This is a genomic window from Methylophaga nitratireducenticrescens (assembly GCF_000260985.4).
Classification (GTDB): Bacteria; Pseudomonadota; Gammaproteobacteria; order Nitrosococcales; family Methylophagaceae; genus Methylophaga; species Methylophaga nitratireducenticrescens.
Genome location: NC_017857.3, coordinates 2905001 through 3020343, shown reverse-complemented (window position 1 = coordinate 3020343; position 115343 = coordinate 2905001). Strand labels below are relative to the sequence as shown.

Sequence of the window (115343 nt, the reverse complement as noted above, 5' to 3'; positions counted from 1 at the left end):
AATATTCTGGTGACCGGCGTAACGGCAAGTCAGGCTTTGTTAGAAGCGGCTGTGGAACACAATGCTGATGCTCTTATGGTTCATCATGGGTATTTCTGGCGTGGCGAAGCCCCCGCAGTGACCGGCATTAAATATCAACGTTTGAAAATGTTAATCAATAATGACATCAATCTTATAGGCTATCATCTGCCCTTGGACGCTCATGCCGAGTTTGGCAATAACATACAACTGGCAAAAATACTGAATATAGAAATGGATGGATTTATTGCCGGTACCGGAGAACCCGCCATCGGTTTTCGGGGGAAACTAGCAACACCACAAACATTAGACGAATTTGCATCCCATATTGCCTGTCAACTGGATCGAAAACCTACCATTATTACCGGTCATGATCGTTTAATAAAAACAGTTGGCTGGTGTACCGGTGCTGCACAAGGCTATATTCAGCAGGCAGCAGAGTCAGGGCTGGATGCTTTTATCAGTGGAGAAGCTTCTGAGCAGACAACACATTTGGCCAGAGAACTTGGAATTCATTACATCGCAGCAGGGCACCATGCTACAGAACGTTATGGTGTTAAAGCCTTGGGAGAGCATCTTGCTCTGAAATTCGGCCTGCAACACTATTTCATTGACATTGATAATCCAGTTTAATGGATAAACCTGCCATCAGGATGATAACCAGTATGAAAGACTATATAGACAAGTTAAAACATTTTTTCCAGGTTCAGCTTTGGCAGGAAACGACTGAAAGCGCCAGCAAACTAAAACGTTTGACACGGCATGCAGGCCGTGTGGCTTATGTGATGGCGAGGCAATTATCGACTGGGGAATTAAATCTACGGGCAATGAGCCTGGTGTTTACCACTTTATTATCATTAGTGCCTTTAATCGCTGTCGCCTTCTCTGTCCTTAAAGCGTTTGGTGTACATAATCAGATTGAGCCGGTATTGCTGAACTTTATGGCTCCGCTGGGAGAGCGTGGAGCAGAAATGACCAGTAACATTATCGGCTTTGTTGAAAACGTCAAAGTGGGCGTGTTGGGATCTATCGGCTTAGGCATGCTGTTTTACACAATTATTGCTCTGGTGCAGAAAGTCGAAAGTGCTTTTAACTATGTCTGGCGGGTAAAACGCCCCAGAACTCTGGCGCGACGCTTTACGGATTATCTGAGTGTAGTGATGATTGGTCCAGTGCTGGTGTTTTCAGCTGTTGGAATTGCTGCGACGGTATTGAACCATAGTGTGGTCCAGACATTACAGTCAATCGAACCCTTTGGAACCTTGCTGTTAATATTCAGCAAATTATTGCCCTACATCATGATTGTATTGGCTTTTACCTTTCTATATACCTTTATTCCCAATACCAAGGTCAAACTGGGACCGGCTTTAGGTGGGGCAATGGTCGCGGGGGCATTATGGATAGGATTGGGAACACTGTTTGCTACGTTTGTAGCATCGTCATCCAATTACACAGCCATTTATTCGAGTTTTGCGATTTTATTTTTCTTTATGATCTGGCTATACCTTGGCTGGTATATTCTGCTGACCGGATCTCAGGTAGCTTTTTATCTGCAACATCCAAAATTTGTTTTGATGGGTGGAAAAACACTGGTGTTAAGTCCACGTTTACGTGAGAAAAAGGGACTATGGCTGATGGCAATCATCGCGCGTCGGTTTTGTGAAAAACAGCCAGCATACAGCCTCACTGAATTAGAACAGCTCACCACATTAAGCAGTGAAAACTTAGAAGAATTATTGGGCATGCTGGAAAATGGGGGATTTTTGGTCGAAGTGGCTGGGGATAAAATTTCTTATACGTTGGCAGGTGATGTCAGTAACATCCGGGTTAGTGAAATACTGTCTTGTTTGCGTCGTGCTGAGGAAGTTGGTGTTTCAACTTTACAGCAACACACGGAGCCTAAAATCGAAGCATTTTTCTCCGAAATGAATCAAGCACAAAATAATGTGTTGGATGACTTGAGTTTACGTGATTTAGCCATAGGCAAAAATGCAGCATGATTGAGACAAACGCTTTTCAGGGAAAACGTATTCTTCTTGGCGTTACAGGCAGTATTGCCGCCTATAAGTCAGCCGATTTAGTTCGAAGATTAAAAGAATACGGTGCAGAAGTACGGGTAATGATGAGTCAAGGCGGCACGCAGTTTATTACGCCACTCACTCTGCAAACGGTCAGTGGTAATCCCGTGTCATTGAATTTCTTTGATGCTGATGAAGAAGCTGCAATGGGCCATATTAAACTGGCGCGCTGGGCAGACTGGATCCTGATTGCTCCCGCAACTGCTGATTGTCTGGCGAAACTGGCTCATGGTCTGGCTGATGATTTGATTTCCACGGTTTGTCTTGCCTCTGAAGCACCGCTGATGGTGGCACCGGCAATGAATAATAAAATGTGGTCGCACATTGCGACTCAGCAAAACTGCCAACGGCTAAAACAACGCGGTATTGAATTTATTGGTCCTGAAAGCGGTGAGCAGGCCTGCGGGGAGCAGGGCGAAGGTCGCTTAATGGCAGTTGAAAATATTGTGATGCATCTGAGTCGCAAGTTGCAGGCTGGTCCTCTGACAGGAAAACAAATAGTCATTACGGCAGGTCCTACGCATGAACCAATTGATCCAGTACGCTTTATTGCTAATCGCAGCTCAGGGAAGATGGGCTATGCTCTGGCGCAAGCAGCCGTTGAATTGGGGGCAAAGGTCACTCTGATATCTGGGCCGGTGGCTTTGGAAGCCCCGCCTGGTTGCAACCGTATAATGATTGAAACGGCTCAACAAATGTTTGACGCCGTTATGCAAAACTTAGCCGGAACGGCAATTTATATCGGTTGTGCAGCAGTAGCGGATTATCGTCCCACGCATCCTGCTTCAGCTAAATTAAAAAAATCGGCTGAGGATGATTTATCACTGCAACTTCGTTTGAATCCCGATATTATTACAGCGGTTGCCAATGCCGGTGAGCGGCCAGAGATGGTGGTTGGTTTTGCTGCTGAGACAGATGATTTGCAAAAATATGCACAACACAAATTACAGCAAAAAAGTATGGATTTGATCGCAGCGAACCAGGTGGGTGATGGACGGGCTTTTGGTCAGGATAATAATGCGCTGGAAATTTTCTGGGAAGGCGGGCATAAGTCCTTGGCTGAAGCTCCGAAACTTGAAATTGCACGCGAACTTATAACATTAATAACTGAGCGCTATCATGCAAAAAATTCAATTTAAGATTCTCGATCCGAGACTGGGCAAATCAATTGAACTGCCGGACTATGCTACCGGGGGTTCCGCCGGGATGGACCTGCGGGCCTGCTTGGATGAAAATCTGATATTACATCCTGGTGAAACCATATTGATACCGACCGGAATTGCCATTCACATTGACGATCCTGCCCTGGCTGCGATGATCTTGCCGCGATCGGGATTGGGACATAAACACGGCATAGTATTAGGTAATCTGGTGGGACTTATTGATAGCGACTATCAGGGACAGATTTTTGTATCCTGTTGGAATCGTGGCGATATGCCTTTTGAAATCGTAGTGGGTGAGCGAATTGCACAAATGTTGTTTGTTCCAGTTGTTCAAGTGGGCTTTGAGCAGGTCACCGACTTTACTGCCAGTGAACGTGGCAGCGGCGGTTTTGGCCATACCGGCAGAAATTGAACACAACTGTGTTGTTAGCCCTGCAAAATCTGAAAATCTTCCGTAGAAGGCTTAGTTCTCTGGCCATCTTACTAATGATATTAATAGTGGTTTCCGGATTAGCCGCTGCTATATGGATTAATGATTATCAAAAACAATCTGCGCTAACAAAATTTAACCAACAACAAACTGAAAAGCTGGCGATTGCCGCATCAGGAATGACAGATATGTTGCAGGATTGGCAACAACGTTTTGCCGATATGGCAGCAGTAAATGCCGAAGATCCTGTCGCTTACGGTTGGCCTGAAGCATCCCTGGCTTGTGTATTGGCAGCAATACCCTCTGCACCGACTACGGATGCATGTATCCCTGTGAGTTTTGGCACTATTAATAGTCTTCGTCAGGCCGAGAAACAAGGCATGTCTGATTTTGCTGTTATGCAGCCCAATACCCCACAAGCGCATATTTTGTTGACCAAAAGGCTGGAGGCTTCACGCTTTCTGGTTTTAACATTACAAACTACTGAATTGGAAAATAAACTCAGAGAGCGCTATTTATCAATTGGTTCAGGAAGTCTGGCGTTACAGCAAGGCGCCCAAAACTGGTTAACTCTGTTCCAGCAAGGTGATAATACAGTGCAGGACTCCAGCCCTATTTATACTCAGACATTATCGGGGGCTTACTGGCGACTGGCCTTCTGGCCTGCTGATCGGGTTGCTAAATCCGCAGCCTGGCCAGCATTGATCATACTGATCATCATTGTGTGCATTCTATGTTGGTTAGTGGCCACGAGATTTAGTACGTTAAGACCGAAAAAACAAGTTCAAACCGGAGCACGACCACGACCGGTGGAATATGTCGAAAATGAAGTGAACATTGATCATACGCCAACCCCCACCGCTATTCGTGTCGCAACGCCAAAAGTTAGCAAAACTGAGTCAGTTGACCGAGTTCGTCCAGTGGATATTAAACCTGTTATTTTCAAAACCTATGATATTCGTGGCATTGTCGGTACTCAATTAAGTGAACCGATTATGCGGGTATTGGGACTCGCGATAGGTACTGAGGCTCAGCATCAGGAACAAACTCGGATTATCGTCGGTCGGGATGGGCGGCTTTCCAGTGAAAGCTTCAGCGATGCCTTGATTGAGGGACTTTTGGCCAGTGGTTGTGATGTCACTGACATTGGTGCAGTGCCGACCCCACTGGTATATTTTGCCTCCCAGCATATGCGAACACATTGTGGGGTCGTGGTGACAGGCAGTCATAATCCACAAGGCTATAATGGCTTAAAAATTGTGATTAATGATAAAACGCTCTCTGGAGAAGCTATCCAAGGTATTTATCAGCGCATCCAGCAGTCTCGTCTATATAGTGGTGAAGGTCAGTTGCGGCAGGCCGATGTTATTGGTAGCTATATTGAACAAGTAAAGCAGGTCGTTCCTTTATCTCGTCCACTAAAAGTGGGAGTGGATTGTGGAAATGGAATTGCCGGTAAAGTGGTCCCTAAATTATTAACAGCATTAGGCTGTGATGTGCATGAGCTGTTTTGTAATGTGGATGGCCATTTTCCCAATCATCACCCTAATCCTGCACAACCTCAGAATATGCAGGATATTTCTAAACTGGTACGTGATAAGCATTTGGACATTGGGCTGGCGTTTGATGGGGATGGCGATCGGCTGGGCGTGGTTAATGGAGAAGGTGAAATTATTTGGCCAGATCGTTTGCTGATGTTGTTTGCCAGCGATATTCTGCAGCGCCATAAAGGCTCGACCATTGTTTATGATGTCAAAAGTACGGGCTTATTGGAGCAGGTTATTACCAAAGCTGGTGGCAAAGCCATGATGTGTCCTTCCGGCCACTCGTTAATTCGGGCCGAAATGTTAAAGCATGATGCAAAATTGGCGGGTGAGTTGAGTGGACATATCTTTTTTGCCGACAATTGGTATGGTTTTGACGATGCCTTATTTGCCGCCTGCCGTTTGCTGGCGCTGATTGCTGATGACCCACAGCGTCGTGGCGCAACAGAAATCTTTGCCGCACAACCACAAAGGTTTAACACTCCGGAAATTTTAATTGATTTAGATACAGCAGAATGCCGTCGGTTTATGACACAATTCACCCAAAATGCTCAATTCGACGGTGCTGAGGTTATTACGATTGATGGTGTACGGGTCAATTTTGATAAAGGTTGGGGATTGGTGAGAGCGTCAAATACGGTGCCTGGCCTAACCTTGAGGTTTGAGGCAGAAACAGAAGAAGATCTTGAACAGATCAAGCAGCAATTTATTCAGCAAATGTTACAGGTGAAACCTAATCTGAGTCTGAATTTTTAAATGTATCGTCTATATGACATAAGCTGATTCAAATTGGTCACTATTTTGCATAAACAAAAATATTAAAAAGTGCCTAAGCAGTAAGCGCAGGACAAGGAAGAATTTTTTAAATGAGTTTGAATACACAAAAAGCATCACATATTGCTCAGGTACTGACAGAAGCGTTGCCCTATATTCAACGGTTCTCCGGTAAAACACTGGTCATCAAATATGGTGGCAACGCTATGATTGATGAAACGTTGAAAAATAGTTTTGCTCGCGATGTGGTATTGATGAAAGCTGTGGGCATAAATCCGGTAATTGTCCATGGTGGTGGTCCACAAATTGGCCAGCTATTGGCAAAGATCGGTAAACAGTCTGAATTTATTAACGGTATGCGGGTCACTGATACCGAGACCATGGATATTGTTGAAATGGTGCTTGGCGGTCAAGTGAACAAAAGTATCGTTAATCTGATCAATAACCATGGTGGACGAGCCGTTGGTTTGACAGGTAAAGACGGTAGTTTGATATTCGCTGAAAAAATGAAATTTGCTTCACAGGAAGAACTTGGTGTTGATGCACCGGAAATGATTGATTTGGGCTATGTGGGCCGCGTAACCAGTATTGATACCAGTGTGATTGATATGCTGATCCATAGTGATTTTATTCCTGTTATAGCACCAATTGGCGTGGGGCAGGATGGCCAGTCTTATAACATTAATGCTGATCTGGTTGCAGGCAAGATTGCCGAAGTGTTACAAGCTGAAAAACTGATTCTGTTGACAAATACGCCTGGACTGCTAGATGCTGACGGAGCGTTACTTACTGGCCTGAATGCAAAACAAGTCAATGATTTAATTGCCTCGGGTGTCATTTATGGTGGAATGTTACCTAAAATTGGCTGCGCGCTAGATGCTGTTCAGGCAGGGGTGACCAGCTCACATATCATCGATGGTCGTGTACAGCATGCCGTATTACTGGAAATGTTTACCGATGAGGGCGTTGGTACGCTTATTCGTGGAGGCGGTCGATGACAGAGCAGCAATCAACGCGCGCGCAGAATAAACAGTCGCGTCATCAAGCCATATTAGAAGCCCTGGCGACACAACTCGAACAGAACCCCGGACAGCGCATAACAACAGCTCAGTTGGCTGAAAGTCTCGGTGTGTCTGAAGCAGCGTTATACCGGCACTTTCCCAGTAAGGCGAGAATGTTTGAAGGCCTTATCGAATTTTCGGAAGATACCGTCTTCGGCTTGATCCGCAGAATTATTGATGAAGATGATAATGCGGTTTCTCGATGTGAAAAAATTATGGCTTTGATGCTGGGATTTAGTGCAAAAAATCCAGGTATTAGTAGTGTTCTCGTTGGAACAGCATTAACTGGCGAAACCGAGCGGCTTCGTCATCGTGTGAGTCAGTTTTTTGACCGATTGGAAACACAATTCCGACAAATTCTGCGTGAACGCGAGTTAACCCTGACACAAGCTGGCGGGCGGCCAGTGAATGAAACGGCTAACTTATTACTCAGTATTGTTGAGGGAAGACTTCAACAGTTTGTTCGTAGTGGCTTTCGTCAATCACCGCTTCAGGGATGGGAACAACAATGGCAACTCATCAACACGATTCTCAGGATATACGCATGATAAATGTCGCGGTGGTAGGCCGCTCAATACCGAATTTTATTGATTCAGTCGTGCATGATGATTTGAATATAACCGTTATTGAGCCTGACACAATAGATACTGCTATTAAAGAAATTACAGCTGCGAAAGCCGATATTACCGTGCTTGAACAATATAACGAACGTATTAATACGGATATTTTGTGTTTAGTCTTGGCGACGAATTTCTCGCGTAATCAGACGATAATTTTGTCAGATAAGGTTCCTGATTTCGAACAGCTAAAAGCAACCGGGTTCAGGGCCAGAGGGTATATCACTCCTTCACAACATGACAAGATAGTGAAAGCCATTCGTGCAGTGCATGATGGTGAGGCATGGCTACCCAGACGTTTGGTTGCGGATATGCTTAATCATTTTGCTGCCGGGGATATTGGTCAATAATTAAATCTTCGAACAAGAAGACTTACTCTGTTTGAAAGGTTGCTGATCTTTCAGCGTCTCCACTGCTGGCGGCGAAAGATCAACAGGCCTTAAACTTTTTTCAACATTTCTTAATATATTTAGTACCAATGTACAGTAGATCCGTTTTTTGAGTCATGGGAGACTATCCGCTATGTTGGTCACAAAATTATTTGTTGACCTAGGGAAGCAATATTTCAGCGGAGAGTATTATGGCTACAGAAACCGGTATTATTACAGCCCTAATTGGCACTGCAACGGCGACTGCAGTCAATGGGGCAGTGAGAAATTTACAGGTTGGTGACAACGTTTTTCCAAACGAAGTCATTACCACCGGTTTGGCTGGTGCTATCGAAATAGAATTCCCTGACGGTAGTGTGATGGATCTGGGACGAAACTCGCAGGCTGTTCTCGACAGCGATGCATTTGAATTTGATGTTGCTGAGGTTGATACACCACCTGCCGCTGACGTGGTGGATGATATAGACGCCATTCAACAGGCTTTACTCGCAGGCGAAGATCCTACTGAAGTTGCTGACCCAACTGCTGCAGGTCCAGGTGCACAGCCCACCAGTGAAGGTGGCAGCGAAGCAGTTGTTGTAGATTATCTTGCCCCACGAATTACACCTGATTCAGGTTTTGATACAACAGGGCCGGGTATTGCTTTCCCTGATCCACCGGCATTTGAGTTTTTAGTTGATGAGTCGGGTGATTTAGATCCTATCGATCAAGATCCAATAATACCTCCTCCAGTTGATAACGAACGACCAGTTGCTGATCCGGTATTAACTAGTTATGAATTTGCAGAACAATCAGAATTGAATTTACCCCCAGGTTCATTTGTTTTTAAACAGTTTTCTGTAGATGGTTTTGTGGATAATTCCGAGGGTAGTGATAATCCAATTGTTTATGAAAATGAAGCCACGTTGGGTGGGGTAGATAATGAAACGGGCTTGGCCGATCTGGATTTTTCTTTAACCGGCGAACCTCCAACATTTGGTACGCTTTATAAAATGATAAGCGGAGAATGGGTAGTATTAAGTGTTGGAGACAACTTTAATGCCGACGACATTATTTTCTGGAGCGCTACAGAAGAACAATGGCAAGACGCATTATCACCTGCTCATTCCTATGGTGGTGCTGGAACCAATGCTTCAGCATGGGATGGTGTCGAACTGATAGCAATGAGACTGGATGGTTCTTTAGGTGAAATTGCATTCGACAAAGATGGGATTGGTGTTGCCGGAGGTACTATTGTGCCAGGGCAATTGGAACATCGCGGTGTCGCTTCTGAAAAAATCATCATGAAGTTTGCTAATAACTCTACTGAAGCAGAGATTTCTGTTAGTAGACTCATTGCAAATGAAAATGAAGTTGGGAAGGTCCAAGCTTATTTAAACGGTGCACTGGTTGGGGCTTGGACTTTTACAACTACCCCTGGAGCAGCACCTTCAATAGACGATGGAAAATTAATTGATTTCTCGCTAGGCAAAGAGAATTTAACAATCAATTCCGGTAATGCTACTTTTACGCTACCAAGCGATGTTGTTTTTGATGAGCTCGTATTTACTGGAACAGAATATGCCAACAACAAACCTAATCCTGTAGACAGTAGCGATTATTATATTCAAAGCGTTTCTGTAAAAGAAATACCTGATACGGAATTTGAATATACTACAACTGATGAAGCTGGCAATATCAGTCCGCCTGTTAGTGTCGTTATTACCGCTGGTGATGATATTCCTGATCCAACTACACCTAATATTATTCAGGATGGACGTGGAAATAACGAATTGATTGGTACCGATCAAGATGATGTCATTATTGGTGGAGCTGGTAATGATATTCTGACGGGTGGCGATGGGGCTGATTTATTTGTATGGCAGGCAGGGGATGAGTTTAATCTTTCCAATATCTCCGCCCAGGATACCGTTACTGATTTTAATATTGAGCAAGGTGATGTACTTGATTTTGCAGACATTCTTGTTGGTGAAGAGTCCGGAGATTTAGCTGATTATATTCATATTGAAGATAATGGGGTTGATACCGTTATTGAGCTCAAGCCCGAGGGTGCTGGTGGCGACGTCAAGCAAACGATTACTTTGCAAGGTACAACTCTTGCCGATATGGGCCTCGGAGGGTTTGATACTTCAACGCAACAGGCTGAGATTATTAATAAGCTGGTGCAGGATGGTCATGTGAATGTTGATAGTTAACTAATTAACCTGAGCTGCGCATAAGAAAAGAGGAACTAAAAGCCTGAGCCACGATCGAATCGTTTGACCAAAAACGAGAAACGAAAGGGCTCAACTATGTACAATTTAGAGAAAATGTATTGCGAAGTCGATGATTTTTGCCAAAGATTTATCCCGGCCTGGCAAGTTGTCGGAAAGTGAAGTCATCACTATTCTGATTTTATTTCACCAGCTCCGCTTCAGAGACTTCAAGACCTTTTATACACACTATGCCCGGAAGCACTTGAAGCAAGCTTTCCCCCAACTGGTTAGCTATACCCGCATGTTGAAACTGCTGCAAAGTGTGCTGGTTCCCCTGTGTGCCTTTATGACACAACGTTACGGCAAACCAACCGGCATCGCCTTTGTTGATTCAACCAAACTGGCGGTATGCCACAACATTCGCATTCCTCGAAACCGTGTCTTTAGCGGTGTTGCAGAGCGAGGCAAGGGCACCATGGGCTGGTTTTATGGCTTCAAGCTACACCTGTTAGTGAACGAACAAGGTGAAATACTTTCAGTAAAAATCACAACGGCCAATATTGATGACCGCAAGCCCATACCGGACATGGTCAAACAGCTATGGGGCACCTTGTATGGCGATAAAGGTTATCTGTCTCAAACACTTAAAGAGTCATTAGCCGAACAAGGCATTAAGCTGGTCACCGGCATTCGCAAGAATATGAAACCGCAACTGATGACGTTATGGGACCGGTTGATGTTGAGAAAACGCTATGTGATTGAAACAATATTTGACCAATTGAAGAATATTTCTCAAATCGAACACTCACGGCACCGCAGCCCTGTCAGCTTTATGGTCCACCTCATGGCTGGATTGGTGGCTTATACCTTCCAACCCAAGAAGCCTTCTATCAAGTTGAACAGGAATGAAAAGGGCGCGCTTATGCAGATCTGAGGTTAATTAACTCTATATAAAAAAGACCCGCTTAACGCGGGTTTTTTTATGGGTTTACACTTCTTGCTATCTTACTAATTTACCAACAATCATTAGCTGGTGTCCTTTGATTATTGTGGTTAATAGTCATCGTACCACAACGATCACCGTTTTGCCCCCCAATAGGATCTGCCTGGATAGTATAAGCGGTGGCGGTTGGTGGAGCAGTGAAACTCAGGTTATAAAAGCTGTTACCTTGCTTTGGTGAATTGATGAAAGGTAAATTAGCACCTGCATAAGAGAAGTTTTCACCATAATATCTTTCCATAAAACTTACCAGTTCAAGTAAATCAGCCTGCGCATTCGATCTACGAGTCTCTCTAACTTGCTCAAGATACGATGGGTAAGCAATTGCAGCGATAATGGCGATTATCGCAACCGTTATCATCAACTCAATTAGCGTAAATCCTTTCTGAGGTGTAGTGCTCATATTCTCAGTTCCTGTTAATTAGCATTGAGTAACCAGATGTCAGTGACATATGGCAGCTCGCTATTTTCTTCATTTGTTGTATTGAAACCGATTAGTTCGCCTGCAGGAAGCTGAGGACCTAACTCACCATGACGAACCAATGCATGAACATTTGTATTGCTATCTATCCGATAGGCAGTGTCATTAATTATTATAGTATTTGAATGACCTGATTCTTCACTGATAACTCCAGTCTGAGTAAAACTGGTGTTAGCACCAGAAAATGCACTTGCGCTAAACAACATAAAAACCAGAATAGAAAATATTTTCATACAGGTAACCTTAGTAAATTACTGCAATTGACGCCATGACTGACGTCCCTCATATCCTGGACCAGGATTTTCAATCGTTACTTCAATATTGCCATCAGCACCACTAGTATATTTAATTTCCTGTTGTCCACCGGGCTGATTGACGATACTTGGGGTTGGAATAATACCTACTTTTGATTCTTTTCCGCTGTATGGAACTTCAGTATCTGGGTCACCATCTCCATCTGTATCAATCATAAAGAAGTCTTCAGATGTAAAAACGCCATCTCCATTAACATCAAAGGGCGAATAAGATAATCTTGCACCCGTAGCATAATTCATTTCCATTAACCAACCAGATCCACCGAATGCACAAGGATCATCTGATGGAATTAACGTAGTAAATATAATCCGCCCATTACGAATAATGGCATTGCTTACTTGTCTTTCTCCCAGGTTACCTGAATTTACATCCTGATTAACAAGATCAATGTACCAGCCAGAATGTTCTGTCCAATTAATCAGCTCATCAGAGGTAATACGATAATTGAATCCATCTACAGATACCTGTTGCAGAATTTGTTGTTGTAAAAGATCACTTCGGTCAAAAGCTATAAGTTCTGACGGTCTTTTATCCCAAATACTATAAAAACTCTGAGTGACCTGATTTTCACTAGAATTATCCCCTACTTCAAAGTATTTACCCGTACCAAATAATAACAAATAGCCATTTTCCCTAGGGTGTTTTACAACTTGAATGCGAGTTGTTATGGGTTGAATATTCGCCCCTGAACATGTTTCTCCTGCACAAGCAGTATAAAGTGGTTCAGGGTTATTGGAATCCAGATAGGTAAAGTCCCAATTATCCTCATCCTGGCCGGTTACATTTATACTCCAAACATTTCCGAATAAATCCCCAGCATAAATAGCGTCTACGATATTGTCATTATTAATATCAATTGCGGTTGGAGAAGCGATACCATTTGGCCGTTGGGCGCCGGTTGGATCGTCATTAGTACCAACTAATGTGTCAAACTTCTTAATCAGACTTCCATCTGCCAGATTTATAAGATAAATGACGCCATTACCAGTCTGGCTGTCTTGAGCATCGTTACTGTCTAAATTATTGTCTGCAGTATTGTTATAGCCACCGCCAACTAGAGCTGCCCATTCGCCATTATTTAGTCGAACTATACTTGCTTGTCCAAAAGTAAACCCAAGATCTCGATCATCCTGATCTGTAAATTCCCATAAAACTTTATTAGCAACATTTGCCTCTGTATTGAGACTTGTTGGATCAGTTATATCCAATGCAAAGATACCCTGTCCGCCTGCACCTAGTCCTGAAACGAGCACTGTACGCCAGCTACCACTGATAAAGGCATCTACAATTGTTGGGCTACCATCTACAAAGTATCTGTGTGTATAACTGGTATTAGTCAAGTTATTTAAATTGTTATAAATCGCATTGGGAACATAAGCAAACTTTTCAACACCAGTATCGGCATCAAAAGCGTGAAGCATGCCATCGTTAGCACCGACAAAAACTAATCCTTGCCGATTAATATTTGCCACCACATAAGCTGAATAGGGACTAGCTGTTTCAGGTTGGGATGCTCCCCAGTTATCTTGATAACGTGAACCTGGAGCTGCAGCGTAAGTGGGAGCAGAATTAATAATATCGCCAAGTAATCGGTTTCGATTTCTTAGCGTCCCTCCTTCGTTACTAGCTTCATTGGATTGGTCGCCGCGTAAGTAATTTAAAATTAATTGGCTGCCAAGTTTCGCTTGTTGGCTTGCTGAAATTGATGCCCACCTGAAAGGTTTACCGGAATTTCCATCATAAGTAGCAATAACCCGATTGTTAGCGGCCGGTATCTTAGTTCCGGCATCCCAGGCAATATTACCAACGGAAGCATCTTCTTCAATTTCAAAAGCTAATAGCTGACCACTCCAATCGCCACTGTCAAATCGTGCTTGATAAATTTTGCTATCACCAGACACTGAGCCCGAATTTAACGCCACAGATGCAGCCGAAGAAGTCCTTGATGAAATATTTGACAGAATAGCTGCCAAAGAATCAGCAAAAGTATCAGGGTCTGTTGCGCTAAAGAAGGAACCACGGCTGTTAACAGCAGCGTGCCACAGATCGTCGATATTTTCCTCTGCATTTGCCGAGGGTTCCGGCCAACCTATACTTCCAGACTCTAATGCTTCGAAATCTGTATTAGGATCCAATGTACCATTAACCCCTAGTCCTACGGTAAAGTTTACTAAATGTTGCCAGAACGCAGGATCTTCCTGATTTATAGGGACATTGTTAGTTAAATCCTGCCGAAGATCGCGTTTCCAGTATTCCATTGCCACATCCGCCAAGGTGTTATCCCACCCATCTGTATATGGATTTACTGGAGTATATTGATAATCATCATTATCTGGGCCTGAGATCACTTCTCCACTGGTTCCATCGGTATTGCCAACACCTGGACTAGCGCCATTCCAGTAACCATCAGTTGTTAAAATATGATAGCTCTGCCGGCATGAAAGATGTTCTGCATCATTATTAGTACCTGGTGTATTTCCCCACGGACCGGAGTTATCAGTTCTTTCGAAATATTGGCCAACACTATTGGTGGCCGAGCGAAGGGGAGTTCCTGAGTTGTTAATTACACGCTCATAAAGGTTGTCAAAAAAATCTGCTCGGTTTGAACCGGAGAATTGTCTTAACCCTTCAATAACTGCCCGATTACTGGTAACACCATCAATGGTTTTGCTGCCCTGATTAATTGCTGCAAAACCGACACGCAGATTCGAACCTTGTTTGGCAAAAGCTCTGCCGACACCCGCTCTCGCAGTCAAAACTCGCGAGCGATAGTATTGAAACCAATTAGCAAAGTTTTGAATTTCTTCTGCTTTGGTTCTAACAATTCCACTTGGGCTGGTGAACGTAGTAGAGGATGAGGTTGAAGTAGTAATTTGAACTCGGGTATAGCTGCTTCGAGATGTGCGGCTGCCGCCATTATACTTGAAATAAGTGATTGGCCAGAAGCTGTGATTACCATTACACGGGTCCCCGAATGCCTGTGTTAGGTCACTGTTATTTCTAAACCAACATGCATACTGGGTTTGTTGATTTACTAAATCAATTCCCCCAAGTGCCGGAATAGCAGGGTTGTATAAAGCATTGTTGACATTAGCGTTTCCCATGCTGGTGCCGTCGGCATTACTCCATGGAACATAGGTTACATCGGGATTATAAAAAACTGCATTATTAGCTGACGAACGTGTAAAAAAGTTATGGACATTATCATCATCAAAATTTGCAATTTGATTTGCGTAGGTTACCCCACCATATAAATTGCCAGGTCTTGGGAAAACATAGCTGCTGAAATATCGATTTTCATCGGGCATCACTTCCCATTGCATGGATCCGGAATCATCAAGTGTAAACATGATATTCGGCTCAATACTACCACCTAGATAAAGGGGAACATTGCTGATATTTAATGTTGTAGCAAAAGCACTATTACTTATTAATAAAATAAATCCCACTGTGCATTTTAAGATAAAATATCTCATTATTAGTACCTCTTAATAACAGTGCTTTGCAATAAAACTCTGGCTTGGTCAGAACCACCGGTACCGCGAGCTGTAATACGATAATGGACAACGCCATCAACTGGGGAACCTGTTCCTTTGTTTTCGTCATCATTGTCAAAGACTAATTCTTCAATAATATATCTGGGGGGGGTAGCTACGTTTGCCACGTTTACTGAGGCAATTCCATTAGCATTCCACCAGGCTGCATCGCGCTCCAGCCACCATGGCGCAGCATTTGTTGGAGTAGGATCCATGGCATTGGTATTCCAAGTGTTTTCATTACTACCATCCTGGGTTGCAATCGGTTCAGTAACAAATGCAGAGATTCTTTTCTCAGCATCACGTAGTGCAATTTCGGCTGCCTGAAAAGCTAATTCATGATCACGAAGGTTGGTGGTCATTTTTTCTTCAAGTGAGCTTGTGCTGATACTGGATAGGCCTAACAGCGTCATTAAAACCAGAATAATCAAGCTGACGATTAACGCCGCACCTTTTTGATTTGTTTCCATTAGTTTATTCATGATGTGCGATTGCGTAGAACAATAGTTTGAGTAAAGACACGTCTCAATCTGCGGTCATTAGCTGCAGGAGTAATAGTGGCACCATTGAAGTAATAATCCTGCGGTCCATTCACGACCAGATTATTTTCCAGACTCACCATTAAAAGACTTATACGAACACTGATTACGTTTGCCCAATTTCCTACTGCATTTGCTGTTCTGTAATCATCTACAGAAAAATCCTGATTAGTATCAACACCGTAGAGAATTTCCATTCTCTCAACGCCTTCAATAAGCTCCTGAGATGCGTTATCCAGCACTTTTTGATAAAGAGAAGGACCCGAAGCGCCTTGTCGAATATAAAAAGTATTGGCAGAATAGGTATTCAGCCAACCACCACCAAAGTTATCACCTAAATTAGCAGAAGAATTGCCAGGTGAACCCACACCAGCGGCATGTTCTATTGTTCCTGAAGAAGGATCATTGGTAATTTGAAATATGGCGGCACTATCACAGGTTGTAACCAAAGCAATATTGCTACAAGTAGGTTCATAATCTGGGCTGTCGGGATCCGGATCACATGGTGTAAAAGTATTGTCGGTACCGGTTTCAAGTGGCGCAGTAAAGTCAGTGCCATCATGATCGATAATATTTGCATGACCAGAACTCACAGTGCGAATTGTAATGACATCTGACCCCGCGAGGGCATTCCCACTAATTGTTGCATCAAGTGCCGGATTAAATGCACCGCTAGTACCTTCACTACCTTCGATAGGTATATCCAAACGCCATAAATAAGCGTTAGCACCATTTAATACATTTTCTAAGGGGCGTTTGTCCTGTTCCATATTGGCATTTTGATTCTGTAAAGAATCACATCCTCTGTAGCCTGAATTAAGCATTATTCGGCTGATATGGTGCAGTGCAAAACGGCCATCTTCCTGCATTCGCGCTTTTGCTTCCTGAACACGATAGACTTGACGATTATTAACGAACAATTCAATTACGCCCGCAACCAATATCAATCCCAGAACAATAGCTACCATTAATTCAACCAGAGAAAGGCCACGTTGATTATTCATAAAGCCCCTTCCATCGTTAATGTTTTAGTTGCTAATGCGTTGTAGTTGATATTGTTGGCGTTGTCTCCAAGATGTATGTCACGCCACTCAATTGTGATAGTACAAATGAACTCATTTAAGTTATTAAATGCTGGACAGTTAATCCCGCCTGTACCACCTGGTAAAGCATTGGACAGGCTGGTTCTCCATTCATGAAGATCCTGGTTAGAAACATTACCTCCAGCGTTGGGTATCCCATCTGTAGTGGCAATGACATAAAGACCGTCTTGACTCGCTATTCGATTTGCTCGCATACGATTCAGAATATCAGATGCATATAATGAGGCCTGGGTACGGAGATCAGCACTTTGATTGGTTTTAAGGGCGGTTATCTGTAAATGGGCCAAACCCAGTAAACCCACAGATAGTACAAATACGGCAACCATTACTTCCAACAAAGTAAAGCCAGACGGTTTTATTTTCAGCATGCTGCATCTCCTTCTTCAACTCGCATGCGCCCAGCGTTGTTTAACACAACATCACGCCCATTTGTGTTTGGCGTACACAAAGTAAACGTTCCCATTGGTAGTCCACCACCAGAGCTTAAAACTTCTCCAGAGGGGCTGAAGGCTATCCAATCCTGATATTTTGCGTCTCCGGTAAGGGTGAGATTGTTATCTAAAGATTCATAAATTCTTAGGTAGCAGTCTTGTCCCTCTGTACTGCAGTCGGTGGCATTTGCATTACCATCAAAGGTTTCATTTCGATTCCAGTCAGTGAAAATTCTCCAACCTCCTTGCCATTCACCAGCAGCATTGCCATCACGGAGCATGGTGACCTGAACACCCCGACGTATTGCTTCACTTTTCGCGAGTTGTAATGAGCCTAAAAAATTATTGGCTTGAGTGGCCAGACGGTTTTCACGAATCATGGAATTGAAACTGGGTGCAGCAATTGCCGCGAGGATAATGACAACAACCAGTGTGATCATTAACTCGATCAATGTGAAACCATTATTTGCCGCAAACTTTTTCACTTCAGTGACGCTCCTTGTAGGTATTCGGTTTTAACGCTAAATGTATTGTGGGTCAAGCACTTATGCTGCTCACCCGCTATCTATTTTTTAAATACGTGAGCCAGTTGGCAAATGTATCGTTCATATCAGGAATTCTTACCATTCATATAGCAAAAACAGAGTGATTATATCAGCAGTATTCGCGTATTAACTGGAGTGGCAACAGCTTGCCGCTTTAATTTTTATAGCTTGCCGCAGTACTTTTAAGTGTTTGATTAATAATGACAATAAATTGTGGCATGCATGATGCTTAGGTGTTTGCAAGTAAATGATTGTTGTGGAGAAACAGCATGCCGATAAATTTTGATTCTGCTCTTGGGATTCATGCCGATGCTTTGCGTATCAGAACGCAGCGGGCAGAAATGCTGGCGACTAATCTGGCCAATGCAGACACGCCAAACTTCAAAGCAAAAGATATGGATTTTCAATCGGCATTGCAAATGGCGGCAGCAGGACAAAAATCTGCCGCTTTGAATACGACTCATCAGAAACATATTGCCGGTAACAACGGCAATCCATTTGAAGCCGTCACCCAATACCGGACAACGATGCAAGATTCTTTGGACGGTAATACTGTGGATGAACAAGTGGAGCAGGCACAGTTTATGCAGAATGCCGTTCAGTACCAGGCCAGTCTTGAATTTTTAGGCGGACGTTTCCAAGGCCTGACCAAAGCGATCAAAGGAGATTAATCTGCCATGTCATTATTTAACATTTTCGATATTGCAGGTAGTGGAATGAGTGCGCAATCACTGCGTCTCAATACCACAGCCAGTAATCTGGCCAATGCAGACAGTGTCAGTAGTAGCGTGAATGAAACCTACCGCACCCGGCAACCAGTGTTTTCCACAGTACTGGATGATGCACAGCAAGGATACAAAGCAGGCTCTGTTCAAGTGTTAGGCATAACAGAAAGTCAGGCTCCGGTTCGCCAGGAATACAACCCGTCACATCCTCTGGCAGATGACAACGGCTATGTTTATCACTCAAACGTGGACGCCATTGCAGAAATGGCAAATATGATGTCGGCTTCTCGTTCATATCAGAACAATGTTGAGATTGCCAACACTTCCAAACAATTGCTGCTACAGACATTGCAGCTTGGCAAATAACCGCAGGGAGTCATAGAAATGGCAATAAACGGTGTTAGCGACAATCCATATGCTTTTCTCAATAGTAAAAATACATCAAGTTCTACAGAAGAAGAGGAAAAGGACCCTGGCAAGCTGCAAATGAATGACTTTTTGTCATTAATGACCACGCAGTTGATGAATCAAGATCCTCTTAAGCCAATGGAAAATGGCGACTTTCTAGGACAGATAGCCTCTTTCAGCACAGTAAGTGGCATCAGTGATTTGCAGGATTCATTTGCCAGCTTTGCAAATGTCATGCAATCCGATCAGGCATTACAAGGTTCTTCTTTGGTCGGTCGATCAGTGTTGGTTCCATCTTCAATTGGGGTGATGACCGCTGACTCCCCCATGCGAGGACAAATTAATGTGGCAGAGCCCGTATCTAATTTAGAAATGAAAATATATAGCGATACGGGTGAGTTGGTTCGAACCATTCCTATGGGAGCCGCATCTGGTTACACCAATTTTGAGTGGGATGGTTTGAATAATGATGGGGAAGCAATGCCAGAAGGTACCTATCAATTTATGGCTACTGGCACTGTTGATGGACAAAATACCGCTTTTGCCACTGCGGTGATAGCGAAGGTAGACAGTGTTTTGGTTGGCTCTAACGGACAAGGACTGACCATGAATCTGGCCGGTATTGGTTCCGTGCCGTTCAGTGAAGTTCAAGAAATTATTTAAGGGGTAATCATCATGTCATTTAATACAGCTTTAACCGGCCTCAATGCCGCCACCTCCGATTTGAATGTGAAATCAAATAATATCGCCAATATCAATACCATTGGCTTTAAAGGTTCACGAGCAGAATTCGGTGATGTTTATGCCCTGTCAACCTTTGGAAACAGCAATACTGCTATTGGTACGGGTGTGGTGCTAAACAATGTGGCACAACAGTTCAATCAGGGAAATCTGGAAGTGACCAATAACTCGCTGGATTTGGCGATTAGTGGCAATGGACAGGGGTTTTACGCATTGGCACCCGCTCTGGATACTGAGCAGGTTTTATACAGCAGAGCCGGTGCTTTTAATATTAACCGCGATGGCTACATCACCAATAGCTCCGGACAATATTTATTAGGTTTCCCAGTCAATGCTGATGGCAGTGTTTCTTCTACCGCTTTGGGTGGAACGAATCCGATTCGGTTGCCGGTTGCTGCTGGTGTGCCTCAAGCCACTACAGAAGTAGATATTGCAGCAAATCTTCCATCGACAGCATTAGATATTGATCCGATTGCGACACCAATCGATCCTAATGATCCAACAACCTATACTAACTCAACCTCCAGCAATATTTTTGATTCTTTGGGAAATGAAAGTACGTTGACCTATTACTATCAGAAAACCAATGTTCCGAATGAATGGAATGTTCAGGTCTATATTAATGAGCCAACTGGCAGTCAAACCATTGTGCCATTTGATAGCGGTGGACAAACCACCAAAACGTTGACCTTTGATCCGGCTCTGGGTGGGGCTTTGGATGCAGGTGTTACACCAACCGAAACCTATGATTTTTCCGGTTTAAGTAGCGGTGCAGTTGATTTGAGTTTCGAAATTAATTTTGCCGGTTCGACTCAGAACTCAGCGGCATTTACCGTATTGGATACCGATCAGAATGGTTTTCCTACTGGTCGATTAACAGGCTTGGATATTGATGATACCGGCTTGGTACAGGCCCAATATTCTAATGGTCAAACCACTAACGTTGCCAAAATTGTGTTGGCAGATTTTCCTAACCCTCAAGGCTTAAAACAGATAGGTAATACTGCCTGGGAAGCGACATTGGATTCGGGCGATGTGCGGATCGGTGAAGCAGGCACCGGCAGCTTTGGTCTGATTCAGTCAGGCGCTCTGGAAACCTCAAATGTCGATTTGACCAAAGAACTTGTTGGCCTGATTACTGCACAGCGTAATTTCCAGGCGAACTCGAAAGCAATAGAAACCAATAATGCCATTACCCAGACCATTATCAATCTGCGTTAAATTCGCTGAGTTGATTGATATGTATATCGAAAAAAGAGGCTAACTATGGATCGCATGCTGTTTATCTCAATGAATGCGGCGCAGCAAACCATGCTGGCGCAGGCGACCAATGCTAATAATCTGGCTAACGTCAATACCACGGGGTTTCGTGCTGATTTGGAACAGTTCCGTTCCATGCCGGTATTTGGCGAAGGTTTACCAACCCGGGTGTATTCAATGACTGAGCGTCCAGCGACGGATTATCAGCAAGGCAGCGTGCAATCAACCGGTCGTGAACTGGATATTTCTGTACAGGGTGAAGGTTTTATTTCTGTCATGGGCAAAGATGGTCGTGAAGGTTATACCCGGGCAGGTGATATGCATGTGACTGAATTTGGTCAGCTGGTAACCGGCACTGGTTTGCAAGTGATGGGCGAGGGTGGGCCTATCGCCATTCCTCCAGCAGAAAAAATTGATATCGGTGCTGATGGCACAATTTCTATCCGCCCGATTGGCGGTGCTGAAAATGCGTTGGCAGTTATCGATCGAATCAAGCTGGTCAAGCCAGACCTGCAAAATGTTTTTAAAGATGCAGATGGTTTGCTGCGTATGGCGGATGGCACGGAAGCACCGTTGGATGCCACGGTTAAAGTTGCCTCTGGAACCATTGAAGGCAGCAACGTGAATGCTGTTGGTGCTTTGGTCAATATGATTGAGCTTCAGCGTAAATATGAGATGCAAGTCAAAATGATGAGCACCGCAGAAGAAAACAGTGCCGCATCGGCACGCTTGTTGCAACTAAATGGTTAGTAACAGAACAATAGTGTTTTTAGGAGAGACCTTATGAACCAGGCATTATGGATTGCGAAAACCGGGCTTGACGCTCAGCAAACAAAGATGTCGGTAATTTCGAATAACCTGGCGAATGTGAATACCACCGGGTTCAAACAGGATCGCGCAGTATTTGAAGATCTGCTGTATCAGACGATTCGACAACCCGGCGCACAAACGACCACTGATAATCAATTGCCTTCCGGTTTAATGATCGGTACCGGTGTTCGCACCGTTGCCACCGAAAAACTGCATACTCAAGGCAACATTATCCAAACAGATAATGCCCTCGATGTTGCCATTGATGGTCGGGGTTACTTTCAGATCCTGATGCCGGATGGTGATCTTGCCTATACCCGAGATGGTACTTTTCAAATTAATGCCGATGGCGATGTGGTGATGTCTAATGGTTATCTGCTGGATCCCGGTATCAATATTCCCAATGACGTACAAAGCGTTACTATTGGTGTAGATGGTACCGTCAGCATCACCCAGCCTGGGGATAATGAACCAACTGTCATTGGCGAAATTGAGTTAGCTGATTTTGTGAATCCTGCTGGTTTGCAACCGGTTGGTGAAAACCTGTTTAAAGAAACCGGTGCCAGTGGTGTTCCTATCGTCGGTACGCCCACTTTGGATGGTTTGGGTCGAGTTATTGGTGGTGCTCTGGAGACATCAAACGTAAATGTAGTAACTGAGCTGATTAACATGATCGAAACCCAACGTGCCTATGAAATGAATTCAAAAGCCATTTCCACAGCCGATCAAATGCTGCAGTACGCCAGTCAAAATCTATAGCAATATTCATATAGGGCCTTGGTGGCGTATCTGATGCGTTACCAAGGCTTTTTTGTGCCGGATAATGCTGCAAAAATTTCTCAGATTAAAGCACGTTTCTGGCATGGACTCTGCAAGTTAAATTCTATAGATACGTTCGTCCCGGAGATCCATATGAAATTCATTTACCGACTATTGGGAATCATTTCGCTGATTTTGCTTTCCGCTTGCGTCAGTAATGAAGTAAAACGTGACCCGGCCTATGCTGCAGTGCGGCCGGTGGCTACTGCTCCAGTAGAACGAAACGATGGTGCCATCTTTGACACGCGTAGCAATATTACCTTGTATGAAGATTATAAAGCCCGTCGGGTCGGCGATATTTTGACAGTACGTTTGCAAGAGCGGACCGATGCCGAAAAAGAAGCCACCACAACAGTTGATAAAACCAGCTCCAACAATATAAATAATCCAACTATATTTGGTACGACCCCCCAATTCAGCCTCCCCAGCGGCCTCCCTTTGGCCAATACGGATGATAACAACCTTGCTTTTAGCACGGGTGCTAATAGCAGTTTTGAAGGGGAAGGCGAAAGTGAACAAAACAACTTCCTTACCGGTGATATCAGTGTGTCTGTGGTGGAGGTGTTGTCAAACGGCAATATGATTGTGCGTGGTGAAAAAGTGGTCACCATTAATCAGGGCAATGAGTATGTCCGGTTAACGGGCATGATTAGCCCGCGCGATATTGATGCCACCAATACCATTTCGTCTATTCGAATTGCCGATGCCCAAATCACTTATGTGGGTGATGGACCGGCAAATGATTCCAATACCATGGGCTGGCTTAGCCGGTTCTTCATCAGTGCGTTAATGCCTTTTTGAGGTCAGGAAAATGAAAACCATTTTAAATACCTTTTTTGCCGCTTTTTTGCTGTTGATAATGTCGACTGCTCAAGCAGAGCGAATCAAGGATTTAGCGTCTATTGGCGGGGTGCGAAATAACCAGCTGGTAGGTTATGGTTTGGTTGTCGGGCTGACGGGTAGCGGTGACAAGACTGCATTTACCGGCCAGACACTAAGAAGCATGTTGCGTGAGATGGGCGTTACATTGCCCGCTGGTGTGAACCCTAAAAGTAAAAATATAGCGGCAGTTTCTGTCCATGCCGATTTGCCGCCTTTTGCCAAACCGGGTCAAACGATTGATATTACCGTCTCATCCTTGGGTGATGCGAAAAGTCTGCGTGGTGGCAGCTTAATCATGACTCCGTTAAAAGGGGCTGATGGTGAAATATATGCCATGGCGCAAGGCAATCTGGTGGTCGGTGGTTTTGGAGCCGAAGCTGGTGATGGTTCGAGAGTAACAGTAAATATCCCAAGTGTTGGGCGGATACCTAATGGTGCTACCGTAGAACGAACTGTCCAGAATGCATTGAATGTCGGTGACCATATCATCCTGAATTTACATCAGGCAGATTTCACCACAGCAAGCAGATTATCGGATGCCATCAATCAGACATTGGGACGCGGCACAGCCAGTTCTATGGATGCGGCATCCGTCAGGGTCAATGCCCCGAGAGACCCCAATCAACGTATTCCGTTTTTATCGTTAATTGAAAATCTCGAGCTGAGCCCGGGTGAAGCTGCGGCTAGAGTCGTCGTCAACTCTCGCAGTGGCACCGTGGTGATTGGTCAGAATGTTCGTGTCAGTCCTGCTGCGGTAACCCATGGCAGTTTATCGGTCACCATTTCAGCAGATCCTGAAGTGTCTCAACCCAATGCTTTATCGGCTGGGCAGACTGTTATAACACCCAACTATGACATTGAAATATCCGAAGAAAACAGCAGAATGTTTGTATTTAATCCCGGCGTGTCTTTGGATGAAATTGTCCGTGCAGTGAATCAGGTTGGGGCTGCCCCCGGTGATTTAGTGGCAATTCTTGAAGCATTGAAACAGGCTGGTGCCTTGCGTGCTGAATTGGTAATCATCTAATCCGACATGACGATTCCTTCAAATATTTCGCAAAACGCAGTTGATTTTCATGGCTTAAATCAACTGCGTGAATCCGCTTTAAAATCGGAGAATGAAGCAAACACTCTGCGACAGGTGGCAGCGCAATTTGAAGCACTTTTCACAACGATGATGTTGAAAAGTATGCGTCAGGCGAGTTTGGCAGAAGGTATTTTCGATTCCAATCACAGCAAAACCTATCGGGAAATGGCCGACCAGCAACTGGCAATGGATTTGTCGCAACGCGGAGGCCTCGGTTTACAGGATGTCATTGTTCGGCAATTAGGTGGTCAGACAAATACCAATGCCAATATGCCATTACCTGGGCAAACGTTCAGCATTGATACGGTGACTATTCGTCAGGATTTACGACGTGCAGTGAAAGAAATCCATGAAAATTCTCAAGATACGGATAGCAAAGAGATCTTATCCGGCACGGAACACAAAAACTTTCCCCAGCGCTTTAAAACGCCTGAAGAGTTTGTTAATCATCTTTGGCCACTGGCACAACAGGCAGCTGACAAAATGGGTACGACACCTGAAGTTATTTTGTCTCAGGCTGCACTTGAAACCGGCTGGGGTCGATATGTATTAAAAGATGGCGAGGGACAGTCCAGTTTTAATCTTTTCAATATTAAAGCCGATAGCCGATGGGATGGTGAATTTGTGGCTAAAAATGCGCTTGAATATCGTGATGGTAAGCCCATTGCCGAGCAATCACGTTTTCGATCTTACGATGATTATGCTCAGAGTTTTGAGGATTATGTCAGCTTCCTTCAGTCGCAACCTCGCTACCGTGAAGCATTAAAATATGTTGGTGATCCGGAAACCTTTGTAGAAAAACTGCATGAAGCCGGTTATGCAACCGATCCGCAATATGCTGACAAGATCAAACGCATTATGAATGGTGATACGCTGGCACAGATTTCGCATAAAAATATTCAGAATCTGGGGTATTAACCTGGAAAACAGCTCGCAGAGGATTATCTAAATGAGCATGCTGAATATCGGTAATTCGGCTTTATTAGCCGCCCAAACATCATTAGCGACCACCAGTCATAACATCAGTAACGTCAATACTGCAGGGTATTCGCGTCAACGTACCGATCAGGGTACACAGCCAGCTAATTTTGAAGGTGGTTACTACATCGGCAATGGTGCTGGTGTCACCGGTGTGGATCGTATCTTCAATCAATTTCTGGTCAATCAACTTCGCACATATACCTCAGCTGAATCACAACAAGACGGTTTTTTGACATTTTCCAAGCAGGTGGATGACCTGTTGGGCTCTTCTTCACTGAGTATAAGTGGCGGATTGGAAGCATTTTTCAACTCTGTTCAGGAAGTGGCCAATGATCCAACATCGATTGCCGCCAGACAGGTGATGCTGACACAAGGCGACTTGCTGGCCAATCGGTTTAATACGATGGACAGCCAACTGAGTGAGCTGGACAGACAGATTGATAACACTCTCTCGGCGTCAGTCAAGGACATCAATGTGCTTTCTCAGGGGATAAAGGATTTAAACCAATCTATTTCTGAGTCATTGGCTGCTGGTTACAACCCCAACGATTTGCTGGATAAACGCGATAAGCTGATAAGCGACTTGTCGGAATTGGTCTCGGTAAATGTGGTCGAGCAGGATAACGGAGCAGTAAATGTCTTTATCGGTAATGGACAAGGGCTTGTTGTAGGTAATAGTCGGGTTGAACTTTCAACTATTGCCGACAACAGTACCAATCCCCCTCGTACTGCTATTGGATATGGGCCCTCACAAATTAATATTACGCAGCAGCTTAGTGGCGGTGAAATAGGTGGTGCGATCCTGGCAAGAACTGATGTCGTGGATAGTACGCGTGCCGAGCTGGATGTTTTAGCCGAATCGATCGTTACCGCCTTTAATACTGCTCACGGTAATGGTGTCGATCTAAACGGCAATGCAGGAACAGATTTTTTTGATGCTGCCGGTACGACAGCTTCTACTATTAGTATGAATATTACTGATACACGGTTAATTGCCGCATCCTCTACCACCGATCCCGGCGTGGGTAATAATGAAAATGCTTTAGCCATGGCGGCTTTGCAAACCGATAAAACCACCGTTGTACTTGATCCCGGCCCTCCGGTTATTTCTCGATCATTCAACGATCAATACGGCTCAATCGTCTCTCAAGTGGCGACTCGAACTAATCAAGCCACTGTAACTCAGGAAACGCAAGCGGGGTTAGTGAGTCAGATCCGTCAACGGGCAGAGAGTGTGTCAGGGGTCAATCTGGATGAAGAAGCGGCCAATCTGATCAAGTTTCAGCAAGCCTATCAAGCCGCTTCACAAATAATCACGGTATCAAATACTGTGTTTAACTCGTTAATCAACGCATTTTAGGAGATTAACCCATGCGTATCTCCACAAATAGTATTACTCAACAAGGCCTGGAGGCCATGCTGAGGCAGCAAAATGAATTGGCTAAAACCCAATTACAAGTGTCGTCGGGAAAACGGATTCAAACACCGTCGGATGATCCCATCGGTGCCGTCAAAATGCTGGACTTACAAAGACAAATCGGATTGTCGCAACAGTATCAAGACAATGCCGATGTCGCTGATAGTCGTTTGAGTACAACCGATGGAACACTAAAAAGTGCTGGCGATATTATGCAACGAATTCGTGAGCTGGCAGTACAGGCGCTGAATGATACAAATAGTACTGAATCACGTCGGGGTATTGCCGAAGAGATTAATCAATTGAATGAAACATTGGTCGCCCTGGCAAACACCACGGACTCGAATGGGGAATATCTGTTTTCCGGTTATCAATCTGATGTGCAACCATTTGATACAACAACGTATGCCTATAACGGCGATGGCGGACAACGACAATTACGAGTCAGTGATGGCTATCTGGTTGAGATTAATGAACCAGGTGATGGTTTGTTTATTACCCAGACGGTTGCTGGTCCCAATCAGGCCATTTTCCAGACCATTCAGGATTTTACTACCGCTCTCTCCACCGGAACTGTCGGAACTGCACCGAATGACGGTGATTTTTTGGCGAATATGGATTATGCGATGAATGCATCTCTGGATGCCCGCACACGGATTGGCACACGGCAAAATGCAGTAGAACAACAACGTGAAATCAATGACAGTTCACAGTTCAGTATGACCACCACACTTTCTCAAATAGAAGATCTCGACTATGCTGAAGCTATCACGCAGTTAAATTTGAAATCAGTCGGATTGCAAGCTGCTCAACAGGTTTATGTAAAAGTGCAGGGATTATCTTTGTTTAACTTTTTGTGAAACACTTAGACGCAACTTAATCACAGTAGATTAACTATGAAAGCAGTCATTCTTGCCGGTGGCCTTGGCACCAGAATAAGTGAAGAGTCTCATCTCAAACCCAAACCCATGATTACCATTGGTGGCAAACCTATTATTTGGCATATCATGAAACAGTACTCTCACTACGGTGTTAATGAGTTCATTATCTGTCTGGGCTACAAGGGATATGTTGTTAAAGAGTATTTCGCTAATTACTTCCTGCATATGTCAGATGTGACGTTTGATATGGCTAATAATGAAATGCAAGTCCATGAAAAGCATGTTGAGCCATGGAAAATCACGTTGATTGAAACAGGGGAAGATACTCAAACTGGCGGACGTTTAAAGAAAGTAAGAGATTATATTGGCAATGAAACATTTTGCTTTACTTACGGTGATGGCGTTTCCGATATTAATATTCAAAAACTGATTGAGTTCCATCAATCACATGGCAAGTTAGCCACGGTTACAGCTATTCAACCACCTGGTCGATATGGTGCACTTAATTTAAATAGTGAGAGTGTTGAACAGTTTCAAGAAAAACCAGCAGGTGATGGCTCATGGATCAATGGCGGTTTTTTTGTGCTGGAACCCGAGGTTATTGAGTTTATAGATGGTCCAACGACAGCATGGGAAGAGTCACCGTTAAAAAAACTGGCTGACCAGCAGGCTTTAATGGCCTATCGCCATACGGGATTTTGGAAAGCAATGGATACGCTACGTGATAAAGTCAGCCTGGAAAATCTATGGCAGACAACTGCACCCTGGAAGGTTTGGGAGTAATGTTTGCTGACATTTATCGTAATAAAAAAGTATTAGTAACGGGTCATACCGGGTTTAAAGGAAGTTGGTTAACATTTTGGTTATCCCAAATGGGGGCCAAAGTGCATGGCATTGCTTTGGAGCCTGATACTGAGCCCAATCATTGGGCTTTATTAAAGCTCGATATTCAACAAAAGCTCACTGATATCCGTGACTATCAAACCTTATCTGAAGTTATTTCAGACTGGCAGCCCGATATAGTTTTTCACTTGGCGGCTCAACCCATTGTCAGGCTTTCATATAGTGAACCTATTGAGACTTGGTCAACCAATGTAATGGGTACTGTTAACTTGTTAGAAGCCTGTCGTCACGTACCTTCGGTTAAAGCCATTGTGGTTATCACCAGTGATAAGTGCTATGAGAATCATGAAAAAAAAGACGGATACACGGAATCTGATCGTCTGGGCGGTCATGATCCTTACAGTGCTTCCAAAGCGGCGACAGAACTGGTTGTTGATAGTTACCGAAAATCATATTTCAATCAGCAAGATGTTTTATTGGCCTCTGCCCGAGCAGGGAATGTCATTGGCGGGGGAGACTGGTCGGTAGATCGATTGATCCCGGATGCTGCCAGAAGTGTCACAAAAAAAATTCCATTAGAAGTTCGGTCTCCAGAATCCTCAAGGCCATGGCAACATGTTTTGGACTCCTTGAGTGGTTATCTGCTATTGGGGCAAAAATTATGGGAGCGAGAGCAATCTTGCGCTCAGGCCTGGAATTTTGGTCCTGTCTCGGGGCAAATTGCCACAGTGAGTGATGTGCTGGAGTCCATCCATGCACATTGGCCAACATTTACATGGCATATTGCAAAACGAGACGCACAACATGAGACAATCTGTCTTGGTATTAATAGTGACAAAGCTCGTAAACAATTAGATTGGAAGCCCGTCTGGGACTTGAATAAAGCCACTGAAAGTACAGCGCTTTGGTACAAGAAATTAGTAGAAGAAGGGCGGGTGGATACAGCAAGTCAGTGGCGAAATTATATTGAAGACGCCAACAAAGCAAGTGTCTGCTGGTTATGACAAAGCAACTGATATCGCTGGATATTCCTGATGCTTTTGTCATCAAACAAACTTCGTTTACAGATCAGCGAGGACAGTTTTCCAGATTGTTTTGCCAGAAAACATTGGCCCCTATCCTTGCCCACCGCGAAGTTAAACAAGTGAACTTCAGCCGAACGACAATTCAGGGTACTGTTAGAGGACTGCATTATCAGCGTTCTCCTGAGGCCGAAATGAAGTTTATCCGTTGTATTCAAGGCAGTGTATGGGATGTCATGGTGGATTTACGGCCTGATTCTCCGACCTTTCTCCAATGGCATGCTGAAGAATTGAGTCAGGAAAACAATACGATGATCGTCATTCCAGAAGGTTGTGCGCACGGTTTTCAGGCATTAGCGGCAGAAAGTGAATTAATTTACTTTCATACCGCTTTTTATGCCGAAATGGCTGAAGCGGGCGTCCATGTTCAAGACCCTGATTTAGCGATCGATTGGCCACTGCCGGTAAATAACTTATCGATAAGAGATGCCGAATTACCGACAGTGGAGAAGTGGTTAAAGGATTTATCTGGATGAACTGCAGGCATTGTAAAAAACCATTAATCCATACGTTTCTGGATCTTGGCGTGGCCCCACCCTCAAACGCCTATTTAACGGCTGAACAACTTACCCAGCCTGAAACAAAATTTCCATTAAAGCTGTATGTGTGTGATCAGTGTTGGTTGGTCCAGACAGAAGATGTCACTGCGGCGGATAACCTGTTTACACATGATTACGCCTATTTTTCCTCAGTTTCACAAGGCTGGTTATTGCATGCTGAACGCTACTGTCATCAGATTACCCAACGCCTGCAGCTGGATCAGAATAGTTTGGTCGTCGAAGTCGCGGCGAATGATGGCTATTTATTAAAAAACTTTGTGGCTGCAGCAATTCCTTGTTTAGGTATTGAGCCTACTGACAGCACTGCTGACCATGCTGAAAAATTGGGGATCCCTATCATTCGTGAGTTTTTTGGTGAGCAACTGGCGCAACAACTTACTGAACAAGGTAAACAGGCTGAGCTGATCATTGGTAATAACGTTTATGCACATGTACCGGATATAAACGATTTCACAGCGGGATTAAAGGCCCTGCTTAAAAATGAGGGAACCATTACTTTAGAGTTCCCACACTTGCTTCAGCTCATTCAGCATCGACAGTTTGATACGGTTTACCATGAGCATTTTTCCTACCTCTCTCTCACCACAGTCTGTCATATCTTTGACCAGGCCGGATTAAGAGTTTTTGATGTAGAAACACTGCCAACCCATGGTGGTAGCTTGAGAATTTATGCCTGCCATGAGGGTGATAAACGCAGTACCCAACCCACCGTCATCAGTTTATTAGTGGAAGAAAAAACCTTTGGATTATCCACCCTGAGCACCTATACCGGATTCCAATGGTATGCCGAACAAATTAAACAGCAGTTAATTGATTTTTTAACCAAGCAAAAGCGATTGAACAAATCAGTGATAGCGTATGGTGCAGCAGCAAAAGGTAATACCTTACTCAACTATGCTGGTATCTCAACTGATTTACTGCCTTTGGTGGTAGATGCTGCAGCATCAAAGCAAGGAAAATTTCTTCCAGGATCGCATATTCCGATTTTAGCACCCGATCAAATCACCTTAGAAAAACCAGATTTTGTATTGATTTTGCCCTGGAATATTGCTGATGAGGTGATGCAACAGCAGGGGCATATTCGGCAATGGGGTGGACAGTTTGTCACGGCTATTCCGCAGTTGAAGGTTTTACCATGAAATTACTGGTCACAGGGGCCACCGGATTTATCGGAAATCATTTCGTCGTTCAAGCACTTCGACAAGGGCATCAGATCACGGTAATTACACGAGATAAATCGAATGTTCTCAATACGGGTTGGGGACATCAGGTCGATAGTATTGAAGCTGACATAGAGCAACCCGAGACTAAGTTGCCTGACACGATAGCCAGTCATGATGCACTCATTCATTTAGCGTGGAGTGGGCTGCCAAATTATCAACAAAGCTTTCATCTGGACATTGTTTTACCGGCACACAAGCAGTTTTTACAAACCATGATTGAGGCTGGAACCAAACATATTCTGGTGACGGGAACCTGCCTTGAATATGGTAAACAAGAAGGACGACTTACGGAATCTATGCCGGTATTTCCAGATGTCTCCTATGCTCAGGCAAAAGATCATCTTAGGCAATGGTTAATTTCCATGCAGAAACAGCGACCTTTTATACTTCAATGGTGTCGTTTGTTTTACACGTATGGCTCAGGCCAACATGCAAACAGTCTGTTATCTCAATTAGAGCAGGCGATTGAAAATGGCGACCCTGTTTTTAATATGTCTGGCGGCGAACAGGTAAGAGATTATCTGGCTGTTGAGACTGTGGCGCAATATTTGCTTAAAGTCATAGAACGACAAGATTGTAACGGTATCCTCAATATATGCAGTGGCGAGCCGATAACCATTTTAGAGTTGGTGAAAAATTTTATAGCTGCGCGCCAAAGCAATATAGAACTTAATCTGGGGTATTACCCATATCCAGATTATGAAGCTATGGCGTTTTGGGGGGATGCAGGCAAATTAAATCAATGGATAATATCTTGAATAATACGAGATTAGGGGAAACAAATGAAAGCTGTAGTTAAACCTAGAATTAATTTGGAGGAGCGCACTGCTTTACAGGATGTCATCCCTTTAGCTACGCCAATGATCGTATTTGTTGATCCTGCCAGTGCCTGTAATTTTGAATGTACTTTTTGCCCTACAGGTCATAAAGATCTGATTAAAGATACTGGCCGTTTTGTTGGCAGAATGAAGTTCGAAGTATTTCAGAAAGTGATTGATGATCTGGCTGGCTTTGATAAGCCCATAAAAGTGTTGAGAATGTATAAAGATGGCGAGCCATTACTGAATAAAGAGATGGCAAAGATGGTCGCTTATGCCAAACAAAGCCCGTTTGTGGAATATATTGACACCACGACCAATGGCTCTTTGATGACCCCTGAGAGGATGGGGCCTATCATTGAGGCAGGCTTAGATAAAATTAATATCTCTGTTGATGGCATGAACAAAGAGCAGTACAAAAAATTTACCAATTTCAACTTTGATTTTGAACAGTTTGTAGAAAACGTCAAATGGTTATATGCCAATAAAGGCAATTGTGAAATTGTAATGAAAATTCCTAAAGAGCTTATTACTGAAAAACAGCAACAGGAATTTTTTGACGTATTTGGCGATTATTGTGATCGTATTTCGTTGGAAAACTTCGCGCCTTGTTGGCCTCAATTTGATGTCGAAGAAAAAACCGGGATAGAGATTACAGAAGGAATTTATAACCAACCTATTACCCGAACCGATACCTGCCCATACATTTTCTATGGCATGTCAGTCAATGCCGATGGATTGGTGAGCTCTTGTTTCCTTGATTGGGAGCGACGCTTGATTGTGGGTGATATACGTGAGCACAGCTTACGGGAAATATGGAATTCGACCGAGTTTAACAATTTACGCCTTCAGCATTTGGAAGGAAGACGCAACGAACATCCTGTCTGCAATAATTGTGGCCAACTGACGCACTGTCTGCCTGACAATATTGACCCTTATCAACCTGTCTTACTCGAACGATTCAAGGCACATTTGGCGAGTCGGTAGTGAAAGTAATTCACCTCACTCCACATCTGGGAGGAGGGGTTGGGCGGGCATTATCAGGTTTGCTTCAACCATCAGAACATCATGTGGAGCATGTGTTTGTTTGTTTAGAGCAGGCTGAAAAAGATCATTTTATAAAGTTGATCATCGCTTCTGGCTATCAAGTAATAGTCGAACCTGATGAGCAACATCTAAAACAACTGATAACCGATGCAGATATCGTGCAACTGGAATGGTGGCGCCATCCAACAACTATTTCGGCTTTATTAAAATGCTGTCATCTGCCAATGAGGCTGGTGGTCTGGTGCCATGTTTCTGGTTTATATAATGAAATTATTCCTGACGCACTACTGGAAAAGTCTTCACGCTTTATTATGACGTCAGCCTGCACCTATCAGGCTGAATCAATACAGTCCATGCTGGAAGTAAATAACGAAAAGTTGGCGGTTATTCATAGCAATAATGGTCTGGAAAATTGGCCCAGATCGGCAGCCTGTCAGCCACAAAAACCTTTGTCTGTAGGTTATCTTGGGAGTTTTAACTTCGCTAAATTGCATCCAGACTACATTTATTATCTGTCTAAGGTTGAATTAACACCCTTCACAGTGACGATGATTGGCGACGACTTTAATGCCGACACGCTGATAGCACAAACGAAGCGTTTAGGCCGAACTGATTTGTTAATGTTTACTGGTTACATACATGATGTCGCCAAATCATTAGATAAAATTAATGTGTTGGCGTATCTACAAAATCCGAGACACTATGGAACCAATGAAAATGCCTTGCTGGAAGCAATGGCAATGGGCATCGTGCCATTGGTGTTAAATAATCCTGCTGAGTGTGAAATTGTTGAGCATGGTAAAACCGGTCTAGTGGTTAACGATCAGGCGAGTTTTGCTGAAGCGATTCTATGGCTGCAACAGCATCCTCAACAACGAACAGAAATTGGGGAAAATGCAGCAGCATTTGTTCGTCAACGTCATGCATCAGGGAAAATGCAGCGAGCCTTTGATGAACAATACAACTTGGCGATGCAAACACAAAAAAAGACAATTGCCTTTGATGACATTTTTGGGGAAACACCTGCCCAGTGGTTCTTATCCTGCCAACAACATGCAGAATTATTTAAAAACGATGGCTTTGTTGAGCGTCCAGAGGATGATTATTTGCGTCATAGCATGATGGAGGAAACAAAAGGATCAGCATTACATTTTCACCGTTATTTTCCACAGGATAAGCTGCTGACTAAATGGGCCACAGGAGTAGCTTCATTATGCTGAGGCAATTTGATTCATTACCTGATATGGCAATGGTCAAACAGCTTGTGTATCAATTGGTGCAGCAAAAGATAACCGATCCTGGCCGTCATGTGGATAAACCACTTGTGTTTTACGGGGCTGGGAATTTGGGCAGAATGGCTAAACTGTATTGTGATCGACTGGGCATTAAAATTGATGCTGTGGTGGATCAGCAAGCGAATCAGCATCGGCAGGATCCTTTTTGGCAAGATGTAACCTTGCTTCTTCCCGAAGAAGTACCATTACAATTAAAACTCTCATCTTTATTAGCCATATGTGTTGCCAATACGGTGTTTTATCCGTTACAGGAAACATTGACTGAACAGGGGTGGCAAGATGTGGTGCACTTCTATGATATTAGCGAAGCTTATCGCGATAAGCACCCACTTAGTAATGGTTGGTTTTGCGCTCAGCTATCAACGGAAGAGGCAGAACAGATTTTAACTGTGATGGAGCAGTGGAACGATCCTCAGTCTCGCGCCTACCACCTTCAGTTCATTGCTTGGCGGCACCTTCGTCAAGATTGGCTGTTTGCTGGGGCTGAAATGCAACCAGATAACCGCTATTTGATTCCAGAAGTGAAGTCAGTCGTGCATCAGCAAGAAGTTATTGCTGATATTGGTGCTCATCATGGAGAAACGTCTTTATTGCTTCTGGATGCTGTCGATTATCACTATGAGTCGTTATGGATATTTGAACCTGATCCTGACAATCTGTCCCTGATACAGTCGAAGCTGTCGAAACTTATCAGCCGAGACCAAGTTCATCTGTATGGTACAGCCTTGTCAAATGTTTCAGGGAGGCGTCAATTTTTTGCTGGCGCGGGATATGCATGTCAGCTTACCGAAATCGGTGATACCACTATTAGTGTTAAGACATTTGATGCCTTTGATGTGCCGGTAACCTTCATGAAATTACATCTGGAAGGGGAGGAGCTGAATGTGTTGCAAGGGGCCGAAAAAACATTGCGTAAACATCGACCCATCGTGGCAAGCACGGCTTATCACAATAGTTTAGGACTATACAAAATGGCAGCGTGGTTAATGAAAACATTAGATAACTACCAGTTCTTTTTCCGGATGCACAGTGGTTGCGGCACAGGCGCCGTAATTTACGCGATACCATCGGAACGTTATCAGCGAGCCAACAATGCTGGAGTCAATAATGAAAGCTGAAGTTAAATCAAAACTCAACCCGGAAGACAGAGTCGAGTTGCAGAATGTGATTCCTTTAGAAACACCTTTTCTGCTGTATGTCGATCCTTCCAGTGCCTGTAACTTTCGGTGTCAGTTTTGTCCGACTGGGCACATTGATTTGATTAAAAACTCTGATTACAAACGAAGTTTGATGGGGTTAGGATTGTTCGAAAAATTAATTGATGAGCTAGCTGAATTTTCGCAACCACTGAAAGTGATGCGAATGAATAAGATTGGTGAGCCCTTATTAAATAAGCAGCTTCCAGAAATGATTGCCTTAGCCAAAAACAGTGGACGTGTTCAGCATATTGATCTTGCCACCAATGGCGCTTTGTTTACGGAAGAGTTGCTGACAAAAATGATTTCAGCGGGGTTGGATCGTCTGAATATCTCATTGGAAGGCATTAATGCTGAGCAATATCTGCAGCACGCAAAAGTTAAAATAGATTTCCCTGATTTTGTTAGAAAAATCAAATGGCTATATGCCAATAAAGGCGACTGTGAAGTGACCATAAAAGTCCCTGGTAACTATCTTAGTCCTGATCAGCAGCGAGAGTTTTACGATACTTTTGGCGAGTATTGCGATCGAATTTTTGTGGAAAGCATAGCCCCCATCTGGCCTGAATTTGATATAGAAGAAAGAAGTGGCTTTGAGGTGCAGATGGACCAAGGTCAATATCAGCAAAGTCTGGAAGAAAAAAGCGTGTGCAGTTATCTTTTTTATGCCATGGCTGTGAATGCGGATGGAACCATCAGTGCGTGCTGTCCCGACTGGGATCAAAAACTGGTCATTGGGGATTTAAAAGAGCAAACGCTCAAGCAAATATGGAACTCTGAAAAAATGATGGAGCTAAGAGTTCTTCATCTGGAAGGTCAGCGAAAGACCAATCCGATTTGCCGTAACTGTGGCCATATTAAATATGCTCAAGTTGATAATATTGATCGCTACAAAGAAGTACTTTTAACCAAGTTAAATGCGAGCAGGTAAGCACGTGAGAAATGAAGAAATTTGTCCTGCTTGCCTTGCAGAGACCCAGCATTTGACCGATTGGGAATATAGTGGTCTGGATGCATCAATCTTTAATTACACAGCCAAATGGCATAGCTGTAATAACTGCGGACTGGTCTATGTCGCGAATATTGATGATGAAACTTTGGCCAAATTTTATGCCAATGAATGTAGCTATTTTGAAAATGACCATTTTGATATTACCTCACCCGCAAATGTGACGAAATATCAGCACTACTATAATTTTATATCGAACGCTGGTTTGGAAAACACTCCTATTACGGATATTGGTTGTGGGCGGGGCGGTTTTTTACAATGGCTAAATAAGCAAGGTTGGCAAGCCCACTGCATTGGTGTGGATGTGGATATAAAAAGCATGCCTGTTAGCCAGAAAAACAGTGATGATTTACAAATCAGTTTTCAAACCGGCGGCGCTTTATCGTTGCCATTTGCTGTTAGCAGTCAACGTTTATTGACGTATTTTCATGTTCTGGAACATATTCATGATTTAGACTCTGTTCTTAAAAATGCCCATAACGTTTTAATGGAGCAGGGACATATATTGATTGAAGTTCCAGATGCAGAAAACTATGCCCAACAACCGATTGGCACCGCATTCTGGATGGGCATTCGTGAACATATCTACCATTATTCAGCTCAATCATTGAATACCGCGTTAAACCTGCATGGTTTTGAAATTGTTTCCTGTCAAAGAGCAATGTTGCCAACGCCGGAGTTTGAGTATCCTTCGCTGATGATTTTAGCCCAAAAAACTGAGCATCCTTGCCCGGCTGTATTTGCGGTAACCGAGAATATTGCAAACTATGTGTCTTCTGCAAAGCGTGCGCTGAACGAACAGGCAGAGATACTTATCAGTTTAGCGAAACAACATTCTCAACTGACAATATGGGGGCTTTCAACGCAATTATTCAGTCTATTGCCGAAGTTAAAAGGAATTGACTACCGTTTGTGTGATGCCAGTAAACAAAAACAGAACAGTCATTTTCAGCAGCAATCTATATATGATCCGAATGAGATTCAGCCGGAAGCATTGCTGGTCATCGCTCCTTATTTACATGCTGAAAAAATAGAAATTGCCGCTTTGTCCCTGGGCTGGTCTCCACGGTCTATTCACCGACTGCAATAAATGCTAAAAGCCAAGAATGGAATATGAAATGAAATATAACTCTGAAGATGTTCTTGAACTAGTTAAAAGTTTGGCCCCTCTGGTGGATGAAATAGATCAAAATTTTATCAACGGTGGAGTGATCTATGGTGCTGGATTTGTAGGCACATGGGCGTGTGAATATCTGCAGGATATTGATGTTAAAGTAGACTGTTTTTTAGATAGAGATGCTAGAAAAACAGGTTCAAAAATACATAACGTTTTAGTTAAGTATCCTGAGCAAGCGGAAATAGAAAAAGTCTCCGCTATGCTTATTGCAGCAAGGCATGTAGTGAAACAGGTTGCTGATGAAATGAGCGGTTATGATTTTCCTATCATGTCTTTTGACGGTTATTTTGTGGTAAAAAATTACGCAAGATTAGTGAGTGTTAGAGATAATTTTTTCCAGGATGAAAGATCGGTAGAAACATTTAATGCATTACTGATCGCGATGCTGACGGGCTCGGTTGAAAGTTGCCTGAAGGTGATGGAAAAAGACATGTATTTTGGCTTGCCAGAGTTTTCTGGCAATTTCAATGAAATATTTGTGGATGCCGGCGCGTTTGTTGGCGATAGTGTAGAAAGGTTTATCTGGGAAAACCTGGGGACTTTCCGTCATCTCTATGCGTTTGAGCCGGGCTATAAACAGTTTGCTGCCATGACAAAAAGAATGGAACGGTTATCACAGGAATGGGCCATTGATGAAAGCAAGATTTCATTAGTAAAAGCCGGTCTTTCCTCTGAACAAGGACGTATGAATTGTACTTTTGTAAATGATGATCCGCTTCGCCATGGGTTGGCCGAGGCTACAGATGAGGCTACAGAAATTGATGAGCGTATTAGTTCAGTGGTATGGACCTTAGATGCTTATCTTGCAGGAAAACCCATTACGTTTTTAAAGGCGGATGTTGAAGGGATGGAAATGCCTCTCCTTCGGGGCGCTGAAGAAACGATCAAGAAATATAAACCCAAAATGGCATTGTGTGTATATCACTATCCGAGCGATCTCTATGAGATTGCCGAGTATGTCAGACAACTTGTTCCAGAATATCAATTCCGTTTACGTCAGCATGCTCCTCTGTTCGGGGATTTTGTTTTGTACTGTTACGTTTAGATAATAGCGATCGTAATCAAAGGTTAAAAATCATGGAAAAAACGCCCTTAGAACAATTTAAACAAGATATTACTGATCGTGTTAGTCAATATCCTGGCAACCAGCCATTACAGGCTGCTTCTCAAGAATTTTTTAATCAAATTGGTATTGGAAAGGCTGACTATGTTTATAACTTTACCTGGCTAGGCGTGCCAATAATCCAGATACCACAAGATTTATATGCTTTGCAGGAAATGATATGGAAAGCCAAGCCCGATTTAATTATTGAGGCTGGTATCGCTTGGGGTGGGACCTTGATCCATAGCGCTTCAATGCTCGCTATTCTAGAAGTTTGTGATGAAATAGATAAAGGCCATGTGCTGGGGATTGATATTGAAATCAGGACACATAATAAAGCCGCTATAGCCAATCACCCTTTAAGTAAAAAAATTACCATGCTGGAAGGGTCGAGTATTGATGAGAATATGATTGCCCAAGTAAAAGATATTGCTAAAAATTACAAAAGAATCATGGTTTGTCTGGATAGTAACCATACCCATGATCATGTCTTGGCTGAGCTAGAAGCGTATGCACCATTAGTGAGTCCAGGGAGCTATTGCATGGTAGGCGATACGGTAATTGAAGATGCGCCTGATGACATGACATCAAAACGTTCCTGGGGTAAGGGAAATAATCCTAAAACCGCTGTTTGGGCTTATTTGGATAAACTTGAAACCGAATCCGTCAATGCAGCTGATGGATCTAGATTGCTGTTTGAAAGGGATAAAGAATTGGAACATAAGTTGGTATTGACCGGCTCACCCGATGGCTATTTGTTGAGAAAGTAAATTCTTTTCAGCCCAATATCAGATACCAGCTCAGGAAAAACAATGACAACAATAAATCAGGACGGAATCTTAACCATCGGCATCACCAGTTACAACTATGGTCATTTTATTGGTGATGCCCTTGAGTCGGTTATTAATCAGACTTCTCCCCATTGGAAGTTAATGATTTACGATAATGGTTCGACCGACAATACGTTTGAGGTGATCGAACCCTATCTTGAAGATCCTCGAGTGTCATTGTTTGTCCATGAAAAAAATATTGGTGGCACAGCAAATAGCATTTATGCGATTCGACAAGCTGATAGCCAATATTTTTCATTTCTACAGGCCGATGATTTTCTAGAACATAACTTTGTTGAGGATGCGCTGGATCAATTTAAACATCATCCTGAAAGTCCATTTGTTTTTTTCAACTGGCAGCAATACATAGAGCAAACGAAAACGCGATACGATCACAATCGTTTTCCCTTTTCCCCGGATCGTTCTGGTCCTCTTTTTATTGGTCCTTTCCTGACCATATTCAACTTTGTTCCCTTACATATGGCGGCGTTCAGAACCGAATGCTTGCAATATGGATATGAGGCTTTAGTGGCGTCACCATTAAAGCAAGTAGGTGAACAATTTGTCTTGAAACTACTAGAAGATAAATACGGTATTGGCTGTTATACCGGCACAATGGGGGGAGTATGGCGCCGTCATGACGCTCAAATGACGGCTTTGCATGTGCAAAACAATGTCGCTTTTTTGGAAGAACCAGCTGAACGTCATTGGTATATCAAAAAAACACCCAATCCAAACCATATAAACGTGTTTATGGCACTTGCGACCTCCATGTTCAAACTTTCTCCTGGAAGCTTATTGACCACGGCTGACTGGTTGACCCATACAGAAGGTCAACGTTATGCAGAGAGCTTTGGTGTGCCCGTTGAAGCAAAAAGAGACAATATAAAACGAGTAGTACTTGTGGTTGTGCTCAAAGTGGCCACCTATGCTCAGTTGACGCTGTTTCAAGAGGATGATTTAGTTAACTGGATAAAGTCATTAGGCTATGAATTCACTGAAACCGCCTTGAAGGAATTACTGTTTGACATTTTATCCACTGAAGGTGAGGTACTGCTCAACCTAAAGGAAATTGAGCAAATTTGTCAGTTTTGTTTTAAAAATATTAAGCCGCAGCATATCAACCCTCAAGCGGAAAAAATCCGTGACCTAATATATAGTCAACTTTTTCCTGTACAGAATCAGACGGGACTACCATTACTGTCGATTGCACGGTCAATGTTGGAAAAGAGGAGAAATATTCTATCTTCTGCAGAAGATAGAGAACTGTTTTTAATCACTGTGTGTAAAGCGGCCTTCGATGCAATTGTTCAGCGCTATAAAAATGCAATCAGTCCTGAGGATGCCGTTGAGCTCCATGATTTAATGAAAGCCCTGCTTGATCACAAACAGATCGTCGAGCAAAAAGCCCTTGCACTTCAACTGCGATCAGAAATTTATGAGTGGCAGTTAAATATTGATTATCAACGTTGGATTAAAAATCATGCCTTATTAGAAATTGATGCCCAGCTTCATGCAGAAAGAATGATGAGATGGTCAGTTCAGCCAACCTTTCATTTATATATGTTTATGTTTGAGGGTGAGGAAAGTCTTTTAGCGAATACCATTGATTCACTTGCAAAACAGTTCTATCACAATTGGAAGCTAACGGTTATTGCGGATGGACTTGCACCAGATGTGATGTTTGATGAGTTGGATGTTTTGGAGTGGCAGAGCTTCCCTGCCGAACAAGACCCATACGTTTTTCTGAATAATTTGATACTGCAGCAGGTAGATGGTTGGGCCATGTTTGTACCGGCAGGTGTGCAGTTTGAAGCGAATACATTATTGAGTATGGGAGACTATATTGATCATTATCCACAGCAGAAATTGTTCTATACGGATGATGATTTAATTTCCGCAGATGGAACAAGGCACTCTCCACGGTTCAAGCCAGACTTTAATCTCGATATGTTGAGAAGCACAGATTATGCTGGTTTAGTAATGTTCGAAACTAACCTTTTCAAACGTTTAGGCGGATTTGACATGCTTCCCGCGCATGAAAATTATGGTCTCACGTTTAAAACATTTGAATTCTTAGGATCGTCTGCAATAGGTCATATTAGTGATGTGTTGATTCATCTTCCAGAAACCATTCATGGGCAAATGAACCAACCCACCATGCAGATGGCCGTAGAACAGCATTTACAGCGTTTGGGTATAAAGGCTTATCTTGAACCGGGACTGGCCAAAAACAGTATTCGAGTAGAATATGAGTGGCCTGTATCACCTCTAATTTCTATCATTATTCCAACAAAAGATAAAATTGAGTATCTCCGGCCATGCATTGATTCTCTGCTTCAGAAAACGACTTATTCAAACTTTGAGCTGATTATTGTCGATAACCAAAGCGAAGATCCAGACATTTTGGAATACATTAATGTGCTTAAGGCAAGTCACGGTGAGCGGGTTAGGGGGCTGGACTATCCCTATCCATTCAATTACGCAGCAATAAGCAACTTAGCCGCAAAAGAGGCAAACGGCGAATATTTACTGTTCCTGAATAATGATACGGAAATTTTGCACGCCGAGTGGTTAGAAAGAATGGTCAGACATGCACAACGGCCGGAAGTTGGCATTGTCGGAGCACGTTTAGTCTATCCCGAGTCTGGATTAATACAGCATGCAGGTGTTGTTTTGGGCATGGATAGTGTTGCGGATCATCTTTTCTTGGGTGTGCGGGATATACACGAATCAGGCTATATGGATCGTGCGCATTTAGATCAAAACTTTTCTGCTGTAACAGCTGCCTGTTTGATGATTCGAAAATCTATTTATGATGATGTCGGGGGGATGGACGAGGAAAATCTGGCCATATCCTATAACGATATTAATTTATGTCTAGAGGTACGGGAAAAGGGATACTTAGTGACTTGGACTCCTTATACCGTCTTAGTACATCACGGAAGTGTCAGTCAAATAAGCGAATTTTCACCAAGAGCCGACGAAAATTCCCGAAGATTTCTGCGTGAAAAAACATTTATGCTGAAAAAGTGGCTTCCTCAGATAGCCAATGATCCTTACTTTAACCGTCATTTGACTCTTGCATCCAGAGAAATCCAAATCGAAGCCCAAATGCCGACCAATTGGGATACCAATTTTCATGATAGAAATCGGGTGCTTGGGCTGCCATTGTCCGGAGGAAGTGGCGATTACAGAGTGATTCAACCGTTTAGTGCTCTTAGTCATGCAGCAATGGCTCAATGTGAATATTATCGGTTTAACCATAATTTCACCAAACCGATTATGATCTCGGAATATGCTCGCATTGCACCGGAGACAGTGTTGTTTCATGCCGCTTTAAATGATCTCCAACTTAAGCAATTAGACCAGCTTAAGGAATTTTTACCCGATGTTTTCCGGGTTTATAGTATTGATGATTTACTTACCAACGTGCCGGAGCAGAGTTCAGCCTATAAAGAAATAAAGCGTCATTTTGCTGACGCAAAATCACGAATGAGGCGCGCGCTGCAAGCTTCGGATAGATTAATTGTCTCGACACAACCTTTAGCAGACCTTTGTGCTGGTATGATTGAAGATATCAGAGTTATTCCTAATCGCTTGCCAAAAGAACCATGGCTTTCGGTCACTTCGTTATCTAATCAAAGCGAAAAGCCTCGTGTCGGTTGGGCCGGTGCGCAGCAGCATCAAGGTGATCTGGCCATAATGTTTGAAGTAGTTAAGGCGACTGCAGATGAGGTGGATTGGATATTTATGGGCATGTGTCCAGAAAATATTAAGCCTTATGTCCATGAGTATCATCATTTTGTACCAATTGCCGATTACCCTGCAAAACTTGCCAGCTTGAATCTGGATCTGGCTATCGCGCCACTGGAACTCCATCCTTTTAATGAATCAAAAAGTAATCTACGGTTATTAGAGTATGGAGTATTAGGCTGGCCGGTTATCTGTACCGATATTTATCCATATCGCACCAACAATCCCCCAGTTATTTATGTGCAAAATCAAGTAGATGAATGGGTGGCGGCAATCCGGCAAATATTGGCCGATAAAGCGGCATTAGCTGATGCCGGTTCAGCATTAAAGGCATGGGTTCTTAAGCATTACATGCTTGAGGATCATCTGGATGAATGGCTTGAGGCGCTGACAAGAAATTAATACCAAATCTATAGGGCCTGTTTGGCCCTTTATTTTTCTAGGTTTACGCTTACCACATTGAAAAAATAAAGATTATTGGCACGAACACTGCTTAGTTGAATTCATACCTGTTCGGAACGCCGGCAGGTTCTGAATAGAATCGCTCAATTAGGGAGAGTGTTATGGCACTAATCGTCAATAGTAATCTGGCATCTTTGAATGCTCAGCGTAACCTGAGCACTTCGCAAAATGATCTGAATACAGCTTTACAACGTTTATCCTCTGGTTTGCGAGTTAACAGCGCCAAAGATGATGCTGCTGGTCTTTTTGTGGCTCAACAACTTACTCGAGATATTCGGGGAACAAACCAAGCTGTTCGTAATGCAGCAGATGGTATTTCATTAGGACAGACTGCTGAGGGTGCGTTAGGCCAGGTAGCCAATAATCTTCAGCGGATTCGTGAAATTGCTATCCAGGCGTCAAACGCCACGGTTGGTGATCGCAGCGGTTTACAAAAAGAAGTAGATCAGTTGACCCAGGAAATTTCGCGTATTGTTCAAACTACAGAATTTAGTGGAACTAAGTTGTTAAGCGGGGCAACCTCTCTGGTCTTCCAGGTTGGAGCCAGTGGTTCAACAAATAACCAAGTGACTCTGGATACGGTTAATATTACCGGTATTGGTGGTTATTCATTAGACCTAACTGCCACCGGAACAATCAATGTTAGTGATGCGTCAAATGCATCTGCAGCATTATCAGGATTGTCAACTGATATTGATACGGTTAACCAGACTCGTGCAACCTACGGTGCTTTGCAGAACAGATTTGAAGCCGTTATATCTAATCTGCAGAATTATGCAGAGAATTTGACTGCTGCACGTAGTCGGATTGAAGATGCCGATTTTGCAGCTGAAACAGCCCGATTGACTCGTGCTCAGATCCTGCAGCAGGCAGGTACATCAATTCTGGCACAGGCAAACAGTTTGCCACAGAGTGCATTAACCTTATTGCAGGGCTAATCATGATGGCTTCAAGGTTCCTGGAAAGACATGCTTTGGACGGATTCCGGTTTATTTGAAAAAAAGATTAAAGAAAAATAATCGCAGGTCGCTAAACATTTCGGAGGCGGTAAATACTGGGTTTTCCACAGTCTGTCCGCCATGTTTAGTGGGGTAAAAATGCCCTTAAAAGCCTAGGAGAATTCTCATGGCGGTTATTGTTAACTCGAATCTGGCATCATTAAATGCTCAGCGTAATCTTGAATCATCACAAAGCAGTCTGAATCAATCACTGCAACGTTTATCATCTGGTCTGCGTATTAATAGCGCGAAAGATGATGCGGCAGGTCTGTTCATCGCTGAACAGCTGACTCGTGATATCCGTGGTACCAACCAAGCGGTTCGTAACGCATCAGATGGTATTTCTCTTGGTCAAACGGCTGAGGGTGCTTTGGGTGAAATTGGTAATAATTTACAACGTATTCGTGAATTAGCTGTGCAATCAGCTAACGCCACGACCGGTAACCGTACTGGTATTCAGGCCGAGGTTAACCAGTTAACTCAAGAAATTTCACGTATCATTCAAACAACTGAGTTTGCTGGTAATGGTCTGTTGAGTGCGGCGACTTCATTGACATTTCAGGTCGGTGCGAGTGGTGCGGCAACAAACCAACTATCTGTATCAACAGTAAGTATGACTGCTATTGCAGGCTACTCTGCTGATTTGGCGGCTACGGGTACAATTGACGTAAGTACTGCGGGCGCAGCTTCTGGTGCATTATCTGCTTTGAGTACTGCATTAGATACAGTTAACCAATCACGTGCTACATATGGTGCGCTGCAGAATCGTTTTGAAGCGGTTATTTCTAACCTGCAAAACTACGCAGAAAACCTGACTGCTGCACGGAGCCGTATCCAAGATGCTGACTTTGCTGCTGAAACAGCTAACCTGACTCGTTCGCAGATTTTGCAACAGGCTGGTGTGTCAATCCTGGCGCAGGCAAATACCCTGCCTCAGACAGCACTTTCATTACTCGGATAAGTTACCGGGAGGCTTTCCCGGCAAATAGCCGGGAAACGCTTACCCGATACTCTTGGAGGATGAAGGAATGACTACAAACGATTTCATAGTTAAAACGGATTCGTTGTCATTACAAACTTCTGGCAATATTCAGCAGGGCAGCAATGTTCCTGCTGAAGTTGTTTCAGGGCTTGCAGCAACACAACGGGTAAATCCATTATCTCAACCTAATTCGCTCTCCCAGCAATTGGAGGCGACTGAAGAACAAATAGCCGCAATTCAGGATCGAGTTGTTGAGCTAAACAGTTATATGCAAAATCTTAATCGTTCTTTGCAATTTTCTATTGACCAGCAAAGTGGCGATACCATCATTAAGGTAATTGATTCAGAAACGGATGAACTGATTCGACAAATCCCAGCTGAGGAATTGCTGGTACTGCGGAGTTCTTTAGAAGAATATCGCGGTATGTTACTGGAAATGACAGTTTGATTGGCGTGTAATTTGCTTAATATTACATACTAATCGGGAGCGTTATCATGGCTACAATACAAGCACCAGGCATTGGTTCTGGCTTAGATGTAAATGACATTGTGACTAAGTTACTGGAGATTGAGCGTCAGCCGATCGACAACTTAACAACGAAAAAGTCATTTGTTAATGCCCAGATAAGTGCTTATGGTTCCTTGAAAAGTAAAGTTGCTGATTTCCAATCAGCAATGGCTAATCTCAATTCACCTGAGAAGTTTCAGGTATATCAAGCCACTAGTGGAAGTGAGTCTATTTTTACCAGTTCAGTTTCCAATGGTGCAGTAGCCGGAAATTACGATATTGAAGTGGTCAGTCTGGCAGAAAGAGACAAAATTGCCACCCAAGCCTATACCGATTCCAACACGGTCGTGGGTGAAGGCACACTGAGTATCAGTATCGGAGCTGAGAATTTTGATCTCACGATTGATAGTAGCAATAACACTTTGGCTGGTATACGTGATGCGATTAATGATGCAGCTGATAACACTGGTGTCTCCGCCACGATTGTTACCGGTGATGATGGTGCACGTTTGGTTCTCTCTTCTGAAGAAACCGGGACGGATAATGCGTTGCGGATAAGTGTTACAGATAGTGATGGTGGCAATACTGATGAAGCCGGTCTATCTGCTTTAGCCTATAATCCAGAGGGCGGCTTAGAATTCCGGGCGGCCATTTCTTCAGCTCAAAATGCCCTCGTTCGTATAGATGGCTTTAATGTCAGTAGTAGCTCCAATACAATTACTGGCGCTATTGACGGCGTTACTATCAATGCTGCTTCTATTGGTTCATCAACGTTAAGCGTGACGCGTGATGATGAGAAAATTCTCGAATCTGTAGAAGCCTTTGCAACAGCCTTTAATGCTTTACGGTCAGAAATTAACAAGCAACGCGATGGCCAACTTGAAGCTGATAGCACCTTGTTGACATTGGAAAGGCAGATATTTGATGTATTAAATGCGGGGTCTTCCATTGAAGGTTCTTCGTTTAGTTATTTGATTGAGGCGGGAGTTTCGATCGATAAAAACGGTGTAATGGGAGTAGATTCTGATCGCATCACTGACATTATGAATACGGACTTTGAATCTTTTACCAATTTATTTGCCTCAGAAAATGGTGGGTTTGCTGCAAAACTGTCAACACTTGCTGATGGCTGGTTAGCCAGCGATGGCTTGATTGATTCGCGTGAAGATGGCCTTAACACTCAGGTTAAAGGAATTGACGAGCAAATTTTACGAATGGAAGATCGGATGATTTCTGTAGAGGCCAGAATCCGAGCTCAATTTACAGCACTTGATACACTGGTTAGCAGCCTTAATAATACGTCGAGCTTTTTAACGCAACAATTAGCTTCATTGAATAATAATAAGTAACACAGAGCGAAATTAGGATGATGCAAAACATGATCAATAAAAAAGCACTGGAAGGATATGGTCGGGGAGCCGTAGAGTCAGAAGTAAACTTTGCCTCACCGTATCGTATTATTCAGATGTTAATGGAAGGGGCGCTATCTAAAATTGCTACCGCCAAAGGCTGTATCGCTCGAAATGATATTGCTGAAAAAAGTCGGCAGATTACCTGGGGCATGAATATTATCCAAGGTTTACGAACCAGCCTTGATGCTCAAAAAGGTGGTGAAGTTGCTGCGAATCTGGATGCCTTGTATGAATATATGGGGCGACGTTTGCTTGAAGCAAATGTTAGCAATGATGTGGCAATTCTGGATGAAGTCAGCAGCCTGTTAATGGAAGTGAAAGCTGGTTGGGATAATATTCCGGCCGATTATCACTAATCATTCATGACACATTCAAGCGATAAACTTAACTTCCTGCATCAAGCGGTGCAACTTACTCAAAATATGCTGGCTATGGCTAAGCAGAAACAATGGAATGAACTGCCAGAAATTGAGAAAAAAAGGCAAATACTGTTGGAGTCGATATTCCCTTTAGATGAGGATTCTCCAGAAATTGAAAGCCAGGCGACAGTGCTGCAAACACTTATCGACACCAACAATGAGCTGATTGCGCATTGCCAGGAAGGAAAGCAATCTCTACAACTCCAAATGCGTAATGCAAAATTCACCCATAAAGCCGTAACTGCTTATCAATCCAATTAGTTAGCGCACTGGTTTCTGAAAAAGTTCCCATTTACAGTGTCATTTTTTTGACAACTAACTGTAAAGTGCTTAACTTGAATTAACTAAATCCCTACAGTAATACCAACAGGTTCGGAAAGAGCTTGCCTTCAGGAGCAGTTATGAATGCGTGTAATATCTTGGTGATAGATATTGACCCACAACGCCGAGAAACACTTTCCACGCTTATTGCGTTCGTAAATTGCCACGCTGTCGTGGTGAATGACATGGAAAACTGGTTTGATAGCGTTAATGATTTGAATGATATCGCTTTAGCACTGGTTGGAGATTGTGGCGGCGTCAGCCCGACAAAACAATTATTGCGTGAGCTTATTAATCATGAAGCAAGGATCCCGGTGTTTACCCTGGATTATCCAGAAGCTTTAATCAGAGAATTTCCCGGCTCCATCGGTAGCTTAAATTACCCCATCAAATACCTTCAGTTAAACAACGCAATACAACAAGCTTCGGTTTACAGGAACCAGGCTGATAATCAAGCTGAGACAGAACCGTTATTTCGTTCGCTGGTGGGCAACAGTACAAAGATGAAACGGGTTCAGAAAATGATACATCAGGTTTCTGATTCAGAAGCCAATGTACTGATCTTAGGGGAATCTGGAACTGGTAAAGAGGTGGTTGCCCGCAACCTGCATTATTTTTCCTCACGTCGAGATAAACCTTTTGTACCGGTAAACTGTGGTGCCATTCCCGGCGAACTGCTTGAAAGCGAATTATTTGGCCATGAAAAGGGTGCGTTCACTGGTGCGATAACGGCTCGCAAAGGTCGTTTTGAAATGGCCGAAGGCGGAACACTGTTTCTTGATGAAATTGGTGATATGCCTCTGCCTATGCAAGTTAAGTTATTAAGAATTTTGCAAGAAAGAACCTTTGAACGCGTAGGCAGTAATAAAACCCAGAAAGCCAATGTCAGAGTGATTGCTGCAACCCATCGTAATCTCGAAACCCATATAGGTGATGGCCGCTTTAGAGAAGACCTGTTTTACCGCTTAAATGTGTTTCCTATTGAAATGCCTGCCTTACGCGAACGGCCTGAAGATATTCCGTTATTGATTCATGAGCTCATACAGCGAATAGAACATGAGAACCGGGGAGCCGTACGCTTCACTCCGACTGCCATCGCCTCATTATGCCGCTATACCTGGCCCGGCAATGTTCGGGAACTGGCAAATGTGGTGGAAAGACTCGTCATTTTATATCCCTATGGCACGGTAGACTTTGATGATCTGCCAGAGAAATACCAGATTGAGGGTGAACCACTACCGGATGTTATTACATCGGCAATTGATTCCCAGCCACACTCTCTCACCGCACTCAAAGTCACCTCAAAAGCGAATGGTAGTGATGCTTCAGCTTCAGTGAATGGTTTTCAGCGATCTGATGATGCGCTGTTCAGCATGGATACTATTCCTGAAGATGGCTTGGATTTAAGAGAACATCTGGCCAATCTGGAATATCTGCTCATTAAACAGGCTCTTGATGAAGCGGCAGGGGTTGTTGCTCACGCTGCCAGCAGATTAAAAATGCGTCGAACAACCCTAGTTGAAAAGATGCGTAAATACGGTATTCAACGGGATATTGAAATTAGCTGAAATAAGCGCCTGAAATTTGACTCCGAAATAAATTTATTTAAATTAACTCATTGAAAAATAAGCGATAAAAAACAGGGCATATATTTTGCAGAACCACTATCGGAAACCCTTTAGTGGAGCAAAATTAGATGAACCTCAAATGGCCTGAATCCTCACCTCACAGTGAAAGTAAAGTTGCGTTAAAGGCAATACAACCTACAAAACGTAATGTGGTTGATATCGCTGAACATCAGCCTTTGTGGACACCACCGGTAACCTCAAAAAAAACCTCCGCTTCGGAGAGCCGCATTGCAGATCGTCTCAGCAGTCTGCTTGCGGTCATTCCTGGTGGTGTCGTGGTCATTGATGGAATGGGAGTCGTTCAGGATTGTAACCAGGTCGCCATTAATTTATTGGGCGAACCGTTGACAGGTCAACGCTGGATTGATGTTATCAAACGCGCGTTCAAGCCCAGAGAAGATGATGGGCATGATGTTTCACTGGCAGATGGTCGACTGGTACATATTTCAACCAGCCCGCTTGATAAAGAGCCTGGCCAGATTATTCTTTTGCAGGAAGTTACCGAAACACGTCAGTTACAACGTAAGGTTGCGCATCTGCAACGATTATCAGCTATGGGTGAAATGGCGGCACGTCTGGCGCATCAAATTCGTACACCTTTATCATCAGCCACTTTATATCTGGCTCCTCTTCTCAAGCCTGAGACTGAACAAACTACCCAGCTAAAATTTGCCCGTCGTTTACATGACAGTCTGAGCCATATGGAACAGCTGGTTCGCAACATGCTGGCATTTTCACGGGGCGATATGAATAGCACTGCGCCGGTAAGTGTAAATGCATTAATTGATGAACTGGTACAGCAATTTGTGGCACAACCAGAAAGTGAATCGCTCAATGTTCAGGTCATTAATCTGGTGAACGATGGTTATATTTATGGCTGTCAGCCAGCCTTGGTCAGTGCTCTGAATAATTTATTGAATAATGCTCGTCAGGCCTGTGGGCAAACAGGAAAAATAACCATTCATGCTGATTATGCTGAAGAAGGTCAACAACAGTTTATTGAAATCAGTATTGAAGATAATGGTGCGGGCATCGCCGAAGCTGATTACGACAAGATATTGCAGCCTTTCTATACCACTCGTTCTTCTGGAACCGGGTTAGGACTCGCCGTGGTGCAGTCTGTTGCCAGAGCCCACAAAGGCATGCTCTGGCTCGATAGCGAGCAGGGAGTAGGCAGCACGTTCTGTCTGCGTTTGCCAGTTTACCGTCCATCTAATACCTCTCAGGAACAAATGCAAGCAGGAGTGAAATCATGAACCAGTCGATGATTATGGTAGTGGAAGATGATGCCAATTTACGTACCGCTTTATGCGACACGCTGGAACTTGCCGGGTATAAAGTGACGTCGACCGATCATGGGCAGAAGGCGTTGGACAAACTGGCTAATGAACCGATTGGCTTATTGCTCAGCGATTTGCAGATGCAACCGATGGATGGTCATACATTATTGAAAAAAGCCCGGGCAATGTTGCCTTCATTACCTGTTGTTCTGATGACGGCTTATGGTTCTGTACAAAGTGCAGTAGAAGCCATGCATGAAGGGGCTTGTGACTATTTAATGAAACCGTTTGAAGCTGATGATTTGTTGCAGCGGGTACAACGTTATGTACGAATACTGCCTGCCAGTGATGATATGGTCGCAGCTGCCAAATCGTCAGTTGATTTACAGGCACTCGCCAGACGTGTTGCTGATACTGACGCCACGGTTTTGATAAATGGTGAAAGTGGCACAGGTAAAGAGGTGCTGGCACGCTTTATTCATCGGCATTCACCCCGCAAGGATGGTCCTTTTATCGCGATTAACTGTGCCGCTATTCCGGAGTCCATGCTTGAAGCCACTCTGTTTGGTTACGAAAAAGGCGCGTTTACCGGTGCAGCTCAAGCCTATGCTGGTAAATTTGAACAGGCAAATCAAGGCACAATTCTGCTGGATGAAATTACCGAGATGGATATTTCATTGCAGGCCAAATTACTGCGGGTATTGCAGGAGCGCGAAGTGGAACGTCTGGGTGGCAGAAAAACGCTTTCACTTGATGTTCGTGTACTGGCGACCACCAACCGCACTTTACGTGATGAAGTCAAAGCCGGCCGTTTCCGCGAGGATCTATTTTACCGATTGAATGTTTTTCCTTTGCAGTTATTGCCTTTGAGAGAAAGACCTCAGGATATCGTACCGCTTGCCGAGCAGTTACTCGAACGTCATTGTAAGCAAGGTGGACGGGTCGCTCCGCATTTCGACAGTGAAGCAAAAAGAAAACTGTCGCAACACAACTGGCCGGGAAATGTTCGGGAACTCGATAATGTTCTGCAACGGGCGTTAATTTTACAAACCGGCTCAATCATTAACGCCGATGATTTGGCATATGAAGCTATGTCGGGAGCTCAGCAAACCACAAATGAACTAAACGCGACACCTGTTACAGAGCAGAGTGAGACTGTTATTCCCGTCGATAATGCAGATGATTTACGTAGTCACGAACAGCGTCATATTCTCGACATACTGGCAAAACATCGCGGTAGCCGCCGGGAGACAGCAAAAGAATTAGGCATCAGTGAACGCACCTTACGCTACAAAATCTCACGTTTTCGTGAACAGGGCATTGCCATTCCTGGAAAATTTGGCAAGAAGTCTGCATAAACAAACTCAGCCCAACAAGCAATACAAAGCGAGAATATAATCATGATAAAAGCTATTGATCCTAACCAGTTACTGACGCAGATGCGGGCCATGCAAACTCAGGCTAATCAGACCATGCCAATGCCAGCTGAGCAGAATTTATCCAGTGGCAGGGTTGATTTTGGTGATCTGATGAAAAATGCTGTGGATAAAGTAAATGAAACTCAACAAACAGCAGGTCAGTTACGAACAGCTTTTGAATTGGGTGATCCCAATGTCAATTTAACCGATGTCATGATTGCCTCCCAAAAATCCAGTGTGGCGTTTGAAGCCACGATCCAGGTCCGCAATAAGCTGATTGAGGCTTATCAGGAAGTCATGAGAATGTCGATTTAATGGCGTTGGTTTAACTGAAGAGCCTGAATATGGAAAATGCACCTGCTACAAAAACTAACACATTTGCTGCCAACACTCCGTTGGCGGTTATGCAAAATAATATTTCCCGCCAACCCATAACCAAGCAGATCATGTTTTTATTGGCGATCGCGGCCAGTATTGCTGTTGGCGGTTACGTGTTTATGTGGTCACAAACACCTTCTTATCAGGTGTTGTTTTCCGGCATGGAAGCTCAGGAATCCTCTGAAGTAGCCAATGTGCTGCAACAGATGCAAATTGATTATAAGTTAGACCCTACTACAGGGGCATTGTTGGTTCCGGCTTCAGAAGTTCAGGGATTACGCTTACGCCTGGCAGCTGAAGGTTTACCGCGCAGTAGTGCACAAGGCATGGAAATCCTCAGTCAGGAACAGGGGTTTGGCACCAGCCAGTTTATCGAACAGGCACGTTATCAGCGTGCAATGGAGCAGGAACTTGCCCGTTCAGTGAGTGAATTGCAGAATGTTCGCAGTGCCCGTGTGCATCTGGCCATTCCCAAGCAATCTGTATTTGTACGTGAACGTAAGCCACCTACTGCTTCAGTTGTGGTCAATCTGTATGCTGGCAGAACATTGGAACGTGGTCATATATCCGCTGTGACACACATGGTGGCAGCCAGTATCCCGAATATGAAAAGCTCGGATGTCACCGTTGTTGATCAGCGTGGTAATTTATTGAGTCAGCCAGAACGTGACAGCAGTATGGCGTTAAGTGATACGCAGCTGGAATTTACCCAAAAACTTGAACAGTTATATATCAGCCGTATTGAAGATATTCTGACACCCATTGTAGGTATGAATGGCGTGCGTGCCCAAGTGGTGGCAGATGTTGACTTTACTGTCACAGAACAAACTCAGGAAAGCTATAATCCGGATCTGGCCGCATTACGTAGCGAGCAACTTGCTGAAGAAGAGCGCGTTGGGGGATTTGGACCTATGGGAGTGCCGGGGGCATTGGCTAATCAACCTCCTGGTGGTGGTGTCGCACCGGAACAAGCTGCTCAGGAAAACGCTGGAGAAGATGGAGAAACGACTACTGAGACGGTTACACCTGGCTCAAGTTCACGTCGCACCACCCGTAATTTTGAATTGGATCGCACCATCAGTCATAGCCGTCTGGCGCCTGGCGACATTCGTAAGCTGAGCGTTGCTGTATTGGTCGATGAACCGACCACCACCGACGCTGAAGGTAATGTTGTCACCACACCAATGAGCGACGCACAAATGGCGCGTATTAACACGCTTGTCATGGACGCAATTGGTTTCAATATGGCCCGAGGCGACAGCTTAAATGTTGTCAGCGCACCATTTGTAACTCCGATTGAGGCCGAGCCACTTCCAGGTATCCCACTGTGGGAACAACCATGGGTTTGGGACGTGGGTAAACAAGTCTTGGGTGCATTGGTCGTGTTATTCTTGATATTTGGTCTGATACGTCCAGCTTTCAGAGATTTGAATAAATCTCCTAGTAAACAGTTAGCCAACCAGAATGGTGAAAATACCGATGAAATGTCAGCAGAGCAAGCATTGGCAGCAAGTAGTAAAAATGGTGAGGATATTGCTAAACTGACGACTGGTTCTGAGCGTGTTGAACAGCATTTAACTAATATTCGCAGTTTAGTACAGCAGGACCCTGCGCTGGTCGCGCAGGTCGTAAAAAACTGGGCAGCGAGTGATGCATAATGGCCGAACAACCCCGTAAATTAACCGGTACCGAAAAAGCTGCAGTTTTTCTTCGCTCTATAGGCGAGGAGGATGCTGCGCAGGTGCTTAAGCATATGGGACCGAAAGAAGTTCAGAAAATCGGTCAAGCCATGGCTACTTTGAATAATGTAACGCGTGGCGAGGTGGAGACTGTTTTAGGCAGTTTTGTCACTACGGTAGAACAAGAAACCGGTCTGGGCATAGGTTCACATGACTATGTGCGAAAAATGCTGGTCGGTGCCCTGGGTGAAGAACGTGCCGGAGGTTTGCTAGACCGGATTCTTTCCGGGGGTAATACCAATGGTCTGGAACAGCTAAAATGGATGGATGCGCGTGCCATCTATGAAGTGATTCGTCTGGAACATCCCCAAATAGTAGCGATAGTCTGTTCATTTCTCGATCCCGATCAGGCTGCTCAGGTACTTGGAATGTTTCCGGAACGTGATCAGGCCGCGATTTTACTACGGGTGGCTACATTGGATGGGGTGCAGCCAGCAGCGTTGAATGAGCTGAATGAAATCCTGGAAAAACAATTCAGTGGTAACGCTGGCGGACAAACTGCCACCGTTGGCGGGCCGAAAACAGCTGCTGATATTCTTAACTTTGTTGAGGGTAGTCGTGAAGCAGCCATTATGGAAAAAATCAAAGAATCTGAACCAGATCTCGGTCAGAACATCGAGGATTTGATGTTTGTGTTTGATAATCTGATTGATGTAGACGATCGTGGCATGCAAACATTGATGCGTGAAATTCAAACCGATCAGCTTCAGCTTGCACTCAAAGGCGCTGATGATAATCTCAAAGAGAAGTTTCTTAAAAATATGTCCCAACGTGCAGCAGAAATGCTGCGTGATGATCTTGAAGCGATGGGACCGGTGCGTATCAGTGATGTTGAAGCCGCGCAAAAATCCATTTTGTCTACCGCACGGATGTTGTCCGATAAAGGTGATATTGCATTAGGTAGCGGTGGTGGTGATGACTTCATCTGATGATCTTTATACCACCCAACATGCCAACGTTTTATCCGCCGAAGAACTCGCCAATGCCTATGAGCGATGGGAAGTTCCTCGGGTGGTATCAGTGTCGGATGTTGAAGCCGAAAATACCAATCCATTAACCGTTGAAGCGTTAGAAGCTGTTCAGCAGGCAGCTCAGGAAGAGGGGTTTAAGCTAGGTTATGATGAAGGTTTCCAGCAAGGTCATGAAGCAGGATTGAAAGCCGGAGAAACCGATATTCTGCAACAGGCTCAACAATGGAAAGCCTTAATTGACAGTCTGAATAATCCGCTTAAGAGCGTTGATTCAATTGTTGAACAGGATTTACTGTCGATGATCAGTCTGCTGGTGCGGCAAATGGTTTATCACGAACTTCAGCAAAAACCTGAAATGGTTTTGACCGCTGTTCGCGAAGCACTTGCCGTATTACCCGTCAGTGATCGCCAGCTAAAAGTTTATCTTAACCCTGAAGATATGGAGCTGGTGAAAAACGGCTTGAAACTGGATGAAGATACCGGCTGGCAATGGTACGAGGATCCTCTGGTAAGCCGTGGTGGAGCCAAGTTGGTGACAGCAGACACCACCATAGATGCCACCGTTGAAACCCGACTCAATAATTTGATTTCACGGTTATTAAGTCAAGAAAACCATCATGAACCCAGCTGAATTGCCAAACCAATCAACATCTTTGCATGATAGGTTGCAGCATCAGCTAGAGCGACTCACAGCCGATCATGAAACACCGATTACCGTGGAGGGACGATTGACCCGAATGGTCGGTCTGACGCTGGAGGCCGTTGGATTTCAGGCTTCTATTGGCAGTCGTTGTGAAATTCATGCTCCAGGCAGAGAGCCTGTCGAAGCGGAAGTGGTGGGGTTTCATGATGAAACACTGTATTTAATGCCTACCGGCAATATCCGTGGTTTGGTTCCGAATGCCCGGGTCAGACCGATCCGTAGTGATTCTCAGGTACCCGTTGGTAACGCTTTACTCGGCAGAATTGTCGACGGTGCGGGAAAACCGCTTGATGGACGTGGGCCGCTGAACGTAAACGATAAAGTCCCTCTACATGGTAAAACCGTTAATCCACTCTCCCGTGCACCGGTCAGACAACATCTGGATGTAGGCGTCCGAGCAATAAATACGTTAATGACGGTTGGACGTGGTCAGAGAATGGGGTTGTTTGCCGGGAGTGGCGTCGGCAAAAGTGTATTGCTGGGTATGATGACGCGTTTTACTGAAGCTGATGTCATCGTGGTGGGATTGATCGGTGAACGGGGCCGTGAAGTTAAAGAATTTATTGAAGATATTCTGGGTGAAGAAGGCTTAAAGCGTGCCGTGGTTGTTGCATCTCCAGCCGATCACTCACCCTTGATGCGGTTGCATGGCGCCATGCTGGCAACCAGTATTGCAGAATATTTTCGCGATCAGGGCAAGCAGGTATTGTTATTAATGGATTCACTGACACGGTTTGCCCAGGCGCAACGTGAAATTGCTCTGGCAGTTGGTGAACCGCCAGCCACTAAGGGTTATCCTCCGTCAGTTTTTTCGTTATTGCCGCAACTTGTTGAACGTGCTGGCAGTGGTGAAGTCGGTGGTGGAGCAATAACCGCAATTTATACAGTGCTTACAGAAGGTGATGATCAGCAGGATCCAGTGGCTGATGCAGCTCGTGCCATACTTGATGGACACATCGTTTTATCCAGACAATTAGCTGAAGCCGGGCATTATCCGGCGATTGATGTTGAAGCGTCGATCAGTCGTGTCATGCCGCAGGTTGTCGATGCCAAACAACTGCAGCTGGCCCAGCAATTCAAGCGAATCTATTCCACTTACCGGCAGAATCAGGATTTAATTACTATTGGTGCCTATCAGGCAGGAAGCGATCAGCAAATTGATGAAGCCATTAATCGTTTTCCGGCACTGTCGGCAATGTTGAAACAGGACATGCATGTGGCGCATGATTGGAATAGTAGCCTGCAGTCATTACAAAAACTGGCTTTTGGCCAGATGAGCAATTCACAGCAATTAAATGGACAATTGATGACAGCGGAGCAACGTAAATTCTAATTTTGGATAACACGATGGATTCGGGTGTTAAAGCAGTATGACGCGGGCAAGCAAACTGATACCAGTGATTGAAATGGCCGGTCGCGAGACCGATAAAGCTATGCAAAGCCTGGTTCAGGCCAACAACGTGCTTGAGCAGGAAAAACATCAGCTTAATGATTTACTGCGTTATCGCGAAGAGTACCTGCAACAATTCCGACAAGGCGACGCTTTACAGATGAGTGCTCGCAAAGCAATTGATTTAAGATCGTTTCTTGCACAATTAGATAATGCTATTCGAATGCAACAACGCCACGTCGAACAGTGTTTTATGCAGACACAAAAACAACGACAGCTATGGCTGGAAGCCAAAAATAAACAACGATCTATTGAATCCCTCAAAGAACGCTATCAAAAAGAAGACGAGCAACGTCAGCTTAAACTGGAGCAGCGACTGGCAGATGAACATACCGCTATGCTCTGGGCACGCAAACATAAATAAACCCTGGCATAGTCTCTGCTTAGATTTGTTATATGGTAATTTGCATACGACATTGGTTGTATAAACTCACAAGCGGACATTTTTGTCTGATCCTTATTGTATTGCGGCAAAAAATGTAATTAAAAAAGCTATAAATATGACGAATACAACAGAAAACCTTGATTGTGGAGAACAGTTAACCATCACTCAACTGGAGTCATGGTATGTGCAATGTTTAAAAATTCTGCTGGCAGGAAATAATGTATTTATTGATGTTAGCCGTTTGCAACGTATTGATACCGCGGCGTTACAATTACTCTATCAATTTCAACAACAGGCAGAGAAATATGATATTCAGGTGCACTGGTCTGTGATGAGTGATAGCTTTCAGGATGCCGTAAGTCTTTCCGGTCTATCTTTTAAAATGACCGATCAGCCATCAGTTGCCGATAATGATTCAATGGAGAATAACTAACATGGCCCGGATTCTAGTCGTCGATGATTCACCTTCGCTCAGACAGATGTTACAGATTATTTTGCAGAATTCAGGCCATGATGTGATGTGCGCAGAAGATGGTAAACAGGGCATTGACATGGCGACTGAGCAACAATTTGAAATGGTATTAAGTGACTTTAATATGCCTCAACTGACTGGGCCTGAATTCATAACGATGCTTCGCTTGTTACCGCAATACCGCTTTACCCCAGTACTGTTGTTAACAACGGAAACAGATGAAGACAAAAAAAATCTTGGCCGTGTTTCAGGTGCCAGTGGATGGTTAACAAAACCGTTTGATCCTGAACAGTTGATTGATACTGTCAACTCACTGCTTAATTAATTTTCGATTGCCATGCATCCGCTTTTATCCTCTGCAACAGCTGCTTTTCATGAGGAAGCTCTGGAAACTTTAAATCAAATAGAGGATTGGCTATTAACATCATTGGATAGTTCCAGTAAGGGAGATGCTCATAGGCAAGATACTCTCAGGCTGTTGCACTCCCTCAAGGGGACTGCCGCCAGTTTCGAAAATGAAGCTATAGCAAAGGTTTGTCATGCAATAGAAAATATTCTGACGGAAAACCGCCAACTTAGCAGCCATGACAGGGACGGCCTACTGGTGGCAATTGATTTTTGCCGGCAATGCTTAAGTGGATCTGAATCAGATCCAGCATTACAAGATGAAAAACTGGCAAATTGCCTTGCTGGGATGAATCGTCGGGATAAGCAAAATCAGAATAATCGTAAACCACCGATTGTGTCGGAAATGAATGGTTCTGTCTGGCAAATTGATTTTGTACCGTATCCGCAGTTTTTTGAAAACGGCCATGATCCATTACGAATTATCAAATCATTACGCCAGTTTGGTCCGGTAAAAGTTTCCGTCTTCACTGATAAATTACCCGATTTTGCAGATTTTGACCTGTATAAATGTTACCTGCGCTGGCAGATAACACTTACTGCGGAAGTAAGCTACCAAAAAATTATCTCGCTGTTTGACTGGGTAAAACATGTTTGTGATGTCACGGTAGAAGTATTGGCTTTACCGCAGTCCAAAAGAGTTAATGAGCCAAATCGCTACAAAATGAGCGAGGCCAATCTGCAAGCATTATTAACCGTTTCACATACATTACAGACCCAGCTAAAGCAGACGTTTGCACTGACCAACCAGTTAAATCAAACGGATAAAATTCGATTGACCCGCCGTAATCAGGCGATGAAACATCAACAACAATTATTGCAACAGCAACTGTTACATATTTCGATGCGTCCATTGGCCGATGCTTTTGCAAGATTACCCCGCATGGCGTTTGATCTGGCGAATAAAACCGATAAACCGATCCAGTTGAATATGGATATCGCGCCTATTGAAGTGGATAGTATGATTGTCAATTCGTTGATGGATCCATTAACCCATCTTTTGCGAAATACCCTCGCCCATGGAATCGAACCCATCGAGCTTCGCCAACAGTCCGGCAAACCTGTAAAAGGCCAGATCCACATTATTGCTGAACAAGTTGATGAGCAATTGATCATTCGATTCAGTGACGACGGATCTGGTTTATCTGAAGAAAAAATTCTGGCCAAAGCAAAACAGCTAGGGGTCAATTTGCAGGGGAGTAAGCTCGATCAACAACGACTCAGTGACTGGGTATTTCGACCAGGCTTTTCCACCGCAGTAACAGCAGATGCTATCTCCGGAAGAGGTATCGGATTGGATGTTGTGAAGCAACATATTACCGATATGGGAGGGCGGATTGAGTTGATTTCGAGCAACAGCAGGGGATGCTGTTTTACCCTTTATATACCTGTACATCAGGCTTTAATGGATGTACAACTCATTGATGTTGATCAACAAACGCTGGCATTGCCATTAATAAATGTGCTGGATAGTTATGCTGCTGATAGCAGCAGGTTAGTCTGGCATCGAGGCAAAAAGTGGTTTATCACAGATGATAACCGGCAAGTACCATTGATTGATATTCGCCAATTCCTGCAGTTGCCTGTGCGAGAAACAGACGAGCAGTCCGGTTTTATCGTTTTAGTCAATACTGAAAACAGTGTTTTTGCAATGGCGGTAGACAGTTTGGCTGAACAGGCCCAACTGCTGGTTAAGTCCTTACTTCCTCATTATCGACATGTAAACGGGGTCAAGGGGGTGGCAATACTGAATGAGGGAAATATTGCTTTACTGATCGATCCTGGCAAACTGCTGATGTCACTTACTATTTCCGGTGAGCAATGAAATCGGCTGCTAACCTGACATTGGAAAATGATCTTTATCAGCTGATCGTTATCAATGACCAGCAATATGCGCTTCCAGTCCACTGCATTACGACTGTCCTGGCGTTGGAAAATATATTACGACTGCCTGGCACGGCCTCATGGTTATCTGGCGTTGTACATGTTCGCAATGCGATTGTGCCGGTCATTAATATAAATAAGTTGATTGAAGTTGACGATCCTGCGCATCAGTCAAACTGTCCATTACTGGTTTTGTTACACCACCCTCTGGACTCTCAACGATTACTCGGACTTAGTGTTACCGACCTGACGATTCTTATGTACCCATCAGAGCTTGCTGAAATGGCTTCAAGCTCATCCACACATCAGTGCCTGATAAATAGTGTGAAGGATGATTCACAACAGATTCATTTACTTGATATAGCTAATCTATTTGAGCAATTGCTACAGGGACAGAATTAAACCATGGTTGGGCTAGGGACAAAACGAATTATTGCTGTTATGAATCAGACCCATGATGTCGGTAAAACTACCATCACCGCAAATATGGGTGTGATTTTGGCAGAAATGGGTTATCGGGTACTGATGCTGGATTTGGATCCACAGTCTGATCTAACCCGACAATTTGGGGTATCTGAAACGCAAATCGGGATGGATGCTTTACTCTCTTTTAAAGACGATGCCCGTGATTTAATACTACCACTAAGCGAACAACTGTCTTTAATCGCGTCGGGTCCTGAGCTGCATTTGTTCGAACAGCAAACACCATCAATAAAACTTGGTGTTAAACTGAAGCAACTACTTACTTCGACAATACAATCAGATGCGGATATCATTCTGATTGATTGTGCAGCAATCTCAGGATTATTAGGCACCAATGCTGTTTTGGCTGCGAGTGATATGCTGATTCCAGTATCTGCGGAGCATGGTGCATTGCGCGGTATGATAAAAATGCTACCAGTATTGCAACGGGTGTCAAAATTGAGATCTGATTCAATAAGGTTATGGTTATGTTTAAATAGATTGCCGGACGGTACTGATTTTGCCTACCAGTTTGGTGATTTATTGACACAGTATTTTCCGAAACGAGTGCTAAAAACGGTGATATACGATAACGCGTCTGCGAATCCAGCTGATTATCAGTCTCTGGCAAACGATTTGCTATTGGGAAGAGCAGACTGATGGCTGAGAATGCTCTACAACATCATCCTATTAGTGGACTGGCAGGGCTGGATGAGCAAGATATAACCCTGGTCGAGCATAATTTTGCTGCGTTAATGAGTTTTAGTGATGCATTAGCGGAGCGCTTTTATCAGCGATTATTTGCTGAATACCCGGCGATAATGCCGTTGTTCAAATCAGTCACGATTGAAGGGCAACATAAGAAATTACTCGCATCGATGGTTTTGTTGATCCAGCATTTACGTGACACGGAAATGATCGAAGATTATCTTCAGGGGTTGGGGGTGCGACATCAGCAATATGGTGTCAAACAATCCCACTATGAGATGTTCATCGAAAACTGGTTATCCGTGGTTGCCGAATTTTCTGAGCAAGAATGGGATGACACGTTACAGCAAGCCTGGAGAAACGTTCTGGAGTATGTGGCTGAGCTGATGCAGACTCCTGCCAGTCAGGTAGCCGAGCCGGTCACGGTTTATCAAACAGCCCAAGCTCCGTTAGCAGAATATGTGCTTACCTCGTTAGCCGTCGAGCAAACTGCCACGCCAATGATTATTATCGATTTAAATCTGGTGGTAAGTTACCTCAATGTAGCGGCAGAAACCCTGCTAAAACAATATCAAGACAGTCTCAAAAAAATGTTTCCAGATCTTAATGTTGAGAGGCTTAAAGGTGTTTCGTTACAACATTTCGCTGAAGCAGTTCCCTTCCCAATTGAGTGGCTAAGTGATTTCGATCAGCTGCCTAAAAGTATTGATTTACGCAATGACTTTTTGGATGTGCGATTAACGATTTCGGTTCTTTACAAAAATGATAAGCCCGAGGGGTTTCTGCTCGAATGTTATCCTCATAGTGCGACTGATTCAGGTCTATCGCTCTCTTCAACGCCGAACGATACCGCTTCGTTAGCACAAAATATTCTACCGGCACTGGAAAAAACGCTTTACCAAGTTCAACTGCAAAACAGTCATTTAACTGCCATGTTGCAGGAAATAGATGACGCTGTGTTTGAAACCAGCCTGCTGGCGTTAAATTGTACTGTTGAAGCGGCAAAGCTGGGTGATGATGCGCGTCAGCTTCGTGACTTTTCAATGGAAATTAGAGTGCTGAACCAACAATTGAGTCAATTGCTTCAACCTTTGAAAATTCAGTCTGGTCAGCAGCAGCAACAGCTGAATAAAAGCATTGAGCTTTCACAGCAACTGGAAAAAGATCTTACGCATAATCATATCGGTTGGGAAAATCGCAGCCGCCATTCCATAGAGCAAATCAACCAGCAGTTGTCTGAGCAAACCAATGCATTAACGCAGTTGATTAAAGTAATCACTAAAAATACCGAACTATGAAATATAGAATCTGGCACAGCCATTGCTATTCATTACTTATAACAGTGCTATACGGCTACTAACCAGAGTTTAAGGAAATGAAATGACGCAACAGCTGACCCTCTCCTCGCTGAATGTTGCCCCGAACAAAACAGACAAAGCCATAACTTCTGCTGCCAACAGTAAAGATAATGAGGCCTTTGCGTCGGAACTGGATCGTCGGCTAAATGAACCTCAACGATCAGATAAAGATAAACCGGCCAGGAATGACCTTAAAACAGATAATAAACAGACTGAAACAACTACTAAAGCGGAAAAACCGGATACAAAAGACGGCAAAGAATTGCCGCCTGAAAAAGAAGAAAAGGTAGAAAAGGCGGAAACAACAGCTGACAGTTCAGAACAGGAATCCGAAAAAGCACCGACTAAAGAAATCATTGTCGATACTGACGGCAAAACTGATAAGAGTGAAAGTGAGAATAAAAGTGATCCTTTAATGATTGTGGCTGTTGCACCCGTAACGGATAAGAAAACGGAAAAGCAGCGACTCGACACAACGCCATTCATAAATACTCCACAGTCCGGTGATAAAGATATGAAAAAATCTGTGCTTGAGATGCAGAGCAAATCGAATAATGCAGATTTTTCAGCAACTTCAATCCGTGCAGATATACTTCAGGCAATTCAGAAGCAAAATGTGGAAGGTGATGCGGTTACCACGGAAAAGGTTAAGTTAATGATGCAAACGGCAGGAAAAACGCCGGAACAGTTGATGACAGCCAGTGCCGAAACAATTTCCGCGATGCGGCAACTCGATCCTCAGGCGGAGAGAAGTTCAGCCAGCAAACTCAGTAGTCCTTTGGCATTTTCCACCATACCGGGTATGACCACATCAGTGGCTGGTACGCCGAGTGTTGCTAATCCCGCTTTATCGCTGGATATACAACCTCAGCTTAACAGTTCAGCTTGGGGCAAAGTGATGAGTAGCCGAGTGGTTTGGATGGCGCGTGAGGGGGTTCAACAAGCAGAGTTAAGGCTGAATCCTGCTAATCTCGGTCCTGTAGAGGTCAGATTGAGCATGCAAAATGATCAGACCAATGTTACTTTTATTGCTTCAAATGCAGCAGCCCGGGATGCTTTGGAGCAGGCTCTGCCGAGATTACGTGAGAGTTTCAACGAAAGCGGATTGGCATTAAATAATGCTGAAGTAAGCCATCAGGATCAGCCTTCACAGGGTTCTGAACAGGATGAGCAGTTACATGATGGCAATAATATAGCTCAAGTTATTATTGAAACGGACGATATTGACAATGAAGCAACACAGTTATCAGTTGATTCACCAGATAATAGTGTCGGTGTGAGTGTGTTTGCATGATAATTACAATAATTATAAACATAGAAGGGAGAATGCGGCGTGTTTAAGTTAGAGAATTATTCGCTGAGAAAACGCATGTACATTGTTGCCGGTTTTGGCATTATCGGTTTGCTGCTGCTGGCCGGGTTAATGTTCTACATGGAACTGAACGCGGTTACCTCGAAGCAACAGCTTAAAGTGGTGGGAGGATTTGTTGTTATCGGTAGTGCACTGATCATGTTCATGGCACATGTCATTGGACGTTTTGGTGACAAGCGCGCAACCACATTGGTCAATGGCATTCAGAATATTAAGAAAGGCGACCTCACGCAAAAAATTGCCATTTCCGGTAGAAGCGATTTCAGCTGGATGGCTTTTGAACTCGACAGTGCTCGCAAAAATGTTGCCAATCTGGTGCACACTTTGATTGGTGGTGTCAGCCAGCTGAATACCGCGACCCAAAACATGACTGTCATCAGTAAAGAAACGGTGACGGGAGTATTAAAACAGCAGGAAGAGACTGATCAAGTCGCGACAGCGATGAATGAAATGACCGCTTCTGTTCAGGAAGTAGCCCGAACTGCAACCAATGCTGCTGAGGCGGCACGAAATGCCGATAATGAAGCGAAAGCCGGCAAACAGGTAGTACTGGAGACAATGCAGTCTATTGATACTCTGGCCAGCGAAGTTGAAAAAGCGGCTGAGACCTTAAGTGAACTCGAAGCGGATATCGGCAATATCGGTGCAATCGTTGATGTCATACGCGGCATTACTGAGCAAACCAATCTTTTGGCATTGAATGCTGCTATTGAAGCCGCTCGTGCAGGTGAGCATGGACGTGGTTTTGCGGTTGTTGCCGATGAAGTTCGCACGCTTGCTGCCAGAACACAGTCATCCACTCACGAAATTGAAGAAATGGTAGAGCGTTTGCAGCAAGGTGCCCGTGCTGCCGTGAAAGTCATGAATGAAAGCCGGGAAAGTGCCAAGACCAGTGTCGAAAAAGCTGCAAGTGCAGGTTCCGCGCTCGATACGATTACGGCAATGATTTCGACCATGGATGAGATGAGTACGCAGATTTCAAATGCGGCCAATGAACAAAGTTCAGTTGCTGAAGATATCAATCGTGGTATTGTTAATATCAGTCAGATTGCTGATCATACTGCAGATGGTGCACGTGCCACTTCGGAAGCAGTGGATACACTTAGTAGCCTGTCATCTCAATTGCAGGACGCGTCAGCCAAATTTAAAGTTTAGTTTTAAATATTGGCTTTTGCAAAAAAACCACTTTTTGTGGGTTTTTTGCAAAATAAAACAGAATTACTGGCATTAGCCTAGATCATTTTCAATCTCAATCAGTTTTTGCATGGGGTCGGCTGCAGCGGTAATCGGTCGGCCTATTACCAGATAATGGCTGCCAGCCTGAATAGCCTGTGCTGGCGTCATAATACGATGTTGATCACCTTTTGCACTGCCTGCCGGACGAATGCCTGGGGTTACTAATTGAAACTGGTTGCCCAGTTCTGCTTTTAACATAGCCGTTTCATGTGCCGAGCAAACCACACCATCCAAGCCGTTATCTGCTGCCATCACAGCAAGCCGAAGAACCGTTTCGGGAATCGTGCCCTGTAAACCAATAGCGTCAAATGTTTGCTGATCCATACTGGTGAGCAGTGTCACACCAATCAGTAAAGGAGCATCATGATGGCTGCCGATAGCTTCACGTGCTGCAGATATCATTGCCGGTCCACCCAAAGTGTGAACGTTCATCATCCAGACGCCTAAATCAGCAGCGGCCGCACAAGCTTTAGCAACCGTATTAGGGATATCGTGATATTTTAAATCCAGAAATATATCAAAGTCTTTTTGCTGTAGCATTTTGACGATTTCCGGTCCGCTGCGAGTAAATAACTCCTTACCGATTTTGAGGCGGCAACGTGAGGGATCTAATTGATCGGCCATGTTAAGCGCGGCATTCGCATCGGGGTAATCCAACGCCACAATAATTTTTGATTGACTCATAACTGCTTTCCACTAAAAATTGTATGAAGATCCTACCTTAACTGGCAGGGGATTGCGTTTGAATTCACTGAAACCTTATCGATAATGCTATCCTGTGCGCCAATTTTTGATGAGTTAACACAATGAAATTTGCGACATCAGCACAGGATGGATTGGCTCGCCGCGGCCAACTGAGTTTTGACCGAGGCACCATTGAAACCCCGGCTTTTATGCCGGTTGGGACTTACGGTTCGGTTAAAGCGATGACGCCAGAAGAGGTCAAAGCCACTGGAGCGGAGATCATTCTGGGCAATACCTTTCATCTGATGTTGCGGCCCGGCACCGATATCATCCAGCGACACGGCGATCTACATGACTTTATGCGCTGGGATAAACCTATCCTGACCGACTCCGGTGGTTTTCAGGTCTTCAGTCTTGGCGAGCTGCGTAAAATAACAGAGCAGGGTGTACATTTTCGCTCGCCAGTCAGTGGTGACAAAGTCTTTATGGGACCTGAGGAATCCATGGCTGTGCAACGCGCCTTAGGCAGTGACATAGTAATGATCTTTGATGAATGCACACCGTATCCTGCTGATGAAAAAACTGCGGCCATTTCGATGCGCTTATCATTACGTTGGGCGGCGCGCAGTAAAGCAGCACATGGAAATAATCCATCAGCATTATTCGGGATCGTGCAGGGTGGAATGCATGAAGCTTTGCGTGATGAATCTCTGGCAGGACTGACTGAGATCGGTTTTGATGGTTATGCCATCGGTGGTTTGTCAGTGGGGGAACCAAAAGAAGACATGCTGCGAATTCTCAACCACCTCAGCGAGAAAATGCCAACGGATAAGCCGCGCTATTTGATGGGTGTCGGTCGACCCGAAGATCTGGTTGAAGCCGTCTGTCTTGGTGTGGATATGTTTGACTGCGTGATGCCCACGCGAAATGCCCGAAATGGTCATCTATTTGTGCATGAGGGTGTCATTAAAATTCGTAACAGTCGTCATAAAACGGACATAGGACCTTTGGATCCTTACTGTGATTGTTATACCTGTAAAAATTACAGTCGAGCCTATTTGCATCATCTGGATCGTACCGGTGAGATGCTTGGTCCACGACTGAACACCATTCATAATCTGCATTATTATCAGCGGTTGATGCAACAGCTGAGAGACGCTATCGCAGCGGGAAATCTTCAGCAGTTTCGTCAATCGTTTTACGCAATGCGTCAGGATCGTGCAGATTAGGTTAATTGGCTATCAGCCGGCCGTTGGCTGTGGCATAATCACTGTCTTTTATTTGCCAGTTTAGAGGAAATATGATGGATTTTCTGATTTCACCTGCTTTTGCTGAAACGGCAGCATCAACGGGTTCGCCGGGTTTGCTTGATTTTGCCTTTCCAATCATCTTATTAGTGCTTTTTTATGTAATGTTGATTCGTCCACAGCAAAAACGCGCTAAAGCACACCGTACCATGCAACAATCACTGGCTAAGGGTGATGAAGTTGTAACGGATGGCGGCCTGATGGGCAAAATTAATGATATTAACGACAATGCGATTAACCTGCAGATTGCCGAAACTGTCGAAGTTAAAGTACGTCGTGAATCAATCAATTCAGTGCTCCCTAAAGGCACATTGAAAAAATTGTAAATATGAAAAGGCTGCCGGTGTGCAGCCTTTTTGCTATCTGGACTTCAAGATGAACCGATACCCCCTCTGGAAAAATCTACTGGTTGTCGCTGTAATTGTCACGGCCATTATCTATGCCATGCCAAACCTGTTTGGTGATGATCCTGCCGTACAGGTTTCTGCCGGAAGACTGAACAGCGTTGATTTACAGTTGGTTAATGAAATTGAATCAACACTGAAACAGGCTGAAATTCCCTACAAAGGGGTAGTGCTTGAAGAAAACCGTTTATTGATTCGCTTCAGTGAAGCCGATGAACAGCTCGAGGCACGTGAACTTATTCAGCAAAATCTGAGCTCTGAAGATTATATCGTTGCGTTGAATCTCGCGCCTAATACTCCGGCTTGGTTACGGTCTCTTGGGGCAGAACCAATGAATCTTGGTCTGGATCTACGTGGTGGTGTGCATTTCCTGATGGAAGTGGACATGAATGCGGTGTTGAAGCAAACACTCGAAAGTTATGCCAGCGATATTCGTATTTTATTGCGGGATAAAACGATTCGCTATACCCAGGTCAATGTAGAAAATGGTGTTTTGGCCTTTGGTTTTCGAGAAACAGCAGATCGGGACGCGGCAATTATAGAAATCGGTCGCGAATACAATGAGCTTGAAGTGGTAATTGATGAAAACGCAGAACGTCCATCAATAGCTATTAATTTGAACGAAGCTACTGTTCGTGAAACGCAGAATCTGGCTTTACAGCAAAACATCACGACATTGCGAAACCGTATTAATGAACTTGGAGTTGCTGAACCTACCGTTCAGCAGCAGGGGCAAGATCGCATTGTGGTTCAATTGCCGGGTGTTCAGGATACCGCTCAAGCCAAAAAAATCCTTGGTACCACAGCTACGTTGGAATTTCGCTTAGTCGATTTTGAAAGTGATGTTCAGGATGCGGTCAACGGACGAGTCCCTGCTAATTCTGAATTATATTATCACCGTGATGGCAGACCTTATCTATTGAATAAGCGGGTGATGTTGACCGGTGAGCATGTTATCAACGCAGCCTCAACGATAGATGGTCAGACTGGTTCGCCAGCCGTATCGGTGACGTTGGATGGCAAAGGTGCCCGTATTTTCAGCAATATTACCCGTGACAATATCGGTAACCCGATGTCAGTGGTGTTCATTGAGTCTAAAACAGAAACACAGACAATTGATGGTGAAGAAGTTACTGTTCGCCGTCAGCTGCCGGAAATTATCAGTGTCGCGACAATCCGTGATCAACTCGGTAAAAAATTCCAGATAACTGGTTTGGATAGTACTACGGAAGCACGCGATCTGGCTTTATTACTTCGAGCTGGTGCATTGGCGGCGCCAATCGATATTGTTGAAGAGCGTACTGTCGGGCCGAGTTTAGGACAGGAAAATATTGATCAGGGTTTTGCCTCCGTAATGATTGGCTTTGCTCTGGTTCTGGTGTTCATGATTATCTGGTATCGCTTATTTGGCGCGGTGGCTAATCTGGCTTTAGCAGCCAATCTGGTGTTAATTGTGGCGTTGTTATCAATGTTACAGGCCACACTCACCATGCCGGGTATTGCCGGTATTGTGTTGACTGTTGGTATGGCAGTTGATGCCAATGTGCTTATTTTTGAACGCATTCGGGAAGAGTTAAAACTGGGCAACAGTCCACGCGCCAGCATTGATGCCGGTTATGCAAAAGCATTTTCAACCATTGCTGACGCAAACATTACAACATTGATCGCGGCGATAGTGTTGTTTGGCTTTGGTACCGGAACGATTAAGGGGTTTGCTATCACGCTGACGTTAGGCATATTAACCTCAATGTTTACTGCGATTGTGGGCACTCGTATGGTGATTAACCTTGTTTATGGTCGTAAGCAACGACCAAAATTGTCCATCTAATTAAGGCTCGTATCACATGCATTTATTAAGCAAAGAAACAAACATTAATTTTGTTGGGATCCGAAAAATTGCATTAGCATTTTCGGCATTATTATTATTGATTTCCGCGTATTCAATTGTGACCAATAGTTTGAATTTTGGAATTGATTTTACCGGCGGCACGATGATTGAAGTGGGATATCCTCAGGCAGTCGATCTGGAGGAAGTCCGCACAATACTTGAACAAGGCGGTTACGAGGATGCCTTAGTTCAGAATTTTGGTTCTTTAACGGATGTACTGATACGTTTGCCCGTTATTGAAAGTGAAAATATGGCTGAAATAAGTAATCAGGTTGTAGCTTTATTGCAAGCAGAACAAACCGATGCTGTTGAGGTCAGAAGAGTCGAGTTTGTTGGTCCTCAGGTGGGGGAAGAACTTGCCGAAGATGGCGGTCTGGCGATGGTTTATGCGCTGATTGGTATTCTTATTTATGTAGCATTACGGTTTGAATATCGTTTTGCAATTGCATCGGTGCTTGCGTTGGTCCATGACGTTGTTATTACTGTCGGGTTTTTCTCGTTATTCCGTCTGGATTTTGATCTGACGGTATTAGCCGCTATTCTCGCCGTAATAGGCTATTCGCTGAACGATACCATTGTAGTATTTGACAGGATCCGTGAAAGCTTTCTGAAGATGCGTAAAGCAGAACCGCTTGAAGTGATTAACACCTCTATTAATGCCACCTTGGGACGAACCATTATGACATCGATGACAACATTACTGGTTGTCGTGGCATTATTTGTATTTGGCGGTGAAGTGATTCACGCTTTTGCAACGGCGCTGCTTATCGGGATTCTGGTGGGGACTTATTCATCAATTTATGTTGCGGGCACCGCTGTACTGTTGATGGGGGTGACAAAGACTGACTTGATGCCTCCGGAAAAAGATGAAGATGGTGAAGTCAACCCTGATGGTAGCCAAGTCTGAATAAAACAGTAAGGCCCGCATGATGCGGGTCTTTTTTTATCATGCGACCGGTAAGTCTCCTTGTAGGAGACACTCATTGATAGATGAAAGCTCTTATACTGAATCGACCAAAGAATATGATAGCTAAACAGTAGGGGGGCGAATAGCAATCTGAAGCAACTACTGGTCTGGCGAACAGAAATTGTATAAAGGCGTCGCTTGTCATTGACGAAACTCCTCGTCAGCAATAACGGCAAGGATAAAATCAGATACAAACGCCGATGCTGGTATGTTTGGCCTTACTGAGTGCATTATGGAAGTTATTGCATGGTGGAGCTCAGGCATCGTAGAGAAGCAGACAAACCCAAGAAGTTATTGACGAATTGGAGCTTATATTATTGCTGGGCAGTTAACATCCGCTTAGAGTAAACTTATAAACTGAAGTGGTTTAGTCGTATGCCTGGTATTTTGAGAGGATAATATGAAGACTCACCGTCTGGGTGATTGATAATTTTTAGCAGGAATAATATCTATAGAATCGTTCCGATTAATGCGGGCTTTTTCCATGGATATAACATTGTCTGAAAATTGATTGTTGCCATGAGAAGCTTGGTCATGCTGAGTTTCAACTTTAAGTATACGCAAGCCCTCATAGTTACTTTGATAACTCATAAATGTGGCAAATTCCTCAAGACCTTGCATGATTTGTCGCAGATCTAATTCCAGTGATTTGTTTTTCATCTATTTCGCCCTGTTTCTATTAGAACACGTAGCGGCCTTGGCGTGAAAATCTTGAGAAAAATTACTTCTGAAAAAATATCTTTGGCTTGGGATACAACAATAACTTGAGCGGTTGAATTCTAAGGGAGATTTTCTGAGACAGGCATATCAAGTAAATGTTGTTGAACTCGGCATGCTTCAGGTGACAAAGTTTGCGAAGCTCTTGCTGTTAGCAACTGATAATAAGTACATAATCAGAACCATTTGCTGTGACACCGGTTATTAAGCTTATTTCAACTGCTGATAGGTTGCGAGGAGGCTGTATTACCAAATTTGTTCAATATCAAACCAAGCAAACAAATACATTAACTCAATGGCAACAAAAGAATCCCACTATACCTGTTAAAGTACTAAGTTTCTGGAAGTCGGTTAACTAACCGGTTTAAAAAAAACAATGACCAAGCAAGCTTGGACCGACTGCGCTGGAACCAAAATGATTGCGGGTTCTGTGAGGCAAACCATGCAATATGATGCCGAATTTATGTTGAAGCATCTCAAAACAGTTTGGGTTTTTGATGGTCAAAATAGTGATAACGCTGATTTTTGTGAGAATGATAATTTTCGCCAGATTCTTCTAATAATTGATAATGAGAATACAATTCTTGAAGATGCGCCGTTAAGCGGATTTGAAGAAAGGTTGAATAGCCTTGAGAGCGTTAATTGCAAATCTTGAGATATGACATGGAGAACGCTGAATGAAAAATAAAATATTATTACTGACTTCATTGCTTCTGACGAGCACGACAGTATTAGCTGAACCGACATACCGCTTGTTTGTGACAAATGAAAAGGATGATACGTTAAGCGTTATAAATTCACGGACCAATACAATTGAAACAACAATAAAAATTGGGCAACGTCCACGTGGTATTGGTTTATCACCTGATCAAACGGTGCTTTATGTGGCGATTAGTGAAGATAATGCAATTGCTGTAGTAGATGTAAATACTTTGAAAGTGATCAAAACACTGGATGCTGGTGATGATCCAGAAACCTTTGATGTGAACCCGATAAATGGGCATTTAGTGGTTTCTAATGAGGATGATGGTGAGGCTATATTCCTGGACCCAAAATCCGCTGTAAAGCTTTCAGCCGTTAAGGTTGGCATTGAACCGGAAGGCGTCGCCGTATCGCCAACTGGTAAATATGCATTGGTCACCAGTGAATCAAGTAACATGGTTCATATTATCGAGACGGCTAATTACCAACCCGTGGCACATTTGGTTGTTGGAGCACGCCCAAGAGGCTTGGCATTTAACAGCAATGGCAGTTTGGCCTATGCAACGAGTGAAATTGGTAACGAAGTTGCGATTATTGATATGGAAACATTCAAAGTAATCAAGAAATCCGGAATTGATGTCGAAAACTCCAAACCAATGGATATCAAGGTCAGTCCCGATGATAAAATGCTATACATCACCACTGGACGTGGTAATTCCGTGGCTTTCCTGGATGCTGAAACATTGGTGTTAAAAGCTAATGTACCTGTTGGAAAAAGGGTTTGGGGAATAGAAGTCTCTAAAGATGGAACGAAACTTTATACTGCGGATGGTGTTGATGGCACTGTATCCGTTGTTGATACTGCGAAGCAGGAGCGCATTAAATCGATTCAGGTTGGTGCTTTCCCATGGGGCGTTGCGTTAGACGATTGAATTTGATAGAGGCGTTATAAATTTCGTCAGGTTATGTTGGCGTCGCTGGATTTTATAAATCAAATAACATTTGTAGCGAGAAATATTTTGTGAACGCTTACTGACGCGCTATGATGCCGCACATGAAAGTTATACAACGACTCATCGATATTTGTCTGTTTCGCTCGGGACCAGAAAGTCTTCCCGCTAATAACCAACTGATGCAACTGGTTTTATCGACGTACTTCGTCATCAGTGTCGTTGTGAATCAAATTGATATGTCTTTACGTATCAGCCTATGGATAGGTTTAACCGATCTTATTGTGCTGATGACTTTTCTCTATGTGTTACTTCGAATGAATAATTTTCTGCCCCGTTATCAACAGACATTAATGGCATTGGCTGGTGCTGGAAGCCTGTTGGGGATATTAGCCATGCCATTGTTATGGGCCTTTCATCAATTTGCAGAACAGTCAGATACGGCTAATTTTATATTACTGGCACTCATGTTGGTGATGCTATGGAGCTTGATGGTCACCGCACATATATTTCGGTATAGCATCGAGACATCGGCACCTAAAGCAGTGGCACTGACGATCTTATATGTATTTCTGGCCATTATTACGAATGGCCTTGTTATGTCTGGAGTTGCCTGAATGCATATCCATATTTTAGGAATCTGCGGCACCTTCATGGGTGGGCTGGCTTTACTGGCACGTGAACGTGGTTTTAACGTTTCTGGTTCTGACGCTAACGTTTATCCACCGATGAGTGATCAGTTAGCTGATGCTGGCATTGATGTGATGCAAGGCTATTTACCAGAACATCTGCAACCCTCTCCCGACATGGTCATCATGGGCAATGCGATGTCGCGTGGAAATGCGGCTGTTGAATATGTGCTCAACCAGGGGCTGCCGTATATTTCAGGTCCCCAGTGGCTGGCAGAAAATATTTTGGTAAATCGATGGGTGTTGGCGGTATCTGGTACTCACGGTAAAACCACAACCAGCAGTATGCTGGCATGGATTCTTGAATATGCGGGAATGCGACCCGGCTTTCTGATTGGGGGGGTGCCAGGTAATTTCGGTCAATCTGCCGCTATAGGAAATACGCCTTTTTTTGTGATTGAGGCCGATGAATATGACACCGCATTTTTTGATAAACGCAGCAAATTTATCCATTACCATCCTCGCACTCTGGTGATTAATAACCTCGAATTTGACCATGCAGATATCTTTGCCGATCTGGCAGCTATCCAAACCCAATTTCATCACCTTATCCGTACAGTCCCGTCAGAAGGTCTGTTAATTACCCCCTATGCTGTTCCGGCGATTGAACAGACTCTCGAACGAGGTTGTTGGACTCATCGACAATCCATCGATGGTGAAAGGGCCGATTGGCAATTGGCAGAGATTGCCGAAGATGGTCATTGTTTTTCTGTTAAACACAAACAGCAGGCTGCAAAAGTGAGCTGGTCATTACTCGGTCGACATAATGTCAATAATGCCCTTGCCGCTATTGCCGCCGCACATCATGTAGGCGTTACTGTCGAACATGCCTGTGAAGCATTAAACCAGTTTAAAGGGGTGAAGCGCCGGCTCGAACTGCGAGGAGAATGCCGTGGCGTAAAAGTCTATGATGACTTTGCTCATCATCCGACAGCGATTGCTACCACTTTGCAAGGTCTGCGAGCCAATATCGGTCAGCAACGGCTGATAGCAGTATTAGAGCCACGATCCAATACCATGAAAATGGGAGTACATGCACAAACTTTGGCTGAGTCATTGCAACAAGCCGATAACGTGATTTTATTTCAGGATCCGCAATTCTCCTGGTCTTTGGATGCAATCAAGCAGCAACTCGGACATAAAGCCGAAATACATCATCAAGTTGACGATATTGTTTTGCAATTGGCCCAACACAGTGAAGCTGGTGATCATATTGTCGTGATGAGTAACGGTGGCTTTGGTGGTATTCATCAAAAAATTCTGGATGCGTTGACCAATGTCTGATCCTTTACAAATTGCACTTGCCATTACGGGGGCTTCGGGTGCTCCCTATGCAAAACGTTTACTAGAACAATTGTTGCATCAGGGAATAACAGTACATCTGATGATTTCTGCTGCCGGTCGTATCGTATTGGCTGATGAACTGGACTGGAAATTACCTGCTCGCGCAGCAGATGCCACCAAGGTGTTGGAAAAACAGTTCAATTGCCAGGCCGGACAGATAAAGCTTTATGGCGAGCAGCAATGGTCTTCACCACTTGCCAGTGGATCACATTCAGTACCTACGATGATTGTCTGTCCGTGCACCATGGGAACACTGTCAGCCATTGCCTGCGGCGGTAGCGATAATCTGATTAATCGTGCCGCTGATGTCATGATTAAAGAGCAACGTAAATTAATTGTTGTGCCGAGAGAAGCACCTTTTTCGCAAATCCATTTGGAAAATATGCTGAAACTGTCCCGACTGGGCGTATGCATTATGCCGCCAAATCCCGGTTTTTATTTTCGACCGCAGACACTCGAAGACATTGTCGATTTTGTAGTGGCAAGAATTCTCGATCAAGCCTCTATAAGCCATCAATTGATGCCACGCTGGGGCGAATAACTACTGGCTCTCAAACCGGGTGATGAATGAACTCGCGTATAATGCCCACAGAGCCAAAATTCGGAAAATAGCATGTCAGATATTGAAATCGCCCAACACGCAAAAATGCAGAATATTACAGAGGTCGCCACGCAAAAATTAGGTTTGCGTGTCGAGGATCTGGATAGTTACGGCCGTTATAAAGCCAAGGTTTCTCTGCAGGTAATGGACGAATTAGCAACCAAGCCTGATGGTAAATTGATTCTGGTTACAGCCATTAGCCCAACCCCCGCTGGTGAAGGTAAAACGACTACCACTATTGGTCTGAGTGACGCTTTAAACCGGATTGGTAAACAATCTACGGTTTGTGTTCGTGAACCCTCTATGGGCCCATGCTTTGGTTTGAAAGGTGGCGCTGCCGGGGGCGGTTATTCGCAGGTCGTCCCCATGGAAGATATCAATCTACATTTTACCGGTGATTTTCATGCTATTGCAGCGGCACATAACCTGTTGGCAGCAATGATTGATAACCATATTCATCATGGCAATACTTTGCAACTGGATACTCGCAAGATTACCTGGCAGCGGGTAGTGGATATGAATGACCGGGCTTTACGTCAGATCACGATAGGTATGGGCGGGCCAGCGAATGGTTTTGTCCGTGAAGATCGCTTTGATATTGTCGTTGCCTCAGAAGTCATGGCGATATTTTGTCTGGCTGGCACATTAACTGAATTGAAACAACGGCTAGGCAATATTCTGATTGGCTATTCAATCGATGGGTCTCCGCGCTACGCAAGTGATCTGAATGCCCATGGTGCGATGACGGCGCTGCTTAAAGAAGCCATTAAACCGAATTTGGTGCAGACTTTGGAAAATAATCCGGCGTTTGTTCATGGTGGACCTTTTGCCAATATTGCGCATGGCTGCAATTCGGTTATCGCTACCAAAATGGCGTTAAAACTGAGCGATTATGTAGTTACTGAAGCTGGCTTTGGTGCTGACTTGGGTGCAGAAAAGTTTATTAATATTAAATGCCGAAAAGCCGGTATTCGTCCTGACTTGGCGGTGGTGGTCGCCACGTTAAAAGCGTTGAAATACCATGGTGGTATCAATGTTCCGGATCTGGCGGCTGAAAATCTTTCCGCGCTTGAGTCGGGACTGACTAATCTGCAAAAGCATTTACATAATCTACAAAACGAATTCGGTCTGGAATGCGTTGTGGCGATAAACCACTTCATTCAGGACAGTGATGCTGAAATTGCGTTAATTAAAAACTCGGTAGAGGCTATGGGAGCGACAGCCGTTGTGGCCAGACATTGGGCTGAAGGTGGAGCAGGTGCTGAGTTACTCGCGCAGATAGTAGTAGAAAAATTACAGCAACCAAGTAAATGCGAGTTGTTGTATAGCGATAGTGCGACGTTGTGGGAAAAAATCAATGCTGTAGCCACGAGATTGTATGGGGCTAATGATGTTATCGCTGATAAAAAAGTACTGAAAAAACTTGGTGAGTTTCAATCTCTGCATGGTGATTTGCCGGTATGCATGGCTAAAACACCTTATTCTTTTAGTAGCGATCCGAGTTTGCGTGGGGCTCCGGATCAACATACTTTGACCATTCGCGATGTGCGTTTATCACGAGGGGCAGGGTTTATTGTCGTGCTCTGCGGTGATGTGATGACGATGCCCGGGTTGCCAAAAATTCCTGCGGCGGAGCGAATCGATATTGATGATAAAGGTGTAATTAGTGGATTGTTCTGATTAATCAGATCGACGCAGACTGAAATAAAGCATTAATCCGCCCCAAAGTCCCAACACCCAGCTAAGAACAGGCATTCCGGCCAACATATTTGACGAATATCCATCCAGGCCTTTAATTATTGCTGCACCCACAATAAAGGCAGCACCGCTTACGGCTGTGGCTGTTCGATAACTTGAATAGCGAACTTCCTGACGGATCTTGTCCAAATCCTTCGACGATAGCTGCATATGTAACTGACCGGCTTGAGCTTGCTTGGTCAGATCATGCAGCATTCTTGGCAAGGTCGGTAAAGTCTCTGCCCAGGTTGGTACTTCTTTCTGCAGCGATTTAACGGCTGCCTGCCATCCCAGCTTTTCCTTCATCCATTGCTCCAGAATCGGTTTGGCAGTTTGCCATAAGTCTAGATCGGGATACAAGTCGCGCCCCAGCCCTTCAATATTAAGCAGAGTTTTTTGTAATAGAACCAATTGGGGCTGGATTTGCATATCAAAGCGACGTGCAGTTTGAAACAGTCTTAACAACAACTGTCCAAAGGAAATTTCTTTCAGTGGGCGGGCAAAAATAGGTTCACAAACACTGCGAATGGCTGATTCAAATTCATCCATTCGGGTTTCTGCCGGCACCCAGCCGGATTGGATATGCAGTTCGGCAACACGACGATAATCATGATTAAAGAAAGCCAGAAAGTTTTCAGCCAGATAACGTTGATCGTCAGGTGAAAGAGTACCCATAATGCCGAAATCAATGGCAATATAACGCGGCAATAGTGGATTATTGACGTCGACCAGAATATTGCCCGGGTGCATATCAGCATGAAAAAAACTATGTCTGAATACCTGGGTAAAGAAGATTTCCACCCCGATAGTGGCGAGCAGTTCCAAATCGATATTATGCTGCTTCAGTAAAGCTATATTGCTGATCGGAGCGCCAAATACCCGTTCCTGAACCAGCAGGTTTGGTTTGGTCAGTGACCAGTAAACTTCTGGAACATAAAGTAATCGCTCATCAGCAAAATGTCGTTTCAGTTGCGAAGCTGACGCTGCTTCACGCAACATATCCAACTCATCAAACAGATTTTTTTCAAGCTCTGCAACCACCTCACGGGGACGCAGTCGTTTGCCTTCAGACCAGTAGCGTTCGGCTAAACCGGCGAGGGTATAAAGCAGGTCGACATCACGGCGAATCACTTTCTCAATGCCCGGACGTACTAATTTAAGAATGACTTGTTTACCATCAGTCAAAGTCGCAGCATGCACCTGAGCGATTGATGCAGAGGCTAATGGTTCAGCATCAATATGACTGAAAATGCGTACCGGTTCGCCTTCTTCATAAGCGGCATGGATTAATGCTAACGCAACATCATTGGGGAAGGGAGCAACTTGATCCTGCAGTTTTGCCAATGAATCAGCGATATCTTCCGGTAATAAATCGCGACGGGTAGAGAGGATTTGACCAAATTTGACAAAAATCGGTCCTAAATCCTGCAATGCCAAGCGAATTCGCTCTCCTCTAGGCACGTGGGCTTTATGGCGCCAGCGATAAGGTGAAAACCAGCTGAGAAATCGATAGGGTCGGAAAAAATGTATGGTCAGAATCAGTTCGTCGAGGCGATGACGGCCCAGCACATGATTTATTTGTAATAAACGTCCGAACTGACTGAATTTCATGTTTTTTTCTCAGTAATGTTTTGCAGTCTTTTTATTCGGGCTTCTAATCTTTCAGTATCGGCACGAAGCAGATCCACATTTTGCATAAACCGCTGAGTTTGCGATTTATCCGGCAAATAATGACTTTCTTCTCTGAGGTATTCGGCCACACTTTGTTCGAATTCTGAGCGATTGTAATTCAACCAGTCAAAACCACGACGTAAACTCTGGGCCAGCGGATAGGCTAATGTATCCCCTGTAACTCTGGCGAGCTGCTGTTCCCAGTCGAAATCAAAGTGTTGCTGCCAGTCCTGTAACTGTTTGGCGAACTGGACATCACCGAGGATCTGGATTTGATTGGAAAACAGGCTCTCCGGCTGCTTTAACAGTTTTAACAAGGCAAAGCTATCAGCCTTAATCATCAAGTCAGCAATTTCATCGCCAGCATTATCCAGCACAATTCTGTTATCAGTGAATTTAGCCAAAACGGCAAGATTCAGGTTGGTGATATCAATGCGGATGCTACGATTTGCAAAATGTTTGAGCTGTTCATGGCTTTCCATGTCAAAGCGCAATGCATGATTCAAGGCCATTTCAAATGGCTTTAAAAATAAACTCATGATTTAAAATTTATAACCACTATGTAATGCCACAATGCCTGCAGACATATTCATGAAATCAACACGTTCGAATCCAGCATCTTCCATCATTTTTTTCAAACTAGTCTGATCCGGGTGCATTCGAATTGATTCAGCCAAATAGCGATAACTTTCAGCATCATTGGTAAACAATTTACCTAATGCCGGTAATACTTTGAATGAGTATGTGTCGTAGATCGGTGTTAACCAGCTGACAGGTTGGGAAAACTCCAGCACCATTAATTTTCCACCAGGTTTGAGCACCCGCAACATCGAACGAAGGGCTTTATCTTTATCAGTAACATTGCGTAAACCAAAGGCAATTGTTATGCAGTCAAATGTATTATCAGGAAATGGCAAGGTTTCAGCATTGGCTTGAACATATTCAATATTGCCGGATTTACCCAGATCGGTAAGACGATCACGACCAACATTCAGCATAGAAGCATTGATATCAGCCAAAACAACTTTGCCTTTTGAACCAACCATATCAGCAAACTTGGCAGTCAAATCACCGGTACCTCCGGCAATATCAAGCACTTTTGCTCCCCGTCTTACATTGCTGTTATGCAATGTAAAGCGCTTCCAAAAACGATGAATTCCCATGGACATCAAATCATTCATCAAGTCATAGCGACTCGCAACAGAGTGAAATACCTCGGCAACATGTTTAGCTTTTTCGCTAGTGGGTACCTGCTTAAACCCAAAATGAGTAGTGTTATTGTCTTCCATAATTTCCTCAGGCGTCGCGTTGACGTTCATATCCCTCAGCCATCAACTTACCGAGGTATTTTTGCCAATAATTATCCCGGTTAATGCAGAGGTTGTATAAATAATCCCAACTGAATAGACCGCTGTCATGACCATCATCAAAATAAATTTTGATGGCGTAATGACCAACTGGTTCAATATTGTTGATACCCACGTTTTCTTTTTGTATTTGTAATACTTCCTGTCCCGAACCATGACCTTTAACTTCAGCCGAAGGAGAATGGACTCGCAGGAATTCAGCAGATAGAAAATAATGCTTATCATCGTAGACCAGTTCCAGTTTACGGGATTGCTTGTGTAACTGTATTTCGCTTGGCAATGGTGCCTGACTCATAATTTTCCTCAAAGGATATATCGTGACAAGTCTTCATCCTGCACCAGCTCTGACAGCTGCTGACTGACATAATTTTCATCGATGATAAATTTTTGTTCAGTATCTTCACCTGCTTCGTATGAAATGTCTTCCAACAATCTTTCCAGCAGGGTATGCAGACGACGGGCACCGATATTCTCGGTCTTTTCATTTACTTGCCAGGCAAGCTCGGCAATACGTTTGATGCCATCAGTTGTAAAACTCAAATCAACAGATTCAGTTGCCATTAATGCAGAGTATTGTTCAGTAAGCGATGCATCCGGTTCGGTCAGAATTCTGACAAAATCTTCCGTTGTCAGAGCATTGAGCTCAACTCTGATGGGTAATCGTCCTTGCAATTCCGGAATCAGGTCTGAAGGTTTGCTGAGATGAAAAGCGCCAGATGCAATAAATAGAATGTGATCCGTTTTCAACATACCGTATTTGGTTGAAACAGTGCTACCTTCGACTAAAGGTAATAAATCACGTTGCACACCGGCACGTGAGACGTCCGCACCACTTCCAGCACCTTCGCCACGGTGAGTAATCTTGTCTATTTCATCCAGAAACACAATGCCATTTTGTTCGACACGGTTAATAACCTCAGCCTTTAAATCTTCTTCGTTAATCAACTTGGCTGCTTCTTCTTCACTGATTAAACGCATAGCTTTCGCCACGGTCAGTTTTCGGGTTGACTTGCGTTGGTTACCCATACTTTGGAACATATCCTGTAACTGGCTGGTGAGTTCCTCCATTCCCGGTGGTGTCATGATCTCAACGCCCATCTGATGTTGTGCCAGCTCCAGTTCAATTTCCCGATCATCGAGTTTGCCTTCACGCAACATTTTGCGGAATTTTTGTCGGGTATTAGATTCTTCTTCGGTTAATGTGCCGCGGGCAGGTGTAAGCAATGAATCAAGAATTCGTTCTTCTGCCGCATCAATGGCAAGCGGTTTGGCATCATTAATGGCAGTTTCACGCAACATTTTCATCGCACTTTCAGCGAGATCACGAATAATTGATTCAACATCACGACCGACATAACCGACCTCGGTAAATTTAGTCGCCTCAACTTTAATAAAAGGAGCATTTACCAGGGAAGCCAGTCGTCTGGCGATTTCAGTTTTCCCCACACCGGTCGGACCAATCATCAAGATATTTTTGGGCGTCACTTCCTGTTGCAAGGTCGCATCAAGCTGTTGTCGACGCCAACGATTACGCAAGGCTATCGCAACGGCTTTTTTGGCTTCGTGCTGTCCGATAATGTGTTTATCTAATTCGTGAACAATTTGTTTTGGCGTAAGTGATTGATTCATCATTATTTGTTGTAATCCAAAGTTTCTATAGTGAGGTTGTGATTGGTATAGATGCAGATATCAGCAGCGATATTCAAGCCTTTCTCAACAATCTCACTGGCAGATAAATCAGTGTTTTGCAGTAAAGCTGTTGCAGCAGCCTGGGCGAACGGACCACCTGAGCCGATTGCAATTAAGCCGTGTTCAGGCTCAATGACGTCGCCATTACCCGAGATAATTAAAGACGCTTCGGCATCTGCAACTGCCAGCAGAGCTTCGAGACGGCGCATCATTCTATCCGTACGCCAGTCTTTAGCCAGCTCAAGAGCACTGCGAGTAAGGTTGCCTTGATGTTTTTCCAGTTTAGCTTCAAAACGTTCAAACAGCGTAAAGGCATCTGCGGTGCCACCAGCAAAACCAGCAATCACTTTGTTATGATAAAGACGTCTTACTTTTCGGGCATTGCCTTTCATAATAGTATTGCCAAGGCTGACCTGTCCGTCCCCACCAATCACTACCTGGCCGTCACGACGATATGAGAGGATCGTGGTGCCACGGTATTGCTCCATAAAAAACTCCAGTAATTATTTAGAAAAATAGCCGCCCAGTATACTATAGCTGTATCAGCTATTGATGATTCGAAATTAGTTTTAAACAGTCTTTTCTGTCATTTTGATTTAAAAGTAAGATAGTGGTTGACAGCAAGCAGGTATTTCCGGAAAATGCGACCTCTTTAGTGGAGGGGTTCCCGAGCGGCCAAAGGGATCAGACTGTAAATCTGACGGTTCTACCTTCGGAGGTTCGAATCCTCCCCCCTCCACCATTTTTATGAAGAGTTTACTATTTTGCGGGTGTAGTTCAATGGTAGAACTCCAGCCTTCCAAGCTGACTATGTGGGTTCGATTCCCATCACCCGCTCCATTTTAGTTTGGAAAATATGGCCCGCATAGCTCAGTCGGTAGAGCGCATCCATGGTAAGGATGAGGTCATCAGTTCGATTCTGATTGCGGGCTCCATTATTTCGATTTGATTGGGCAGGGAGTTCCTTGCCTGTTTTTGATTTTAACAATTAAAAAGTTTGGCGGGGAGACTGGCATGTCTAAGGCAAAATTTGAACGTACAAAACCCCACGTAAACGTGGGCACCATAGGTCACGTTGACCATGGTAAAACGACACTGACAGCTGCGATTACCAAAGTAATGGCAGAAGCATCAGGTGGCGAATTCAAAAATTACGCGGATATTGATAACGCACCGGAAGAAAGAGAGCGCGGCATCACGATTGCGACAGCGCACGTAGAATACGAAACAGCGAATCGTCATTACGCCCACGTAGACTGCCCAGGCCATGCTGACTATGTCAAAAACATGATCACGGGTGCAGCACAGATGGATGGTGCGATTCTGGTGGTTAACGCAGCAGACGGCCCGATGCCACAAACACGTGAACACATTCTGTTGTCACGTCAGGTTGGCGTTCCATACATCATTGTTTACCTGAACAAAGCAGACATGGTTGATGATGCTGAGCTGATTGAACTGGTAGAAATGGAAGTACGTGAATTATTGGATTCATATGACTTCCCAGGTGATGACACCCCAATTATTGTTGGTTCAGCACTGAAAGCATTGGAAGGCGATACCAGCGAAATTGGTGCTCCTTCAATTATGCGTCTGGCTGAAGCGATGGACGAATACTTCCCAGAGCCGAAACGAGCGATTGATGGTGCATTCTTAATGCCTATCGAAGACGTTTTCTCTATCTCTGGTCGTGGTACGGTTGTAACCGGTCGTGTAGAGCGTGGTATTGTCAAAGTTGGCGACGAACTCGAAATCGTTGGTATCAAAGACACGCAGAAAACTACCTGTACAGGTGTTGAAATGTTCCGCAAACTGCTGGACCAAGGTCAGGCAGGGGACAACGTTGGTGTGTTGTTACGCGGTACCAAACGTGAAGACGTTGACCGTGGACAGGTACTGGCGCACCCGGGCACTATCAAGCCCCATACAAAATTTGAAGCGGAAGTGTACATTTTGTCGAAAGACGAAGGTGGCCGTCACACACCATTTTTCAATGGTTACCGTCCACAGTTTTATTTCCGTACAACCGACGTCACAGGTGCCTGTGAATTACCCTCTGGTGTAGAAATGGTTATGCCTGGTGATAACGTCAAGATGGACGTAACTTTAATCAATCCGATTGCGATGGAAGAAGGTTTACGTTTTGCTATTCGTGAAGGCGGCCGCACCGTTGGTGCTGGCGTCGTCAGTAAGATCGTCGAATAGTATATAATGCTTATGGCTGAGCACATGGGTGCTCAGCCGAATGGGAGCATATGTTAGGCCAGTAGCTCAATTGGCAGAGCGACGGTCTCCAAAACCGTAGGTTGGGGGTTCGATTCCCTCCTGGCCTGCCATTTTTGTTTTCATCAAGATGGATAAATAACAAAAACAATGGCAGATAAACTCAAATTAATAGTCGCAGCCGCCTTAATGGTCGCTGCGATTGCTTTGTTTTATACCTACTCTGAGTATTCAACATTGCTGCGTGTGCTTGGCCTCCTTGCGGTGGCTGCACTTTCCTTGTTTATTGTATCTCGCGCAGCTGTGGGTGCAACGGTGTTATCATATATAGGTGATACTCAGGTAGAAGTGAGGAAAGTTGTCTGGCCAACCCGGCAGGAAACTTTACAAACGACCCTGGTAGTTATCGTAATGGTTATTGTTGTTGCCATCATGTTGTGGGGATATGACTCACTATTAGGTTGGGCCGTTCGCGCGCTGACTTTATAAAGCTGGATGTGAAATGAGTAAACGCTGGTACGTAATACAAGCCTATTCCGGCTATGAAGCACAAGTCAAACGTTCTTTAGAAGAACGTATTGCCCGTATGGGGCTGGAAGAAAAATTCGGTGACATTCTCGTTCCAACTGAAGAAGTTGTGGAAATGCGTGAAGGTCAAAAACGCCGTAGTGAACGTAAGTTCTTTCCAGGCTATGTGCTTGTTAATATGGAAATGGATGACGAAACGTGGCATGTGGTGAATGATCTGCCACGGGTCTTACGTTTCATTGGTGGCACAGGTGATCGCCCAGCCCCCATTTCTGATAAAGAAGCAGAACAAATTCTGCAACGTGTTCAGGAAGGTGTCGAAAGTCCTCGTCCGAAAGTTCTGTTTGAACCTGGCGAAGTAGTACGTGTCACTGATGGACCGTTTAATGACTTCACCGGTGTTGTCGAAGAAGTTAACTATGAGAAAAGCAGATTGCGTGTTGAGGTAGTTATTTTTGGACGTTCAACACCTGTCGAACTTGAATTCAGCCAAGTCGCTAAAGGCTAGGTTAGAAAAAGCCCAGTTTCTACTGGAACGTTATTGGGGAGCCGTAAGGCGTTAGTACCCGTATAGGAGTTAATAATGGCTAAAAAGATAACAGCCTATATCAAGTTGCAGGTTGCAGCTGGTCAGGCAAACCCAAGTCCTCCTGTTGGTCCTGCATTGGGTCAGCATGGTGTGAACATTATGGAATTCTGTAAAGCGTTTAACGCAAAGACACAAAATCTGGAACCAGGCTTGCCCACACCAGTAGTAATTACTGTGTTTAATGATAAAAGTTTTACGTTTATTACCAAAACTCCACCGGCTTCTGTCCTGCTGAAAAAAGCAGCAAACCTGAAAAGTGGTAGTGCTCGCCCAAACACAGATAAAGTCGGAACTGTAACCCGCGCTCAATTGGAAGAAATTGCCAATACTAAAATGCCAGATCTTTCTGCTGCCGATTTAGATGCCGCTGTTAGAACAATTGCCGGTACTGCGCGCAGTATGGGTTTGAATACAGAAGGGGTTGAATAAATGGCTGCTCTTGGAAAAAGAAGTCGCGCTATTCGCGAAAAACTGATTGCCGGTAAATTGTTTGAACTTGATGAAGCGTTAAGTTTTGTAAAAGAAAATGCATCAGCCAAATTTGTTGAGTCTATTGATGTTTCAATCAATCTGGGCGTTGATCCGCGTAAATCGGATCAAGTTGTACGTAGTTCAACTGTATTGCCAAATGGTACCGGTAAAACAGTACGTGTTGCTGTTTTTGCGCAAGGTGCTAATGCTGATGCAGCGAAAGAAGCCGGTGCTGATATTGTTGGTTTCGAAGATTTAGCTGAATCAATTAAAGCCGGTAACATGGATTTTGATGTTGTTATCGCTTCACCAGATGCAATGCGTATTGTTGGTACTTTAGGTCAAGTACTGGGCCCACGTGGACTGATGCCTAACCCTAAAGTCGGTACTGTTACGCCAAATGTTGCTGAAGCCGTTAAGAATGCTAAATCTGGACAGGTTCGTTACCGTACTGATAAAGCCGGCATCATCCATTGTGCAATCGGTAACGCAGGATTTGAAGTTGAAGCTTTACGTCAAAACTTGCTTGCCTTACTGGAAGATTTGAACAAATTGAAACCAAGTTCTGCTAAAGGCGTTTATATAAAACGTATCAGTGTTTCAAGCACCATGGGTGCAGGTGTTCCAGTAGATAAATCATTCCTGGCTTAGTCAGGGAAAAGAATTGGACCGCCCAGTGCTTGTCACTGGGTCGTCTAAGACCGCAGGCATGAAAATTTAATAGACGTCAGTCTGCCTGCGCAGACGGGTTCAGCTACAGAAGTTTCTGAGGTTGAATGCCGTGAAGGTGGAAGTGGCAACACTTCTTTTGTTAGCAACACACGCTACTTCATTGTGAGTAGTGAACCTAAGGAGGTCTTAGGTGGCTTTAAATCTCGAAGGTAAAAAGGCCGTCGTTGCTGAGGTCGCTGAAATTGCATCATCCGCATTTTCTGCTGTTGCAGCAGAATATCGTGGTTTGACTGTTTCAGAAATGACAGCGTTGCGACTCGCAGCGCGTGAGCAAAATGTTTATTTACGTGTAGTACGTAATACATTAGCTCGCCGTGCTGTTGAAGGTACTGATTTCGCCTGCATGCAGGAAGGAATGACTGGACCTTTGGTATTCGGATTTTCTATGGAAGATCCAGGTGCCGTTGCACGTGTCATGGCTGATTTTGCTAAAGACAACAAAAAACTCGAAGTCAAAATGGTTTCATTAGGTGGCAAGCTTTTACCTGCTTCCGATTTAGACCGTTTGGCGAAAATGCCTACCAAAGATCAAGCTATCAGCATGTTCATGGGTACGCTTAAAGCACCAATCGAAAAATTTGTTCGTACTTTGCAAGCGCCTACCAGCAAAATGGTTCGCACATTTGCGGCCGTTCGCGACGCAAAACAAGCTGCTTAATCCATTTTGGATAAGTAACTTATTATTTAATTCTGTAAGCTTGAAATAGGAAAATATCATGGCTGTATCTAAAGACGATATCTTGGAAGCGATTTCCAATATGACTGTTGTTGAGATCGTAGATCTGATCGAAGCAATGGAAGAAAAATTTGGCGTAACTGCCGCTGCTCCTGTTGCCGCCGCTGCTGCCGCTGCTCCAGCTGCCGCTGCTGCTGAAGAACAATCAGAGTTCAACGTTGTTATGACTAGCTTTGGCGAAAACAAAGTTGGCGTTATCAAAGTTGTTCGTGCATTGACCGGTCTGGGCTTGAAAGAAGCTAAAGACATGGTAGAAGGCGTTCCAGCAACTGTTAAAGAAGGCGTTGAAAAAGCAGAAGCTGAAGACGTTCTGAACCAATTGAAAGAAGCTGGTGCGACTGCTGAACTTAAGTAAGCACACCTACAATCGTGGTCAGTTTACTGCCACGAAAAAGAAAATGGCTGGTGACTTTAGTCACCGGCCTTTTTCCGTTGCAGGCCGATCGACATTCGGCCACCTACAATATATGACCCTACCTGCATTTCTGTTAAAAGAAAGCAGGTGTTTCTTCGAGGTGTAATACATGGCTTATACGTTTACCGAGAAAAAACGGATTCGTAAAGATTTTGGCAAGCGTCCAAGTGTCTTGACCGTTCCAAACTTACTGGCAACTCAGGTCAATTCCTATCAGGATTTCCTGCAAATGGTCGTCCCTGCTGATGAGCGCAATGCAATGGGTTTGCATGCGGCATTTCAATCAGTGTTTCCGATTAAGAGTCACACTGGAATGGCTGAACTGCAATATGTCAGCTATCGTCTCGGAACACCTGCTTTTGACGTTAAGGAATGTCAACTTCGTGGTGTGACCTATGCGGCACCTCTAAGAGTAAAAATGCGTCTGGTTATCTACGATAAAGACGCCCCTGCAAAACAAAAAGTCGTTAAAGACATTAAAGAGCAGGAAGTTTATATGGGTGAAATCCCATTAATGACGGAAAAAGGTAACTTCGTTATTAATGGAACAGAGCGTGTAATCGTTTCGCAATTACATCGCTCCCCAGGTGTGTTCTTTGATAGTGACAAAGGCAAAACACACTCCTCAGGCAAGATTCTTTATAACGCTCGTGTTATTCCTTACCGTGGTTCATGGCTCGACTTTGAATTTGATCCAAAAGATGCTGTTTTTGTACGTATCGACAGACGCCGTAAATTACCAGCATCTATCTTGTTACGTGCTTTGGAATATAGTAATCAGGAAATCTTGGAGATTTTCTTTGAAAACGATACTTTCACCCGAAAAGACGATGGTTTTGAATTAGCATTGGAGCCTCAGCGTTTACGTGGACAGTCCGTTCCATTTGAAATTACCAATGCTGCGGGTGAAGTTATTGTTGAGGCTGAGCGCCAGATTACTGGCCGTCATATCCGCCAGATGGAAAAGTCTGCAATGACAACCTTGGCTGTGCCAACGACGTATTTGATTGGTAAGGTCATCGCAAAGGATGTTGTTGATCCTGCTACAGGTGAATTATTAGCTAATGCTAATGATGAAATTACCAGTGACTTGCTTGATGCTTTTGAACGTTTTGGTATCAATGTAATAGATACTATTTACGCAAATGATCTGGATCATGGTCCATTTATCTCTGATACCTTGCGCCTTGATGAAACACGTAGCGCGTTAGAGGCCAAAGTTGAAATCTATCGCATGATGCGTCCTGGCGAGCCACCAACTGAAGATGCTGCACAGAATTTATTTACCAGTCTGTTTTTCAGCCAGGATCGTTATGACCTGTCTAATGTTGGCCGGATGAAGTTTAACCGCCGTTTGGGTCGTGAAGAACTTGATGGTGAGGGAATCTTATCTAAAGAAGATATCGTAGCTGTTTTGAAAGAATTGATCACTATTCGTAACGGATTTGGTGTTGTCGATGATATTGACCACCTTGGTAACCGCCGGGTACGAAGTGTTGGCGAAATGGCAGAAAACCAGTTCCGTGTCGGTTTGGTCCGTGTTGAACGTGCCGTTCGTGAACGTCTGAGCATTGCAGAATCTGAAGGTTTGATGCCACAGCAACTCATCAATGCCAAGCCGGTTGCTGCCGCGATTAAAGAATTCTTTGGTTCAAGTCAATTATCACAATTCATGGATCAAAATAACCCACTATCTGAAGTAACTCACAAAAGACGTGTGTCAGCTTTAGGGCCTGGTGGTTTGACGCGCGAGCGAGCGGGCTTTGAGGTTCGTGACGTTCATCCAACACATTATGGTCGTGTTTGCCCCATTGAAACGCCGGAAGGCCCGAACATCGGGTTGATTAACTCTTTGGCATGTTATGCAAGAACTAATCAATATGGTTTTATTGAAACACCGTACCGTAAAGTAATTGATGGTAAAGCAACTGATGAAATCGTTTATTTGTCTGCAATTGATGAAGGTGAATACCGTATTGCGCAGGCAACTATCAATCTGAATGAAGATTTTTCAATTGCTGACAACATGGTTCCATGTCGTCATAAAAATGAATTTTCCTTAATGCCTTCAGAACAAGTGCAGTTGATGGACGTTTCTCCACGTCAGGTTGTGTCGGTAGCTGCATCATTAATACCGTTCCTGGAACATGATGATGCTAACCGGGCATTGATGGGGTCGAACATGCAACGTCAGGCGGTACCAACATTACGTGCTGATAAGCCATTAGTCGGTACTGGTATGGAGCGTGTTGTTGCTCAGGATTCAGGTGTCATGGTCACTGCAAAACGTGGCGGAGAGGTGGATTCCGTTGATGCGAGTCGTATCGTTATTCGAGTAAATGATGACGAAACGGAAGATAACGAATCTGGTGTTGATATTTATAACCTGATCAAATATGCCCGTTCCAATCAAAGCACAACGATAAACCAACGTCCGATCGTCAAGCCTGGTGATATTGTTGCCAAAGGTGACGTCCTGGCAGATGGTCCTTCAACTGACAAAGGTGAGTTGGCGCTGGGACAAAATATGCTGGTTGCCTTTATGCCGTGGAATGGTTACAACTTCGAAGATTCGATTTTGTTATCAGAACGTGTTGTTGAAGAAGATCGTTTCACCACCATTCATATTCAGGAACTGAATTGTCTGGCGCGTGATACCAAGTTAGGTACTGAAGAAGTAACGGGTGATATTCCCAACGTTAGTGAAAGTGCTCTGGCTAAACTGGATGAATCAGGCATTGTATATGTTGGTGCTGAAGTTAAGCCTGGCGATTTTCTTGTCGGTAAAGTCACTCCTAAAGGTGAAACGCAATTAACACCTGAAGAAAAGCTGCTAAGAGCGATCTTTGGTGAAAAGGCTGCTGACGTTAAGGACTCTTCTTTACGAGTACCTTCAGGTACTTACGGTACAGTCGTTGATGTTCAAGTTTTCACTCGTGATGGTGTTGAAAAAGACGAACGTACTCGCCAGATTGAAAAAGCAGAACTGGAAAAAGTCTGGGCAGATTTAAAAGATCAACATCGTATTATGGTCGATGACGTTTTTGCTCGGCTGGAACGTAACCTGTCAGGAAAAGTCGCAGATAAAGCGCCTGGTCTGAAGAAAGGTGACAAAATCACCAAGGCATATCTGAAAACCCTGGAGAAATCTCAGTGGTATGACATTCAGATGGCTTCAGATGAACTGAACGCAATGCTTGAATCTACTGCCAACCAAATCAAGCAGTATCGTACTGATATGGATGAAGCTTTCCAAATCAAGAAAGATAAGCTGACCTCTGGTCATGATCTGGCGCCAGGCGTTCAACGTATGGTTAAAGTTTTTCTGGCGGTTAAACGTCGTATCCAGCCTGGTGATAAATTGGCTGGTCGTCATGGTAATAAAGGTGTTATTTCAAATATCGTCCCGGTTGAAGATATGCCTTATACCCAGGACGGTCGTCCGGTTGACATCGTTCTGAATCCGCTTGGTGTTCCATCACGTATGAATATCGGTCAGATCTTGGAAGTTCATCTTGGTTGGGCTGCAAAAGGTCTGGGCTATAAGATCGAAGAAATGCTGCAGCAACAACGAGATATTGCAGAACTGAGAGAGTTCTTGGGCAAGATCTATAACACCAGCGGTAAGAAAGAAGATTTGGATTCATTAAATGATGAAGAAATCATTGAACTAGCTGGCAATCTGCAAGCTGGTGTGCCGATGGCAACACCAGTATTTGACGGTGCTGACGAAGGCGAAATTAAGGCGATGTTAGATCTTGCTGGCTTACCTACAACAGGCCAGGCAAAACTTATAGATGGTCGTACGGGGGAAATATTCCATCGACCGGTTACTATTGGTTATATGCACATCCTGAAACTGAATCACTTGGTGGATGACAAAATGCATGCTCGTTCGACTGGCCCTTACAGCCTTGTCACGCAACAGCCGTTGGGTGGTAAAGCTCAGTTTGGTGGTCAGCGATTTGGTGAGATGGAGGTTTGGGCACTGCAAGCATATGGTGCTGCCTATACACTCCAAGAAATGCTGACAGTCAAATCGGATGATGTTAACGGCCGGACCAAGATTTATAAAAACATCGTTGATGGTGATTATCGGATGGATGCAGGTATGCCTGAATCCTTCAAAGTATTAACACGTGAGATTCGCTCACTGGGTATTGATGTCGACCTGGTTGAAGAGTAAAGAACGCAAACCGATAATCAGGACATATGTCGTTTAACGACAGCGGAGAAAAAATATGAAAGATTTGCTTAACATGTTAAAGCAACAAACCCAGCCAGAAGAATTTGATGCGATTCGTATCGGTCTGGCATCACCAAAAATGGTGCGTTCCTGGTCGTTTGGTGAAGTTAAAAAGCCGGAAACTATTAACTACCGTACCTTTAAGCCAGAACGTGAAGGTTTGTTCTGTTGCAAGATTTTTGGTCCGGTTAAAGACTACGAATGCTTGTGTGGTAAGTACAAACGCCTGAAACATCGTGGCGTAATTTGTGAAAAGTGTGGTGTTGAAGTCACTGTGGCTAAAGTACGCCGTGAACGCATGGGCCATATTGAACTTGCCAGTCCGGTTGCACATATCTGGTTTTTGAAATCTCTACCATCACGTATTTCACTGTTCTTGGATATGACCTTACGTGACATTGAACGTGTTTTATATTTTGAAGCGTTTATTGTTGTTGATCCGGGCATGACTCCTTTGGAAAGAGGCCAATTACTTTCTGATGAAATGTTCATGCAAGCAGTCGAAGAATACGGCGATGAATTTGATGCTCGTATGGGGGCCGAAGCGGTTCAGGAATTGTTAAGAAATATTGATTTGACTAAAGAGGTCGATGTCATTCGAGATCAAATCGAAGGCACCAATTCCGAAACCAAGATTAAGAAGCTGACCAAACGTTTGAAATTAATGGAAGCCTTCCTGGATTCAGGTAATAAACCGGAATGGATGGTCATGGAAGTGTTACCGGTATTGCCTCCAGATTTACGTCCTTTGGTTCCATTGGATGGTGGTCGTTTTGCGACTTCAGATCTGAATGATCTGTACCGACGCGTGATAAACCGTAACAATCGTCTGAAGCGTCTGTTGGATTTGAATGCTCCAGATATCATTGTGCGTAATGAAAAACGCATGTTGCAGGAATCAGTGGATGCATTGCTAGATAACGGTCGTCGTGGCCGTGCGATTACCGGCACCAACCGTATGCCATTAAAATCTTTGGCTGATATGATCAAAGGTAAGCAGGGCCGTTTCCGCCAAAACTTGCTCGGTAAACGTGTCGACTATTCAGGTCGTTCAGTTATCGTGGTAGGCCCATATCTGAAACTACACCAATGTGGCTTGCCGAAAAAAATGGCGTTGGAACTGTTTAAACCATTTATTTACGGCAAACTGGAACGTAGTGGTCAAGCCACTACAATTAAAGCTGCCAAAAAAATGGTAGAACGGGAAGGGCCGGAAGTTTGGGATATTCTTGAAGAAGTTATTCGCGAACATCCAGTGTTACTTAACCGTGCACCAACACTGCATCGTTTAGGTATCCAGGCTTTCGAACCATTATTGATTGAAGGTAAGGCAATCCAGTTGCATCCGTTGGTCTGTGCGGCATATAACGCCGACTTTGACGGTGACCAAATGGCTGTTCACGTACCATTGTCTTTAGAGGCACAACTGGAAGCACGTTCGTTGATGATGGCGACAAATAATATTTTGTCACCAGCCAATGGCGAACCAATCATTATCCCATCACAGGACGTTGTTTTGGGTCTGTATTACATGACCCGTTCTTTAGTGAATGAAAAGGGTGAAGGCAGTCGTTTTGCAGATATCTCCGAACTGAGACGTGCATATGATAATAAAGCGGTCTCATTACATGCAAAAGTGATGGTCCGTATTGAAGAAACTGATGTCACGCTGCCAGAACCCGAACAGAACCGTACAATTCGCATTGAAACAACTGTAGGTCGTGCAATGTTGTTTAGTATTGTGCCAAAAGGTCTGCCTTTTGCCGTTGTTGATCGCACCATGACTAAGAAAGCGATTGGTGACCTGATCAACACTTGCTACCGTCGTTTAGGTTTAAAAGATACCGTTATTTTTGCTGATCAACTGATGTATCTGGGCTTTAACCAGGCCACTATGTCAGGTGCGTCTGTTTGTGCAGATGACATGGTGATACCAGAAGCCAAAGGCAACATTCTGGCTAAAGCTGAAGCTGAAGTGGAAGAAATTGCCACGCAATATGCTTCTGGTTTGGTTACTGATGGTGAACGTTACAACAAGATCATCGATATCTGGTCTCGTACCAACGATCAAATTGCTAAAGCAATGATGGATGGTCTGGGTACCGATACCGTACTTGATGCCGAAGGTAATCAGGTTCAGCAACAATCAATGAACTCCATCTACATGATGGCTGATTCAGGTGCTCGTGGTAGTGCTGCACAGATTCGTCAGTTGGCGGGTATGCGTGGCCTGATGGCTAAGCCGGACGGCTCAATCATCGAAACACCTATTACGGCTAACTTCCGTGAAGGCCTCGATGTATTACAGTACTTCATCTCAACGCATGGTGCTCGTAAAGGTCTTGCCGATACTGCATTGAAAACAGCTAACTCGGGTTATCTGACCCGTCGTCTGGTTGACGTATCGCAGGACTTGGTTGTTATCGAAGATGATTGTGGTACCTCTAACGGTATTAGCATGACACCAATAATCGAAGGTGGTGATGTCGTTGAAGCCTTGGGTGAACGTGTTTTGGGTCGTGTTGTTTCTGAAGACGTATTAAACAGTGAAGGCGAAGTCGTACTGCAAACAGGCCATATGATTGATGAAGGCTCTGTTACAAAACTGGAACGAGAAGGTATTGACGAAGTTATGGTTCGCAGTGCTATTACCTGTGAATCACGCTACGGTGTATGTGCTTCATGTTATGGTCGTGATCTTGGTCGTGGACATAAGATTAATGTTGGTGAAGCTGTTGGGGTTATTGCTGCACAATCTATCGGTGAACCAGGTACACAGTTAACCATGCGTACCTTCCACATCGGTGGTGCCGCATCTCGTACCGCTGCAGATAATTCAGTTGTGCTGAAGTTTAAAGGTCATATCCGTTACTTCAACATCAAGGCTGTAGAAAACTCGGCCGGTAAATTTATCGCTGTTTCCCGTTCTGGTGAATTGCATCTGATTGATGAAAATGGCCGTGAGCGTGAACGTTACAAGATTCCATATGGTGCTGAAATTGCTGTAGCAGATGATGATGCAGTTGATGCAGGACAAATCGTAGCAACCTGGGATCCACATACTCATCCGGTTGTAACGGAAGTAAAAGGTCATGTTCGTTTAAGCGATCTGGTTGAAGGTGTTACCGTTGATAAGCAAGTGGATGAGGTCACTGGCCTGACCAGTTTGATTATTCGTGAGCCAAAACAGCGTAGTAGTGCAGCGAAAGATATGCGTCCTATGGTTAAGTTGGTTGATGACCATGGTAATGACGTCAATATTGTAGGAACGGATATTCCGGCTCAATACTTCCTGCCAGGTGGTGCAATTGTTCGTGTTACTGACGGAATGGAAGTTGAGATTGGTGATATCCTGGCGCGTATTCCTCAGGAAAGCAGTAAGACCCGTGATATTACCGGGGGGCTGCCACGTGTTGCTGACTTGTTCGAAGCACGTAAACCGAAAGATCCTGCATTGATGGCAGAAATCAGCGGTACCATTAGTTTTGGTAAAGAAACCAAAGGTAAACAGCGTTTGATTATTACGCCTAAAGAAGGCGATCCACACGAAGAGCTGATACCAAAATGGCGCCATGTTTCAGTGTTTGAAGGTGAACACATTGAAAAAGGTGAAATGATAGTTGATGGTCCAGAAGATCCGCATGATATCTTGCGACTGAAAGGAATTCTGGCATTGGCAAACTACATGGTCAGTGAAGTACAGGAAGTTTACCGTTTACAGGGCGTTAAGATTAACGATAAGCACATTGAGGTTATTGTTAGACAGATGTTGCGTAAAGTTGAAATTGATGCTGCCGGTGACAGCAAATTCCTCAAAGGCGAGCAGGTTGAATTTGATCGAGTACTTGATGCTAATGATGAATTAGCTGGACAGGATAAACTGGGTGTTCTGTTTACACCAATGCTGTTGGGCATTACCAAAGCATCATTGGCTACAGACTCCTTCATTTCAGCAGCTTCGTTCCAGGAAACAACACGTGTACTGACTGATGCCGCAGTAACCGGTAAGAGTGATAGTTTACGTGGGTTGAAAGAAAATGTAATTGTGGGTCGATTGATACCTGCCGGTACCGGTCTGGCGTATCATAAAGAGCGTCAACGTCGCCGTCACGGTGGATCGGTTCCAAAAACTGAACCTGTAACGGAAGTGATTGAAAATAGTGAGGAAGAAATCAACGAAGCTTCTTAAAAGAAGCCTTGACGCAATGCATTAGTGCATTGTAAAATTCCTCTTCTTTGTCGGGCATCCTTAATTTGGATGCCCGCTTTTTACTGGAATGGTAATGCGAGAAGATTTAGTATCGCAGGCTACCATCAATAGATATTTGTTAAGGTTGTATTAATGGCAACAATTAATCAGTTGGTTCGTAAACCGAGATTGAAGCAAAAGAAAAAGAATAATGTTCCGGCTTTGCAGGCTTGTCCTCAACGTCGTGGTGTTTGCACTCGTGTTTACACAACAACACCTAAGAAACCAAACTCAGCGATGCGTAAAGTCGCTCGTGTGCGTTTAACTAATGGTTTTGAGGTGACTTCATACATTGGTGGTGAAGGTCACAATCTGCAAGAGCATAGCGTTGTATTAATTCGTGGTGGTCGTGTAAAAGATTTGCCTGGTGTGCGTTATCACACTGTGCGTGGTGCTTTGGATACCTCTGGTGTTTCTGCACGTCGTCAAGGCCGCTCTAAATATGGTGCAAAACGTCCTAAAGGTTAAAACCCCGGGAAGCACTGAGCGTAAATTAAAGTTTTAGGATATAGAAATGCCAAGAAGAAGGGTTGTTGCTAAGCGAGAAGTTCTGCCAGATCCAAAATATGCAAATATTGGGTTGGCAAAGTTTATTAACGTCATCATGAAAGATGGTAAAAAATCGGTTGCTGAAAAAATCACTTACGGCGCACTGGCTTCAGTGTCCGAAAATAAAGGTGGTAATGGTTTAGAGATTTTCCAGAAAGCAATTGAAAATATCAGTCCTATGGTCGAGGTTAAGTCACGTCGCGTTGGTGGTGCAACTTACCAAGTACCTGTCGAAGTTCGTGCTGAGCGTCGTGTTGCTTTAGCAATGCGTTGGCTGGTAGAAGCCGCACGTAAACGTGGCGAAAAATCAATGGGTATGCGCCTTGCTGGTGAATTGTCTGATGCCTATGAAGGCAAAGGTACTGCCGTCAAGAAGAAAGAAGATACTCATCGTATGGCAGAAGCTAACAAAGCTTTCTCACATTTCAGATTTTAAGTAATACCCCTTGCCTGACCAGATTCAGGCAAGATTTCGTTCTTTAACATTGTTGATCGTAAAGAGTAGCTATAGTGGCACGTAGTACACCTATTAATAGATACCGGAATATAGGCATCATGGCGCATATCGACGCGGGTAAAACCACAACGACAGAGCGCGTGCTGTTTTACACGGGTATTTCACATAAAATTGGTGAGGTTCACGACGGTGCTGCTACTATGGACTGGATGGAACAGGAGCAAGAGCGGGGTATTACTATTACCTCTGCTGCTACTACCTGCTTCTGGGCCGGTATGGATCAACAATTTCCCCAACATCGAATAAATATTATTGATACACCAGGTCACGTTGACTTCACTATCGAAGTCGAACGTTCGCTGCGTGTGCTTGATGGTGCCGTTGCAGTTTTCTGTGCAGTGGGTGGCGTAGAGCCTCAGTCAGAAACTGTCTGGCGTCAAGCAAATAAATATCATGTCCCTCGTCTGGCTTTTGTTAATAAGATGGATCGTCAGGGAGCGGACTTTCTTCGTGTCGTTGACCAAATTAAGAAACGTTTAGGCTCGCGACCTGTTGTTATGCAATTACCTATTGGTGCAGAAGAACGCTTTGAAGGTGTTGTCGACTTGGTGCGTATGCAGGCAATTTATTGGAATCAGGACGACATGGGTGTGACCTATGACGCTCGCGAAATTCCAAGCGATATGCTTTCCGAGTGCGAGACATATCGTGAACAGCTGGTTGAAGCCGCTGCTGATGCAAACGAAGAATTAATGAATCAGTATCTTGATACCGGCGTGCTTACTAACGAACAGATTAAGCAAGGTATTCGATCCCTGGCCCTAGCAAACGAAATCGTTCCGGCTTTTTGTGGATCTGCCTTCAAAAACAAAGGCGTTCAAGCTGTATTGGATGCGGTTGTTGAATATTTACCTTCACCTACCGAAGTACCAGCCATTAAAGGACTGGTCGATGTTGAAAGAGAAGAATACGCAACAAGACAGGCGGATGACAAAGAACCCTTTGCTGCTTTAGCATTTAAAATTGCTACTGATACGTTTGTTGGTACTTTAACTTTTTTCCGTGTTTACTCCGGTGTTTTGAAATCAGGCGATGCCGTTTTTAATCCTGTTAAGGGAAAAAAAGAACGTATTGGTCGTTTGGTTCAAATGCATGCCAACAGTCGAGAAGAGATTACCGAAGTCTATGCCGGTGATATAGCTGCAGCGATCGGACTGAAAGATACAACAACTGGTGAAACGCTTTGCCATCCTGATCATATTATTACACTTGAGCGAATGGAATTTCCTGAGCCCGTTATCTCGGTGGCAATCGAACCTAGAACACAGGCTGATCAGGAAAAAATGTCTATCGCATTAGGTAAGTTGGCCAAAGAAGACCCATCTTTCCGTGTTCGTACGGATGAAGAATCCGCACAAACAATTATTGCCGGAATGGGCGAGCTGCATCTCGACATTATTATCGATCGTATGAAACGCGAATTTGGTGTTGATGCGAATGTCGGCGCGCCTCAAGTTGCTTATAGAGAAACTATCCGTAAAACAGTAGAAGCTGAAGGCAAATTCGTGCGCCAAAGTGGTGGCCGTGGCCAATATGGTCATGTCTGGTTACGTTTGGAACCAATGCCTTCAGGCAGTGGATATGCCTTTGAAAATGCCACGATCGGCGGGACAGTTCCAAAAGAATACATTTCATCTGTAGATAAGGGTATACAAGAGCAGATGAAAAATGGTGTAATAGCCGGCTACCCTGTGGAAGATGTCAAAGTAACTTTGTTTGACGGTTCTTACCATGATGTCGATTCAAATGAGATGGCTTTTAAAGTTGCTGGCTCGATGGCCTTTAGAAACGGTGCATTTGATGCGTCGCCTGCATTACTTGAACCGATAATGAATATTGAAGTGGTTACTCCCGAAGATTATATGGGAGATGTGATGGGTGATTTAAATCGCCGTCGCGGCTTGGTCAACGGTATGGATGATGCGCCAAGCGGAAAAATAATTAAGGCAGAAGTGCCATTAGCAGAAATGTTCGGTTACGCAACAGATTTACGCTCAGCAACACAGGGACGCGCAACGTATTCGATGGTGTTTGCGAAGTACAGTGAAATTCCTGGAAATGTGGCTGAAGCAATCATTAACAAAACGAAATAAAACATAGTTGAACGAGGTAGACAGATGTCCAAGGCAAAATTTGAACGTACAAAACCCCACGTAAACGTGGGCACCATAGGTCACGTTGACCATGGTAAAACGACACTGACAGCTGCGATTACCAAAGTAATGGCAGAAGCATCAGGTGGCGAATTCAAAAATTACGCGGATATTGATAACGCACCGGAAGAAAGAGAGCGCGGCATCACGATTGCGACAGCGCACGTAGAATACGAAACAGCGAATCGTCATTACGCCCACGTAGACTGCCCAGGCCATGCTGACTATGTCAAAAACATGATCACGGGTGCAGCACAGATGGATGGTGCGATTCTGGTGGTTAACGCAGCAGACGGCCCGATGCCACAAACACGTGAACACATTCTGTTGTCACGTCAGGTTGGCGTTCCATACATCATTGTTTACCTGAACAAAGCAGACATGGTTGATGATGCTGAGCTGATTGAACTGGTAGAAATGGAAGTACGTGAATTATTGGATTCATATGACTTCCCAGGTGATGACACCCCAATTATTGTTGGTTCAGCACTGAAAGCATTGGAAGGCGATACCAGCGAAATTGGTGCTCCTTCAATTATGCGTCTGGCTGAAGCGATGGACGAATACTTCCCAGAGCCGAAACGAGCGATTGATGGTGCATTCTTAATGCCTATCGAAGACGTTTTCTCTATCTCTGGTCGTGGTACGGTTGTAACCGGTCGTGTAGAGCGTGGTATTGTCAAAGTTGGCGACGAACTCGAAATCGTTGGTATCAAAGACACGCAGAAAACTACCTGTACAGGTGTTGAAATGTTCCGCAAACTGCTGGACCAAGGTCAGGCAGGGGACAACGTTGGTGTGTTGTTACGCGGTACCAAACGTGAAGACGTTGACCGTGGACAGGTACTGGCGCACCCGGGCACTATCAAGCCCCATACAAAATTTGAAGCGGAAGTGTACATTTTGTCGAAAGACGAAGGTGGCCGTCACACACCATTTTTCAATGGTTACCGTCCACAGTTTTATTTCCGTACAACCGACGTCACAGGTGCCTGTGAATTACCCTCTGGTGTAGAAATGGTTATGCCTGGTGATAACGTCAAGATGGACGTAACTTTAATCAATCCGATTGCGATGGAAGAAGGTTTACGTTTTGCTATTCGTGAAGGCGGCCGCACCGTTGGTGCTGGCGTCGTCAGTAAAATCGTTGAGTAATAGAAATGGCAGCAACCCAAACTATTAGAATTAGGCTGAAATCATTTGATCATCGTTTGATTGATCAATCAGCTAAGGAAATCGTTGAAACAGCAAAACGTACTGGGGCTCGTATCAATGGACCAATTCCATTGCCGACCAAAAAAGAACGTTTCACTGTGCTGATTTCACCACATGTAAACAAAGATGCACGTGAACAGTACGAAATCCGTACGCACAAGCGTCTTATGGATATTGTTGAGCCAACTGATAAAACAGTTGATGCTCTGATGAAGCTGGATCTCGCCGCTGGCGTTGATGTCCAGATTAAGTTGAACTAAGAGGGGTTGGGTCATGACTATCGGACTCATCGGACGTAAACGTGGTATGACACGCATCTTTTCTGAAGATGGTGTTTCAACTCCGGTTACTGTTATTGAGGTAGAACCAAACCGTATCAGTCAGATGAAATCTGTCGATACAGATGGCTACAACGCGATTCAAGTCACAGTGGGAGAGCGTAAAGCTTCACGTGTGACCAAGCCGCAGGCAGGACATTTTGCCAAGGCTCAGGCAGCAGCAGGCCGTAAAGTTTGTGAGTTCCGTGTGGATTCGCATGACGATCTTGCCGTTGGTGCTGAAATTAAAGTAGATATTTTTGAAGCTGGTCAGAAGATTGATGTTTCAGGTCTGACAAAAGGTAAAGGTTTTGCTGGTGTTGTTAAGCGTTACGGTTTCCGTGGCGGTGATGCAACACACGGTAACTCTTTGTCACATAGAGCGCCGGGTTCAATTGGTCAATGTCAAACTCCTGGACGTGTGTTCAAGGGTAAAAAAATGGCTGGCCATATGGGTGATAAAAAACGCACGTTGCAAAATCTTTCTGTTGTCAGAGTGGATGCGGAACGGAACCTGATTTTGGTCAAAGGCTCAGTGCCAGGTGCGACCGGCAGTAATGTCGTTGTCTGCCCAGCTGTGAAAGCCTAAGAAAGATTCTGAGGGGAATTAACGTGGATCTTCAGTTACAAACATTCAACGGTAAGAAAGCCGGAAACATCACTGTTTCTGATACCTTTCTTGATCGTGAGTTTAATGAGTCACTTGTGCACCAAGTTGTCACCGCTTATTTAGCGGGTGGACGTGCTGGTACGCACGCACAGAAAACACGCTCGGAAGTGAGCGGTGGCGGTAGAAAACCTTTTGCACAAAAAGGTAGTGGTCGTGCACGTGCTGGTACCATCCGCAGTCCATTATGGCGTAGCGGTGGTGTTACATTCGCATCAAAAAATCGCGATTACAGCCAGAAGGTCAATCGTAAAATGTATCGGAATGCGATATCTGTCATTTTGTCAGAGTTGCGCCGTAAAGATGCATTAGTCGTGGTAGATAAAGTTGAACTCGATTCACCTAAAACAAAAGATTTGTTAGCAATGACTAAATCACTGGGTGTCGACAATGCTTTAATCGTAACCGAAAATGCTGCCGGTAATCTGGCGCTTGCATCTCGTAATCTGTATAACATTGCCGCGACAGATGCTGCTCACGTTAATCCAGTTGCATTATTGCGTTTTGAAAAAGTCGTAATGAGTGAAGACTCAATTCGCAAGCTTGAGGAGTCATTTGTATGAATACAGAGCGCTTAAGCAAAATCATTCTTGGCCCAGTGGTTGCTGAAAAAGCATCACGTGTTGCCGAAGATCATAATCAGGTAGTACTGAAAGTATTACCTAACGCCAACAAAGCTGAAATCAAAAAAGCTGTAGAAAGTCTTTTTGATGTGAAAGTTGCTGCTGTATCAACAGCCAATGTTAAAGGCAAAGTCAAACGTGTAGGCCGTAGTTTCGGTAAACGCAGTGACTGGAAAAAAGCCTATGTGACATTAGCTGATGGTGCTGATCTCAACTTCCTTGGCGAATAATACAGAATACGGGTGAGGAAACAGGAATGGCATTAAAAAAGGCTAAACCTACATCAGCAGGTCGCAGATTTGTGGTGCAGGTCAGTACTCCAGATCTGTACAAAGGTGCACCTTATGCACCTTTGGTAGAGAAAAAGACTAAAAATGGTGGACGTAACAACGCCGGTCGTATTACTGTCCGCCATCAAGGTGGTGGTCATAAACAACGCTACCGTGTAGTTGATTTCAAACGCAACAAAGATGGAATTCCAGCTGTTGTTGAGCGTGTTGAATACGATCCAAACCGTACAGCGCATATTGCTCTGTTGAATTATGCGGATGGTGAAAAGCGTTACATTATTGCTCCTAAAGGTATTACTGCAGGTGATCGTCTGGAATCAGGTGATAACGCAGCAATACGTGCTGGTAATACGTTAAAGTTTTCAGCTATTCCATTAGGTAGTACTGTTCATTGTGTTGAATTGAAACCTGGCAAAGGCGCTCAGATAGCTCGTAGTGCTGGTAGCAGTGTTCAATATGTCGCACGTGAAAATGGTTACGCGACTATTCGTCTGCGTAGCGGAGAAACACGCAAGGTACCTCTTGATTGTAAAGCAACAATGGGTGAAGTCGGTAACGGCGAACATTCATTACGTTCATTGGGTAAAGCGGGTGCTAAACGCTGGCGTGGTGTTCGACCAACCGTTCGCGGTGTGGTTATGAACCCGGTAGACCATCCTCATGGTGGTGGTGAAGGCCGCACATCAGGTGGTCGTCATCCTGTTACACCATGGGGTGTGCCGACTAAAGGCTACAAGACTCGTAAGAATAAACGTACGGATAATATGATCGTACGTCGTCGTAATCGTAAATAAAAGGCTAGGAATTTCACATGCCGCGTTCAATTAAAAAAGGTCCATTTATTGACCATCACCTTGAAAAGAAGGTCTTGGAAGCGAGAGATGCAAGTAACAAACGTCCGATCAAAACTTGGTCACGTCGTTCTATGATCTCCCCGGATATGATTGGTCTCACACTGGCTGTTCACAATGGTAAACAGCATGTACCTGTGTTTGTCACAGAAGATATGGTAGGGCATAAGTTGGGTGAGTTTTCACCAACGCGCACCTTTAAAGGTCATGCCGCTGATAAGAAATCTAAGCGATAAGGTTAAGATATGGCTACAAAAGCTAAACTCAGCTATGCACGCATTTCAGCACAAAAAGTGCGTTTGGTAGCGGATCAAATCAGAGGTTTACCCGTTGAACGTGCTATCAACATTCTAGCCTTCAGCCCTAAAAAAGCTGCTGATTTAATGAAAGGCGTTTTGGATTCAGCGATTGCAAATGCTGAACACAACGATGGTGCTGACATCGATGAATTATACGTCTCGGCCGTAATGGTTGATGACGGTCCGACTATGAAGCGTATGTCACCTCGTGCTAAAGGCCGTGGTAATCGCATTCTTAAACGTACAAGCCACATCACTGTGGTTGTAGACGAAAAGTAAGAGAGAATACTTATGGGACAAAAGGTTCACCCAACTGGTTTCAGACTTGGTATAATTAAAAATTGGAATTCAATTTGGTATGCAGATTCAGCCAATTTTTCGGAAATGCTGAATAATGATCTGAAGGTACGTAACTATCTTAAGCAGAAACTTGCACATGCTTCTGTGAGCAAGATTCAAATCGACAGACCAGCTAAGAATGCAAAAATTACCATTCATACAGCCCGTCCAGGGATTGTAATTGGTAAGAAAGGTGAAGATATCGACAAACTTCGCCGGGAAGCATCAGAAATCATGGGTATTCCTGTCAATGTTGGCGTTGAAGAGATTCGCAAGCCAGAGCTTGATGCAACCTTGGTTGCAGAAAGTGTTGCGCAACAGCTTGAACGTCGCATTATGTTCCGTCGTGCTATGAAGCGTGCAGTTACTAACACTATGCGTGTTGGTGCTGAAGGTATTCGTATTAATGTTGCTGGTCGCCTCAACGGCGCAGAGATTGCCCGTACCGAATGGTACCGTGAAGGCCGCGTACCTTTGCACACTCTGCGTGCTGATATCGATTATGGTACTGCAGAAGCAAAAACAACCTACGGTATTATCGGTGTTAAGGTTTGGATTTTTAAAGGTGAAGTTTTTGATGCTCCGGCACAAAACGCACCTGCAGAAAAATAAGGTTATAACCAATGTTACAGCCAAAAAGAACGAAATTTAGAAAGCAGCAGAAGCTGCGCAACCGTGGCCTGGCCCACCGTGGCGCCAAAGTAAGTTTTGGTGAGTTCGGTTTGAAGTCATTAGATCGCGGACGTATTACTGCTCGCCAGATTGAGGCAGCTCGTCGTGCTATGACTCGCTACATCAAGCGTGGTGGAAAGATCTGGATCCGTGTATTTCCAGATAAGCCAATTTCAAGTAAACCATTGGAAGTTCGCCAAGGTAAAGGTAAAGGTAATGTCGAGTACTGGGTAGCGAATGTACAACCAGGCCGCATGCTTTATGAAATGGAAGGTGTGACTGAAGAGATTGCTCGTGAAGCATTTCGTCTTGCTGCAGCTAAACTTCCTGTTAAAACAACATTTGTAACTCGGGCGATACTGTAATGAAAGCGAGTGAAATTAGACAAAAATCTGCTGAGGACCTGGCTAAAGAGCTGGGTGAACTTCACAAGGAACAGTTTAATTTGCGTATGCAAAACGCTACCGGCCAATTGACACGTAATTCTGAACTTAAACGTGTGCGCCGTGACATTGCACGCATCAAGACTGTACTGACTGAGAATAAATAGGGCACTGAAATGAGTGAACAAGAAAATACTACACGTTCTTTAATTGGTCGTGTTGTCAGTGACAAGATGGATAAAACAATTACTGTTTTAGTAGAACGTAGTGTTGCCCATCCTATCTACAAAAAATATGTTAAACGTTCAACCAAATTGCATGTACATGATGAAAAAAATGAATGCAATATTGGTGACGTAGTAAGTGTTGCCTCATCGCGCCCACTGTCTAAGACGAAGTGCTGGAAGCTGGCCGACATTATTGATCGTGCGAAGTAAGCAACTATTCAGTTTGGAGTTTAGACCATGATTCAAATGCAAAGCAGTCTCGATGTGGCCGATAATAGCGGTGCTAAACGAGTAGAATGCATCAAAGTTTTAGGTGGTTCACACCGTCGTTATGCCGGTATTGGTGATGTTATTAAAGTCACCATTAAAGAGGCTGCGCCGCGTGGAAAAGTAAAAAAAGGTGATGTGCACAATGCTGTCATCGTTAGAACTCGTAAAGGAGTCCGCCGCCCAGATGGTTCGGTTATCCGTTTCGATACTAACGCTGCTGTTCTATTGAATGCTGCACATCAGCCAATTGGTACACGTATTTTCGGCCCGGTCACACGTGAGCTTCGTGGTGAGAAATTCATGAAGATCATTTCATTGGCACCGGAAGTACTTTAAGTAGGAGCGCTGAAAGATGGAAAGATTAGTTAAAGGCGATCAAGTTGTTGTTACGGTGGGTAAAGATCGTGGCAAACAAGGCGAAATCCTACGTCGGGTCGAAGGTGGTAAGTTTGTTGTTCAAGGCATCAATCTTGTCAAAAAGCACACTAAGCCAAACCCGGCGTTAGGTCGCACAGGTGGTATTGTTGAAAAAGAAATGCCAATTCATGAGTCGAATCTTGCTTTGCTCAATCCAGCTTCTGGAAAAGGCGATAAAGTGGGTTTCAAATTTCTCGAAGATGGCCGCAAAGTTCGCGTCTTCAAGTCGAACGGCGAAACCGTTGGCGCTTGAGCTTAGAGTTGGGATATTAAAGTGAGCAGATTAAAAGATTTTTATCGTGAAGAAGTAGTCAAGCAACTGCAAGAGCAGTTCGGCTACAAATCCGTAATGGAAGTGCCACGCATTACCAAAATCACCTTGAATATGGGTGTTGGTGAAGCGCTGACTGATAAAAAGGTCCTCGAAAATGCAGTTTCGGACATGGAAGCTATTTCCGGTCAGAAAGCTGTGGTTACGAAAGCCCGTAAATCAGTAGCAGGTTTCAAGGTACGTGAAGGCTGGCCGATTGGTTGTAAAGTTACATTACGCAGTGAGCGTATGTATGACTTTCTTGATCGTCTGATTAGCATTTCTATTCCGAGAATTCGTGACTTTCGTGGATTAAACCCGAAATCATTTGATGGTCAAGGAAACTACAGTATGGGGATTAAAGAGCAAATCATTTTCCCTGAAATTGAGTTTGATAAGATCGATAAAACACGTGGTATGGATATTACCATCACGACTACTGCATCTACAGCAGAAGAGTCACGTGCTTTATTGGCTGCATTCAAGTTTCCTTTTAGAAAATAAACCAAGTCCGGGTGGAATAAGTTATGGCTAAACGTTGCATGATTAATCGCGAGATTAAAAGAGCAAAAATGGTTGAAAAATACGCTGCAAAACGTGCTGAATTGAAAAAACAAATGATCAATTCATCATTAAGCATGGAAGAACGTGAAGTTGCTGCAAAGAAATTTCATGCGTTACCACGTAATTCAAGTGCAGTTCGTATGAGAAATCGTTGTGAAATTACTGGTCGTCCACACGGTTATTACCGTAAGTTTGGTCTTTCAAGAAACAAACTGCGCGAACATGCAATGAATGGTGATATCCCTGGCCTAGTCATGGCTAGTTGGTAGATGCCAATCTGTTTAGTGGAGCTAAATTAAATGAGTATGACTGACCCTATTGCTGATATGTTGACACGTATTCGCAATGCCCAACAGGCAAACAAAGTTGATGTAACCATGCCATCTTCTAAGGTTAAAATGAGTATTGCTCAGGTCCTTAAAGACGAAGGTTATGTTGCAGATTTCAGTGTTAATGAAAATGCAGGAAAACCGTTGCTTAGTATTAGCCTGAAATATTTTGAAGGCAAACCGGTTATTGAGCAAATCAACCGTATCAGCCGTCCAGGCCTTCGAGTCTACCGTTCTGCGGGAAATATTCCGCAAGTAATTGGTGGGCTTGGTGTTGCTATCGTTTCTACCTCTAGAGGTGTGATGGCTGATCGTAAAGCGCGTGCACTTGGTCAGGGCGGTGAAGTCCTGTGTGCCGTTAGCTAAGCCTTATTTCCAGGAGATAGAACATGTCACGTATTGCAAATGCGCCAGTTGAAATACCCGCTGGTGTTGAGGTTGCTCTCAACGGTAGTGAAGTAACGATTAAAGGTTCGAAAGGAACATTATCACGTACTTTTCATTCCGATGTAGAAGTGTCGCAGGAAGGATCTGCACTCAAGACCGTCGCAAAAAATAATTCAAAACAAGCTGTTGCCCTTACCGGAACTGCTAGAGCATTAATTAACAATATGGTTAATGGTGTTTCAAAAGGTTTTGAAAAGAAGCTTACATTGGTTGGGGTGGGTTATCGTGCAAAAGCACAAGGTAACAAACTCGACCTGACTTTGGGTTTTTCACATCCTGTTCAATATGATGTGCCAGCTGGCATTACAGTTGAAACCCCAAGTCAAACAGAAATTGTTGTTACGGGCGCTGACAAACAAGCGGTCGGACAAGTGGCTGCAGATATTCGTGCTTATCGTTCACCTGAACCATATAAAGGTAAAGGCGTTCGTTACTCAGATGAATATGTTGCTCGTAAAGAAGCTAAGAAAAAATAATTAGGCTGAATCATGGATAAAAAATCGTCAAGATTACGCAGAGCTGCAAGAGCGCGTGCCAAAATCAGAGAGTTGGAAGTTTATAGACTGACAATTCACAGAACACCGCGTCATATCTATGCACAGGTCCTTACTCACGACAGTTCTAAAGTGGTGGCTTCTGCTTCAACTTTGGACCCTGAAGTGAAAAAAGCACTTGAAGGTACTGGAAATGTAGCTGCAGCCGAATTGGTTGGAAAGACTGTTGCACAACGTGCAGCTAAAGAAGGTATTACACAAGTTGCCTTTGATCGTTCCGGTTTTAGTTATCACGGTCGCGTTAAGGCCCTGGCTGATGCAGCACGTGAAAACGGCTTGCAGTTTTAGTTATATAAGGTAAGACTCATGGCACAGAATGAACAACGCCAAGCCGCATCAGATGGCTTGATAGAAAAGTTAGTAGGTATTCGTCGCGTCGCTAAAGTAGTGAAAGGTGGTCGAGTATTTGGTTTTTCCGCATTGACTATTGTTGGTGACGGTAATGGTCGTGTTGGCTTCGGACAAGGTAAAGCACGGGAAGTACCAGTTGCAATTCAAAAGGCAATGGACGAAGCACGGAAAAATATGAAGAAAGTCGTGCTTAATGGTGATACCCTGCACCACCCTCTGACTGCACGTCACGGTGCCGCTAAGGTATTTATGCAACCTGCTTCTGAAGGTACGGGTGTAATTGCCGGTGGTGCAATGCGTGCGGTATTTGATGCTGTAGGTGTTCATAATGTTCTGGCCAAATCGATTGGTTCAACCAATCCTTTAAATGTGGTTCGTGCCACGATTAATGGTCTTACTGACATGAATAACCCTGAATCTATCGCTGCCAAACGTGGTAAGTCGGTTAAAGAGATCATGGAATAATCAAATGAGTTCACAAGCAAAATTAAAAGTCACTTTGGTTAAAAGTACCATTGGCAGACTTGAAAAACATAAAGCCTGTGTTGCAGGTTTAGGTTTAAGAAAAACAGGAAGTAGTGCTGTCGTCATCGACACACCTGAAAATAGAGGCATGATTAATCGTGTTTCTTACCTGTTGAAGGTTGAGGAAGCATAAAAATGAACTTAAATACAATTGCTCCAGCTGAAGGTGAAAAGCAATCAGCCAAACGTGTTGGTCGTGGCATTGGTTCAGGCTTAGGTAAAACTTGTGGCCGTGGTCATAAAGGTCAAAAAGCGCGTTCAGGTGGTTTTCATAAACGTGGTTTTGAAGGCGGTCAGATGCCTTTACAGCGTCGTTTACCTAAGGTTGGTTTCAGTTCACGGGTGAGCAGAACAACTGCTCAAGTTCGTCTGGATACGCTCTCTGCTATTGATGCAGATGTGATCGATTTGCTGACATTAAAATCAGTTGGTGCAGTGCCTGAAAACACGTTACGTGTAAAAGTAATTAACTCTGGTGAGCTTACTAAATCAGTAACAATTAAAGGTATGGCACTTACTGCAGGCGCTAAAGCTGCGGTAGAAGCTGCCGGTGGTAAGGTCGAAGAGTAATATTTGTGGAAAAAAACAGACAACAAGCTGCTGCATTAATGAGCGGAGGACGATATGGAGAGCTTAAAAGTCGTCTTCTATTTGTTTTGGGTGCATTGCTCGTTTATCGGTTAGGAACATTTATTCCTGTACCTGGTATCGATCCAGCTGCGCTGGCCATCATGTTTGAACAACAAAGAGGCACAATCCTCGATATGTTTAACATGTTTTCTGGTGGCGCACTGGAAAGGTTGTCTGTATTTGCTTTAGGTATCATGCCTTATATTTCTGCATCAATTATTATGCAGCTTTTGACGGTTGTTCACCCCAAGTTAGCCCAGCTAAAGAAAGAAGGTGCAGCAGGTAAACGCAAGATTACTCAATACACTCGTTATGGCACCTTGGCATTAGCGACATTTCAGGCAATCGGTATTTCGATTGCATTGGAAAGTCAGCAGGCCGGTGGTATGGGAGTTGTTATTGATCCGGGTATGCTATTTAGAGTCACTGCTGTGATTACATTGGTTACAGGAACAATGTTCCTGATGTGGTTAGGCGAGCAGATTACTGAACGTGGAATTGGTAACGGTATTTCTATAATCATTTTTGCCGGTATTGTTGCTGGTCTTCCAGCTGCAATTGGTGGGACGTTAGAGCTCGCGAGAACTGGTCAGCTTGCACCATTCCTGGTGATAGCTTTATTAGTGATGGCTCTTGCTGTAACTGCTTTTGTTGTATTTGTTGAGCGTGCCCAGAGACGTATTCCCATCCATTATGCGAAGCGTCAACAAGGTCGGAAAATGATGGCGGGTCAAGTTACCCATTTACCGTTGAAATTGAATATGGCGGGTGTAATACCACCGATTTTTGCATCAAGCATTATATTGTTTCCTGCAACAATTGCTGGCTGGTTTGGTTCGTCAGAAGGCATGAGCTGGTTAAGTGATATTTCTACATTAATGTCACCAGGCCAACCTATGTATGTAATGGCTTATGCATTAGCGATTATCTTTTTCTGCTTCTTTTATACGGCGTTGGTTTTCAACCCTAAAGAAACAGCAGAAAATTTGCAGAAGTCTGGTGCTTTTATTCCAGGAATTAGACCTGGTGAGCAAACTTCGCGTTATATCGATACCGTAATGGGTCGATTAACATTAGCTGGTGCTGTTTATATTACGGCAGTCTGTTTATTGCCGGAGTTTCTCATACTTTACTGGAGTGTACCTTTCTATTTCGGTGGTACCTCTTTGCTTATCATCGTTGTAGTGACTATGGATTTTGTATCGCAAGTCCAATCACACATGATGTCGCAGCAGTATGAAAGTTTGATGCGTAAATCAAACAAGAATAATAATGGAGCTGGCGGGTTTTTGCGCTAGCTTTACAAAATAGTTTGCTGGAGAAAATCTAATGAAAGTTCAGGCATCAGTAAAAAAGATTTGCCGTAATTGCAAGATCGTTAAAAGAAACGGGGTTCTTCGCGTTATATGTAAAGAAGCTCGACATAAGCAACGTCAAGGATAACTTGGCTGTTTTGTGATTGTTGTTGAACTGTAGTTTTGTATGTTACAATTCACTGTTCACTCCTGAGAAATTTAGGGTAATTGAATGGCTCGTATAGCTGGTATAAATGTTCCTGTGCAAAAGCACACAGTAATCGCACTCACTTCGATTTACGGCATTGGTCGGACTCGCTCTGAGAAAATATGTGAGGCTGCAGGTGTTGCGCCTGACGCAAAAATTCGTGATTTAAACGAACAGGAAGTTGAGGCACTTCGTACTGAAGTGGCTAAATTTGTTGTTGAAGGTGATTTGCGTCGTGAAGTCTCAATGGATATTAAACGTCTTAAAGACTTAGGTTGCTACCGTGGTGTTCGCCACCGCAGAGGTCTGCCAGTTCGTGGGCAGAGAACTAAAACTAACGCAAGGACTCGTAAAGGTCCTCGCCGTATGATTAAGTAAGGTAAGAGGCTTCGATGGCAAATACATCAGCACGACAACGCAAACGCGTTAAGAAGAATGTGGTCGACGGTGTCGCACACGTTCACGCATCATTCAATAATACGATCATAACGATTTCAGATCGCCAGGGTAATGCGCTCTCTTGGGCAACTGCCGGCGGTTGTGGTTTCCGTGGTTCTCGTAAAAGTACCCCGTTTGCTGCACAGGTCGCTGCTGAAAAGGCTGGCGAAGTTGTGAAAGAGTTCGGTATGAAGAATCTGGATGTAGAAATTAAAGGTCCAGGTCCAGGACGCGAATCTGCAGTCCGTGCCCTTAATAACTTAGGGTTCAAAATTACTAATATTACAGACGTGACGCCCATTCCACATAATGGTTGCCGTCCTCCTAAGCGTCGTCGCGTTTAACAGGTTTTTGGAGTATCACAAATGGGAAAATATCGTGGCCCAACTTGCAAATTAAGCCGCAGAGAAGGTACAGACCTTTTTCTGAAAAGCAGAGGTAACCCTCTTGAAAGCAAGTGCAAGGTTGAACAAAAGCCAGGTCAACATGGTGCAAGACGTGGTCGGGAATCAGACTATGCTGTCCAGTTGCGTGCGAAACAACGTATTCGTCGTATGTATGGCGTACTTGAAAAGCAATTTCGTAACTACTACAAACTTGCTGATCAGAAGAAAGGTGCAACTGGTGTAAACCTGCTGAACTTTCTTGAGCAAAGACTTGATAATGTTGTTTATAGAATGGGCTTTGGATCAACACGTGCTGAATCCAGACAATTGGTTTCTCACAAAGCAATCATGGTTAATGGACGTGTCACCAACATCGCTTCTTATCAAGTTCAAGAAGGTGATGTAGTTGAAATCCGTGAGAAAGCTAAAAAACAAGAACGCATTGTTAATGCTATGTCAGTAGCAGAGCAGTTAGGTTTTCCTGAATGGATTGAAGTAAATACGCAAGCGCTGTCAGGTGTGTTCAAACGCGCTCCTGAACGTGATGAATTGCCGGCCGAACTTTCAGAAAACCTGGTTGTAGAGCTTTACTCGAAATAGACATAACTAAATCCGTTAAGGATTTATTAGAGGAATTTGCATGACGACTTATACGAGTCAATTTCTTAAACCAAGGATCGTCGATATCCAGAAGTTTAGTGACACACGTACACGTCTGGTTCTGGAGCCGCTTGAACGTGGTTTTGGACATACGCTAGGTAATGCATTGCGCAGAATCCTGCTTTCCTCAATGGAAGGCGCTGCTGTTGTTGAAGCACAAATCGACGGTGTTGTGCATGAATACTCAGCAATTACTGGCGTTCAGGAAGATGTTTTAGACATCCTTTTAAATATGAAAGGTATTGCAGTTCAGCTGCATGATGCTACTGAAGCTGTTTTAAGCTTGAATAAAGAAGGTGTTGGCCCTGTAACTGCTGCTGATATTCAGTTGCCGCACAATGTTGTGGTAACCAACCCGGAACATGTCATTGCTAATCTGACTGGTGGCAGTCTTTCTGTAACATTTAAGGTTGTTAAAGGCCGTGGTTATTCTGCTGCCAATACCAGAGCTTTAGGTGAAGATGAAGACCGTGCAATTGGACAGTTACATCTTGATGCATCTTTCAGTCCTGTACGTTTGGTTACTTATGCGGTAGAAAGTGCCCGTGTCGAAAACCGTACTGACTTGGATAAACTGATCCTTGATGTTGAAACCAATGGAACGTTAGATGCTGAAGACGCGATTAAATACGCAGCAACTATCTTGAGTGATCAGCTAACATCTTTTGTAGATTTTACTGTCATTGAAGAAGCAGCATCAGAACCAAAACAGCCGCCGATTGATCCAGCTTTATTGCAGGCAATTGATGATTTGGATCTGACAGTTCGTTCGGCAAATTGTTTGAAAGCCGAAAATATTTATTACGTAGGTGATTTGATTCAACGTACTGAA

At 44.1% G+C, this 115343-nt stretch carries 121 protein-coding genes, 4 tRNA genes and 2 pseudogenes (2 of these 127 running past the window's edge); 112 read left to right on the top strand and 15 right to left on the bottom strand.

What is annotated here, in order from left to right; genetic code table 11:
* The 10 genes and pseudogenes from Q7A_RS14485 to Q7A_RS14440 form a co-directional block, all read left to right on the top strand.
* Positions 1-651 carry the 3' portion of a Nif3-like dinuclear metal center hexameric protein gene (locus Q7A_RS14485; protein ID WP_014707587.1) on the top strand. The gene continues 108 nt to the left of window position 1, outside the view, so only the last 651 of its 759 coding nucleotides appear in the window; its start codon lies beyond the left edge, outside the window; the stop codon is at positions 649-651.
* 32 nt (positions 652-683) lie between these two features.
* Entirely contained in the window at positions 684-2018 is a 1335-nt protein-coding gene (locus Q7A_RS14480) for a YhjD/YihY/BrkB family envelope integrity protein (protein WP_014707586.1), read from the top strand.
* Positions 2015-3235, top strand: a complete 1221-nt coding sequence (coaBC, locus tag Q7A_RS14475) for a bifunctional phosphopantothenoylcysteine decarboxylase/phosphopantothenate--cysteine ligase CoaBC (protein WP_014707585.1) — start codon at positions 2015-2017, stop codon at positions 3233-3235. The genes Q7A_RS14480 and coaBC overlap by 4 nt, the downstream gene beginning before the upstream one ends.
* The gene (gene dut / locus Q7A_RS14470) at positions 3216-3671 is read left to right on the top strand and encodes a dUTP diphosphatase (RefSeq protein WP_041354601.1); all 456 of its coding nucleotides are present in this window, start codon (positions 3216-3218) and stop codon (positions 3669-3671) included. Before coaBC ends, dut begins: the two co-directional genes overlap by 20 nt.
* A 74-nt stretch (positions 3672-3745) precedes the next feature.
* Positions 3746-5989, top strand: a complete 2244-nt coding sequence (locus Q7A_RS14465) for a phosphomannomutase/phosphoglucomutase (protein WP_014707583.1) — start codon at positions 3746-3748, stop codon at positions 5987-5989.
* A gap of 110 nt (positions 5990-6099) precedes the next feature.
* Positions 6100-7005: an acetylglutamate kinase gene (gene argB, locus Q7A_RS14460; RefSeq protein ID WP_014707582.1), complete on the top strand. Its 906-nt coding sequence runs from the start codon at positions 6100-6102 to the stop codon at positions 7003-7005.
* Positions 7002-7616: a nucleoid occlusion factor SlmA gene (gene slmA / locus Q7A_RS14455; protein ID WP_014707581.1), complete on the top strand. Its 615-nt coding sequence runs from the start codon at positions 7002-7004 to the stop codon at positions 7614-7616. The genes argB and slmA overlap by 4 nt, the downstream gene beginning before the upstream one ends.
* Positions 7613-8035 (top strand): response regulator transcription factor, encoded by a 423-nt coding sequence (locus Q7A_RS14450; RefSeq protein ID WP_014707580.1) that lies wholly within the window; start codon positions 7613-7615, stop codon positions 8033-8035. The genes slmA and Q7A_RS14450 overlap by 4 nt, the downstream gene beginning before the upstream one ends.
* A gap of 230 nt (positions 8036-8265) precedes the next feature.
* Positions 8266-10269, top strand: coding sequence for a retention module-containing protein (locus Q7A_RS14445; protein WP_014707579.1), 2004 nt, complete (start codon positions 8266-8268; stop codon positions 10267-10269).
* Positions 10270-10365: 96 nt separating this feature from the next.
* Positions 10366-11203 (top strand): annotated as a pseudogene (locus tag Q7A_RS14440) (IS982 family transposase).
* Positions 11204-11282: 79 nt separating this feature from the next.
* Here the strand turns inward: Q7A_RS14440 and Q7A_RS14435 are convergent.
* From Q7A_RS14435 to Q7A_RS14405, 7 genes are read right to left on the bottom strand one after another with little or no spacing between them, the layout of a single operon-like run.
* A complete protein-coding gene (locus Q7A_RS14435; RefSeq protein ID WP_014707577.1) occupies positions 11283-11672 on the bottom strand; it encodes a type IV pilin protein in 390 nt (129 codons plus the stop codon).
* Positions 11673-11686: 14 nt separating this feature from the next.
* Positions 11687-11983, bottom strand: coding sequence for a hypothetical protein (locus tag Q7A_RS14430; protein WP_014707576.1), 297 nt, complete (start codon positions 11981-11983; stop codon positions 11687-11689).
* An 18-nt stretch (positions 11984-12001) separates the two neighbouring features.
* Positions 12002-15541, bottom strand: coding sequence for a pilus assembly protein (locus Q7A_RS14425; protein ID WP_014707575.1), 3540 nt, complete (start codon positions 15539-15541; stop codon positions 12002-12004).
* A gap of 2 nt (positions 15542-15543) precedes the next feature.
* A complete protein-coding gene (locus Q7A_RS14420; RefSeq protein WP_014707574.1) occupies positions 15544-16071 on the bottom strand; it encodes a pilus assembly PilX family protein in 528 nt (175 codons plus the stop codon).
* An 8-nt stretch (positions 16072-16079) separates the two neighbouring features.
* Positions 16080-17144, bottom strand: coding sequence for a PilW family protein (locus Q7A_RS14415; RefSeq protein WP_014707573.1), 1065 nt, complete (start codon positions 17142-17144; stop codon positions 16080-16082).
* Positions 17141-17611, bottom strand: a complete 471-nt coding sequence (pilV, locus tag Q7A_RS14410; protein ID WP_014707572.1) for a type IV pilus modification protein PilV — start codon at positions 17609-17611, stop codon at positions 17141-17143. Before pilV ends, Q7A_RS14415 begins: the two co-directional genes overlap by 4 nt.
* Complete coding sequence (locus Q7A_RS14405) at positions 17605-18159, bottom strand: GspH/FimT family pseudopilin (protein ID WP_014707571.1); 555 nt, start codon at positions 18157-18159, stop codon at positions 17605-17607. The genes pilV and Q7A_RS14405 overlap by 7 nt, the downstream gene beginning before the upstream one ends.
* A 329-nt stretch (positions 18160-18488) precedes the next feature.
* Between Q7A_RS14405 and flgB the strand changes: the two genes are divergently transcribed.
* The 48 genes and pseudogenes from flgB to Q7A_RS14170 all read left to right on the top strand — a co-directional run bounded on the left by flgB (position 18489) and on the right by Q7A_RS14170 (position 67038).
* The gene (flgB, locus tag Q7A_RS14400) at positions 18489-18890 is read left to right on the top strand and encodes a flagellar basal body rod protein FlgB (protein ID WP_014707570.1); all 402 of its coding nucleotides are present in this window, start codon (positions 18489-18491) and stop codon (positions 18888-18890) included.
* 6 nt (positions 18891-18896) lie between these two features.
* Entirely contained in the window at positions 18897-19310 is a 414-nt protein-coding gene (gene flgC / locus Q7A_RS14395) for a flagellar basal body rod protein FlgC (protein ID WP_014707569.1), read from the top strand.
* 18 nt (positions 19311-19328) lie between these two features.
* Positions 19329-20015, top strand: a complete 687-nt coding sequence (locus Q7A_RS14390) for a flagellar hook assembly protein FlgD (RefSeq protein ID WP_014707568.1) — start codon at positions 19329-19331, stop codon at positions 20013-20015.
* A 12-nt stretch (positions 20016-20027) separates the two neighbouring features.
* The gene (gene flgE / locus Q7A_RS14385) at positions 20028-21314 is read left to right on the top strand and encodes a flagellar hook protein FlgE (RefSeq protein WP_014707567.1); all 1287 of its coding nucleotides are present in this window, start codon (positions 20028-20030) and stop codon (positions 21312-21314) included.
* Between the two features lie 45 nt (positions 21315-21359).
* Entirely contained in the window at positions 21360-22103 is a 744-nt protein-coding gene (locus Q7A_RS14380; RefSeq protein WP_014707566.1) for a flagellar basal body rod protein FlgF, read from the top strand.
* A gap of 33 nt (positions 22104-22136) precedes the next feature.
* A complete protein-coding gene (flgG, locus tag Q7A_RS14375) occupies positions 22137-22922 on the top strand; it encodes a flagellar basal-body rod protein FlgG (RefSeq protein ID WP_014707565.1) in 786 nt (261 codons plus the stop codon).
* Between the two features lie 153 nt (positions 22923-23075).
* Positions 23076-23783, top strand: coding sequence for a flagellar basal body L-ring protein FlgH (locus tag Q7A_RS14370; protein ID WP_041355198.1), 708 nt, complete (start codon positions 23076-23078; stop codon positions 23781-23783).
* A gap of 10 nt (positions 23784-23793) precedes the next feature.
* The gene (locus Q7A_RS14365) at positions 23794-24891 is read left to right on the top strand and encodes a flagellar basal body P-ring protein FlgI (RefSeq protein ID WP_014707563.1); all 1098 of its coding nucleotides are present in this window, start codon (positions 23794-23796) and stop codon (positions 24889-24891) included.
* A 6-nt stretch (positions 24892-24897) separates the two neighbouring features.
* Entirely contained in the window at positions 24898-25869 is a 972-nt protein-coding gene (gene flgJ, locus Q7A_RS14360) for a flagellar assembly peptidoglycan hydrolase FlgJ (protein WP_014707562.1), read from the top strand.
* A 31-nt stretch (positions 25870-25900) separates the two neighbouring features.
* Complete coding sequence (flgK, locus tag Q7A_RS14355) at positions 25901-27292, top strand: flagellar hook-associated protein FlgK (protein ID WP_014707561.1); 1392 nt, start codon at positions 25901-25903, stop codon at positions 27290-27292.
* 11 nt (positions 27293-27303) lie between these two features.
* A complete protein-coding gene (gene flgL / locus Q7A_RS14350) occupies positions 27304-28209 on the top strand; it encodes a flagellar hook-associated protein FlgL (protein WP_014707560.1) in 906 nt (301 codons plus the stop codon).
* Positions 28210-28245: 36 nt separating this feature from the next.
* Positions 28246-29013 carry a glucose-1-phosphate cytidylyltransferase gene (rfbF, locus tag Q7A_RS14345; RefSeq protein WP_014707559.1) on the top strand — a complete coding sequence of 256 codons (768 nt, stop codon included), beginning with the start codon at positions 28246-28248 and terminating at the stop codon, positions 29011-29013.
* Positions 28977-30077 (top strand): CDP-glucose 4,6-dehydratase, encoded by a 1101-nt coding sequence (gene rfbG, locus Q7A_RS14340; protein WP_014707558.1) that lies wholly within the window; start codon positions 28977-28979, stop codon positions 30075-30077. The genes rfbF and rfbG overlap by 37 nt, the downstream gene beginning before the upstream one ends.
* Positions 30074-30631 carry a dTDP-4-dehydrorhamnose 3,5-epimerase family protein gene (locus Q7A_RS14335; RefSeq protein WP_014707557.1) on the top strand — a complete coding sequence of 186 codons (558 nt, stop codon included), beginning with the start codon at positions 30074-30076 and terminating at the stop codon, positions 30629-30631. Before rfbG ends, Q7A_RS14335 begins: the two co-directional genes overlap by 4 nt.
* Positions 30628-31854 carry a class I SAM-dependent methyltransferase gene (locus Q7A_RS14330; protein ID WP_014707556.1) on the top strand — a complete coding sequence of 409 codons (1227 nt, stop codon included), beginning with the start codon at positions 30628-30630 and terminating at the stop codon, positions 31852-31854. The genes Q7A_RS14335 and Q7A_RS14330 overlap by 4 nt, the downstream gene beginning before the upstream one ends.
* Positions 31851-32696: an NAD-dependent epimerase/dehydratase family protein gene (locus Q7A_RS14325; protein ID WP_014707555.1), complete on the top strand. Its 846-nt coding sequence runs from the start codon at positions 31851-31853 to the stop codon at positions 32694-32696. Before Q7A_RS14330 ends, Q7A_RS14325 begins: the two co-directional genes overlap by 4 nt.
* Before the next feature lie 24 nt (positions 32697-32720).
* Positions 32721-33743, top strand: a complete 1023-nt coding sequence (locus Q7A_RS14320; protein WP_014707554.1) for a radical SAM protein — start codon at positions 32721-32723, stop codon at positions 33741-33743.
* Positions 33743-35023, top strand: coding sequence for a glycosyltransferase family 4 protein (locus Q7A_RS14315; RefSeq protein WP_014707553.1), 1281 nt, complete (start codon positions 33743-33745; stop codon positions 35021-35023). Before Q7A_RS14320 ends, Q7A_RS14315 begins: the two co-directional genes overlap by 1 nt.
* Entirely contained in the window at positions 35017-36216 is a 1200-nt protein-coding gene (locus Q7A_RS14310) for an FkbM family methyltransferase (protein ID WP_014707552.1), read from the top strand. The genes Q7A_RS14315 and Q7A_RS14310 overlap by 7 nt, the downstream gene beginning before the upstream one ends.
* Positions 36206-37225 (top strand): radical SAM/SPASM domain-containing protein, encoded by a 1020-nt coding sequence (locus Q7A_RS14305; protein WP_014707551.1) that lies wholly within the window; start codon positions 36206-36208, stop codon positions 37223-37225. Before Q7A_RS14310 ends, Q7A_RS14305 begins: the two co-directional genes overlap by 11 nt.
* 4 nt (positions 37226-37229) lie before the next feature.
* Complete coding sequence (locus Q7A_RS14300) at positions 37230-38393, top strand: class I SAM-dependent methyltransferase (protein ID WP_014707550.1); 1164 nt, start codon at positions 37230-37232, stop codon at positions 38391-38393.
* 28 nt (positions 38394-38421) lie between these two features.
* On the top strand, positions 38422-39525 hold the full coding sequence (locus Q7A_RS14295; protein WP_014707549.1) for an FkbM family methyltransferase: 1104 nt from the start codon (positions 38422-38424) through the stop codon (positions 39523-39525).
* Positions 39526-39557: 32 nt separating this feature from the next.
* Positions 39558-40352, top strand: a complete 795-nt coding sequence (locus Q7A_RS14290; RefSeq protein ID WP_014707548.1) for a cephalosporin hydroxylase family protein — start codon at positions 39558-39560, stop codon at positions 40350-40352.
* Positions 40353-40394: 42 nt separating this feature from the next.
* Positions 40395-44570 carry a glycosyltransferase gene (locus Q7A_RS14285; protein WP_014707547.1) on the top strand — a complete coding sequence of 1392 codons (4176 nt, stop codon included), beginning with the start codon at positions 40395-40397 and terminating at the stop codon, positions 44568-44570.
* A gap of 161 nt (positions 44571-44731) precedes the next feature.
* The gene (locus Q7A_RS14280) at positions 44732-45568 is read left to right on the top strand and encodes a flagellin N-terminal helical domain-containing protein (protein ID WP_014707546.1); all 837 of its coding nucleotides are present in this window, start codon (positions 44732-44734) and stop codon (positions 45566-45568) included.
* A 187-nt stretch (positions 45569-45755) separates the two neighbouring features.
* Positions 45756-46589 (top strand): flagellin N-terminal helical domain-containing protein, encoded by an 834-nt coding sequence (locus Q7A_RS14275; protein ID WP_014707545.1) that lies wholly within the window; start codon positions 45756-45758, stop codon positions 46587-46589.
* Between the two features lie 67 nt (positions 46590-46656).
* Positions 46657-47058: a flagellar protein FlaG gene (locus tag Q7A_RS14270; protein ID WP_014707544.1), complete on the top strand. Its 402-nt coding sequence runs from the start codon at positions 46657-46659 to the stop codon at positions 47056-47058.
* Positions 47059-47105: 47 nt separating this feature from the next.
* Positions 47106-48467 carry a flagellar filament capping protein FliD gene (gene fliD, locus Q7A_RS14265; RefSeq protein WP_014707543.1) on the top strand — a complete coding sequence of 454 codons (1362 nt, stop codon included), beginning with the start codon at positions 47106-47108 and terminating at the stop codon, positions 48465-48467.
* A gap of 29 nt (positions 48468-48496) precedes the next feature.
* The gene (gene fliS / locus Q7A_RS14260) at positions 48497-48886 is read left to right on the top strand and encodes a flagellar export chaperone FliS (protein ID WP_014707542.1); all 390 of its coding nucleotides are present in this window, start codon (positions 48497-48499) and stop codon (positions 48884-48886) included.
* A gap of 6 nt (positions 48887-48892) precedes the next feature.
* Positions 48893-49210 carry a flagellar protein FliT gene (locus tag Q7A_RS14255; RefSeq protein WP_014707541.1) on the top strand — a complete coding sequence of 106 codons (318 nt, stop codon included), beginning with the start codon at positions 48893-48895 and terminating at the stop codon, positions 49208-49210.
* A 140-nt stretch (positions 49211-49350) separates the two neighbouring features.
* Positions 49351-50838, top strand: a complete 1488-nt coding sequence (locus Q7A_RS14250; RefSeq protein ID WP_014707540.1) for a sigma-54 dependent transcriptional regulator — start codon at positions 49351-49353, stop codon at positions 50836-50838.
* Positions 50839-50966: 128 nt separating this feature from the next.
* Positions 50967-52154, top strand: coding sequence for a sensor histidine kinase (locus Q7A_RS14245; protein WP_014707539.1), 1188 nt, complete (start codon positions 50967-50969; stop codon positions 52152-52154).
* A complete protein-coding gene (locus tag Q7A_RS14240; protein WP_014707538.1) occupies positions 52151-53536 on the top strand; it encodes a sigma-54-dependent transcriptional regulator in 1386 nt (461 codons plus the stop codon). Before Q7A_RS14245 ends, Q7A_RS14240 begins: the two co-directional genes overlap by 4 nt.
* A 42-nt stretch (positions 53537-53578) precedes the next feature.
* A complete protein-coding gene (fliE, locus tag Q7A_RS14235; protein WP_014707537.1) occupies positions 53579-53911 on the top strand; it encodes a flagellar hook-basal body complex protein FliE in 333 nt (110 codons plus the stop codon).
* Positions 53912-53940: 29 nt separating this feature from the next.
* A complete protein-coding gene (gene fliF / locus Q7A_RS14230) occupies positions 53941-55632 on the top strand; it encodes a flagellar basal-body MS-ring/collar protein FliF (RefSeq protein ID WP_014707536.1) in 1692 nt (563 codons plus the stop codon).
* Complete coding sequence (fliG, locus tag Q7A_RS14225) at positions 55632-56642, top strand: flagellar motor switch protein FliG (RefSeq protein ID WP_014707535.1); 1011 nt, start codon at positions 55632-55634, stop codon at positions 56640-56642. The genes fliF and fliG overlap by 1 nt, the downstream gene beginning before the upstream one ends.
* On the top strand, positions 56629-57315 hold the full coding sequence (locus Q7A_RS14220) for a flagellar assembly protein FliH (RefSeq protein WP_014707534.1): 687 nt from the start codon (positions 56629-56631) through the stop codon (positions 57313-57315). Before fliG ends, Q7A_RS14220 begins: the two co-directional genes overlap by 14 nt.
* Entirely contained in the window at positions 57302-58720 is a 1419-nt protein-coding gene (gene fliI, locus Q7A_RS14215) for a flagellar protein export ATPase FliI (protein ID WP_014707533.1), read from the top strand. The genes Q7A_RS14220 and fliI overlap by 14 nt, the downstream gene beginning before the upstream one ends.
* Positions 58721-58757: 37 nt before the next feature.
* Positions 58758-59201 carry a flagellar export protein FliJ gene (gene fliJ / locus Q7A_RS14210; RefSeq protein ID WP_041354597.1) on the top strand — a complete coding sequence of 148 codons (444 nt, stop codon included), beginning with the start codon at positions 58758-58760 and terminating at the stop codon, positions 59199-59201.
* Between the two features lie 136 nt (positions 59202-59337).
* The gene (locus tag Q7A_RS14205; RefSeq protein ID WP_151903931.1) at positions 59338-59655 is read left to right on the top strand and encodes an STAS domain-containing protein; all 318 of its coding nucleotides are present in this window, start codon (positions 59338-59340) and stop codon (positions 59653-59655) included.
* Position 59656: 1 nt separating this feature from the next.
* Positions 59657-60019, top strand: coding sequence for a response regulator (locus tag Q7A_RS14200; RefSeq protein ID WP_014707530.1), 363 nt, complete (start codon positions 59657-59659; stop codon positions 60017-60019).
* Between the two features lie 12 nt (positions 60020-60031).
* A pseudogene (locus tag Q7A_RS15725) lies at positions 60032-60265 on the top strand (Hpt domain-containing protein); the annotation flags it as partial.
* A 33-nt stretch (positions 60266-60298) separates the two neighbouring features.
* The gene (locus Q7A_RS14195) at positions 60299-61924 is read left to right on the top strand and encodes a chemotaxis protein CheA (protein WP_041354594.1); all 1626 of its coding nucleotides are present in this window, start codon (positions 60299-60301) and stop codon (positions 61922-61924) included.
* On the top strand, positions 61921-62385 hold the full coding sequence (locus Q7A_RS14190) for a chemotaxis protein CheW (RefSeq protein WP_014707528.1): 465 nt from the start codon (positions 61921-61923) through the stop codon (positions 62383-62385). The genes Q7A_RS14195 and Q7A_RS14190 overlap by 4 nt, the downstream gene beginning before the upstream one ends.
* 3 nt (positions 62386-62388) lie before the next feature.
* Complete coding sequence (locus Q7A_RS14185) at positions 62389-63105, top strand: ParA family protein (protein ID WP_014707527.1); 717 nt, start codon at positions 62389-62391, stop codon at positions 63103-63105.
* Positions 63105-64451 carry a globin family protein gene (locus Q7A_RS14180; RefSeq protein ID WP_014707526.1) on the top strand — a complete coding sequence of 449 codons (1347 nt, stop codon included), beginning with the start codon at positions 63105-63107 and terminating at the stop codon, positions 64449-64451. The genes Q7A_RS14185 and Q7A_RS14180 overlap by 1 nt, the downstream gene beginning before the upstream one ends.
* Before the next feature lie 82 nt (positions 64452-64533).
* Positions 64534-65805, top strand: a complete 1272-nt coding sequence (locus Q7A_RS14175) for a flagellar hook-length control protein FliK (protein ID WP_014707525.1) — start codon at positions 64534-64536, stop codon at positions 65803-65805.
* A gap of 39 nt (positions 65806-65844) precedes the next feature.
* Positions 65845-67038 carry a methyl-accepting chemotaxis protein gene (locus Q7A_RS14170; protein ID WP_238595922.1) on the top strand — a complete coding sequence of 398 codons (1194 nt, stop codon included), beginning with the start codon at positions 65845-65847 and terminating at the stop codon, positions 67036-67038.
* A 72-nt stretch (positions 67039-67110) separates the two neighbouring features.
* On the opposite strand, the gene pyrF is transcribed toward Q7A_RS14170, so the two are convergent.
* The gene (gene pyrF / locus Q7A_RS14165) at positions 67111-67803 is read right to left on the bottom strand and encodes an orotidine-5'-phosphate decarboxylase (RefSeq protein WP_014707523.1); all 693 of its coding nucleotides are present in this window, start codon (positions 67801-67803) and stop codon (positions 67111-67113) included.
* Between the two features lie 122 nt (positions 67804-67925).
* Here pyrF and tgt point away from each other — a divergent pair, with 122 nt between their 5' ends.
* The 4 genes from tgt to secF all read left to right on the top strand — a co-directional run bounded on the left by tgt (position 67926) and on the right by secF (position 72309).
* Positions 67926-69032, top strand: coding sequence for a tRNA guanosine(34) transglycosylase Tgt (gene tgt, locus Q7A_RS14160; RefSeq protein ID WP_014707522.1), 1107 nt, complete (start codon positions 67926-67928; stop codon positions 69030-69032).
* A gap of 74 nt (positions 69033-69106) precedes the next feature.
* Positions 69107-69436, top strand: a complete 330-nt coding sequence (yajC, locus tag Q7A_RS14155) for a preprotein translocase subunit YajC (protein WP_014707521.1) — start codon at positions 69107-69109, stop codon at positions 69434-69436.
* 49 nt (positions 69437-69485) lie between these two features.
* On the top strand, positions 69486-71342 hold the full coding sequence (secD, locus tag Q7A_RS14150) for a protein translocase subunit SecD (RefSeq protein ID WP_014707520.1): 1857 nt from the start codon (positions 69486-69488) through the stop codon (positions 71340-71342).
* 16 nt (positions 71343-71358) lie between these two features.
* The gene (gene secF, locus Q7A_RS14145) at positions 71359-72309 is read left to right on the top strand and encodes a protein translocase subunit SecF (RefSeq protein WP_014707519.1); all 951 of its coding nucleotides are present in this window, start codon (positions 71359-71361) and stop codon (positions 72307-72309) included.
* A 468-nt stretch (positions 72310-72777) separates the two neighbouring features.
* Here the strand turns inward: secF and Q7A_RS14140 are convergent, their stop codons facing one another.
* The gene (locus Q7A_RS14140) at positions 72778-73029 is read right to left on the bottom strand and encodes a hypothetical protein (RefSeq protein WP_014707518.1); all 252 of its coding nucleotides are present in this window, start codon (positions 73027-73029) and stop codon (positions 72778-72780) included.
* 433 nt (positions 73030-73462) lie between these two features.
* On the opposite strand from Q7A_RS14140, the gene Q7A_RS14135 reads away from it, so the two are divergent.
* The 6 genes from Q7A_RS14135 to Q7A_RS14110 all read left to right on the top strand — a co-directional run bounded on the left by Q7A_RS14135 (position 73463) and on the right by Q7A_RS14110 (position 79052).
* Positions 73463-73741, top strand: coding sequence for a hypothetical protein (locus Q7A_RS14135; protein WP_041354590.1), 279 nt, complete (start codon positions 73463-73465; stop codon positions 73739-73741).
* Positions 73742-73763: 22 nt separating this feature from the next.
* Complete coding sequence (locus Q7A_RS14130) at positions 73764-74720, top strand: PQQ-dependent catabolism-associated beta-propeller protein (protein WP_014707516.1); 957 nt, start codon at positions 73764-73766, stop codon at positions 74718-74720.
* A 122-nt stretch (positions 74721-74842) separates the two neighbouring features.
* The gene (locus tag Q7A_RS14125; protein WP_014707515.1) at positions 74843-75355 is read left to right on the top strand and encodes a hypothetical protein; all 513 of its coding nucleotides are present in this window, start codon (positions 74843-74845) and stop codon (positions 75353-75355) included.
* Positions 75356-76711 (top strand): UDP-N-acetylmuramate:L-alanyl-gamma-D-glutamyl-meso-diaminopimelate ligase, encoded by a 1356-nt coding sequence (gene mpl / locus Q7A_RS14120; protein ID WP_014707514.1) that lies wholly within the window; start codon positions 75356-75358, stop codon positions 76709-76711.
* Complete coding sequence (locus Q7A_RS14115) at positions 76704-77312, top strand: UbiX family flavin prenyltransferase (RefSeq protein WP_014707513.1); 609 nt, start codon at positions 76704-76706, stop codon at positions 77310-77312. Before mpl ends, Q7A_RS14115 begins: the two co-directional genes overlap by 8 nt.
* A gap of 72 nt (positions 77313-77384) precedes the next feature.
* Entirely contained in the window at positions 77385-79052 is a 1668-nt protein-coding gene (locus Q7A_RS14110) for a formate--tetrahydrofolate ligase (RefSeq protein WP_014707512.1), read from the top strand.
* Here the strand turns inward: Q7A_RS14110 and ubiB are convergent, their stop codons facing one another.
* Genes ubiB through hslV form a run of 6 tightly spaced genes read right to left on the bottom strand, consistent with a single transcriptional unit; the run spans position 79053 to position 84324 of the window.
* Complete coding sequence (gene ubiB / locus Q7A_RS14105) at positions 79053-80720, bottom strand: ubiquinone biosynthesis regulatory protein kinase UbiB (RefSeq protein ID WP_014707511.1); 1668 nt, start codon at positions 80718-80720, stop codon at positions 79053-79055.
* Positions 80717-81319 (bottom strand): ubiquinone biosynthesis accessory factor UbiJ, encoded by a 603-nt coding sequence (locus Q7A_RS14100; RefSeq protein WP_014707510.1) that lies wholly within the window; start codon positions 81317-81319, stop codon positions 80717-80719. The genes ubiB and Q7A_RS14100 overlap by 4 nt, the downstream gene beginning before the upstream one ends.
* A gap of 3 nt (positions 81320-81322) precedes the next feature.
* Positions 81323-82069: a bifunctional demethylmenaquinone methyltransferase/2-methoxy-6-polyprenyl-1,4-benzoquinol methylase UbiE gene (ubiE, locus tag Q7A_RS14095; RefSeq protein ID WP_014707509.1), complete on the bottom strand. Its 747-nt coding sequence runs from the start codon at positions 82067-82069 to the stop codon at positions 81323-81325.
* 7 nt (positions 82070-82076) lie between these two features.
* Positions 82077-82442, bottom strand: a complete 366-nt coding sequence (locus tag Q7A_RS14090) for a gamma-butyrobetaine hydroxylase-like domain-containing protein (RefSeq protein WP_014707508.1) — start codon at positions 82440-82442, stop codon at positions 82077-82079.
* A gap of 8 nt (positions 82443-82450) precedes the next feature.
* Positions 82451-83779 (bottom strand): ATP-dependent protease ATPase subunit HslU, encoded by a 1329-nt coding sequence (gene hslU / locus Q7A_RS14085; protein ID WP_014707507.1) that lies wholly within the window; start codon positions 83777-83779, stop codon positions 82451-82453.
* Positions 83779-84324 carry an ATP-dependent protease subunit HslV gene (gene hslV, locus Q7A_RS14080; protein ID WP_014707506.1) on the bottom strand — a complete coding sequence of 182 codons (546 nt, stop codon included), beginning with the start codon at positions 84322-84324 and terminating at the stop codon, positions 83779-83781. Before hslV ends, hslU begins: the two co-directional genes overlap by 1 nt.
* Before the next feature lie 169 nt (positions 84325-84493).
* Between hslV and Q7A_RS14075 the strand changes: the two genes are divergently transcribed.
* From Q7A_RS14075 to Q7A_RS13860, 44 genes are all read left to right on the top strand, one after another.
* A tRNA-Tyr gene (locus tag Q7A_RS14075) sits at positions 84494-84578 on the top strand.
* 24 nt (positions 84579-84602) lie between these two features.
* Positions 84603-84676: transfer RNA gene (locus Q7A_RS14070), tRNA-Gly, on the top strand.
* Positions 84677-84695: 19 nt separating this feature from the next.
* Positions 84696-84771, top strand: a tRNA-Thr gene (locus Q7A_RS14065).
* 79 nt (positions 84772-84850) lie between these two features.
* The gene (gene tuf, locus Q7A_RS14060; RefSeq protein WP_014707495.1) at positions 84851-86041 is read left to right on the top strand and encodes an elongation factor Tu; all 1191 of its coding nucleotides are present in this window, start codon (positions 84851-84853) and stop codon (positions 86039-86041) included.
* A 55-nt stretch (positions 86042-86096) separates the two neighbouring features.
* Positions 86097-86172, top strand: a tRNA-Trp gene (locus tag Q7A_RS14055).
* 37 nt (positions 86173-86209) lie between these two features.
* Complete coding sequence (gene secE / locus Q7A_RS14050; protein WP_014707505.1) at positions 86210-86548, top strand: preprotein translocase subunit SecE; 339 nt, start codon at positions 86210-86212, stop codon at positions 86546-86548.
* 13 nt (positions 86549-86561) lie between these two features.
* A complete protein-coding gene (gene nusG / locus Q7A_RS14045; RefSeq protein WP_014707504.1) occupies positions 86562-87095 on the top strand; it encodes a transcription termination/antitermination protein NusG in 534 nt (177 codons plus the stop codon).
* 75 nt (positions 87096-87170) lie between these two features.
* Positions 87171-87605 carry a 50S ribosomal protein L11 gene (rplK, locus tag Q7A_RS14040; RefSeq protein ID WP_014707503.1) on the top strand — a complete coding sequence of 145 codons (435 nt, stop codon included), beginning with the start codon at positions 87171-87173 and terminating at the stop codon, positions 87603-87605.
* Entirely contained in the window at positions 87606-88298 is a 693-nt protein-coding gene (gene rplA, locus Q7A_RS14035) for a 50S ribosomal protein L1 (RefSeq protein ID WP_014707502.1), read from the top strand. It abuts the gene before it with no gap.
* 211 nt (positions 88299-88509) lie between these two features.
* Positions 88510-89037: a 50S ribosomal protein L10 gene (gene rplJ, locus Q7A_RS14030; RefSeq protein ID WP_014707501.1), complete on the top strand. Its 528-nt coding sequence runs from the start codon at positions 88510-88512 to the stop codon at positions 89035-89037.
* A gap of 58 nt (positions 89038-89095) precedes the next feature.
* Positions 89096-89470, top strand: coding sequence for a 50S ribosomal protein L7/L12 (gene rplL, locus Q7A_RS14025; protein WP_014707500.1), 375 nt, complete (start codon positions 89096-89098; stop codon positions 89468-89470).
* Between the two features lie 169 nt (positions 89471-89639).
* Positions 89640-93716: a DNA-directed RNA polymerase subunit beta gene (gene rpoB, locus Q7A_RS14020; RefSeq protein WP_014707499.1), complete on the top strand. Its 4077-nt coding sequence runs from the start codon at positions 89640-89642 to the stop codon at positions 93714-93716.
* Between the two features lie 55 nt (positions 93717-93771).
* The gene (gene rpoC / locus Q7A_RS14015) at positions 93772-97965 is read left to right on the top strand and encodes a DNA-directed RNA polymerase subunit beta' (RefSeq protein WP_014707498.1); all 4194 of its coding nucleotides are present in this window, start codon (positions 93772-93774) and stop codon (positions 97963-97965) included.
* 153 nt (positions 97966-98118) lie between these two features.
* Positions 98119-98493: a 30S ribosomal protein S12 gene (gene rpsL, locus Q7A_RS14010; protein WP_007144668.1), complete on the top strand. Its 375-nt coding sequence runs from the start codon at positions 98119-98121 to the stop codon at positions 98491-98493.
* A gap of 46 nt (positions 98494-98539) precedes the next feature.
* Positions 98540-99010 (top strand): 30S ribosomal protein S7, encoded by a 471-nt coding sequence (rpsG, locus tag Q7A_RS14005; RefSeq protein ID WP_014707497.1) that lies wholly within the window; start codon positions 98540-98542, stop codon positions 99008-99010.
* Between the two features lie 119 nt (positions 99011-99129).
* Entirely contained in the window at positions 99130-101184 is a 2055-nt protein-coding gene (gene fusA / locus Q7A_RS14000) for an elongation factor G (protein ID WP_014707496.1), read from the top strand.
* Positions 101185-101208: 24 nt separating this feature from the next.
* On the top strand, positions 101209-102399 hold the full coding sequence (gene tuf / locus Q7A_RS13995) for an elongation factor Tu (RefSeq protein ID WP_014707495.1): 1191 nt from the start codon (positions 101209-101211) through the stop codon (positions 102397-102399).
* Positions 102400-102404: 5 nt separating this feature from the next.
* Complete coding sequence (gene rpsJ / locus Q7A_RS13990) at positions 102405-102719, top strand: 30S ribosomal protein S10 (RefSeq protein ID WP_007144672.1); 315 nt, start codon at positions 102405-102407, stop codon at positions 102717-102719.
* A 13-nt stretch (positions 102720-102732) separates the two neighbouring features.
* Entirely contained in the window at positions 102733-103365 is a 633-nt protein-coding gene (gene rplC, locus Q7A_RS13985; protein ID WP_014707494.1) for a 50S ribosomal protein L3, read from the top strand.
* 23 nt (positions 103366-103388) lie between these two features.
* Positions 103389-104006: a 50S ribosomal protein L4 gene (rplD, locus tag Q7A_RS13980; protein ID WP_014707493.1), complete on the top strand. Its 618-nt coding sequence runs from the start codon at positions 103389-103391 to the stop codon at positions 104004-104006.
* On the top strand, positions 104003-104296 hold the full coding sequence (rplW, locus tag Q7A_RS13975; protein WP_014707492.1) for a 50S ribosomal protein L23: 294 nt from the start codon (positions 104003-104005) through the stop codon (positions 104294-104296). The genes rplD and rplW overlap by 4 nt, the downstream gene beginning before the upstream one ends.
* A gap of 26 nt (positions 104297-104322) precedes the next feature.
* Positions 104323-105150: a 50S ribosomal protein L2 gene (gene rplB, locus Q7A_RS13970; RefSeq protein WP_014707491.1), complete on the top strand. Its 828-nt coding sequence runs from the start codon at positions 104323-104325 to the stop codon at positions 105148-105150.
* Positions 105151-105167: 17 nt separating this feature from the next.
* The gene (gene rpsS / locus Q7A_RS13965; protein WP_041354584.1) at positions 105168-105443 is read left to right on the top strand and encodes a 30S ribosomal protein S19; all 276 of its coding nucleotides are present in this window, start codon (positions 105168-105170) and stop codon (positions 105441-105443) included.
* Between the two features lie 9 nt (positions 105444-105452).
* Positions 105453-105785 (top strand): 50S ribosomal protein L22, encoded by a 333-nt coding sequence (rplV, locus tag Q7A_RS13960; protein WP_014707489.1) that lies wholly within the window; start codon positions 105453-105455, stop codon positions 105783-105785.
* Between the two features lie 12 nt (positions 105786-105797).
* Entirely contained in the window at positions 105798-106457 is a 660-nt protein-coding gene (gene rpsC / locus Q7A_RS13955; RefSeq protein ID WP_041354581.1) for a 30S ribosomal protein S3, read from the top strand.
* Positions 106458-106468: 11 nt separating this feature from the next.
* Positions 106469-106882 carry a 50S ribosomal protein L16 gene (gene rplP / locus Q7A_RS13950; protein ID WP_014707487.1) on the top strand — a complete coding sequence of 138 codons (414 nt, stop codon included), beginning with the start codon at positions 106469-106471 and terminating at the stop codon, positions 106880-106882.
* The gene (rpmC, locus tag Q7A_RS13945; protein ID WP_014707486.1) at positions 106882-107067 is read left to right on the top strand and encodes a 50S ribosomal protein L29; all 186 of its coding nucleotides are present in this window, start codon (positions 106882-106884) and stop codon (positions 107065-107067) included. Before rplP ends, rpmC begins: the two co-directional genes overlap by 1 nt.
* A gap of 9 nt (positions 107068-107076) precedes the next feature.
* The gene (gene rpsQ, locus Q7A_RS13940) at positions 107077-107337 is read left to right on the top strand and encodes a 30S ribosomal protein S17 (protein WP_014707485.1); all 261 of its coding nucleotides are present in this window, start codon (positions 107077-107079) and stop codon (positions 107335-107337) included.
* Positions 107338-107364: 27 nt separating this feature from the next.
* Entirely contained in the window at positions 107365-107733 is a 369-nt protein-coding gene (rplN, locus tag Q7A_RS13935; protein WP_089418555.1) for a 50S ribosomal protein L14, read from the top strand.
* 16 nt (positions 107734-107749) lie between these two features.
* Positions 107750-108067, top strand: coding sequence for a 50S ribosomal protein L24 (gene rplX, locus Q7A_RS13930; RefSeq protein ID WP_014707483.1), 318 nt, complete (start codon positions 107750-107752; stop codon positions 108065-108067).
* 21 nt (positions 108068-108088) lie between these two features.
* Positions 108089-108628: a 50S ribosomal protein L5 gene (gene rplE / locus Q7A_RS13925; RefSeq protein ID WP_014707482.1), complete on the top strand. Its 540-nt coding sequence runs from the start codon at positions 108089-108091 to the stop codon at positions 108626-108628.
* 23 nt (positions 108629-108651) lie between these two features.
* On the top strand, positions 108652-108957 hold the full coding sequence (gene rpsN, locus Q7A_RS13920; protein ID WP_014707481.1) for a 30S ribosomal protein S14: 306 nt from the start codon (positions 108652-108654) through the stop codon (positions 108955-108957).
* A 30-nt stretch (positions 108958-108987) separates the two neighbouring features.
* Positions 108988-109383, top strand: a complete 396-nt coding sequence (gene rpsH / locus Q7A_RS13915; RefSeq protein WP_014707480.1) for a 30S ribosomal protein S8 — start codon at positions 108988-108990, stop codon at positions 109381-109383.
* Between the two features lie 23 nt (positions 109384-109406).
* Complete coding sequence (gene rplF, locus Q7A_RS13910; protein ID WP_014707479.1) at positions 109407-109940, top strand: 50S ribosomal protein L6; 534 nt, start codon at positions 109407-109409, stop codon at positions 109938-109940.
* A gap of 12 nt (positions 109941-109952) precedes the next feature.
* On the top strand, positions 109953-110306 hold the full coding sequence (rplR, locus tag Q7A_RS13905) for a 50S ribosomal protein L18 (RefSeq protein WP_014707478.1): 354 nt from the start codon (positions 109953-109955) through the stop codon (positions 110304-110306).
* An 18-nt stretch (positions 110307-110324) separates the two neighbouring features.
* Positions 110325-110834: a 30S ribosomal protein S5 gene (gene rpsE / locus Q7A_RS13900; protein WP_014707477.1), complete on the top strand. Its 510-nt coding sequence runs from the start codon at positions 110325-110327 to the stop codon at positions 110832-110834.
* Between the two features lie 4 nt (positions 110835-110838).
* Positions 110839-111027 (top strand): 50S ribosomal protein L30, encoded by a 189-nt coding sequence (gene rpmD, locus Q7A_RS13895; protein WP_014707476.1) that lies wholly within the window; start codon positions 110839-110841, stop codon positions 111025-111027.
* Positions 111028-111029: 2 nt separating this feature from the next.
* Positions 111030-111464, top strand: coding sequence for a 50S ribosomal protein L15 (gene rplO, locus Q7A_RS13890; RefSeq protein WP_014707475.1), 435 nt, complete (start codon positions 111030-111032; stop codon positions 111462-111464).
* A 5-nt stretch (positions 111465-111469) separates the two neighbouring features.
* The gene (gene secY / locus Q7A_RS13885; RefSeq protein WP_014707474.1) at positions 111470-112822 is read left to right on the top strand and encodes a preprotein translocase subunit SecY; all 1353 of its coding nucleotides are present in this window, start codon (positions 111470-111472) and stop codon (positions 112820-112822) included.
* A 31-nt stretch (positions 112823-112853) separates the two neighbouring features.
* Positions 112854-112967: a 50S ribosomal protein L36 gene (gene rpmJ, locus Q7A_RS13880; RefSeq protein ID WP_009726913.1), complete on the top strand. Its 114-nt coding sequence runs from the start codon at positions 112854-112856 to the stop codon at positions 112965-112967.
* A gap of 84 nt (positions 112968-113051) precedes the next feature.
* A complete protein-coding gene (gene rpsM, locus Q7A_RS13875; RefSeq protein WP_014707473.1) occupies positions 113052-113405 on the top strand; it encodes a 30S ribosomal protein S13 in 354 nt (117 codons plus the stop codon).
* Between the two features lie 14 nt (positions 113406-113419).
* On the top strand, positions 113420-113809 hold the full coding sequence (rpsK, locus tag Q7A_RS13870; protein WP_014707472.1) for a 30S ribosomal protein S11: 390 nt from the start codon (positions 113420-113422) through the stop codon (positions 113807-113809).
* Between the two features lie 21 nt (positions 113810-113830).
* Positions 113831-114451, top strand: a complete 621-nt coding sequence (rpsD, locus tag Q7A_RS13865; protein WP_014707471.1) for a 30S ribosomal protein S4 — start codon at positions 113831-113833, stop codon at positions 114449-114451.
* 40 nt (positions 114452-114491) lie between these two features.
* Positions 114492-115343, top strand: the 5' portion of a protein-coding gene (locus Q7A_RS13860; protein ID WP_014707470.1) for a DNA-directed RNA polymerase subunit alpha. It continues 132 nt past the right edge of the window; the window shows 852 of its 984 coding nt (coding positions 1-852); it begins with the start codon at positions 114492-114494; the stop codon falls past the right edge of the window.

Excerpts from the sequence above, each read along its gene's own strand:
- rpsK (WP_014707472.1), top strand. The coding sequence starts at position 113,420 with ATGGCAAATACATCAGCACGACAACGCAAACGCGTTAAGAAGAATGTG.
- Q7A_RS14285 (WP_014707547.1), top strand. The coding sequence starts at position 40,395 with ATGACAACAATAAATCAGGACGGAATCTTAACCATCGGCATCACCAGT.
- Q7A_RS14220 (WP_014707534.1), top strand. The coding sequence starts at position 56,629 with ATGACTTCATCTGATGATCTTTATACCACCCAACATGCCAACGTTTTA.
- rpsG (WP_014707497.1), top strand. The coding sequence starts at position 98,540 with ATGCCAAGAAGAAGGGTTGTTGCTAAGCGAGAAGTTCTGCCAGATCCA.
- coaBC (WP_014707585.1), top strand. The coding sequence starts at position 2,015 with ATGATTGAGACAAACGCTTTTCAGGGAAAACGTATTCTTCTTGGCGTT.
- nusG (WP_014707504.1), top strand. The coding sequence starts at position 86,562 with ATGAGTAAACGCTGGTACGTAATACAAGCCTATTCCGGCTATGAAGCA.
- Q7A_RS14090 (WP_014707508.1), bottom strand. The coding sequence starts at position 82,442 with ATGAGTCAGGCACCATTGCCAAGCGAAATACAGTTACACAAGCAATCC.
- secE (WP_014707505.1), top strand. The coding sequence starts at position 86,210 with ATGGCAGATAAACTCAAATTAATAGTCGCAGCCGCCTTAATGGTCGCT.
- rplP (WP_014707487.1), top strand. The coding sequence starts at position 106,469 with ATGTTACAGCCAAAAAGAACGAAATTTAGAAAGCAGCAGAAGCTGCGC.
- rplA (WP_014707502.1), top strand. The coding sequence starts at position 87,606 with ATGGCTGCTCTTGGAAAAAGAAGTCGCGCTATTCGCGAAAAACTGATT.
- rpmJ (WP_009726913.1), top strand. The coding sequence starts at position 112,854 with ATGAAAGTTCAGGCATCAGTAAAAAAGATTTGCCGTAATTGCAAGATC.
- fliE (WP_014707537.1), top strand. The coding sequence starts at position 53,579 with ATGATAAAAGCTATTGATCCTAACCAGTTACTGACGCAGATGCGGGCC.
- rplF (WP_014707479.1), top strand. The coding sequence starts at position 109,407 with ATGTCACGTATTGCAAATGCGCCAGTTGAAATACCCGCTGGTGTTGAG.
- rplK (WP_014707503.1), top strand. The coding sequence starts at position 87,171 with ATGGCTAAAAAGATAACAGCCTATATCAAGTTGCAGGTTGCAGCTGGT.
- Q7A_RS14255 (WP_014707541.1), top strand. The coding sequence starts at position 48,893 with ATGACACATTCAAGCGATAAACTTAACTTCCTGCATCAAGCGGTGCAA.
- rfbG (WP_014707558.1), top strand. The coding sequence starts at position 28,977 with ATGGCAGACAACTGCACCCTGGAAGGTTTGGGAGTAATGTTTGCTGAC.
- rpsJ (WP_007144672.1), top strand. The coding sequence starts at position 102,405 with ATGGCAGCAACCCAAACTATTAGAATTAGGCTGAAATCATTTGATCAT.
- rpmC (WP_014707486.1), top strand. The coding sequence starts at position 106,882 with ATGAAAGCGAGTGAAATTAGACAAAAATCTGCTGAGGACCTGGCTAAA.
- flgL (WP_014707560.1), top strand. The coding sequence starts at position 27,304 with ATGCGTATCTCCACAAATAGTATTACTCAACAAGGCCTGGAGGCCATG.
- rplN (WP_089418555.1), top strand. The coding sequence starts at position 107,365 with ATGATTCAAATGCAAAGCAGTCTCGATGTGGCCGATAATAGCGGTGCT.
- Q7A_RS14270 (WP_014707544.1), top strand. The coding sequence starts at position 46,657 with ATGACTACAAACGATTTCATAGTTAAAACGGATTCGTTGTCATTACAA.
- ubiB (WP_014707511.1), bottom strand. The coding sequence starts at position 80,720 with ATGAAATTCAGTCAGTTCGGACGTTTATTACAAATAAATCATGTGCTG.
- Q7A_RS14480 (WP_014707586.1), top strand. The coding sequence starts at position 684 with ATGAAAGACTATATAGACAAGTTAAAACATTTTTTCCAGGTTCAGCTT.
- Q7A_RS14335 (WP_014707557.1), top strand. The coding sequence starts at position 30,074 with ATGACAAAGCAACTGATATCGCTGGATATTCCTGATGCTTTTGTCATC.
- pilV (WP_014707572.1), bottom strand. The coding sequence starts at position 17,611 with ATGCTGAAAATAAAACCGTCTGGCTTTACTTTGTTGGAAGTAATGGTT.
- secF (WP_014707519.1), top strand. The coding sequence starts at position 71,359 with ATGCATTTATTAAGCAAAGAAACAAACATTAATTTTGTTGGGATCCGA.
- rpsQ (WP_014707485.1), top strand. The coding sequence starts at position 107,077 with ATGAGTGAACAAGAAAATACTACACGTTCTTTAATTGGTCGTGTTGTC.
- Q7A_RS14290 (WP_014707548.1), top strand. The coding sequence starts at position 39,558 with ATGGAAAAAACGCCCTTAGAACAATTTAAACAAGATATTACTGATCGT.
- fliI (WP_014707533.1), top strand. The coding sequence starts at position 57,302 with ATGAACCCAGCTGAATTGCCAAACCAATCAACATCTTTGCATGATAGG.
- argB (WP_014707582.1), top strand. The coding sequence starts at position 6,100 with ATGAGTTTGAATACACAAAAAGCATCACATATTGCTCAGGTACTGACA.
- rpsE (WP_014707477.1), top strand. The coding sequence starts at position 110,325 with ATGGCACAGAATGAACAACGCCAAGCCGCATCAGATGGCTTGATAGAA.
- Q7A_RS14250 (WP_014707540.1), top strand. The coding sequence starts at position 49,351 with ATGAATGCGTGTAATATCTTGGTGATAGATATTGACCCACAACGCCGA.
- rplB (WP_014707491.1), top strand. The coding sequence starts at position 104,323 with ATGGCATTAAAAAAGGCTAAACCTACATCAGCAGGTCGCAGATTTGTG.
- Q7A_RS14370 (WP_041355198.1), top strand. The coding sequence starts at position 23,076 with ATGAAATTCATTTACCGACTATTGGGAATCATTTCGCTGATTTTGCTT.
- flgG (WP_014707565.1), top strand. The coding sequence starts at position 22,137 with ATGAACCAGGCATTATGGATTGCGAAAACCGGGCTTGACGCTCAGCAA.
- rplO (WP_014707475.1), top strand. The coding sequence starts at position 111,030 with ATGAACTTAAATACAATTGCTCCAGCTGAAGGTGAAAAGCAATCAGCC.
- Q7A_RS14465 (WP_014707583.1), top strand. The coding sequence starts at position 3,746 with ATGATATTAATAGTGGTTTCCGGATTAGCCGCTGCTATATGGATTAAT.
- Q7A_RS14380 (WP_014707566.1), top strand. The coding sequence starts at position 21,360 with ATGGATCGCATGCTGTTTATCTCAATGAATGCGGCGCAGCAAACCATG.
- Q7A_RS14390 (WP_014707568.1), top strand. The coding sequence starts at position 19,329 with ATGGCAATAAACGGTGTTAGCGACAATCCATATGCTTTTCTCAATAGT.
- Q7A_RS14330 (WP_014707556.1), top strand. The coding sequence starts at position 30,628 with ATGAACTGCAGGCATTGTAAAAAACCATTAATCCATACGTTTCTGGAT.
- tuf (WP_014707495.1), top strand. The coding sequence starts at position 101,209 with ATGTCCAAGGCAAAATTTGAACGTACAAAACCCCACGTAAACGTGGGC.
- rpoB (WP_014707499.1), top strand. The coding sequence starts at position 89,640 with ATGGCTTATACGTTTACCGAGAAAAAACGGATTCGTAAAGATTTTGGC.
- Q7A_RS14415 (WP_014707573.1), bottom strand. The coding sequence starts at position 17,144 with ATGAATAATCAACGTGGCCTTTCTCTGGTTGAATTAATGGTAGCTATT.
- rplX (WP_014707483.1), top strand. The coding sequence starts at position 107,750 with ATGGAAAGATTAGTTAAAGGCGATCAAGTTGTTGTTACGGTGGGTAAA.
- Q7A_RS14320 (WP_014707554.1), top strand. The coding sequence starts at position 32,721 with ATGAAAGCTGTAGTTAAACCTAGAATTAATTTGGAGGAGCGCACTGCT.
- Q7A_RS14205 (WP_151903931.1), top strand. The coding sequence starts at position 59,338 with ATGACGAATACAACAGAAAACCTTGATTGTGGAGAACAGTTAACCATC.
- rfbF (WP_014707559.1), top strand. The coding sequence starts at position 28,246 with ATGAAAGCAGTCATTCTTGCCGGTGGCCTTGGCACCAGAATAAGTGAA.
- Q7A_RS14200 (WP_014707530.1), top strand. The coding sequence starts at position 59,657 with ATGGCCCGGATTCTAGTCGTCGATGATTCACCTTCGCTCAGACAGATG.
- Q7A_RS14185 (WP_014707527.1), top strand. The coding sequence starts at position 62,389 with ATGGTTGGGCTAGGGACAAAACGAATTATTGCTGTTATGAATCAGACC.
- rpsH (WP_014707480.1), top strand. The coding sequence starts at position 108,988 with ATGAGTATGACTGACCCTATTGCTGATATGTTGACACGTATTCGCAAT.
- Q7A_RS14435 (WP_014707577.1), bottom strand. The coding sequence starts at position 11,672 with ATGAGCACTACACCTCAGAAAGGATTTACGCTAATTGAGTTGATGATA.
- Q7A_RS14135 (WP_041354590.1), top strand. The coding sequence starts at position 73,463 with ATGACCAAGCAAGCTTGGACCGACTGCGCTGGAACCAAAATGATTGCG.
- tgt (WP_014707522.1), top strand. The coding sequence starts at position 67,926 with ATGAAATTTGCGACATCAGCACAGGATGGATTGGCTCGCCGCGGCCAA.
- Q7A_RS14175 (WP_014707525.1), top strand. The coding sequence starts at position 64,534 with ATGACGCAACAGCTGACCCTCTCCTCGCTGAATGTTGCCCCGAACAAA.
- fliG (WP_014707535.1), top strand. The coding sequence starts at position 55,632 with ATGGCCGAACAACCCCGTAAATTAACCGGTACCGAAAAAGCTGCAGTT.
- fliD (WP_014707543.1), top strand. The coding sequence starts at position 47,106 with ATGGCTACAATACAAGCACCAGGCATTGGTTCTGGCTTAGATGTAAAT.
- fliS (WP_014707542.1), top strand. The coding sequence starts at position 48,497 with ATGATCAATAAAAAAGCACTGGAAGGATATGGTCGGGGAGCCGTAGAG.
- Q7A_RS14310 (WP_014707552.1), top strand. The coding sequence starts at position 35,017 with ATGCTGAGGCAATTTGATTCATTACCTGATATGGCAATGGTCAAACAG.
- Q7A_RS14115 (WP_014707513.1), top strand. The coding sequence starts at position 76,704 with ATGTCTGATCCTTTACAAATTGCACTTGCCATTACGGGGGCTTCGGGT.
- fliF (WP_014707536.1), top strand. The coding sequence starts at position 53,941 with ATGGAAAATGCACCTGCTACAAAAACTAACACATTTGCTGCCAACACT.
- mpl (WP_014707514.1), top strand. The coding sequence starts at position 75,356 with ATGCATATCCATATTTTAGGAATCTGCGGCACCTTCATGGGTGGGCTG.
- Q7A_RS14100 (WP_014707510.1), bottom strand. The coding sequence starts at position 81,319 with ATGAGTTTATTTTTAAAGCCATTTGAAATGGCCTTGAATCATGCATTG.
- secD (WP_014707520.1), top strand. The coding sequence starts at position 69,486 with ATGAACCGATACCCCCTCTGGAAAAATCTACTGGTTGTCGCTGTAATT.
- ubiE (WP_014707509.1), bottom strand. The coding sequence starts at position 82,069 with ATGGAAGACAATAACACTACTCATTTTGGGTTTAAGCAGGTACCCACT.
- Q7A_RS14275 (WP_014707545.1), top strand. The coding sequence starts at position 45,756 with ATGGCGGTTATTGTTAACTCGAATCTGGCATCATTAAATGCTCAGCGT.
- flgE (WP_014707567.1), top strand. The coding sequence starts at position 20,028 with ATGTCATTTAATACAGCTTTAACCGGCCTCAATGCCGCCACCTCCGAT.
- flgB (WP_014707570.1), top strand. The coding sequence starts at position 18,489 with ATGCCGATAAATTTTGATTCTGCTCTTGGGATTCATGCCGATGCTTTG.
- Q7A_RS14240 (WP_014707538.1), top strand. The coding sequence starts at position 52,151 with ATGAACCAGTCGATGATTATGGTAGTGGAAGATGATGCCAATTTACGT.
- yajC (WP_014707521.1), top strand. The coding sequence starts at position 69,107 with ATGGATTTTCTGATTTCACCTGCTTTTGCTGAAACGGCAGCATCAACG.
- rplC (WP_014707494.1), top strand. The coding sequence starts at position 102,733 with ATGACTATCGGACTCATCGGACGTAAACGTGGTATGACACGCATCTTT.
- Q7A_RS14445 (WP_014707579.1), top strand. The coding sequence starts at position 8,266 with ATGGCTACAGAAACCGGTATTATTACAGCCCTAATTGGCACTGCAACG.
- rpsC (WP_041354581.1), top strand. The coding sequence starts at position 105,798 with ATGGGACAAAAGGTTCACCCAACTGGTTTCAGACTTGGTATAATTAAA.
- Q7A_RS14110 (WP_014707512.1), top strand. The coding sequence starts at position 77,385 with ATGTCAGATATTGAAATCGCCCAACACGCAAAAATGCAGAATATTACA.
- hslU (WP_014707507.1), bottom strand. The coding sequence starts at position 83,779 with ATGATGAATCAATCACTTACGCCAAAACAAATTGTTCACGAATTAGAT.
- rplR (WP_014707478.1), top strand. The coding sequence starts at position 109,953 with ATGGATAAAAAATCGTCAAGATTACGCAGAGCTGCAAGAGCGCGTGCC.
- flgK (WP_014707561.1), top strand. The coding sequence starts at position 25,901 with ATGAGCATGCTGAATATCGGTAATTCGGCTTTATTAGCCGCCCAAACA.
- dut (WP_041354601.1), top strand. The coding sequence starts at position 3,216 with ATGCAAAAAATTCAATTTAAGATTCTCGATCCGAGACTGGGCAAATCA.
- rpoC (WP_014707498.1), top strand. The coding sequence starts at position 93,772 with ATGAAAGATTTGCTTAACATGTTAAAGCAACAAACCCAGCCAGAAGAA.
- Q7A_RS14245 (WP_014707539.1), top strand. The coding sequence starts at position 50,967 with ATGAACCTCAAATGGCCTGAATCCTCACCTCACAGTGAAAGTAAAGTT.
- rplL (WP_014707500.1), top strand. The coding sequence starts at position 89,096 with ATGGCTGTATCTAAAGACGATATCTTGGAAGCGATTTCCAATATGACT.
- Q7A_RS14325 (WP_014707555.1), top strand. The coding sequence starts at position 31,851 with ATGAAATTACTGGTCACAGGGGCCACCGGATTTATCGGAAATCATTTC.
- Q7A_RS14295 (WP_014707549.1), top strand. The coding sequence starts at position 38,422 with ATGAAATATAACTCTGAAGATGTTCTTGAACTAGTTAAAAGTTTGGCC.
- rpmD (WP_014707476.1), top strand. The coding sequence starts at position 110,839 with ATGAGTTCACAAGCAAAATTAAAAGTCACTTTGGTTAAAAGTACCATT.
- hslV (WP_014707506.1), bottom strand. The coding sequence starts at position 84,324 with ATGGAGCAATACCGTGGCACCACGATCCTCTCATATCGTCGTGACGGC.
- flgJ (WP_014707562.1), top strand. The coding sequence starts at position 24,898 with ATGACGATTCCTTCAAATATTTCGCAAAACGCAGTTGATTTTCATGGC.
- Q7A_RS14450 (WP_014707580.1), top strand. The coding sequence starts at position 7,613 with ATGATAAATGTCGCGGTGGTAGGCCGCTCAATACCGAATTTTATTGAT.
- fusA (WP_014707496.1), top strand. The coding sequence starts at position 99,130 with ATGGCGCATATCGACGCGGGTAAAACCACAACGACAGAGCGCGTGCTG.
- rplW (WP_014707492.1), top strand. The coding sequence starts at position 104,003 with ATGAATACAGAGCGCTTAAGCAAAATCATTCTTGGCCCAGTGGTTGCT.
- Q7A_RS14425 (WP_014707575.1), bottom strand. The coding sequence starts at position 15,541 with ATGAGATATTTTATCTTAAAATGCACAGTGGGATTTATTTTATTAATA.
- rpsM (WP_014707473.1), top strand. The coding sequence starts at position 113,052 with ATGGCTCGTATAGCTGGTATAAATGTTCCTGTGCAAAAGCACACAGTA.
- Q7A_RS14420 (WP_014707574.1), bottom strand. The coding sequence starts at position 16,071 with ATGGAAACAAATCAAAAAGGTGCGGCGTTAATCGTCAGCTTGATTATT.
- tuf (WP_014707495.1), top strand. The coding sequence starts at position 84,851 with ATGTCTAAGGCAAAATTTGAACGTACAAAACCCCACGTAAACGTGGGC.
- Q7A_RS14190 (WP_014707528.1), top strand. The coding sequence starts at position 61,921 with ATGAAATCGGCTGCTAACCTGACATTGGAAAATGATCTTTATCAGCTG.
- rpsS (WP_041354584.1), top strand. The coding sequence starts at position 105,168 with ATGCCGCGTTCAATTAAAAAAGGTCCATTTATTGACCATCACCTTGAA.
- rpsL (WP_007144668.1), top strand. The coding sequence starts at position 98,119 with ATGGCAACAATTAATCAGTTGGTTCGTAAACCGAGATTGAAGCAAAAG.
- Q7A_RS14365 (WP_014707563.1), top strand. The coding sequence starts at position 23,794 with ATGAAAACCATTTTAAATACCTTTTTTGCCGCTTTTTTGCTGTTGATA.
- Q7A_RS14125 (WP_014707515.1), top strand. The coding sequence starts at position 74,843 with ATGAAAGTTATACAACGACTCATCGATATTTGTCTGTTTCGCTCGGGA.
- Q7A_RS14305 (WP_014707551.1), top strand. The coding sequence starts at position 36,206 with ATGAAAGCTGAAGTTAAATCAAAACTCAACCCGGAAGACAGAGTCGAG.
- Q7A_RS14140 (WP_014707518.1), bottom strand. The coding sequence starts at position 73,029 with ATGAAAAACAAATCACTGGAATTAGATCTGCGACAAATCATGCAAGGT.
- Q7A_RS14130 (WP_014707516.1), top strand. The coding sequence starts at position 73,764 with ATGAAAAATAAAATATTATTACTGACTTCATTGCTTCTGACGAGCACG.
- rpsN (WP_014707481.1), top strand. The coding sequence starts at position 108,652 with ATGGCTAAACGTTGCATGATTAATCGCGAGATTAAAAGAGCAAAAATG.
- rpsD (WP_014707471.1), top strand. The coding sequence starts at position 113,831 with ATGGGAAAATATCGTGGCCCAACTTGCAAATTAAGCCGCAGAGAAGGT.
- Q7A_RS14180 (WP_014707526.1), top strand. The coding sequence starts at position 63,105 with ATGGCTGAGAATGCTCTACAACATCATCCTATTAGTGGACTGGCAGGG.
- Q7A_RS14280 (WP_014707546.1), top strand. The coding sequence starts at position 44,732 with ATGGCACTAATCGTCAATAGTAATCTGGCATCTTTGAATGCTCAGCGT.
- slmA (WP_014707581.1), top strand. The coding sequence starts at position 7,002 with ATGACAGAGCAGCAATCAACGCGCGCGCAGAATAAACAGTCGCGTCAT.
- flgC (WP_014707569.1), top strand. The coding sequence starts at position 18,897 with ATGTCATTATTTAACATTTTCGATATTGCAGGTAGTGGAATGAGTGCG.
- pyrF (WP_014707523.1), bottom strand. The coding sequence starts at position 67,803 with ATGAGTCAATCAAAAATTATTGTGGCGTTGGATTACCCCGATGCGAAT.
- rplV (WP_014707489.1), top strand. The coding sequence starts at position 105,453 with ATGGCTACAAAAGCTAAACTCAGCTATGCACGCATTTCAGCACAAAAA.
- fliJ (WP_041354597.1), top strand. The coding sequence starts at position 58,758 with ATGACGCGGGCAAGCAAACTGATACCAGTGATTGAAATGGCCGGTCGC.
- Q7A_RS14430 (WP_014707576.1), bottom strand. The coding sequence starts at position 11,983 with ATGAAAATATTTTCTATTCTGGTTTTTATGTTGTTTAGCGCAAGTGCA.